This is a genomic window from Paenarthrobacter nitroguajacolicus, assembly GCF_031455195.1.
Taxonomy (GTDB): domain Bacteria; phylum Actinomycetota; class Actinomycetes; order Actinomycetales; family Micrococcaceae; genus Arthrobacter; species Arthrobacter nitroguajacolicus_D.
Genome location: NZ_JAVDSH010000001.1, coordinates 112055 through 227397 on the forward strand (window position 1 = coordinate 112055; position 115343 = coordinate 227397).

Sequence of the window (115343 nt, forward strand, 5' to 3'; positions counted from 1 at the left end):
TGGGAAGAGCCTGTGTTCGAACGGCGGCTGGCAGCGGTGGTCCTGCTCCAAACCAAGGTAGCTTTGCTGGTCAACACGGACCTGACCCGCATTGAAGGCTTCATCCGGCAGGCCGGAACCCGGGAACTGGTGGATCCCCTGGCCAAAGATGTGGTGCGGCCACTGCTGGCCAGGCTTGAGGGTCTGGCGAGGGAGAGGGCGGACCGGGTGTTGGAGCGGTGGGCAGGCGACCCGGACCCTGAGCTGCAATATGCAGCTGGCCTTGCCGCCGCGGAATAAGCCCTGAGCCGCACCATAGCCTCTTGATAAGCACAAGCGGGCCGCCTACCGTTTCCATCAACACATGCCACGTGCCAATTCCGTGAATTGAGAGGCAGGTTGTTCGATGAAATCACTGTGGTTGGACAGGGAATCCGTCTTTAAGTCCGACCCCGTTCCACAGGAGAAGCACTTTGACTCGATAGTGGTGGGAGCGGGCATCACGGGGATGGTGGCTGCACTGTTGTTGTCCCGGTCCCGCCAGCGGGTGGTGGTTTTCGAAGCCCGAACGCTGGGTGCGGTGACCACAGGCAACACCACCGGCAAGTTGAGCCTCTTGCAAGGCGGGGCGTTGTCAGCCCTGCGCAGCCAGTACCCGCTGAAGGTGGTGCAGGCGTATGTGGAGGCCAACAAGACGGGGCAGGCGTGGCTCACCCAGTACATGGAGCAGCAAGCTGTCCCGTTCCAGCGCCGTACAGCCATCACCTTCGCAACCACCGACGACGGCGGCCAGCGGCTCCGGAAGGAAGCTGCGGTCTCGCGGGACGCAGGCTTGGATGTCCATTTCAGTCGTGACGCGGGCCTGCCGTTCAAGGTAGTGGAGGCGCTGGAGCTGGAAGGCCAAGCGCAGATCCACCCGATGGAGCTTCTGGACGCCTTGGCCCGGGATGTCCGGGAACATGGCGGCCTGGTTGTGGAAGGGGTGCAGGTTCAAAACGTTGGTGGCGACCGTCCCCTGAGCGTCACCACCAGGAAAGGCAGTTTCACCGCCGACACCGTGGTCCTCGCGACAGGCACACCTATCCTGAACCGCGGCTTGTACTTCGCCAAGCTGGAGCCAAACCGATCCTACGCCGCCGCTTTGAGGGTGCCGGGCGCCATTCCCCAGAGTATGTACCTCTCCATTGATTCGCCTACGAGGTCCCAACGCACCTACCCGGCAGCCGACGCAGAACTGTTACTGGTGGGCGGATACGGGCACGCCGGTGGCCGGGCGACGTCGCCACGACAACATCTGGACGATCTCCTCGGATGGGCCAGCCAGCATTATCGGGGGGCCGAGGTCACCCATACGTGGTCCGCCCAGGACTACCAGGCGACCAACCTCATGCCTTTCTTTGGCAAACTTCCCCGCGGCAAGGGGCGGATCTTCTTCGGGACCGGATACAACAAATGGGGCATGAGCAACGGGGTCGCGGCGGCCCTGTCCATCACTTCGGACATTTTGGGCGGCCACTCTGACTGGGCCACCACCATCCACCACCGCGTCACCTCGCCCAAGGGGGCGGCCGAAGCCATCCGGCATAACGCGGACATCGCCCGCAGGATGGTTGAGGACAAATCCAAGGTCAAAGCCAACCCCGAGATCACGGACGAAACCCGCCCGCCTGAGGGGAGCGGCGTCGTCGGCCTCTATAAGGGCGAGCCAGCGGCTGTGTCTACCGTGGACGGGAAAGTCTGCATGGTGTCCGCCAGCTGCGCACACCTGGGCGGACTGCTGGGTTGGAACGATGCCGAGAAGTCATGGGACTGTCCGTTGCACGGTTCGCGGTTCACTCCGGAGGGCAAGTACCTTGAGGGGCCCGCAACCCACCACTTACAAAAGTCGCCGGTCAAAAAGAAGGACTAACTCAACCGCTCTACGCGTCGTTGGGCCTGGTCCGCGATGCGTCGTTGCTGCGTGGCGGCCCTGACCGCGAGCTTCTTGTTGGATTCGGCGGTGTCCGCGTCCCGGGTGACGCCGATCAGTTCGGCTTCCAGCTCCGCCAGGCGGCGTTTGGCTTCCTCGATGTCCGTCTTGAGATTCGCCCGCCGGTCCGTCAGGTCCTTCACGACGTCCCACGCCTCGGCCGCAGCCCCTTCGGCTTTCCGAGCCTCATGATCGGCTGCCTCGAAGTCGGCTCGGGCTTCTTCCAGCGCCGCCGTCCGCTTGGCTGCCCGCCGATCGGCCAGGGAGGTAGCTTCTTCCTGGGATGCCTTTTTGGGCGCCCGTGTCTCCTTGGCAGGTTCCGGCCTATCCCGCTTCTTTGGTGTGGCCGCGTCTTTCGGCACGGCTTCGGCTTCAGCAACAACTGTGTCGCCGGGCCCGGCCGCAGCCACCGCGTCTGTCAGGTCCACTGACTCGAAGCCGCTCCCGCTCAGCCCCCGCACCAGCCTGCCAGTCGCCACGGCCGCGGCGGCTCCGGCATCAGCCATCGCCGCCCTCAGGGTCTGTTCGACGTCGGCAGCTGCTGCCGCACTCAGCGGCGCTCCCAGCTCGGCCGCCAGGTCTTTGGCTGCGTGGACGGCCGACGACAGCTCACCTTGGCGTTGCTGTCCGAGTTCGCGAAAAGCCTCTGCGTCTGATGCTTCCTGCGCAGACCGGAGCGACACGCCAAAACGTACGACGCCGTCAACCACCTCGGGTTTGTGAACGGCCAGCATGTTGATGGCCCAGGCGCCCGCAGCCGGCTTGGGTAGGCTGCCGATCTGCTTGGCCAGGTCCTTTTCGCCGTCCTCTTTGGCTTTTCGGGCCAACGCCGTGCGCTGGGCTGTGAAGTCCCGAGGCAAAGCGGCGTACAGCTCCTGGGCGGCATCGCGGAGATCCATGGACCCATCCTAGGGTTCCATCAGGCCAACCCAATGGAGCAAATCCGCAGAGGGAGAGTGCTTAGGGTAGCCTAAGTCGAGTGGACCAGATCATGAGCTTGCCCTTCGGTGTCGCCCTCGCGGCGCTTTTCGCGATTGTCATGATCCGCGTCAATGTCACGTATTGGATCGGCCGGGGAGCGGTTGCCGGGTTCGCCCACACCCGCTTCGGCAATTCCTTGGAGCGACCCAAAGCAGCCCGCGCGCAGGCCCTCATCCAGAGGTGGGGGCCGTACGCCGTCGTGCTTTCCTTCCTGACGGTTGGCTTGCAGACGGCCATCAACCTGGCAGCCGGCGCGGCCCGTATGCCGCTGCGCCGCTACTTGCCGGCAGCCGTCATTGGATCGGTGGTCTGGGCCCTGCTGTACGCCACCATTGGCCTCGCCGCCTTGGAAGCCTGGTTGGCGGTCGCAGCGGCGTCACCTGTGGGTGCTGCGCTGGGCGCCGCCGCTTTGGCAGCGGTGGTGGTCTGGTTTGTTGTGTTCCGCCGGCGTCGGGCAGCGGCCAAATCAGCGGATACAGTGGTCTGAGTTCTACAGCTGGATCGGCGAAAGGCTTGGATTGAGTACTGCATTACCGGATTTGGCGGATGGCGATTTCTACTATGAATCGTTGGGAACGGGGCGCTACCGCTCGACGATCCACGCCCAGGGTGCCTGGAATCCGCACGAACAGCACATGGCTCCGGCCTCTGGCATCATCGCTGATGCTTTGGTCCGGCACGAGCCCAGGAATGATGTTCGCCTGGCACGGATAAGTTACGAAATTCTGGGATTGATTCCCGGCGGCGAGTTCCAGGTCACCACCTCAACGCTGAGGCCGGGCCGGACTATCGAACTCATCCAGGCCGAACTCTCCGCAGGAGGTCGCGTGGCCATCCGTGCCGCTGCGTGGCGGATGATTACCAGTGACACCAGCGCAGTGGCCGCAGTTGAAGATGAGCCGATGCCCGCTCCGGACGAATGCAAACCGTGGGACGGCGCCAGCGTATGGCCCGGGGGCTATATCCGTTCCCTGGAAATGCGCTTGGCGGAAGGGCACCGTCCGGGTTCCGGCCGGGTGTGGATCCGGACCTCGCACCCACTGACCGATCGTGATGACAGCACGGACTTGGCACGGCTAATGGGACTGGTGGATACGGCCAACGGCATCGCCGCCCGTGTTCCGCCCGGAGAAAACAGCTACATCTTCCCCAACGTTGACCTGCAGATCCACATGTACAGGGCACCCGCCGGGGAGTGGTTGGGGCTGGATAACAAGGTCTCCTTCGGCGCAGACGGTATTGGACTGACATCCACTGTGCTCCACGACGTCAGCGGGCCTTTCGGCCGGGCCGAGCAGATCCTGACCCTGAGGAAGAGTTGATGCACGCGGCCACGACGGAGCGCGGGCAGCTTACGGCTTATCGTCAGCCTGAATCCATGGGGGCTGCAGAGGACCTCGACTTCGCACTGGAGCTCCTGAAACGGGTCCGGAGCGGGCAGGTGGGGCCGTCCCTGCGGCTGTACCGCCCGAAGCCGACGGTGGCCTTTGGCCAGCGCGACGCGAACCTGCCGGGCTTCGCCGCAGCCGAAGAGGCCTGCCGCGAGCTGGGGTTCGAGCCCCTGGTCCGGAAGGCCGGTGGCCGGGCAGCCGCGTACCATGAAGGCTCGTTGGTGATCGATCATGTGGAGCCACACCCGGACGCCATCGTCCGGGCCAAGGCCCGGTTTTCAGAATTCGGCGAGTTGCTGGCCGGTGCGCTTCGAAGCGTAGGCATCCATGCCGCCGTCGGCGAGATCCCCGGAGAGTATTGCCCCGGAGAGTTCAGCGTCCACGGTGAGGACCCGGACTTCCCCGCGCACCGGATCAAGCTGATCGGCACGGCCCAGCGGGTGGTCTCCGGCGGTTGGCTCTTCAGTTCCGTGATTGTCGTGGAGAACTCGCAGCCCATCCGCGAGGTCCTGACGGCCAGTTACGCAGCCCTCGGACTGGACTGGGATCCGGCCACCGCTGGTGCTGCAAGCGACCTTCTGCCGCACGTGGATGTAAAGACTGTCGAAGACGCAGTGATTGAGGCCTACCGTGGCTACGCAGACGTGCTCGACGGCGACTTCCGGACTCTTGTGGGCTAGGCGCCGCAGCCCCCGTTGAGCCGCTTGAATGCCGGGTTTAGGCTGAGGGAATCAGCTACCTAATCACGGGAATCGTGGTGGAACGATGGGCCGCAAGAAGGAACCCCTGGAGGATTCGGACGTAGGACTCAGCGTAGGCCCGCCGAAAAGGTCCGCGGCCGGTCTGCCCAGCCTCAGCGAAACGCTTCCGCATGCCATGGCATACATGGGGCCTTCCCGGGCATGGAAGACGCTGAAAGCAGTCAACCAAAAGGACGGTTTCGACTGCATGAGCTGCGCATGGCCGGACCCGCCGGAACGCAAGGCGGCGGAATTTTGCGAGAACGGCGCCAAAGCCATCGGCTGGGAAGCCGAACCTCTAAGGATCCCTTCCCAGTTCTGGGCCGACAATACCGTCCAATCGCTGGGCCAACGCTCGGAATACTGGCTCGGCCAACAGGGCAGGCTGGTCGAACCGGTGTACAAGGCAGCGGGTTCGGACCATTACGTCCCCATCGGCTGGGACCAGGCGTTTGGAATCATCGCCCAGGAACTGCATGCCTTGGACACCCCGGACGAGGCCACGTTTTACACCAGCGGCCGGACAAGCAACGAAGCCGCCTTCCTCTACCAGCTTTTCGTTCGCGCTTTCGGGACCAACAACCTCCCGGATTGCTCCAACATGTGCCACGAGTCCACCGGCGTTGCGATGGGGGAGACCATTGGCGTGGGTAAGTCCGCCATCACCTATGCGGATTTTGCCAAGTCCGACCTGATCATCATCATGGGCCAGAACCCTGGTACCTGCCATCCGCGGATGCTCACAGCGTTGGAAGAGGCCAAACGGGCGGGAGCGGACATCGTTGCCATCAATCCGCTCCCGGAAGCCGGGCTGATCAATTTCCGGAACCCGCAGAGCCCCCGCGGCCTGCTCGGAAAAGGAACCGACCTCGCGGACCAGTTCCTGCAGATCAGGCTTGCCGGTGATATGGCGTTGCTGCAGGCCGTTTCCAAGCGTGTGTTGGATGCGGAGAGCGCGGCTCCCGGCACGGTGCTCGACCGTACTTTCATCGATGAACATTGCCAGGGATTTGTTGGCTTCGCAGCACACCTGGCCACGTTGGCTGAGCGGGACGTCCTGGCGGCCACGGGCCTGGCCAGCAGCGAGATCGATGAACTTGCACAAAGGTACTTCCGGGCTGACAGGGTCATCATTACGTGGGCCATGGGCATCACTCAGCACAAGAAGGCCGTGGCCACCATCAAGGAGATCATCAACCTCCTCCTGCTCCGCGGCAACATCGGCAAACCCGGTGCGGGGCCCTCCCCAATCCGGGGCCATAGCAACGTACAAGGTGACCGGACCATGGGGATCTGGGAGAAGATGCCGCCGCGGTTCCTGGACGCGCTCCAGGACGAGTTCGGTTTTGACCCGCCGCGGAAGCCCGGCTTGGATGCCGTGGACAGCATCCGCGGGATGCGGGACGGCCGGATCAAAGTCCTGGTGGCGCTCGGCGGGAACCTGGTCCACGCGATCTCTGATACCGGGGTGGCCGAGGACGCTGTGCGCCGGACCCGCCTGTCCGTCCAGATCTCCACCAAACTGAACCGATCACATGTGGTGGTGGGTGAGCAGGCGCTGATTTTGCCCACGCTTGGACGTACCGAAAAGGACCTGCAGCGTGGTGTGGAGCAGTTCGTGACAGTGGAGGATACTGTCTGCGCGGTGCACCGCTCGGCCGGTCCACTCGAACCTATTGCCAAGGATGTGCTGTCCGAGGTCGCCATTGTTACACGCATGGCCCAGGCGGTCCTTGGCCACAAGGTGCCGGTTGATTGGGCCGGGCTTCGGTTCGACTACGACGCCATCCGGGACCACATCTCGCGGGTGGTCCCAGGGTTTGAGGGTTTCAATACGCGCATTCGCGGGAAGGACGGCTTTGTGCTGCCCCACGGACCCAGGGACAGCAGGACTTTCCCGACAGCCACGGGGAAGGCCATGTTCACGGTGAACCAGTTGGAGACCATCGGAGTACCGGCTGGCCGCCTGCTCCTACAAACCATCCGTTCGCATGACCAGTTCAACACCACCACCTACTCCATGAATGACCGCTACCGTGGCATCAAGAAGGGCCGCATGGTGCTGTTGGTCAGTCCGGAAGATCTTGCGGGACTGGGATTCGAGGATGGCGGCTACGTTGACGTCCACAGCGAAGCCGAGGACGGTAAGGACCGCGTGCTGCGCCAGTTGCGCCTGGTCTCATACCCCACGGCCCGTGGCTGCGCAGCAGCCTACTATCCGGAGGCGAATGTTCTGGTGCCCTTGGATTCCACGGCTGAGGACAGCAACACGCCGGCATCCAAGTCTGTGGTTATCCGGCTTGAGCCAGCTGACGCCCCGGACTTTGGGACGCCAGCCGGCTCAGGCCGGTGAGTGCGGGACTAGTGTCCGCGGGCGATCCATTCGTCCAGGTGCGGGCTCTCAGAGCCGATGGTGGTTGCGTCCCCGTGTCCAGTGCGGACCACTGTATCCCCGGGCAGGGACAGCAGCCTGGTCCGGATGGATTCAATGATGGTGGGGAAGTCGCTGTAGGACCGTCCGGTGGCACCCGGGCCGCCCTGGAAGAGGGTATCGCCGCTGAAGAGCGTTCCCTCGCTGGGGAGGTGGAATGAGACAGAACCCGGCGAGTGGCCGGGTGTGTGGATGGCTTCCAGGGTTGCCCCGGCGACGGTGAAGGTATCTCCGTCAGCGATGGCATTGTCAGGATCGGTCCCGGGGAAGACATCGTGCCAGAGCATCCAGTCGTCCTTGTGCAGGGAGACCGGCGCTTTGGTGAGTTCCCGGAATTCGCCGGCATAGCGGATGTGGTCGTCGTGGCCGTGAGTGAGCAGGATGGCTTTCACTGTGCGGCCGTTGACGGCTTCGACAATCGCGGCGGGATCGTGGGCGGGATCGATGACGATGCACTCGTCGGCGTCGCCGATGATCCACACGTTGTTGTCCACATCCCACGTGCCTCCGTCGAGGGAGAAGGTGCCGGACGTAACGACGCGATCAATCGTGGGGTTGGTTTCGGCGTTCACAGTTCGACCACCGATCGGAGGACGGCGCCCTGGTGCATCTTGTCGAACGCCTCTTCCACCTGGTTGATGGTGATGCGCTCCGTGACGAAGGCATCCAGGTCCAGCTTGCCCTGCTTGTAGAGGTCAACCAGCATGGGGAAGTCCCTGGAGGGCAGGCAGTCACCGTACCAGGAGGACTTCAGCGACCCGCCACGGCCAAAGACATCCAGCAGCGGCAGTTCAAGCGTCATTTCGGGCGTGGGGACGCCCACCAGGACAACGGTTCCGGCGAGGTCGCGGGCGTAGAAAGCTTGCTTGTAGGTTTCAGGACGGCCGACGGCGTCAATCACCACGTCTGCTCCGAAACCGCCGGTGAGCGCACGGATTTCCTCAATGGGGTCCCCTGCGGAGGAATCGACGGTGTGGGTGGCGCCCAGTTCCTTGGCGCGTTCGAGCTTCTTGGCGTCAATGTCCACCGCAATGATGGTGGTGGCCCCTGCGAGTGCAGCGCCGGCGATGGCTGCGACGCCGACGCCGCCGCAGCCGATGACGGCTACGGAATCGCCGCGCTTGACGCCGCCGGTGTTGATCGCGGCACCCAAACCTGCCATGACGCCGCAGCCGAGCAGGCCGACTGCGGCGGGATCGGCGTCGGGGTCTACTTTGGTGCACTGGCCGGCAGCAACGAGTGTCTTTTCGATGAACGCTCCGATGCCCAGGGCCGGCGACAGCTCGGTGCCGTCTTCGAGGGTCATCTTTTGCGTGGCGTTGTGGGTGTTGAAGCAGTACTGGGCCTGGCCGCGCTTACAGGCACGGCAGTTTCCGCAGACTGCACGCCAGTTGAGGACTACGCGGTCGCCGGGGGCGACCTCGGTGACGTCGGGGCCCACAGCGCTGACGACGCCGGTGGCTTCGTGGCCCAGCAGGAACGGGAAGTCGTCGCTGATGCCGCCCAGTTTGTAGTGGAGGTCGGTGTGGCAGACGCCGCTGGTGAGGATGTCAACGAGTGCTTCGCCGGGCCCTGGTTCGGGAACCAGCACTGTTTCGAGGGTTGCGGGTGCGCCTTTGGAGCGGACGACTACGCCTTTGACTGCGTGGACCATGGAGAGGGTTCCCTTCGGGCTCGCGGAGAGCGGGCCCGGCTAACTGCAGAAGGGCCCGCTACGGATTCCCAATCTGTCTATCACAGGTGGCAGGCAGTTAGTGGATTGTTCCGTGCGGACCCTTCAGGGTGGGCGTGCGCCCTAGGCTGCGAGTCGGCTTTCAACCTCGGAGGCCGAGGGGTTGGTGGCAGCGGTTCCGTCGGGGAAGAGCACGGTGGGAACGGTGCGGTTGCCACCGTTGAGCTGTTCGACGAGTTCGGCGGTGCCATCGACTTCTTCGATGTTGATCTCGGTGTAGCCGATGCCCTTGGCGTCCAGCTGCTTCTTCAGGCGGTTGCAGTAACCGCACCAGGTGGTCGAGAACATGGTGATGGTGCCGGAGTCGGGAGTGAAATCCACAGAGCTCTCCTCAGTGATGGTCGTTTCGCGGGTTGGTTCGTTCGTATCAACGGTAACCCGGCGCCGAATAATTCCCGTCCGGCCGGGAAGCGCACGTTACATCACGTGTCCGCGCTGGTGCGTTCCTTCGGGAAAGGGCAGACTGTTCGCATGTGTGGACGCTATGTGATGGCCCGTGCGGTGGGGGACCTTCTCGCCGATTTTGACGCCGAACTTGAAAACGAGATCGCCCTTGAAAAGTCGTGGAATGTGGCCCCGACGGACGCGGTTCCCATTGTCCTGGAGCGCCTGGTGGAGGACAACCTGAAGCGGCAGCTGCACGTTGCCAAGTGGGGGCTGGTCCCCTCATGGGCCAAGGATCCCAAGGGTGGCGCCAGGCTGATCAACGCCCGCAGTGAGACCCTCCTGGAGAAGCCCTCCTTCAAGAAAGCTGCCGTGGCCCGCCGTTGTGCGGTCCCAGCCGATGGCTACTACGAGTGGAAGAAGGGGGAGGGCAAGAGCAAGCAGCCCTATTACGTGCACCCGGGGGACGGGCACGGACTGGTCTTTGCGGGATTGTATGAGTGGTGGAAGGACCAGTCGGCTTCACCTGACGACCCGGGACGCTGGCTGCTTTCCATGTCCATCCTTACTGCCGACACCCCGACTGCCGAATCAGCCCGGACCCGCCGCAGCGCCTCGGTGTTCGATGAACTCACTGCCCTTCACGATCGTGTTCCGTTGCCTATGGGAACCGAAACAATGGAAGCGTGGCTCGATCCGCGCGAGAAAGATGCGGCGGGATTGGTGGAGCTGGTCCGGTCCAGGGCACATGACGCGGCAGCCGATTGGACAATTGACCCGGTGGGCGCCGCCGTCGGTAATGTCCGCAACAACTCACCGGAACTCATTGAACCGGTGGAAGGGCTCTTCTAGGTCTTAGAGAGCTTCGGTCACGGGAACGCCGGACTGGAACTCGCGGCCGTCCGCTTCGCTGAACGCTGTCATGACATGGCCTTTGCTGAGCCCATGGATGGCGGAGAGGGGGAAACTGCCCGTGATGACGTTTCCGGAGTGCTCCACGCCCTTGATGTCGTAGTTTTCCTCTGCGCTGAGGGAGTGGTTGAACGAGTAGAACGAGATCGCTTCGCCGTTCATGAACTCGATGCCAAGCCTTCGCTGGGAGGAGTAGTCTTCGCTGGCAGCTACAAGGCCCACAACGTAGGCGCCGGAGCCCGGTATGTTGCCGTCAATTTCGAACCGTGCCACCAGGTTCTCGTCCGAGGCGGAGATGTTGACCTGCTTGAGGAGTGCGTCATTGGTACTCATGCCATAATCCTGCTCTGCGGACCCGCTGCCGTCCACCCCTTTGCCGGTCATCCCTCCAGAAGGCGTTGGACGTTGCTTGCTACAACCGAGGGCTCGAGGCTTCGTCCCCGGCGTGCGGTGAGGGTGTGCAGCGCCAACCCGTCGCTGTAATCGGCCACTGCTTCCGCCCGCGCCCTGGCATCGGCAATGCCCATGGTTTCGAGAACCTGCGCCAAGGCGGAAAGCATCCTTTCGTGGCCCGCTGCCACAACGTCCGGCTGATCGAGGGCGAGGACGAACCGGGCCCGGGTCAGTTCAGCGTTTTCGTGCGCGAGTGCCATGAGTGCGGTGGCGAGTTGTCCCGCCAAGGCGGGCACCGACGTCGGGACCTCAAAACGGCCCTGCTGCAGAAGCATGTTGTCCAGTTCTTCGACGCGGTCGACGGCGGCGGTGACGAGGGCGGCGCGGCTGCGGAAATAGTTCGAGGTAGTTCCGACGGCGACGCCGGCCTGGGCGTCGACGGCCCGGTGGGTGAGTCCCTTGAGTCCCTGGGCGGAAACAACGGCGAGCGCTGCGTCGGCTAACTGTGTACGTCGGTCAGGCATGGCGAAAGTCTAGCTTCAACCCCTGGTACCACTACAAATGTAGTAGTACAGTGACCGCATGGAAACCGTACACATTATTGGCGGCGGCATAGCCGGGCTCGCGCTCGCAGCGCGGCTGGACCCCGGAAGATTCAGCGTCACCCTGTACGAGCAGAGGCCCCACCTCCCCACGGTGGGAACAACCCTGGCGATGTGGCCCGAAGCCCAGCGGGCCCTTTCGGAACTGGGGATCCTCGGGGCCGTCAGGGACCGGGGCGCCATTATTACCGCGGGCGCCCTCCGGTATCCGGGTGGAGAGCCGGCGTTGTCCATGGAGGGCGAGGGGCTGTTGGGGGTCTCGCGGACCGAACTCCTCAGCCTGTTGGACTCCGCAGTGCCGAATGTTGTTCGGAGGGTCACGGAGAGGGTGCAAAGCGTTCCCACTCGTACAGGTTTGACGGTCGGCGCGGATGGCGTCCACAGCGTGGTTCGCCAGGGCGCATGGGGAAAGCGCAGCGCCGCCAGTGCCACGCCCTTCCTGGCAGTCCGCGGAGTGGTACCCACAGTCCCATCGCCGGAAGATGTTGGAGAGTACTGGGGCCGGGGAGAGATCTTCGGCTTGGCCCCCGCTAAGGGCGGAACCAACTGGTACGCCTCCTTCAGGTCGCCCCTGGGTCCCGGGCGGGTCGACGTCGAAGAAGCGCTGGAGGTAGCAAGGGTCCGCTATGACCAATACTCGCCAGCCGTGCAACACGTGCTTTCCCAGGCCTCGCCGGAAAATTCGCTGGCGCAACGCATCTGGACCACCCCCGCCCTGGGCCGCTATGCGAAGGGAAACGTCGTGTTGCTCGGAGATGCCGCCCACGCCATGACGCCCAACCTCGGAAGGGGCGCCTGCGAAGCACTGATAGATGCCGTGACCCTAGGTGGGCTGCTCAATGATCTGCCGCTGAAGGAGGCGCTCGCCGGCTACGAAAGGAAGCGCGTGTTCCGCACCCAGCAAATGCGGTTGGCATCGTCCCTGATGGGCAGGATTGCCCTCGCCCAGCGCATGCAACCCGTGCGGGATGCCCTGCTGAACCAGGCGGGAAGGCAGGTCTCCCGGGTCAAGGGAAAGGCAAAAACTTCGAAGTAGGTTTTGTCGGTGCAGCGTCGTAAACTGGACTTATTCGAACATACTTTCGAATAAGGATTAGGGCGCAAGGAGTGTGGATATGGGACTGTTCAGCGAATCAGTGGACGTCATCTGCACAGGCCAAGGCCAACCACTGGAAGTTACGTGGAAGGGGACCAGCTACAAAGTCGCGGGAGAACCGAACCGATGGTTTGAACGACGCAAGTGGTGGGCAGAGGAAACCCGTGCACCCATCGGCAGCGGAGCAGGGCTGGTCGACCACGAAATCTGGCGCGTCCAACTCGAAAACACGATCACCCTTGACATCGTCCGCCACCTTGGCAGCGGGCGGTGGCGGCTCCTCCGCATCCACGATGCAGCACCGGCAAGCGCCGTTGAGCCCGACGAAGCAGCGTGAACCTTGAGCTTCACCCACCTGCACGTCTCAACAGCCTTCAGCGCCCACTACGGGGTCTCCTGGCCCGATGAACTCGCCCAAGCCGCCGCAGCAGACTCAGCAACCGCGCTCGCCTGTACTGACAGGGACGGTCTGTACGGAACCGTTAAACACATCAAGGCCTGCATGGACGCGGGAATCGACCCCATCGTGGGGGTTGACCTTGCAGTCTTCGACGACGACGGCGACCACCGCACCCAAATCGCGGGCCGCGTCGTCGTCCTGGCCCACGGCAACAACAACGGCGCCGGATACAGGGCGCTCTGCCGCCTCATCTCCGACGCCCACGCACGGACCTCAGGAAAAGCCGGCGGAACAATCCCGGTGGCAGTCACCAGAAGCGAACTCGCCTCACGAACCCTGGATCCCCAAACACTCAAACCTGTACTCACCGTCCTGATAGGCCCCGACTCCGATGTTGGGCAATCAATGGGAGGACGCAAATACCTCAGGCCCCGGACCCTCTTCAAAGAGTGGATCAACGCCATGCCACCGGGCACCATCGTCGCCGAAACAGTGACCCACCTCAGCGCCCCCGGTGAACCCCTCAGCACCGCCCATGCAGTGCGGATGCTCAAACTGGCACTTGAATACAACGTCCCGGCAATCCTCACCAACGCCGTCCGCTACTGCGCACAGGACGGCGCCGCCACCGCCGACGTCCTCGACTCAGCACGCACCCTTAAATCCCTCCCCGAGCTCTCAACCGCCCCCATGCTCCAACCCACGGGCCAGGGATGGCTCAAGAACGCCCACCACATGCTCCAACTGGGCAAGGAAATCATGGGTGCCGCCGGTCAGGGCAAAGCCGACCTTCACAAACTCCTTGCCAACACTGAAGCCCTCGCCGACAAATGCCGGATCAACCCCGTCCTTGATATGGGATGGAAAACACCGGTTGTCCCTGAAGCCTCCATCATCGGCATCGAAAAAGATCCAATGGTCGAACTGGCCGAACGTTGCAACGCTGGAATCTCCCGACGATTCCCCGGCATCAGCGGACCGGCAGAAGAACAGCTGCGCTCGCGGTTGGACCACGAGCTTGGCATCATTGGCAACCTGGGGTTCGGGTCATACTTCCTCACCGTGGCCGAGGTTTCACGGATGATCCTGGACATGGGGGTCCGGGTCGCGGCCAGGGGATCCGGCGCCTCCAGCCTAGTCAACTATTTGATCGACATCAGCCAGGTGGACCCGATCCGCCACGACCTCATCTTCGAACGTTTCCTGTCCGGGCGCCGGTCAACCCTGCCGGATATCGACATCGATGTGGAAAGTGCGGAACGGCACAACGTCTATCGAAAGATTTTTGACCGGTTTGGAGCCGAGCGCGTCACCCTCATGAGCATGCAAAACGGGTACCGGGCAAGGGGGGCCGTCCGGGATGCGGGGATGGCGCTGGGCATGGACGAAGGCGAAATCGGCGAAATCGCCAAGCAATTGTGGAGGTTTTCTGCCCGCAAATTCCGTGAGGCGCTGGTGGAGAAGCCTGAGCTTCGCGATTTTGCCGGGCGGGTGGAACGGGGTGCTTTGGAAGAAAACCAGCAGCTCGATCTGCTGGTGGACCTGACCGAAAGACTGGACCGCTTGCCCCGCCACATCTCCATGCACCCCTGCGGAGTGATCCTGGGTGATGCCACCCTCCTGGACCGGACTCCTGTACAACCCAGCGGGTTGGGCCTGCCCATGAGCCAATTCGACAAGCACGACATGGATCCCATGGGCATGCTGAAACTGGATGTCCTTGGCGTGCGTATGCAAAGTGCCATGGCTTTTGCTGTCCGGGAAGTCATCCGTTTGCATCCAAGCAAGGACGAGGTAGTGAAAGCCGGCAGGCATCCCGTGGGGCCGGGTGGTTCGGGTCCTGACTATATTGCGCCGGATGGCAGGATCGACCTCAACGCCGTCCCCTTCGACGATCAGGCCACGTATGAGCTGATCAGAAGCACGCACACCCTGGGGTGCTTCCAAATCGAGTCCCCGGGCCAGCGCGAGCTCATTGGCAAGATGGCACCCCGGGAATTCAACGACCTCATCATAGATATTTCCCTCTTCAGGCCCGGGCCCATGAAATCTGACATGGTCCGGCCCTTCCTGGAGCACAGGCACGGTTTTGCCCCTGAGGTCTACCCTCATCCGGACCTCAAGCCGGTCCTGCAGGAAACGCATGGCGTGACGGTGTTCCACGAACAGATCCTCAAAACATTTGATGTCATGACCAACTGCGGACTGGACAGGGCTGACGAGTTCCGTCGTGCCCTGGGTGACGATGTCCACGAACCCGGCGTCGAGAAATTCTTTCGCAAGGAAGCGATCAGGAACTATCCGCCAGAAGTCGTGGACAAGGTCTGGGGGACTCTTAAGGCCTTTGGCAGTTTCGGTTTCTGCAAGGCCCATGGTGCGGCGTTTGCCGTGCCCACCTACCAATCTGCCTGGCTCAAGACCCATCATCCCGAAGCTTTCCTCGCAGGGCTGTGGGAACACGACCCCGGAATGTACCCCAAACGCCTCCTGGTGGCAGAAGCCCGCCGGCTTGGCATTCCCATCCTTCCGTTGGACATCAACCGAAGTCATGCTGAATACCGGGTCGAGAAAATCCAGGAGGGCCCTGACGCGGGCAAGCTCGGCATTCGCTTGAGCCTGACCGGCATCTATGGGCTGTCCGGTGCGGAGCTGAAGAGGATTGTTGCCGGCCAGCCATACGATTCCCTCGCGGACCTCCGGGCCCGGGCAAGGGTGAGCAAGCCAAACATCAAAAGGCTGGCCCAGTTAGGGGCCTTTGATGCCCTGCATAAGGATTCCGGCGGAAAAGCAAACCGCGCAGACCTCGTACAGCACCTGCAAGCCCTCCAAACAAGTCCAGCCAGGAAGGCTGCCGACGTCATTGAGGGGCAACTGTCTTTTGCGCTGGGGGATGTTGAACTGAGGAACCTGGCTCCGGAACTGCCAGCCCCCACCAGGGTGGAAAATGTCAGGGCCGAGCTTGACCTGATGGCAATGGATGTCAGTGAGCACCTGATGGACAGCCATAGGCCGTTGTTGGACAAGCTCGGAGTCACCACTGCTGACAAACTTCTGGGGCTGCGAAATGGCACTGAGGTCCTGGTGGCGGGAGTGCGGGTCGCCACCCAAACCCCACCCATGCGGGGAGGGCGGCGTGTGGTGTTCATCAGCATCGACGACGGCACCGGTTGCGTTGATTCAGTCTTCTTTCACGAAGCACAGGAAGATTCGGGTCCGCTGCTGTTCGGCACCCGGATGTTGCTGATCCGGGGGACTACCAGGAGGACCGGTCCCAGGGGAATCAGCCTGAGCGCCAGCAAAGCCTGGGACCTTGGCAAGCCCGAGACCTTGCCCTACGCGGAACTCCTTCCGTCCGGAGCTGGCCTGCCTGATGAATATACGCATCACGGACCACTTCACGGGATCTCCCGGAACCTTGCCATCACGGGCTTAGGCAGCTGAATCCGGCGACGGCGTGCTGCTTTGGCCGCCTTCACCGAAACGGATACGATTGACGGTGGCTGGCTGTGGTCCCCGTACGCCACAAGCTATGAAGCCTCAACTATGAATAGGAGACACCCGTGTCAGATGCCCAACAGATCACCCTCATCGTCGATGGCGAAGAGACCAAGGTGACGGAAGGGACTACCGGCGCGGAACTCTTCTTCGAGCGCCGCGACGTCGTTGTAGCCCGTGTCAACGGTGTGCTGAAAGACCTCGACCAGGTGCTTCCCGCTGACGCTGAGATCGAAGGCGTCACCATCGAATCACCCGATGGCCTCAACGTGCTGCGCCACTCCACCGCGCACGTCATGGCACAGGCTGTGCAGCAGTTGCGCCCCGACGCCAAGCTTGGCATTGGCCCGTACATCACGGATGGCTTCTACTTCGACTTTGACGTAGCCGAGCCATTCACGCCGGAAGACCTGCGCCAGCTGGAAAAGATGATGCAGAAGATCATCAACCAGAACCAGAAGTTCGTTCGCCGCGTGGTCACCGAAGAAGAAGCCCGCGAAGCCATGGCAAACGAGCCCTACAAGCTCGAACTGCTGGGGAAAAAGAACGATGCAACCGACGCCGCGGAGGGCGTCAACGTTGAGGTCGGCGCCGGCGACATCACCATCTACGACAATGTGGACAGGAAGAGCGGCGAGAGCGTCTGGTGCGATCTGTGCCGTGGACCGCACCTGCCCAACACCAAAATCATTTCCAACGCTTTCGCGTTGACCCGTTCCTCCGCTGCCTACTGGCTGGGTAACCAGAACAACCAGCAGCTGCAGCGCATCTACGGCACGGCCTGGCCCACCAAGGAGGCGCTCAAGGCCTACCAGGAACGAATTGCCGAGGCCGAGCGCCGCGACCACCGCAAGCTCGGTGTGGAACTGGACCTGTTCTCCTTCCCGGACGAGCTCGGATCCGGCCTCCCCGTTTTCCACCCCAAGGGCGGCATTATCCGCAAGGAGATGGAGGACTACTCACGCAAGCGCCACGTGGATGCCGGCTACGAGTTCGTTTACACCCCGCACATCACCAAGGGACACCTTTACGAGGTTTCCGGCCACCTTGACTGGTACAAGGACGGCATGTTCCCGGCGATGCAGGTGGACGCCGAATTCAACGAAGACGGCACGGTCCGCAAGCCGGCACAGGACTACTACCTGAAGCCGATGAACTGCCCCATGCACAACCTGATCTACCGCTCGCGTGGCCGTTCCTACCGTGAACTTCCGTTGCGCTTGTTCGAGTTCGGATCTGTGTACCGCTACGAGAAGTCCGGTGTCGTGCATGGCCTGACACGAGTTCGCGGCATGACACAGGACGACGCCCACATCTACTGCACGCGCGAGCAGATGAAGGACGAACTCACCACCACGCTGAACTTCGTCCTGGGACTCCTCAAGGACTATGGCCTGGACGACTTCTACCTGGAGCTCTCCACCAAGAACGAGGAAAAGTTCGTCGGTGACGACGCCGCTTGGGAAGAGGCCACACGCACCCTTTCCGAGGTCGCTGCGGCTTCCGGCCTGGAACTGGTTCCGGATCCGGGTGGAGCAGCTTTCTACGGTCCCAAGATCTCCGTGCAGGCCAAAGACGCACTGGGCCGGACCTGGCAGATGTCCACCATTCAGCTGGACTTCAACCTGCCCGAACGCTTCGAACTGGAGTACCAAGCCGCCGACGGCACGCGCCAGCGGCCGGTCATGATCCACCGGGCCCTCTTCGGTTCCGTGGAACGCTTCATGGGTGTCCTTACCGAGCACTACGCAGGTGCTTTCCCCGCATGGCTTGCCCCCGTCCAGGTAGTGGGCATTCCCGTAGCCGAGACTTTCAACGACTACGTGTTCGACGTCGTGGACCAGCTCAAGGCCGCCGGAATCCGGGCTGAGGTGGATATCTCCTCGGACCGCTTCCCGAAGAAGATCCGAACCGCCAGCAAGGACAAGATCCCGTTCGTCCTCATTGCCGGAGGCGAGGACGCCGAAGCAGGCGCCGTGTCATTCCGCTTCCGGGACGGCAGCCAGGATAACGGCGTGCCCGTGGCAGAGGCGGTCCGCCGGATCGTGGACGCCGTCAAGAACCGCGAGAGCTGACGGAACGGGACACAGAGACGGTGCAGGAGAACACAGGCGCGGCAGCCGGCATTCCAGGCGACGCCGAAGTAACCGATGACTTCGGACTCGCGGGCGTCCCGGACGCATTTCAGCGCCTGTGGACTCCGCACCGGATGGCCTACATCAAGGGCGGGCAGGATCAGTTCAAGAACAAGGACGATTGCCCGTTCTGTGTAGGGCCCACCCGTACTGATGAGGAGTCCCTCATCGTCTACCGGGGAAAGACCTGCTACGTGGTCCTGAACCTGTTCCCTTACAACCCGGGGCATTTGTTGATCTGCCCCTACCGCCATGTGCCCGATTACACGGACATCACCGCGGAGGAGACGGCCGAGTTCGCCGAGCTCACCCAGACCGCAATGCGCGTCCTGCGGAAAGTCTCCAACCCCAGTGGTTTCAACCTGGGCATGAACCAGGGAGTAACGGGTGGCGCCGGTATTGCTGCGCACCTTCATCAGCACGTCGTTCCACGCTGGGGCGGGGACGGAAATTTCTTCCCCATCATCGCCCAGACCAAGGCCATCACGCAGACACTCGATGAGGTCCGCAAGCTTGTGGCTGAAGCCTGGCCGGGGGAGTCGAATGCTGAATAGGCACGCACGCGGCTTTTTCACTTCCCTCTTTACCCCTCTGGCCCGCTGGCTCCTCAGGATCGGTGTGTCACCTGACGCCGTCACCATTGCGGGAACAGCGGGCGTCATCCTGGGTGGTCTGGTCCTTTACCCGCTTGGCCATTTGTGGTGGGGCTCGGTGGTGGTCGCTTTCTTCGCATTCTCGGACGTGGTGGATGGCATCATGGCGCGGATGCAAGGCCGGAGCGGTGGTTGGGGCAACTTCCTCGATTCCACCCTTGACCGGCTGGCTGACGGTGCCATTTTCGCGGGCCTCACCATCTGGTTTTTCACCAGGGGCGAAGACCCCGCCATCGGAACAGCCGCCGTCGTGTGCCTTGTCCTTGGAATGGTGGTCTCCTACGCCAGGGCCAAAGCCGAATCCCTGGGCTACCAGGCCAGCGTCGGAATTGCAGAGCGCGCTGAGCGTTTGGCGTCCGTCCTGCTGATTGCCGGGCTTACCGGCCTGGGGCTTCCGCCCGTCGTGTTGTTCGCAACGCTGGTCCTGCTTGCCATTGCCAGCGTGGTCACGATCATCCAACGAATGGCCACCGTCCACCGGCAAGCCATGGCCGAGGTCGAGGGAACTGGCATCTGACCAGAGTGTCCCTGCCGCAATTGTGCAGCCGTCCTACCACAGCACTGTTTGTTGCCCCCAAAGGCGGTAATGAATGTACTGCGGCCCGGCAACGTGCGACTACTATTACTAGTACTTGGTCACCTTGACCTGAAACCCGGTGTGCACTGATAGCGGTCGTGTGGCTGCGCGTGGCTCCGGCAAGAAGGTCGTTTATCTACCCATAGGGGTTTTTGTGTCTACACCAGATGTAAGCAACGAAGCCGGTTCGTCCGCGAACAGCGTCACGGGCAGCAGCCGCGTCAAGCGGGGCATGGCTGAGATGCTCAAGGGCGGCGTCATCATGGACGTCGTTAACGTCGAGCAGGCCCGCATCGCCGAGGACGCCGGCGCCGTTGCCGTCATGGCCCTCGAGCGTGTCCCGGCCGACATCCGCGCCCAGGGTGGCGTGTCCCGCATGTCCGATCCGGACATGATCGATCAGATCATCGCCGCCGTGTCCATCCCGGTGATGGCCAAAGCCCGCATCGGCCACTTCGTCGAAGCCCAGGTCCTGCAGTCCCTCGGTGTTGACTACATCGATGAGTCCGAGGTCCTGACCCCGGCGGACTACATCAACCACATCGACAAGTGGAACTTCACCGTCCCGTTCGTCTGTGGTGCCACCAACCTTGGTGAGGCGCTGCGCCGCATCAACGAAGGCGCGGCGATGATCCGGTCCAAGGGCGAAGCCGGCACCGGCGATGTTTCCAACGCCACCGGCCACATGCGCAAGATCCGTGCCGAGATCGCCAAGCTGGCCGCCCTCCCCGAGGACGAGCTGTACGTCGCGGCCAAGGAACTGCAGGCCCCGTACGAACTGGTCAAGGAAATTGCCGCGACCGGCAAGCTCCCCGTTGTCCTGTTCACCGCCGGTGGCATCGCGACCCCTGCCGATGCTGCGATGATGATGCAGCTCGGCGCTGACGGTGTGTTCGTTGGCTCCGGTATCTTCAAGTCCGGCAACCCCGCAGAGCGCGCCGCCGCCGTCGTCAAGGCCACCACGTTCTACGATGACCCCGATGTCATCGCCAAGGTCTCCCGTGGCCTGGGCGAAGCGATGGTCGGCATCAACGTCGACGAAATCCCGCAGCCCCACCGCCTCGCAGAGCGCGGCTGGTAAGAGCAAAAGCAGTACGACGCCGGGTGGTCGCCTCACAGAGGTGGCCACCCGGCGTCGTTGTCAGCTCAGTCCCCGTCGCTTGAGCAGCGGTTCCAGCTCTGCATCGCGGCCCCGGAACGACCTGAACGACTCCAGGGGGTCGCGGCTGTTTCCCCGGGACAGCAATTGTTCCCTGAAGTGGTCCCCGTTCGCGCGCTTCAGGCCCCCGTTTTCCTTGAACCATTCCACGGTGTCGGCATCCAGTACCTCGCTCCAAATGTAGGAGTAGTATCCGGCCGCGTATCCGGCGCCGGCAAAGATGTGCTGAAAATACCCGGTCCGGTAGCGTGGCGGAATCAGGGGGTGGGCAACGCCGGCGTCGGCCAGGGCCTTGGCCTCGAAAGCGAGCACGTCGTCGGGGACGTCCGCGGTGGACAGCACATGCCATGCGAGGTCCAGCAGCGCCGCCCCGAGGTATTCCGTGGTTGCAAATCCTTCGCCCCATAACAACGAGTCGTTGAGTTTATCCACGAGGTCCTGGGGGAGGGCTTCACCGGTGGCATGATGGCGGGCATAGTTCGCCAGGACCTCGGGCCACATGATCCACATTTCGTTGACCTGCGAGGGATATTCCACGAAGTCGCGTGGCACCGAGGTCCCGGAAAACCGTGGGTACGTGACATCCGAGAGCAGGCCGTGCAGGGCATGGCCAAATTCGTGGAAGACGGTGCGTACCTCGTCAAGGGTGAGCAGCGTCGGTTCGCCCGGAGCTGGCTTGGTGATGTTGAGGTTGTTGATCACCACGGATTGGCTGCCTAGCAGCCTGGACTGGTCCATGAGGGAGTTCATCCACGCCCCGCCGCGCTTGGACTCCCGGGTGTAGTAGTCGCCGAGGAACAGGCCAAGGCCGGTGCCGTCTTCGTTTCGCACCTCCCACACCCGGACGTCGGGATGGTAGCCCTGCAGATCGTCCCGCTCGTGGAAGCTCAAACCATACAGTCGCGTGGCCGCGTGGAACACGCCGTCCCGCAGTACAGCGTCCAAGGTGAAGTACGGCCGGAGCGCCTGTTCGTCCACCTGGAATTTTTCCTTGCGGACGCGCGAGGAGTAGAAAGCCCAGTCCCAGGCTTCCAAGGGGTGGCCGGCGGACTGAGCCAGGGCATCGGCTTCCGCCTGTGCATTCCTCACTGCCGCCGGCGCCAACCGGCCAAGCATGGCGTGGACTGCGGAAAAGTCGGGGGCGGTTTGTTGATCCACCACCAGTTCGGCGTAGTTGGCGAACCCCAGGAGGGATGCCTTTTCTGCGCGCAGTTGCACAGTAGCTGTCACGAGTTCGCGCACATCAAGCGGCCCGCCGTCGGTGTCGCGGGCGAGGGACGCTTCATACAGGCGACGGCGGATGCCCCGTTTTTCCAGTGAGGCGAGGGCCGGCTGGTTGCTGGGCTGAATGAGGGTGATGAGGTACTTGCCGTCGTGGCCGGCGGCTTTGGCAGCCTCAGCGGCTCCGGCGATGTCCTCGGACGAGAGCCCGGCCAGGTCCGCTTTGTCATCCAGGAGCAAGGCCGAGGCCTTCATGGCGTCCTTTACGCGCTGGCCGAACTCGGTCCCCAACCGGGAGAGCTCGGCGTTGACTTCGCGCAGCCTGCCTTGGCCGTCGTCATCGAGTTGGATTCCGGACTGCCGGAACTCCTTGAGGTATTCCTCCACGAGTCGCGACGATTCGGGATCGAGTCCGGCCATGTCGATGGCCGCGAACCGTTCGTAGAGTCCGCGGTCCATGTACACCGCATCCTGGTGGGCGGAGAACTTGGGAGACAACTCGATTTCCATCGATTTGATGTCATCCGTGGCGTCCGCCGAAACGAGTGTGTAGAACGCAGACGCTGCCCTGTGGAGGAGGCGTCCGGAGCGCTCCATGGCCACGGCAGTGTTGTCGAACGACGCGGATTCCGGGTTCTCCACGATGAGCCTGATCTCCCGCAGATGCTCCGCGAGCCCTGCCTCGACGGCTTCGGCGTAGTGGCTGGCTTTGACTCCGTCGAAAGGGGGCAGCCCGTAAGGCAGGGGACTTGGACTCAAGAGAGGATTGGTCATGAAGTGACTCTTTCACGTAAGAATCGTGTCCTCAATAGCGGCACGCCCTGAACTGCCCGACTTCACCCGTAGGATGAAAATTATGGGGAAGATCACAAAGGCGCCCGGATTCGCCACCTGCGCATGGGGGCTGAAAGTAGCCCTCGCGGCAACCCTCGCACTCTCATTGGGCGCCTGCGGGGTGATCGCCGAGAATAACCAGCAGAACCGCACCGATGCAGCCACGGCCCCAGCCACGGAGCCTCCATCACCCACTCCGACACCTGCGCCCAACCCAACTCCCGGAAAAGGGTCCACCTGTCCGGAACTGCGTTGTACCTCAATCACGGTGACGGGTGACATGCTGGTCCACACCCAGCTCTGGCAGCAGGCCAAGACGGACGCTGCGGCGGCGGGACTGCCCGGCTACACCTTCGTTCCCCTCCTGGAAGGACAGCGACGATACATCAGCAAAAGCGATCTCGCTATCTGCCACCAGGAGACTCCTGTCGGCACGCCCGAAGGTCCATTCTCCGCATACCCGTCCTTCAACGTTCCGCCACAGATCACCACCGCGTCCAAAGACATCGGTTACCAGGCATGCACGACGGCGAGCAACCACACCATCGACCGGGGGACCGAAGGGCTGCTCCGCACCTTGGACGCCCTTGATGCCGCCGGGCTGAAACACACCGGTTCCTACCGCACAGAAGCGGCATCCAAAGAAATTCTGATGCTTCAGACCGATGCTGCCAAGGTGGCCGTGATCGTCGGCACGTATGGCCACAATGGACAGATCCCCGAGTATCCGTGGCTGGTGGACGAGCTGGATCCGGCCGCCATGATCGCAAAAGCGACGCGCGCCAAAGCGCTCGGAGCCGATATCGTCCTGGGCGTCATGCATGCCGGCGACGAGTACGCCAGCGAGGCCAACGCCCAGCAACAGGAAGTGGCGCACGCCTTGGTGGACAGTGGCCAGTTCACCATGATCTACGGACACCACACGCACTCCGTGCTCCCCATCGAAAACTACAAGGGAACCTGGATTGTCTACGGACTGGGCAACGGCATTACCGAGTTGTCCCCTTGGTATGTCGTCAACAATGAAGGCCTCCTGGTGCGGGCCCAGTTCAGCCAGAACGCTGCCGGAGCCTGGACCGCGTCCGATCTCGCCTGGGCGCCATCGGTGATCGTCCGGGATCCGTACCGCTGGTGCTCAGTGGCAAGTGATGCACCCCAAGGTGTGTGCGCTTCACCTGCGGCGGACGCCGAAACCCACCAACGCACCAAGGCAGTCGTTGAGTCCATGGGCGCGGCTACCGCCGGTGCGCACGAACTGCTGATCACCAAGGAGAAATAAAAGACCTACCGCGGGCGCCGCGCGGCATGTTCGCGCGCGAGGCGGGCGTAATCGTCGTCGGGCGCTCCCGGTACGAAGGAACCGAACTTGCGTTCCGCGGCGGTTCGGATCAGGAAGTCGGCAATAGCCGGGTTCTTGGGCAGTAAGGAACCGTGCAAGTAGCTGGCCACCACATTGTTGTAGCGGGCACCTTCGTGGCCGTCCTTACTGTTGTTCCCGGCACCCTTGGTGACCGTCCCAAGAGGTTCAACGCCGGGACCCAACGTGGTCTGTCCGCTGTGGTTCTCGTACCCCAGGATGTCCCCGAACTCGGTGGACTTCATGATGACGTTGCCAATCAGCCGTTCGTCAGTGCCGTGGGTTTCAACATCCAGGATGCCGATCCCTGGGATCACCGGTCCGGTGCTGGTCTTGAAGAATTTGCCAAAAAGCTGGTAAAGCCCGCAAATTACCAGCATGGGGGCACCGTCGTCGGCCATCTGCCTGAGGTGTGCCGCCTGGGCCTGGAGATCGTCCTGGATGACCAGCTGCCCACTGTCCTGCCCGCCGCCGCCCACAACAATGTCGATATCTTCGGGGAATTCATCGCCGACGTTGTACTCCAGCAGTTCGGGCGTGTAGCCGTGCCACTTGATGCGCTGCTGCAGGACCAGGGCGTTGCCCCAGTCGCCGTAGATGTTCATCTCCCGGGGGTAGAGCTGGAGGACCCGGATGGTTCCCTTGCTGGGCTGCGTTTCGGGGAGGGTCTGTGCTTCCGAGGTCATGAGACCACCTCAACTATGGTGATTTTGGCGAGCTCGCGGCGAATGGCGAGCATGGAAGTGTAAGTGCAGAAGACCCGCTTGGGTTTGCCGCGCGAGCCGTCGATGAACGCCCGAAGTGCGGCGGTGATGTCCGGCTCCACAACTCCGAACCGGACGTCGTCGTATTGAAGCCGCAGGGCCATGTCATAGGCCCGGACGCCGGTGAGCACCTCCACTCCGTCCTCGCGGAGGGAATCGAACTCCACGTCCCACAGCCAAGACATGTCCCTGCCATCGGCGTAGTTGTCGTTGATGGCGATCATGGTGGCGTAGCCGCCGGCGGGGAACGACTTCAGGCCGAGGCGGAATCCGCTGGGGTTCTTCACCAGGACCAACTCAAGCGGCTGCCCGTCCACAGTCAGGCTTTCACCGCGGCCGAAGGCGGGAGCAACCTCACCCAGTGCTTTCACGAGTTTGGGCGTGTCAACCGGTCCAGTGCCAAGGATCGCCCGGGTAAGCGACAACGCAGCGGCGGCATTGAAGATGTTGTAGACACCGCGGAGTTTCATTGCCGTGGTGACCGTCCCGCCGTCGAACTCGAAATCGGCGTCCCGCGCACCGACCCTGCGGAGTACGACGTCGGCAGCCGGCAGATCTACGGCCTCGCCTGTCGCTGCGGCCACCGGCGTGCCGGAGGGCGACGGGCCGATGCCGGTGGTGCGCATCTCGTCGTCGTTGGGGAAAGTGCTGCGCAACGACTCGTCGAGGCCGAAGTACCGCACGCTGGGATGATTGACGGCATCCAGGCCGTTGAGGACCTTTGCAATGCGCGCCACGCGGGGATCTTCGCGGTTCAGGACCACGGTGTCCGTCGTCTTGGACGCAATGTGTTCCAGCAGGCGGGCCGTTTTGTCGATTTCGCCGAAGCGGTCCAACTGGTCCCGAAGGACGTTCAGCAGGAGGCTGTAGCGCGGCTGGACCTTGTTGACGAAGTGCACTGCATGGGCTTCGTCGAGCTCCAGCACGGCAATATCCGCGTCGAGGCGGCCTCGCCAGTCCACGTCACCGATCAGGGAAGCCGCGACACCGCGCGTGAAGTTGCTTCCGGACCGGTTGGTGAAGACCTTCAGGCCTTGGCTCTGGAGCAACTCCACCACCATTTTCGTGGTGGTGGTTTTGCCGTTCGTGCCACTCACCACTGCCACGCCGTGCGGCAGGGAAGCCAACGTTCGCTGCATGAAGCCCGGGTCGATTTTCTCGACCACCAAGCCGGGAAAAGCCGAGCCGCCGCCCCGAAGCCGGGAGAGCCTGCGGACCAGCTTGCCGAGGGGAACGCTGAAGGAAAGCATGCTCTGTAATATATCCCAGTCACGGCATGGAGCCTGGCCCTTCGGCGGTGCCGGACGGTTCGCAACGACCAAGGGCAAGGCCCGGAGCACTATGATGGTCCAATGACCAACCCCCTTTCCGACGCTTCATCACGCGTGGGTTCAGGACTCCGGATCGGCGTACTGGCTCTCCAGGGCGATTTCCGTGAGCACATCCGCGCCGTGGAGGCCGCTGGAGCTACCGGCGTGGGTATCCGCCGGCCGGCAGAGCTTGACGACATCGATGGCCTGATTATCCCAGGCGGCGAATCGACCACCATCGACAAACTGTCCCGCATCTTTGAACTCCGCGATCCGTTGCAGAAGCGAATTGCAGACGGACTGCCTGTCTACGGTTCCTGTGCCGGCATGATCCTCCTCGCCGATGAGATTGCAGACCCTGCCACCGACCTCGCGGGAGCGCCGCAGCAGACTTTTGGCGGACTCGATATCACGGTGCGCCGCAATGCCTTTGGACGCCAGCGCGAATCCTTCGAAACAGACCTTGATTTCAAGGGGCTGGAATTCAGTGCAGGGGAGTCCGGCGTGGAGCCCGTCCACGCCGTGTTCATCCGCGGCCCATGGGTGGAACGCGTCGGACCCGACGTCGAAGTGCTGGCGCAGGTCGATCCGGACCACGCCAGCCACACGGCGACTTTGCACGGAGTGGCTAGAATTGTTGCAGTGCGCTCCGGCCAACTGCTGGCCACCTCCTTCCACCCGGAAGTGACGGGGGAGAAGCGCGTGCATGAACTCTTTATTCGAATGATCAGAGGAGAAGCGTAAAGCATGTCAGGCCACTCCAAATGGGCGACCACCAAGCACAAGAAAGCCATCATTGACGGCAGGCGTGCAAAGTCGTTCGCGAAGCTGATCAAGAACATCGAAGTTGCTGCCCGCATGGGTGGACCGGACCTCGCCGGGAACCCGGGCCTGGAACTCGCCGTCACCAAGGCGAAGAAGACGTCTGTCCCCAACGACAACATCGACCGCGCCATCAAGCGTGGTGCCGGACTCACTGGCGAAGTAGTCGACTACACCGAAATCATGTACGAGGCCCGTGGCCCCCAGGGTTCGGCCTTGCTGATCGAGTGCTTGACCGACAACAAGAACCGCGCAGCATCCGAGGTCCGCCTCGCCATCTCGCGCAACGGCGGCACGATCGCCGATCCCGGCTCCGTGAGCTACCTCTTTACCCGCAAGGGCGTCGTTGTCCTGCCGAAGAACGGCCTCAGCGAGGACGACATCCTGATGGCAGTGCTCGAGGCCGGTGCCGAGGAAGTGAAAGACAGCGGCGAGAACTGGGAAATCCACTCCGAGCCCTCAGATCTCCAGGCCATCCGCGACGCACTGAAGGAAGCGGGCATCGACTACGAAACCGATGAGGCTGAATTCGTGCCCTCCATGCAGGTGGACCTCGACGTCGATGGTGCCCGGAAATTCATGAAGCTCGTTGATGCCCTGGAAGAGCTGGACGATGTCCAGAACGTCTACAGCAACGCGGACCTCAGCGAGGAAGTGCAGGCTGCCCTCGACGCCGACTAGGCGCGGCAGCACACGGTTTTGACATCTCTCAGGAAGGCCCGGAATTGACTCTTCGCGTATTGGGAGTCGATCCGGGCCTCACCCGTTGCGGCATCGGCGTTGTGGACATCGAGCAGAACCGGAGGGCCACCATGGTCGCCGTGGGGGTGGTGGGGACGTCCGCTGAGCTGACACTGGATAAGCGGCTGCTGGTCATCGCCCAGGCAATCGACGAGTGGCTCGACCTGCACGAGCCGGACGTCGTCGCCGTCGAGCGTGTTTTCTCGCAGATGAACGTGAGTACGGTGATGGGTGTTGCCCAGGCCTCCGGGGTGGTGATCGCAGCCGCGGCACGCCGGGGAATACCCGTAGCCCTCCACACACCGTCCGAAGTCAAAGCCGCCGTGACGGGCAGTGGTACCGCCAACAAGGACGCTGTTACCAAGCTCGTCACCAAGATCCTGCGACTCAGTGCACCGCCCAAACCGGCTGATGCCGCAGACGCGTTGGCCCTGGCCCTGACGCATGCCTGGCGTGCAGGCAGCGGCATGGGTTCGGCGGGTGGTTCCAGCAAAGGAACGCTGACTCCCGCGCAGAAGGCATGGGCCGACGCCGAAGCGAAAGCGCGCCGCGCACGTTGAATGTCGCCTGCCCTTGCTAGGGTATTCGTAGATATGTTCGGATAGTCCGCTAATTCAGGAGCCGGGTCTTGATCAGTTTTCTCCGTGGAACCGTAGCCCACGTTGGTTTGTCCACCGCCGTCATTGACCTCAACGGCGCAGGCATGAGTGTCTTTGCCACCCCGCAGACCCTGAGCCACCTCAAGGTAGGAACCGAAGCCAAGCTCTTCACCTCCATGATTGTCCGGGAGGATTCGCTGACCCTGTTCGGCTTTGCGGACGACGACGAACGGGAAGTCTTCGACGTCCTGCTGAGCGTGAGCGGCGTGGGACCGAGGTTGGCGCTGGCCGTGCTTGCGGTGCACGAACCCGAAGCCATCCGAGTGGCCGCACACACCGGTGACGGCAAGACCTTCACCAAGGTGCCGGGCATTGGCCCGAAGGTCGCCGGACGCATCGTTTTGGAGCTCGCTGGGAAGTTGGTCCCGCACGGCACAGGCCCATCTGCTCAGCCCCAGGCCTCGATCAAGGCTGAATGGAAGCCTCAGGTAGTTGCGGCGATGACCAGCCTCGGCTGGTCCGAAAAGGACGCAACCGGAAGCATCGATAAAGCCATGGCCGATTCGCCGGAACTGGTGGAGGCGGGAAATGTCGCCCAAATCCTGCGAGCCACGCTCCGTTGGCTCGGGCAGGACGGCGCGCGCGCCGGCAACCGCGTAGGCAGCCGTGGCTGAGCAATCCCTCGTCAACGGGGGAGAGGAGCCGGAAGAGCGGGTCATCGAAGCCGCACTCCGTCCCAAGAACCTGCACGACTTCGTAGGCCAGCATCGCGTCCGGAAACAGCTGGCACTGGTCCTCGAGGCCTCGAAGATGCGTGGCCGCAGCGCCGACCATGTCCTGATGTCCGGCCCTCCCGGACTGGGTAAAACTACGCTGGCCATGATCATTGCTGCGGAAATGAACGCACCACTGCGCATCAGCAGTGGTCCCGCCATCCAGCATGCGGGGGACCTCGCAGCGATCCTTTCGTCGTTGTCGGAAGGGGAGGTGCTCTTCCTCGATGAAATCCACCGCATGTCCCGGCCCGCAGAAGAGATGCTGTACATGGCCATGGAGGACTTCCGCGTAGACATCGTGGTGGGCAAGGGCGCCGGTGCCACTGCCATTCCCCTCGAACTGCCGCCCTTCACCCTGGTGGGCGCCACCACGCGTGCGGGACTCTTGCCGGGTCCTTTGCGTGACCGGTTCGGGTTCACCGGGCACCTTGAGTTCTACTCAGTAGCTGAACTGGAGTTGGTGCTTCGCCGCTCTGCCGGTCTGTTGGACCTCAAAGTGAATTCGGCCGGGTTCACGGAGATTGCCGGCCGGTCCCGTGGAACGCCCCGTATCGCCAACCGCCTGCTTCGCCGTGTCCGGGACTGGGCCCTGGTGCATGGCATCGATCAGATTGACTCCCGCTCGGCATCTGCTGCCCTGGATATGTATGAAGTGGACGAGCGTGGCTTGGACCGCCTGGACCGATCCGTCCTGGAGGCCCTCATCACCAAGTTCAATGGTGGCCCGGTGGGCTTGTCCACGCTGGCCATCGCAGTGGGTGAGGAACCCGAAACCGTCGAGACTGTGGCGGAGCCGTTCCTGGTGCGGGAAGGGTTGCTCGGGAGGACGCCGCGCGGACGCATCGCCATGGCTCCGGCCTGGACGCACTTGGGCTTCGCGGTCCCGGCCGGGGTATTCGGCCAAGAAGCCTTGGACCTGTTTGGGGAAGATGAAAACCACGCCGAAAGCGTAGATACGGCTGGTTAACACGCTCTCTTCAGCTTTTCCCTTTAGACTGGTATGACGCTCGGCACGTTCGAGTCCTTGATCCATGCGCCCGCTATGCGGATCTGCCAGGGACGTTGCCGTGAACCAAAACGTAAGTACAGAACGGAACTTCCCTGTGGATCCAATGACCATATTGCTGTTCGTCATGCTTGGACTCTTTGTCTTCATGATGTTCCGCCGCAACAAGAAGACCCAGCAGCAGCAGGCTGAGATGCAGTCCAAGTTCGCTCCGGGCGTGGACGTCATGACCAGCTTCGGTCTCTTCGGCCGCATCGTCTCCATCGACGAGGCCGAGAACAAGGTCGTTATCGAACTGTCCCCGGGTAACCTGGCCACGGTTCACCGCCAGGCTGTCACCAAGGTAGTTGAAACTGCCGCTGAGGAAACCCCGGTTGTTCCGGACGACGCATCTTCCCTGACCGTTGCCGGGACTGAAGCTCCTGCCGCAGTTGAAACCCCGGAAGAGACCATTGCGCGCCTCAACAAAGAGGACAAGAAGGACAACTAGCACCGTCAGTCGCGGCAACACCGCGCTGGACAACTTCTACGGCAGCGGAGAGCCGCCGGCAGACGCTCACCAGCGTCCGCCGGCGGCTGTCCGGCGATAAGAGGAAGATCGATAATGGCAAGGACCGGCCCCAAAAACTCAGCCCGCAGGGTGCTGACATGGCTAGGCGCAATATTTGTTGTACTGACCGCTGTCCTGGGTGGCGGAGTGCTGACTGGCCACGCCAGCTGGGCTCCAAAGCTTGCTTTGGACCTCGAAGGCGGAACCCAGATGATCCTGGCCCCCAGGGTGGAGGGTTCCGGCGAAATCAACGAGGAACAGCTGAATCAGGCAGTTGCCATCATCCGGCAGCGCGTTGACGGCTCAGGTGTAGCCGAAGCGGAAATCAGCACCCAGTCCGGGCGCAACGTGGTAGTGAGCCTTCCTGGAACACCCTCCAAGGAAACCCGCGACCTCATCCAGGCATCTGCCGACATGAACTTCCGCCCGGTCATTGCCGCGGGAGACCCGGCAGCTGTTCCGGTCGAATCCCGCACTCCTGATGCCCAGTTGCCCAAGCCCACTGCCGCGCCGGCCAACGCGAGCGACATTAACTGGGTTACCGCGGACGTAGTCAAGGAATTCGAAGCGCTGGACTGCGTGAATCCTTCCACGGAGAAGCGGGAGCGTTCAGACCCCGCCAAGCCGCTGGTGACCTGCGAGGCCGCCACGGATAAGACGCCCGCGGTCAAGTACATCCTTGGTCCTGTAGAGGTCAAGGGGCAGGACATCAGCGATTCCACTTTCTCCCAGGTCCAGGGTGCGCAGGGTTCCGTCACCAACTCCTGGGGTGTGAACATCGTCTTCAACGCCGATGCCACCGCGAAGTTCAAGGCAGTCACCGAACGCCTCAACCAGTTCTACGTCGCCGCCCAGGCACAGGGTACGGATGATCCGAAGTCGCAGTTCGCGATTGTCCTTGACGACAAGGTCATCTCCGCACCGCGGTCCCTTGCCGTGATCACAGACGGCAAGCCGCAGATCACCGGCAACTTCACCCAGGCATCAGCCAAGGCGTTGTCGGACCAGCTCCGGTATGGTGCATTGCCGATCAGCTTCGAGATCCAGTCACAGGAGCAAATCTCCGCGACGCTCGGTGGCGACCAGCTTCGCCTCGGCCTCTTGGCCGGCGTGATCGGCCTGTTGCTCGTTGTGGTCTACTCGCTCTTCCAGTACCGGGCTCTCGGGTTCGTGACCATTGCGTCCCTCGTGGTGGCCGGTGCATTGACGTACCTGGCCATTGCCATCCTCGGCTGGACCGAAAACTACCGGCTGTCCCTGGCAGGCGTTGCAGGTTTGATCGTTGCCATCGGCCAGACCGCGGACTCCTTCATCGTCTACTTCGAACGTATCCGCGATGAACTGCGCGACGGCCGCGGACTGGTGTCCGCCGTCGAAAATGGTTGGAAGCGCGCCAAGCGCACCGTGCTGGCCTCAAAGGCGGTCAACCTCCTTGCTGCCCTGGTGCTCTACTTCGTAGCTGTGGGCAACGTCCGGGGCTTCGCCTTCACCCTTGGCCTCACAGCCCTGGCCGACCTCCTTGTGGTCTTCATGTTCACGCACCCCATGCTTCAGGTCCTGGCACGCACCCGGTTCTTTGGCGAGGGACACCGTTTCTCCGGACTGTCTCCTGACCGCCTGGGCGCCGTCCCGCTTTACCGCGGCGCAGGCAGGCTCCGCACTCCGGACCAAAAGCCGACGCCGGTACGTGCACGCAATACCGGTGCAGCTGCCGAAGCCGAACGACGCATGACCATCGCCGAACGGCGCCTCGCCGAGAAGGGCCAGTTCGCCGGCTCCTCCAAGGCGACCAAGGAGGAGAAGTAAATGACAACGAGCTTCGCAACCTTCGGCCATGAGCTCTACACGGGCAAGCGTTCGTACAACTTCGTCAATTCCAAGAAGATCTGGTTCACCATTGCTGCAGTAGCAGTGGCGCTGTCCATCCTGATCCCGGTGGTCAAGGGCGGATTCAACCTCGGCATCGAATTCCGGGGCGGGTCCGAGTTCACCGTATCCAACGTTGCCAACACTGATGCGGGACTGGGTGAGAAAGCAGTCCACGAAGTGGTGCCCGAGGCCATCCCGCGCGTTGCTAACGTGGCCGGAAACACCATGCGGATCCAGACGGATCAACTCAGTGACGACGAAACCAACCGCATCAAGGACGCACTGACCAGTGCTTACGGCGTCACGGAAAACGAGGTGACGTCCAACTTCGTGGGGCCCACCTGGGGCCAGGACGTCACGCGTCAGGCGCTCATCGGCCTGGTGGTCTTCGTTGGGCTTGCCGCGATCCTCATGGCGCTGTACTTCCGCACCTGGAAAATGTCGCTGTCGGCACTGGTGGGCATGCTCGTCACCATGTTCACCACAGCCGGTGTTTACGCTTTGAGCGATTTCGAAGTGACGCCGTCGGCCATCATCGGGTTCCTCACAGTCCTCAGCTACTCGCTGTACGACACCGTGGTGGTCTTCGACAAGATCCGCGAAAACACGTCCGATATTTCGACTTCGACGCGTCGTACTTTCGCTGAAGAGGTCAACCTCGCAGTTAACCAAACCCTGGTACGTTCCATCAACACCATGATGGTGGCGGTCCTGCCCGTAGCAGCTATCCTCTTCATCGGGGCCGGGTTGTTGGGTGCCGGTACCTTGCGTGACCTGTCGTTGGCACTGTTTGTGGGCATCCTCATTGGCACAGCCGCAACGATCTTCATCGCCGCGCCCCTCTACGCCTGGCTCCGCCAGGGCGAGCCGGAGCTCGTCAAGCAGGCCAAGAAGGTATTGCACCGCAGGGCCGAGGCAACCGTCTAGGTCCGGTCCAAAGCACAGTTCCACCGAAGAGCCGGCCTCCGCAGCATTGCGGAGGCCGGCTCTTTGACTTGTCCGCGTCCCCGTCATGTGCTGTCCGGTTGCAGAAGCATTCGCCTGCGGGAATAGACTGGGAGAATTAAATAGGTTGTGAGGGGTGCTTCTGTGGAAGAACGTGCGACGTCGGCACCACCGGCGGGCGGGGAAGATGGCCGTAATGCTGTGGCCGTCCCGACAACAAGCGTGGCCGGACGGACCGCTGGTGCGGTACCGATCGATAGCGGCGTGCGGCCCACCTTCCCCGGCAGGAGGGAACGTACGCGTTCCCGGCTTGCCCGCCTCACCGGCCGGGGTGTCGCTCCTTACTCGCCGATCCTTGAACCGCTGCTGCGTACCGTTCGGGCCAATAACCCCAAAGAGGACTTCGACCTGATCCAACGGGCGTTCGCCGTCGCGGAGCGCAGCCATCAGGGCCAGAAGCGCAAAAGCGGTGACCCCTACATCACCCACCCCGTCGCGGTGGCCACCATCCTGGCTGAGCTCGGCATGACGGGGACCACCCTCGCGGCGGCATTGCTCCACGACACCGTGGAAGATACTCCCTACACCCTCAACGACCTCACGCGCGACTTCGGTCCCGAGGTCGCCATGCTGGTGGACGGTGTGACCAAGCTGGACAAGGTCAGCTTTGGTGAGGCGGCCCAGTCGGAGACAGTCCGTAAGATGGTCGTGGCCATGGCCAAGGACATTCGGGTCCTCATGATCAAGTTGGCGGACCGCCTGCACAATGCTCGCACCTGGCGCTTCGTTTCCGCCGAGTCGTCCTCGCGCAAGGCCCGCGAAACCCTGGAGATTTTCGCTCCACTTGCCCATCGCCTGGGCATGAACACCATCAAGTGGGAACTGGAGGACCTTTCCTTCGCAGCGCTCTACCCCAAGGTGTACGAGGAAATCGTCCGCATGGTGGGAGATCGCACGCCGGAGCGGGAGAAGAGCCTCAGCGTCATCCGCAACCAGATCGCCGATGATCTGCGAACCGCACGCATCAAGGCCACCATCACCGGCAGGCCGAAGCACTACTACTCGATTTACCAGAAAATGATCGTCAGGGATAAGGATTTCGACGACATCAACGACCTCATGGGCGTGCGCGTCCTGGTCGATTCCGTGCGGGACTGTTACGCCGCACTGGGCACGCTCCACTCCCGGTGGAACCCCCTGCCAGGGCGGTTCAAGGATTACATCGCGATGCCCAAGTTCAACATGTACCAGTCGCTGCACACCACGGTGATCGGCCCGGGCGGCAAACCGGTCGAGATCCAGATCCGCACCCACGAAATGCACCGCCGGGCCGAATACGGCGTAGCCGCCCACTGGAAGTACAAAGACCAGCCCAACCGCACGGCCCAGGGTCCCGGCAGCCCGCGGGACGGCGACATGGGATGGCTTCGGTCCCTGGTGGACTGGCAGCAGGAAACCTCCGATCCCGGCGAGTTCCTGGATTCACTGAGATATGAAATCAACGCCAGGGAAGTCTTCGTCTTCACCCCCAAGGGCGAGGTCATGGCCTTGCCTGCGGGGTCCACACCCGTGGACTTCGCCTATGCCGTCCACACCGAGGTGGGCCACCGCACTATCGGTGCACGCGTCAACGGCAAGCTCGTTCCACTGAACAGCGAACTCAACCACGGCGACTGGGTGGAGATTTTCACCTCGAAGGCCGAAGGTGCCGGGCCCAGCCAGGATTGGCAGCACTTCGTCAAGTCCGCACGTGCCCGGAACAAGATCCGTCAGTGGTTCACCAAGGAACGCCGCGAAGAAGCGATCGACCGCGGCAAGGACATGCTGACCAGGGCCATGCGGAAGCAGAACCTTCCCTTGCAGCGGCTCATGACCCACGATGCGTTGTCAGCTGTAGCGGAGGCTTTCCACTACGTCGACATCTCGGGGCTCTATGCGGGCGTAGGCGATGGGCACACTTCGGCGCAGTCCGTGATGGAAAAGCTGGTGGAGCACCTCGGCGGCCAGGAGACCCCCGACGAAGACCTCGACGAAGTCAGCATTCCCACCCAGGTTGCAAAGTCCAAGTTCTCCGATTCCGGCGTCATCGTCCGTGGTGTCGGAGACGTATGGGTCAAACTGGCCCGCTGCTGCACACCAGTGCCTCCGGATCCGATTCTCGGCTTCGTTACTCGGGGCTCCGGGGTCTCCGTGCACCGCACAGACTGCACCAACGTTTCCGGGCTCCGCGACCAGCCGGACAGGATTGTGGAAGTCGAGTGGGCCCCCACCCAGTCCAGCGTCTTCCTGGTGGAGATCCAGGTGGAAGCGCTGGACCGCAAATCGCTGCTCTCGGATGTGACGCGAATCCTGTCTGAGAACCACGTCAATATCCTGGCTGCATCTGTGCACACCTCCAGTGACCGGGTGGCCATCTCGAAGTTCGCTTTCGAGATGGGCGACCCCAAGTACCTGCACCACGTGTTGAATGCCGTGCGCCGCATCGACGGCGTCTTCGACGTTTACCGCACAACAGGGAACCGGCGCCGCAGCTAGTCCGGTGCCTGCTGTCCCGGACTTTGCTGTCCGGGATCTTCGGAACCAAGCAATGACAGGGTGGCCAGCGCCCGCTTCTTGTGGGGCACCCTTGGTGCGGCTTCCACAGCCAGGATGAGCAGGCGCAGCCTGATCCCCAGCTCCTCCCGGTTCAGGAGGCGCTCCAGCGCGGGCAGCGCACGTTCTGGTTCGACGTGCAGGGCGATGTCGGCTGCGGTGCGCAGTGGGCTGCTGACCAGCATTCCACCCATGCTCACCACGTCCATCTGACCCAGCCTGACTTCGTGGAAACTGCACGAAGCAGCTCCCCGCAGGCTGGATATCCGGTGCTTCGCATCGACCAGGAGGGACAAGCGTTCAGGCGGTTTCGCGCAGCCGTAGATCCAAGCAGCGGTGAGCCTGCCGGCTACAACCTTGGTCCGGATACGCTCCGGGACCGCCATGGCCGCTGCCCGGGCCCGCAGGCGATACGTGACAGCTACGCCCGGGGAGGCATAACTCTTCCCGTAGAGCGGTAAGAGGATGCCGTCGATGGCCATGCCTTGCAATTCGTTCCAGGTGAAGATGCGGCTGGGGGAGTAGAGCTCGGACAGTACCGGCTCCATTAAGTGCGGGGCAGTTGCAACGGGGACCATTCACCGATCATTCCGTGCGGCCGCCCAACGAGTACAGGCTCCGTCCCGGCTATGTGGATAACCGGGGCGGAGCCTGCAGGGCTGGAACGTCAGGTAGTGCTAAGCGAGGTCGCTGGCCGAACGCTGGATCTGGTCGAGCCAGGCCTGGCGCGCTTCGAGGGCTTCGCGGGCCGTCTTGATGCGTCGCTGGTCGCCTGCCTTTTCCGCCTTCTCCAGGTCTTCCTTGAGGCCCGCGATGGCGGTTTCGAGCTGGGACAAGGCGCTATTGGTGCGTGCCTTGGTTTCCGGGTTGCTCCGACGCCACTTCTCCTCTTCAGCCTCACGGACGGCGTCTTCGACTTTGCGGAGACCTGCCTCGATACGACCCATGTCGGCGCGCGGAACCTTGCCCGCGTCTTCCCAACGGTCCCGGATGGACTGGAGGGCCTTCTTGGCGGAGTTGAGGTCGTTGATCGGCAGGAGAGCCTGTGCCTCGGTGACCAGCTGCTCCTTCACGGCCAGGTTCGCGGTGTATTCCTGGTCGATCTGGTCGTTGGCTGCCTGCCTGTTGCTGAAGAAAACGTCCTGCGCTGCACGGAAACGGGCCCATAGGGCGTCGTCATCCTTGCGGCTCGCGCGCGGCGTGGCCTTCCACTGGTCCATGAGCCTGCGGTATTCGCCGGCTGCGTAGCCCCAGTCAGTGGATGAGGAAAGTGCCTCAGCCTCGGCGATTAGGGCTTCCTTGGCTGACTTGGCAGCCGAGTTGTTGCTGTCCAGCTGGGAGAAGTAGGCCCGGCGGTGGCGATCGAAGACGGTGCGTGCGGAACGGAACCGCTTCCACAAGGCATCCTCATTGCTGCGGCCCAGGCGGACGCCGCTCTTCTGCGCTGTTTTCCAGGTTTCGAACAGCTCGTTCATGCGGGCGCTGGAGGTCTTCCACTGGATGTGGGAAGGATCCTGGCCGGCAATGGACTCAGCCTCGGCAACGATGGCCTCGCGTGCAGCGAGCTCATTGGCGCGTACGGCTTCGTGTGCGGCCTTCTCCGTCTTTTCCAACTCGACAATCTGTGCGGACAAGGTATCAAGGCGGGTTTCTGCCGAACGGATGTCGCCTACCATGTTGCGCTCAGCGAGTTGCTCGCGAAGGTGCGTCACAGTCTTCTGCATATCCGTGGCTGGCGCCTTGGACTCCACCCGGTGCTCAAGCAGGACAACCTGGGCGATGATGTCGTCGAATTTCCGGGCAAAGTAGCCCAGGGCTTCGTCGGGACTGACGCCCGGGTACTGGCCGACGGCGATTTCCTCGCCATCCAAGGTCAGGAACACATGGCCGTCCCCTTCTGCGCGACCCCACTTGGCTGCCTCGGCAAGCGATGCCGAAGAGACTGCCGGAGCAGCGGGTACGACGGCGGCCGGTGCCTTGGGCCTGGCCGCGAAAGCCGCGGGGGACGGGGCTGCGGAGGGCGTAGGCCGGGGTGCGGCTGGAGCTTCTTCAGCAGCAGGCGTTTCTGCGGACGGAGCTGCCTGGGGCTCCGGAGCAGCCTCCACAGGGGCAGTCTCTACTGGAGCAGCGTCCACCGGAGCGTCTGTCTCCGGGCCGGATACTTCCGGAGCCGCTGCCTCGGCCTCGCCGGTTTGTCCGGCAGCTTCTTCATTGGCCACTACTGCTGTTTCGTCGGATTTCTGACTGTCTGTCACCGCTAAAAGTCTTTCGCTTGGAGGGACTGCTAAGGTAATGCACCCCGGGCCGGGGCCTGGAGCTGGTTACTTCAGAGAAAACGAGTCTATCGTGACAGGTGCCACAGGGGCGCCGTCAGTATTGTTTGCACCGGCTTTGAGGCCTGCTGCAGCGATCTTCGTAACAACGTCCAGTCCGCTGGTTACCTTGCCCACTACCGTGTAGCCTCCGGCCGTATCAGCCGGAATGGTGGTGTCCTTGTAGACAATGAAGAACTGGTGGCCATTGCCGTAGGCGTTGTTGCCGGTGCGGGCCACGGCGATGGTTCCCGCGGGGTACTTGTTGTCCGTCGGCGTGTTTTCCAGTGGTCCCCAGCGGTAGTTGGCGTCGTCCGAGCCGTCAGCGGTCTTCGCCCCGCACTGCAGGAGCCCAAAGGTATCCGCCGTCGTGAGCCGGTGGCAGGTTGCCCCGTTGTAGTAGCCTGCATCCGCCAGAGACTTGAGAACCGCTGCTGCCTGCGGTGCGGCGGTTCCGTTCAGTTCGATGCCGAGCGCCCCACCATTCAACGCCAAGTCGCCTGTGAAGGTCTTTCCGGCGGCCGTGTCCGGGCTGGGTATGTCTGCGCTGTTGGAAGCCGACGGCGAAGCGGACGGGGAGCTCAGGCCGGCTTCGGCAGCAGCGAACTCAGCCTCGGTGGGATTCGAGCTGAAGACAGTCATCTGCAGCACGACGGCAAGAACCACGGCTGCCGCGCCGGCGCTGATGGCGATGGTGTTGTCGCGTTTGCGTCGCTTGCCCTGTTCCTGGCGCAGGGCACGCTTGGCTTCCATCTGCCTGATGCGGCGTTTCGCTTCGCGGTCATCCCGCGACCTTGTTGCCAAGAGTCCTCCTGATTGTGTCCACTTCCGATGGCTGCCGAGCAGGATCCGGGCACGCTGCATTAGATGTGCACGCGCCGAAAGCATAAACTGGCTGCCGCACATAGTTTATGCATGACCGGCTGGACGCCCGCCTTGTAAACGCCGAACGGATGTTTAAAGCTGCGGTGCCGATACCAGCGTCAGCTTTCTGAGGAGACACATTCCATGGCACGTACCGCCTCCCTGTCCGGATTCCCCGAGTGGCTTCCCCAGGAGCGGTTGGTGGAGCTCCACGTGCTCGATACGCTGCGGAAGACGTTCGAACTGCATGGTTTCTCATCGATTGAAACCCGGGCCGTTGAAACGGTTGGCCAGTTGCTCCGCAAGGGTGAGATCGACAAAGAGGTCTACGGCTTGAGCCGGCTTCAGGACGACGACGGTGACGCCGCGAAAACGGATCCCAACGCCCTTGCCCTGCACTTCGACCTCACTGTTCCGTTCGCCCGCTACGTCGTGGAAAACGCCGGCTACCTGGCGTTTCCGTTCCGGCGCTACCAAATCCAGAAAGTCTGGCGTGGCGAGCGTCCGCAGGAAGGCCGTGCCCGTGAGTTCACCCAGGCTGATATCGACGTCGTGGGCGACGGCGAGCTGCCGTTCCGTTACGACGTCGAAATTGCGCTGGTGATTGCGGAGGCGCTGAGTGCCCTGCCGATTCCGGATTTCCGGCTCCGGATCAACAACAGGAAACTTGCCGAAGGCTTCTATCGCGGCATTGGCCTGACGGACACCGCCGGGGTTCTGCGCAGCATCGACAAACTGGAAAAGATCGGGGCCGCCAAGGTCGCCGAGCTTTTGAAGACTGAGCTGGGGGCCACCGACGAGCAGGCCGGCCTCGCCCTTCAGTTGGCCGGCATTCGCACGGAAGACACCTCGTTCGTGGATAAGGTGCGCGCGCTGGGGGTCAAGGACGACCTTCTTGAAGAGGGTCTTGGCGAGCTTCAGCAGGTTATTGAGGCCGCGGTCCAGCGTGCCCCCGGCAAGGTCGTGGCGGACCTCAGCATCGCCCGCGGCCTGGACTATTACACCGGAACTGTCGTCGAAACGGTGCTGGTGGGCCATGAGCAACTCGGTTCCATTTGTTCGGGCGGCCGGTACGACGCACTGGCGAGCAAGGGCAACCGCAAGTTCCCCGGCGTCGGGCTTTCCATCGGCGTGACGCGGTTGGTTTCCCGCATCCTCAGCCAGGAACTGGCGACTGCTTCGCGTTCAGTGCCCACCGCAGTCCTTGTCGCGCTGAACACAGACGATAGCTGGTCTGCCGCCCAGGACATCGCAGCGCAACTGCGGGGGCGGGGGATCGCCACCGAAGTCGCCGCCAAAGCCGAGAAGTTCGGCAAGCAGATCAAGTTCGCCGACCGCCGTGGCATTCCTTTCGTGTGGTTCACCGACGACGACGGTAAGCACCAGGTCAAGGACATCCGTTCCGGCGAGCAGGTGGATGCCGACCCGTCCAGCTGGACGCCATCGGACGAGGACCTGCACGTACGGGTCACCACCACCGACTGATACACGCACGGCTTGTTCCGCCTGTGGCGGGAGGCGCGGCCGGGGCGGGTAAACTCGGACGGGACCGCTTCGCAGCGGTCCCGTTAAATTTCATGCTGAAAGGAATGCTGTGCTGCGCACACATGACCTCGGATCCCTTCGCTCCGAGCACATTGGACAAACCGTTACCCTGGCCGGCTGGGTGGGACGGCGCCGTGATCACGGTGGCGTTGCATTCGTTGACCTGCGTGATGCGTCCGGTGTCGCCCAGGTGGTTGTCCGTGAGGAAGAGGTCTTCCATGGCCTGCGGAACGAGTACGTGCTGCAGGTGACGGGTACCGTCAACAAGCGTCCTGAAGGCAACGAAAACCCGGCCCTGGCGACCGGTGAAATCGAGGTCATCGCCGACAAGGTTGTTATCCTCAACACCTCCGAAGCTCTGCCGTTCCAGATTGACGAGCACGTTGAGGTTGGCGAGGAAGCCCGGCTTAAGCACCGTTACCTGGACCTTCGCCGCCCCGGCCCCGCACGCAACCTCCGCCTCCGCTCCGAGGCAAACCGGGTGGCCCGCGAACTGTTGCACCAGCGTGGCTACGTGGAGATCGAAACCCCCACGCTGACGCGTTCGACGCCGGAAGGTGCCCGCGACTTCGTCGTGCCGGCGCGTCTGGCCCCGGGTTCCTGGTACGCGCTGCCGCAGTCCCCGCAGCTTTTCAAGCAGCTGCTCCAGGTGGGCGGTTTTGAGAAGTACTACCAGATCGCCCGTTGCTACCGTGACGAGGACTTCCGTGCCGACCGCCAGCCGGAGTTCACCCAGTTGGACATCGAAGCCAGCTTCGTTGACCAGGACGACATCATTGAGCTGGGCGAGGCGATCGTCAAGGCACTGTGGCAGCTGATCGACGTCGAGATCCCCACCCCCATCCGCCGCATGACGTACTTGGATGCCATGGCCAGGTACGGCTCCGATAAGCCGGACCTGCGTTTCGGCGTGGAACTGACGGAGCTCACCGAGTTCTTCAAGGACACCAACTTCGGCGTCTTCAAGGCGCCGTACGTCGGCGCAGTAGTCATGCCCGGCGGTGCCTCCCAGCCGCGCCGCACCCTGGACGGGTGGCAGGAATTCGCCAAGCAGCGTGGGCACAAGGGCCTGGCGTACGTCCTCTTCAAGGAAGACGGCGAACTCGCCGGCCCGGTTGCCAAGAATCTCACGGAGGAGGAGCGGGCAGGCCTGGCCGATGCTGTTGGCGCCAAGCCCGGCGACTGCATCTTCTTCGCTGCCGGTGAGAAGTCCGCAGCGCGGGCGCTCCTCGGCGCTGCCCGCGTCGAGATCGGGCACCGCACCGGCCTGATTGATCCCAACGACTGGGCGTTTGTCTGGATCGTGGACGCTCCCATGTTCGAGCCTGCCGCAGCAGCCGTGGCTTCCGGTGACGTCGCTGTGGGTGGTGGACAGTGGACAGCCGTGCACCACGCTTTCACCTCGCCGCGGCCCGAATACCTTGACAGCTTCGACAAGGATCCCGGGTCCGCACTGTCCTACGCCTATGACATCGTCTGCAACGGCAACGAGATCGGTGGCGGCTCCATCCGTATCCACGACCGTGAAGTGCAGGAGCGCGTGTTCCAGCTCATGGGCCTGGACAAAGAGGAAGCACAAACGAAGTTCGGCTTCCTGCTCGAGGGCTTCAAGTACGGCGCACCTCCGCACGGCGGAATGGCCATGGGCTGGGACCGTGTTGTGGCCCTGCTCGCCGGCGTGGAGTCCATCCGCGACGTCATTGCATTCCCCAAGACCGGAAACGGGTACGACCCCCTGACGGCGGCACCGGCACCCATCACGGCACAGCAGCGCAAGGAAGCGGGAGTCGATTTCCGGCCCGAGGCCAAGCCTGCCGCCAAGGCGGAAAATAAGTCGGAATAGCACCATAGCCAAGGGCTCTCCACTGCGGTGGGGGGCCTTTGGTGTTCCTGTGAACGAAAGGCCCGCGGCATGCTGGAGCAAGCATTTCTGGAAACGCTCATGGATAAGGCCTGGCCTGCGGTTGAGCGCGAAGACACAGGGGAGTGGGTGCTGCGCGCTTCGGAAGGGGTCACGCAGAGGGCCAATTCGGTCTGGCCCCGCAACCTGTCCGACGCCGCGGACGGCATACCGGAACTTGCTGGATCCCTCCGGTCCGCGTCTGACTGGTACCGTCGGCGGCGTCTCCCGCTCATTTTCCAGGTCTTTGACGACCCCCGCAGCGCCGCCCTCAATGCCGTGCTGGACGGACAACGCTTCACGAAACAGTCCGAAACCCGGATCATGGTGCGCGGCCTTGAAGGACTGCCTGTCCCTGCTGGAGGGCGGAACGTCGAGCTCAGCGAAGATCCTTCCGCGGAATGGCTCGACGTGGGGTGGTCGGTGGATGGCCGCGGCGGTGCAGCCGAGCTCGCCGTCGCCCGCCGGATCCTGCTCGGTTGCCCGGCGTTGTACGCCTTGGTGAGGGACCACGACGGCGTACCGGCCGCCGTCGGACGCCTCGCCCTGGTGGACGGCTGGGGCGGCATCTACGGCATGGCGACGTCGGCAACGCACCGAAGGCGCGGTTATGGCAGCCAGGTGCTGGCGGCGCTGTTGGAGTCCGGCGCCCGGCGCGGACTTGAGGGCTTTTGGCTGTTGGTCACGTCAGCCAATCACGGCGCACAGTCCCTGTACGCACAGGCAGGGTTCACCCATTACGGCAGCTACCTCTACCGGCAGGCTCCCATCAGGCGTGCCCTCAGCGGCTGCTGGGGGACGGGTCGGTGACGGTGATCCTGATGGCGCATGCGTCGGCCGCGGCTTTCGCCAGGACCGCCGGTTTGGTGTCCTGGATGTCCAGGAAAGCCAGCCGCGTCCGCCCTGCCAAGGCACCGAGTGGTGGTTGGGCGAGGACCTGGTCCACCAGCGTCCTGTCACCGCCCGGAACGATGTACTCGATCCGGTGATCGGCAAAGACCTGGGCGGCGTATACGGCGGTGGACCGGGCATCGGCGTAGCGCTTGGCGCCCTTCGAAGCGAGGACGCGCTGGCCGCTGGCTGCCGCCACGGCGAAACCTCCCCGACGGACCAGGAGGATGCCCAAGCCCCGCTCCTGGGCAGCAAGGGAAGCGAGTCTCTCAATGCTGCCTGCGCCACGCCCGGGCCTTCCGTCCACGGGCCAGGGAGCGCGCAGGAGGGCCAGTGCGCCGTCGGACGCCTTCAGCTGCAGGCCGTCGTCGACCATCTCTTCCTGCACCGGTCCATGACCGGCAGCGAACCGGTCAACCCAGCCGCTGAGCCGTTGGGCCGGAACCAGGGCCATGCGAGTGGTGGGTCCTTGCTGCTTCGGCAGCGGGGTGGAATCGGGGCGGCCCACGTCAATGTCTCCTTTGCTGGAACTATGAGTAGCCTATCCATGTGGAAGATCTCTTTGGTGCGGGTGCTGACAACGACGACGAGTCGGAGGATCTGCCTGCCATGCCGCATTCCTTGCGGGCGCCTTCCGACGCTCACTGGATGGCTTCCCAGCGCAGCCCCCTGGCCGTGCGGATGCGGCCGCGCACCCTTGACGACGTCGTAGGGCAGCAGCATCTGTTGGGGCAGGGTTCACCGCTTCGCCAGCTGGCGGCCGGTGCCGAAGCGGCCGGCCCGGCCGGACCCAGCTCGGTGATCCTCTGGGGACCCCCGGGAACGGGCAAGACCACCTTGGCCCATGTCATCGCCCGCGGACCGGGACGGAAGTTCGTGGAGTTGTCGGCGATCACCGCCGGGGTCAAGGACGTCCGGCGCGTGATGGACGAGGCCTTGACCGCCCGGGACCTTTACAAGAAGACCACCGTTCTCTTCCTTGACGAGATCCATCGCTTCAACAAGGCGCAACAGGACGCGCTGCTGCCCGGCGTCGAGAACCGCTGGGTGGTGCTGGTGGCGGCCACCACCGAAAACCCCTCGTTCTCAGTGGTGTCGCCCCTGTTGTCCCGATCGCTCCTGCTGACTCTGAAGCCACTGACCGACGACGACATTTCAGGGCTGCTGCAAAGGGCGGTGGTTGATCCCAGGGGTTTGGCTGAACGGGTGTCACTCAGCGATGAGGCCTTGGACCACCTGGTGCGCCTGTCCGGTGGTGACGCAAGGAGGGCCCTGACTGCCTTGGAAGCTGCCGCCGGCGTGGCGTTCGGCGACACCGCCGTCGAGGACGAAGGCGAGCCTACGGATCCCGTGTTGGTGGAACTGCGCCACACCGAGCGGGCCCTCGACGCTGCCGCGGTCCGTTACGACAGGGCCGGAGACCAGCACTACGACGTAGCGAGTGCCTTCATCAAATCCATCCGCGGTTCCGACGTGGACGCTGCCCTGCATTATCTGGCGCGCATGCTTGAGGCCGGTGAAGACCCGAGGTTCGTGGCACGACGCATCGTCATTTCAGCAGCCGAGGACATTGGCATGGCAGACCCGACTGCGCTGCAGACTGCCGTGGCCGCCGCGCAGGCCGTGCAGTTGATTGGCATGCCGGAGGGCCGGATCGTCCTCGCGGAAGCCGTAGTCCACCTGGCCACCGCGCCCAAGTCCAATGCCGCGTACATGGGATTGAACAAGGCAGTTGCCGATGTCCGGGCCGGCTTCGGCGGCGGGATCCCCATGCACTTACGGGACGCGCACTATCCCGGCGCCAAACAATTGGGCCATGGCAAAAGCTACAAGTACGCGCACGACGAACCCCATGGTGTGGCACAGCAGCAATACCCGCCGGACGACCTGGTGGGCAAGGACTATTACGAGCCCACCAACAACGGCGCCGAACGGGACATCGCCGCCAGGCTGGAGCGACTCCGCAAGATCGTGCGTGGCGAGTAGCGGCCGGACCATGCCAGCGGCCGGCGCTGCCACTGTGCGTGGTAGGATTGATCCTTGTCTGGCATGGCCTGACGCACAATCCCTTTGAAGATTCCTTCGATAGTGCTGTGCGCCCGGGCTAGTAGCAAGAGGCAGCGGTTGGCCGATGCTCTCCCTGATGGAGGCCAGTAACACTGACACGCCGCAGTAATTGGAAGGACACAAGTGGCTAACAACACTCGTGCTCGCCGTACCGCACGCCTTTCGCGTGCACTCGGCATCGCTCTGACCCCCAAGGCCGCCAAGTACATGGAGCGCCGCCCGTACGGCCCCGGTGAGCATGGCCGTGCCCGCAAGAAGCAGGACTCCGACTACGCCGTACGTCTGCGCGAAAAGCAGCGTCTGCGCGCCCAGTACGGCATCCGCGAAGCACAGATGACCCGTGCCTTCGAAGAAGCACGCCGCACCAAGGGCCTGACCGGTGAAAACCTGGTTGAGCTGCTCGAAATGCGTCTGGACGCCCTTGTGCTCCGTGCAGGCTTCGCCCGCACCATCGCACAGGCCCGCCAGCTGGTTGTGCACCGCCACATCATGGTTGACGGCATCCGCGTGGACCGCCCGTCCTTCCGCGTTGGCGAAGGCCAGCTCATCCACGTTCACAGCCGCTCCGAGGTTATGCCCCCGTTCCAGGTGGCAGCTGCAGGCGCACACGTCCTGAACAACGTTCCGGCATACCTGGACGTCAAGATCGACGCCCTGCAGGCACGCCTGGTTCGCCGTCCCAAGCGCTCCGAGGTCCCCGTGATCTGCGAAGAGCAGCTCGTCGTCGAATTCTACGCACGCTAAATCCAAGCAGCGCATACAAAGAAGCCCGTGGCACCCGCCGCGGGCTTCTTTGTATGTCAGGTGCCCATCCTTTGTAGGTAAGGTACTGGGGGAGGCCTTGGCCCCGCCGGGAACCGGTGGGTGCAGGGCAGCGCAACGATCCTAGGAGAAGAGTTCTATGTCTGGTGGCGACATCGCCGGCCTCATCGCAGCGGGAGTGTTCGCGCTCCTCGTCCTGCTGTTGGCCGTGCCCATTTTGAAGCTGGGCGGCGTTTTTGACGAAGTCCGCACCTCCATCCGCCTCATCAGCGACGGCGCTACGCCCTTGATGGACGAAGTGACCGCCACGGTCACCACCACCAACCAGCAGCTCAAGAAGGTCGACGGCATCGCTTCGAACGTCTCGGATGCCTCGGCCAACATTTCCGCGCTTTCGTCGCTGGTTGCTGCCACAGTGGGTTCACCGCTGATCAAGGTGGCAGCGTTCAGTTACGGCGTACGTTCAGCCTTCGCTGGCCGCCGCGCACCGTCCTCCGGCCGCCGTAGCCGCTGAACCAACGGGAGAAACCGATGAAGAGAATTGTCTGGATGGGTATCGGCGTCGCCATTGGCGTCATAGCGTTCCGAAAGGTGACGCAGGCGCAGGCCAATCTCGGCCCGGAAGGGCTGAACCGCGCCGTTGGCCGCATGGCCGATGGCCTCTTCGATTTTGCTGATGCGGTCCGTACCGGCATGCACCAGCGCGAAGACGATTTGCGGGCGGCACTGGGAATCCAGGACGACGGGGCAGGCCGCCGCTAGCGGGAGCGGTTCGCTCCGGCGCCCGCAACAGGGCAGAATGGAAAGCTGCGGAACGGCACCAGCCGGTCCGCGCACATCGTGTGCAGTGAATTGAGAAGGGTAAGTAATCAGCTAATGAAGTCGCAGGAGATCACCAAGCGCTGGGTGGACTTTTTTGTCAGTAAGGGCCACACCGCCGTTCCCTCCGCGTCGCTCGTTTCCAGCGACCCGTCGCTTCTCTTCACTGTGGCCGGGATGGTTCCCTTCATTCCGTACCTGACCGCGCGGGAGGAGCCTCCCTACAGCCGCGCCACGAGTGTCCAGAAGTGCATCCGCACCGGTGACATCGAAGAAGTGGGAAAGACCGCACGCCACGGCACGTTCTTCCAGATGTGCGGCAACTTCTCCTTTGGCGACTACTTCAAGGAAGACGCCATCAAGTTCGCCTTCGAGCTGCTCACCACCAGCGTGGACGACGGCGGTTACGGACTTCCGGCCGAACGCCTCTGGGTAACGGTCTACGAAGAGGACGACGAAGCCAAGGAACTCTGGCTCAAGAACACCGGGATCCCGGCGGAGCGCATCCAGCGCATGGGCAAGGCCGACAACTACTGGTCCACGGGCCAGCCCGGTCCCGCTGGTCCCTGCTCGGAGATCTACTACGACCGCGGTCCCGCCTACGGCATCGAAGGTGGCCCGCTGGCCGACGAGACCAGGTACATCGAAATCTGGAACCTCGTGTTCATGCAGTACCAGATCGAGAATGTCCGCTCCAAGGTGGACTTCGACATCGTCGGCGAATTGCCGCAGAAGAACATCGACACCGGCCTCGGCATGGAGCGCCTCGCGATGATCCTGCAGGGTGTCGAGAACATGTACGAGACCGACCAGGTCCGTCCGGTCATCGATAAGGCCGCTGAATTGTCCGGCCGCGAGTACACGTCCGCTGAGACTCCCGACGACCCGCACCACACGGACGACGTCCGCATGCGCGTGGTCGGGGACCACATTCGTTCGGCCCTGATGCTGATCGCCGATGGCGTGGCACCGTCCAACGAAGGCCGCGGCTATGTGCTGCGCCGGTTGATCCGCCGCGCCGTCCGCGCGATGCGCCTGCTGGGCGTTGAGAAGGCCTGCCTGCCGGACCTCTTGCCTGCCTCCCGTGACGCCATGAAGGGCGTCTACCCGATTGTCGAGACGGACTTTGCGCGTATCAGCCGCATTGCGTACGCCGAAGAGAAGGCGTTCCTGCGCACTATCGCCTCCGGAACCGCACGCCTGGAAGACGCAGTCGCCGAGTCCAAGGCTGCCGGCGTTCCGCTGTCCGGGGCCGACGCTTTCGCCCTCCACGACACCTACGGTTTCCCCATCGACCTGACGTTGGAAATGGCTGAAGAAGCCGGCCTCAAGGTGGACGAGGCAGGTTTTCGGGCGCTCATGCTGGAGCAGCGCCAGCGTGCCCAGGCAGATGCCAAAGGAAAGAAGGGCGGCCATGCCGACCTCAGCGCTTACCAGGATCTCCTTGGCAAGGGCGAAACTGTGTTTACCGGCTACGACGAACTTGAAGGCGAAGCGAAGGTCCGCGGGATTGTCAGCGCCGGACGGCCAGTAGCGCATGCGTCCACCGGCGACGAAATTGAGTTGGTGCTCAATGAGACCCCGTTCTACGCGGAAGCAGGCGGGCAGTCCGCTGACACCGGCCTTATTACCGGTGACGGCTTCGTGGTGGAGGTCCTGGACGTGCAGCGTCCCATCAAGGGCCTGAGCGTGCACAAGGCGATTGTTCGTGAAGGTGAGATCGCAACCGACGCGTTGGTTCGCGCCGCCGTCGACCGTGAACGCCGCCACGCTGCCGAGCAGGCGCACACCGGTACCCACATCGTCCACGCCGCCCTGCACCAGATCCTCGGCCCGGAAGCCACCCAACGTGGTTCCTACAACAAAGCCGGCTACCTGCGCTTCGACTTCGCCTGGGGTGAAGGCCTGAGCACGGCTACGCGGTCCGAAATCGAAGAAGTCTCCAACATCGCCATCCGCAACAACTTCCGCGTGGACACCAAGGTGATGGGGCTTGCTGAGGCCAAGGCACTGGGCGCCATGGCACTCTTCGGCGAGAACTACGGCAGCGAAGTTCGCGTCGTGGAGATCGACGGCGCGTGGTCCCGTGAGCTGTGTGGTGGCACGCACGTGTCCAACACCTCCCTCATTGGTAGCCTTTCGTTGCTGGGCGAGCAATCCGTTGGTTCGGGAAACCGCCGTGTTGAGGCTTTCGTGGGCTTGGACGCGTTCCGCCACTTGGCAGCAGAGCGCGCGCTGGTCAACGAGCTCACCGAACTCCTCAAGGTGCCCTCCGGCCAGCTTGCGGATCGCATCTCCAGCACCCTGAGCAAGCTCAAGGCCACGGAGAAGGAACTTGACCGCCTCCGCAAGGAGCAGCTCACCGCCGCAGCAGCCAACCTGGTGGGTACGGCAAAAGACGCCGCGGGTGTGCGTGTTATTGCCCACGATGCCGGCCAGGTGGGTGGGGCGGATGATCTCCGCAACCTCGCCCTTGACCTGCGTAACCGTTTGGGCTCCGACGCCGCCACCGTGGCTGTTGCCGGTGTAAGCAACGACCGCCCTGTCGTCCTGATCGCCACGAACGAGGCCGCCCGCGAAGCGGGCGTAAAAGCGGGAGCTTTGGTCCGTTTGGCTGCCGGCATCCTCGGCGGTGGCGGCGGCGGCAAGGACGACGTCGCCCAAGGCGGCGGCACCGACGCTGGGAAGGTCCCTGAGGCCCTCACAGCGGTGGTGGACGCGATAGCCAAGCGCTGACGGTGGCTGCGAGTACGAACAGTGGCGTCTACCCCCGGGGCATCAAGCTGGGGGTAGACGTTGGTACCGTCAGGGTGGGCCTGGCAATCTGCGATCCTGACGGAATCCTGGCCACGCCGTTCAAAACGGTGAGCCGGAACGCCAAGAAGAACACCGATGTCCGGGTCATCGTCAAACATGCCTTGGAACTGTCTGCCGTGCAGATATTTGTTGGCCTTCCCCGCACCATGAAAGGGGAGGAGCGCGCGTCCGCGCAGATGGCCACCGACTACGCCGAACTCCTGGCGAGTGAGCTTCTTCTCGCTGGTTTGGACATCCCTGTGGCCCTCATTGACGAGCGGCTCAGCACCGTTACGGCTCACCGCAACCTGCACGAAGCTGGCATGAGCAGCAAGAACCACCGTAAAGTGGTTGATCAGGTTGCTGCTGCTGGAATCCTCCAGCAAGCAATCGACATGCAAAAAGCCAGAGGAACGGACGTTGGCCGCCGAGTGCAGGCACCGGCGCAGTCCGCAAAGCCCGGCAGTGCCCCAACGCTGCAGGCTGCCTCCGGCAGTGAACCCGATTCTTCTACGAGGGGACTGCAACTGTGAGCCCGGTCAACAACGACCCCTCCACCGGTGCTGCGGGCGGCGGCATGCCGCTGACCCGCAAAGAGCTGCGCGCGCGGGAACGATTCCTCGCCACCCAGAACCACAACGTGGTACCCGTTCCTGAAGCCACGCCGGGAGAAGCTGAGGCGCCGGCCGACGTCGAACTGCCTCGACCAGTACCGGCTGTGCCTCCGGCCCCCGCGGCTCCTCCTGTGCCGGTTGCGGAGCCGGAACCCGCCGTGCCCCCCGTTCCTGTGGCGCAGCCCACGTCTGCAGCGCCGCCCGCATCCGAGGCGAAGCCCGCACCCGAGGAGCAGGCTCCAGATGCTGAGACCCCTGTCCACCCGCAGGAACCCGAGGTCCACCCGCAGGAAGCTGTAATCCACGTGCCGGAAGCTGAAGACGGGACCCACGTTGACGCAGGTCACGTGGATCAGGATCACGCGGACCTGGGACACGCCGATCACGCAGCCCAGCACCATGAACCACTGCACAACGAATCACTGCACCATGAACCACTGCATCCCGAACACGGTGCCGATGTGGAGCACGCCGAGCATGCTGAGCACGCAGCGGTCCTCGTCGACCACCACGAGTACGACGAGCATGGCGACCACGCCCTTGATATCCACGATGATCTCCATGAGGACCACCTCCACGAGGACCATCACGACCTCATTGCCCCCGTGGAAGCCCCGGCTTCGAAGGCTGCGGCGAAGAAGGCGCGTCGCCGCCGTCGTGTTCTTGCCCTCTTGATCACGCTCGGCGTGTTCGTAGCTGCGATTGCCATCGGAGCCCAGTTCCTGAAGCCTTTGCTGGGCATGGACAAGCTCACCGACTATCCAGGTCCCGGTACTGGATCGGTGACGATCACGGTGGCCGAAGGCTCCGGCCCGAAAATCGTTGCCAGCACCCTGGTTCAGAACAAGGTCGTCGCTGATGCCGACTCCTTCGTCAAGGAGTTCATGAGCGAAGGAGCCGAGCTGTCACCCGGCGAATTTACGTTCCGCACCGAAATGAAGAACTCTGATGCTGTGGCCATCCTTGCCAACAAGGACGCTTCGAAGGTCATGTACTTCGCCCTGAGTGCGGGCCTGCGGATCACCGAATCCCTGGAAGCCATTTCCAAGGGCTCGGGCATTCCGCTGCAGCAGCTCAACGCCTTGAACCAGTCGCCGGCGCAGTTCGGTGTGCCTGCCAAAGCCAAGAACCTTGAGGGCTTCCTGGCCCCCGGTGAGTATCGTTTCGACCTCGGGACCTCCGGTAAGGACATCCTCCAGAAACTGGTCACCACCACCTTGGACGAACTGAAGTCCCAGGGCATCACCGATCCCGCCAAACAGTACGACACCGTGACCATCGCGAGTATCGTGCAGGCCGAGGGCGGCCAGGCGGACTACGGAAACGTGGCTGGTGCGATTTACAACAGGCTCAAGCCCAACAACGTCGAAACCAGTGGGCTCATCCAGTCCGACGCCACGGTGACGTATGGGTTGGGCAGGAAGTCCTTCCACGTCACGGAAGAAGAAAAGGCCGACAAGTCCAACCCGTACAACACTTACGCGAACGTCGGGCTGCCCGTGGGTCCCATTGGTTCACCGGGGAAAACTGCGATCGACGCCGCGGCCAAGCCGACCCCGAACGACTACATGTACTGGGTGACGATCAACCTGGACACCAAGGAGACCAAGTTCTCCAAGACGCTGGCTGAGCACTTGACCTATGTGGAGCAATACAACGCGTGGTGCCAGGCCAATGCGGGACGGTGTGTGTGAGTCGTCGTGCCGCAGTCCTGGGGCATCCGATTTCACATTCGAAGTCCCCAGCGCTGCACAGGGCCGCCTACGCCAAGCTTGGCGTGGACATTGACTACTCGGCCATCGATGTCACCGTTCCCGGTCTTCCGGCGTTCATGGCATCGCTGCGCGGTGACGAATCGTGGTGTGGTTTGTCGGTGACCATGCCGCTGAAGTCGGCCATGGTCCAGGAAGTCGACGAAGTCCGCGGGGCGGGCGCCCAGTTGGGCGTCATCAACACCGTGGTTTTCGAGCACGACGGCGGAACAGTTCGTCGGGTGGGATACAACACTGACGTCGCGGGGATCGTTGATTCGGTCCGGTACGCGGGCGTTGCATCCACTCCGCACGCAGCCATCCTCGGCGGTGGCGGCACCTCTGCTGCGGCGGTCGCCGCCGCGCGCGAACTTGGTGCCAGCCACGTGGACGTCTTTGTCCGCGACGCGGGACGTGCCGGTGAAGCGGAAGCAGCTGCGGCCGCCGTCGGAATTTCCCTTGCTGTCCGGCCGTTGACGCAAGCAGCCACCGCCATTGCCGGAACGGATCTGGTGATCTCCACCTTCCCGCCGCGTGCGGCCGACGCGTTGGCTGAAGAGCTTGCGGCGTTGCCCGGAACAGGGGCGGGCGTGCTTCTGGACGTCGCCTACGATCCCTGGCCGAGCCGCCTCGCCGAAGTGTGGCGCGGCCATGGGGGAGCGGTTGTCCCGGGGCTGGAGATGCTGATGTACCAGGCGGCGGAACAGATCAGGCGCTTCAGCGGCTGTGACGTGGATGCCGCCGTCATAGATGTGATGTGCGACTCAGTCGGGCTTCCCCGACGGGTGTTCTAGAAGCCTTACATGGCAGGATTGGTTATATGTTGCGTTGGTTGACTGCCGGTGAATCCCATGGTCCGGCTCTGATCGGAATTGTTGAAGGCGTGCCCGCCGGTGTTGAACTCACCAGTGGGCAGATTCGCGACGCGCTGGCGCGTCGCCGCCTGGGCTACGGCCGTGGTGCCCGGATGAAGTTCGAGCAGGACGAGGTCACCATCATGGGTGGCGTCCGGCACGGCCTGACCCAAGGCGGCCCGGTCGCTATCCAGGTGGGCAACACTGAGTGGCCCAAGTGGGAGCAGATCATGGCTGCCGATCCCGTTGACCCCGAAGTTCTCGCCGACCAGGCCCGCAACGCCCCCTTGACCCGTCCCCGTCCGGGCCACGCCGATTTCACGGGCATGCAGAAGTACGGCTTCGACGAGGCCCGGCCGGTCCTTGAGCGCGCCAGTGCGCGGGAAACCGCCACGCGCGTTGCCCTTGGCACCGTCGCGGCCCAGTTCCTCAAGCAGCTGGGCGTGGAGTTGGTCAGCCACACTGTGTCCATTGCCAGCGTGACAGTTCCGGAAGGCCGGCGGCTGCCGCTGCCGAAGGATGTCCTGGCGCTTGACGCGGACCCCCTGCGCTGCTTCGATCGCGAAACCTCCGACGCGATGGTTGCGGAGGTGGATGCTGCCCACAAGGAAGGCGAAACCCTGGGCGGCGTTGTCGAGGTACTGGCCTACGGGCTTCCGCCGGGACTGGGGAGCTACGTGCACTGGGACCGCCGGCTCGACTCGCGGTTGGCCGCAGCACTGATGGGTATCCAGGCCATCAAGGGCGTGGAAGTTGGCGATGGCTTCCTTACCGCCGCCCGCCGCGGTTCCGCCGCCCATGATGAGATCCTCAAGGACGAAAACGGCAGGATTGTCCGCCAGACCAACCGGGCCGGTGGCATTGAGGGCGGCATGAGCATTGGCGAGGTCCTGCGGGTCCGCGCTGCCATGAAGCCGATCGCCACCGTTCCCCGTGCGCTTCGCACCATCGATGTCAGCACCGGGGAACCCGCCAAGGCCCACCACCAACGTTCAGACGTTTGTGCGGTGCCCGCGGCCGGCGTCGTTGCCGAAGCCATGGTTGCCTTGGTTCTCGCCGAAGCCATTGCCGAGAAGTTCGGTGGTGACTCCGTTGCCGAAACGCAGCGCAACCTGCAAAGCTACCTCGACAGCATCCCGGCCACCCTGGACTCGGTCGGCCGGTAGTGGTCCCCGCTATCCTGGATGGCCGTCCAGTTGTCCTGGTGGGCCCCATGGCCGTCGGCAAGTCTGCCATCGGCCAGCAACTCGCGCAGCAGTTGGGGCTGCCCTTCGTGGACACCGACGCAGTGGTTGTTGCCGCGCATGGCAGCATCGCAGATATTTTCGCTGGCCGTGGGGAACATGCGTTCCGTGAAATCGAAGCACGTGCCGTAGCGAAGTCCATCGAGTCCGCCAAGGCGCAGCCGGCCATCATCTCCCTTGGCGGCGGAGCCGTCCTGGACACCGGCACCCAGCAAGTGCTGGGGGAGTGCACTGTGGTTTACCTGGAGTGTGACGCGGAAACGGTCGCGGACCGGATTGCGCGCAACACGGGAAGGCCCTTGCTGCAGGGCGATGCCATGGAACGCTGGGAATTGCTCTTTGCAACCCGGCGTCCCGTCTACGAACGTCTCGCGGACCTGGTCATTGATGTGCGTTCAGGCTCCGTGGCGGAAATCGGCCTCCAGTTGGAGGCGCGGCTGCGCGAGCATGCAGCCTTGAAACAGGAAGTTGAAAAGTGAGCAACGAAGCAACGGTCATCAAGGTGACTGGCCAGGCCGCCAGCGAAAACTACGACGTCGTGGTGGGCCGTGGCCTTCTGGATTCCCTGCCTGCCAAACTTGGTGAGCGCGTTCGACGGGTGTTGGTCATTCACCCCCGTGCCCTGCGCCTAACGGGGGACACCGTTCGTGACGAGCTGGAGGCTGCCGGGTTCACTGCGCTGACGGCGGAGATCCCGGACGCCGAGGAAGGCAAGCACATCCAGGTTGCCGCGTTCTGCTGGCAGGTGCTGGGCCAAAACGATTTCACCCGTTCGGACGCAATCGTTGCCGTGGGCGGCGGAGCTGTTACCGACCTCGCGGGCTTTGTCGCAGCCACGTGGCTTCGCGGCGTCAAGGTCATCCACATGCCCACCAGCCTCCTGGGCATGGTGGATGCTTCGGTGGGTGGCAAAACCGGAATCAACACCGCCGAGGGCAAGAACCTCGTGGGCTCCTTCCACCCCCCGGCCGCCGTGCTTGTAGATCTCGACACGCTCCAGACGCTGCCAAAGAATGAGCTCATTTCCGGCATGGCCGAAGTTATTAAATGCGGTTTCATCGCCGACCCCGTCATCTTGGATTTGCTGGAGAACAAGACTGACGCGGCCATGGATGCGGGCTCGGACGTTGTCCGTGAACTCATCGAGCGGGCCATCTCCGTCAAGGCCAACGTAGTGTCCGAGGACCTCAAGGAATCGGGCCTTCGCGAGATCCTCAATTACGGCCACACACTGGGCCACGCCATCGAACTCGTTGAACGCTACTCATGGCGCCACGGTGCCGCTGTGTCGGTGGGCATGATGTTCGCGGCCGAGCTGTCACGCAGCGTGGGCCGCTTGTCCGATGCTGACGCCGACCGGCACCGCACCATCCTGGAGAGCCTGGGTCTGCCGATCACCTACCGCAGGGACCGCTGGCAGGGGTTGCTGGATGGCATGCGCCGGGACAAGAAGTCACGTGGGGACCTTCTGCGCTTCGTTGTTCTTGACGGCATAGCCAAGCCGGGCATCCTGGAAGTTCCCGACACCTCCCTCTTGTTTGCCGCCTACCAGGAAATCGCGTCATGACCATCGCTTTGCAGGACGGCGTGAGCGATTGGCCGACAGCCGGATTCCCGGGGGTCCGCATGAACCCGGATACGCTGCTTCCCGTTGTCGTCAATGAAGAAGCAATGGAGTCCGCCCTGGCGGCCTCCGAGGATCCGGCGGACCGGATCATGGCCCTGCTGCTCGACAACCAGCCAAAGGAAGCCGCTGAGCTCCTGGCCGAGGCGCGGTATAAGGATCCCGAATCATTCCGACTCCGGATCTTCGAAGCCGAAGTGCACCGGGCCACCCACCGCCTGGACCGCGCAGTGCAGTTGTTCAAGCACTTGCTGCACGACGTCCAGGGCAGCTCAAAGGAAGCGATCGTTCACCAGTACCTCGGCCGTGCGTACTTCGTCAGCGGGAACGCCCTGGCGGCCTCGGAAGAGTTCGCCAAGGCCTTGGACCTGCGGGTGGCGATGGCTGCTGATGCCGCGCTGATCTACTCGTCCGCGGTGGCTCTGCAGCGGGCCAGGAACGTGCTGGAACTGGCCTCTTAAAGACCTCCGATCACGCCGCCCGCAAGCCGCGACCGGATTTGCCGGTAGAATGGTTTTTGGATTTTTGATAAATACGCGCTGGCGCGCCGATTGGCACGCCTGCTTGGCATAGACAGCTGGCAGCTAGAACCAGTGCGATTAACCAGAGGATACGAGTGGCAACCACAAACGACATCAAGAACGGGACCGTACTGAAGCTCGAGGGCCAGCTCTGGAACATCATTGAGTTCCAGCACGTCAAGCCGGGCAAGGGCGGCGCCTTCGTCCGCACCAAAATGCGCAACGTCATGTCCGGCAAGGTGGTCGACAAGACATTCAACGCCGGCCTGAAGATTGAAACCGCCACGGTTGACCGCCGCGACTACCAGTACCTGTACCAGGACGGCGAAGACTTCGTTTTCATGGACACGCAGGACTACGACCAGATCACCGTTTCCGGTGCAACGGTTGGCGATGCCACCAACTTCATGCTTGAGAACCAGATGGTCAATATCGCCATCCACGAGGGCACGCCGCTCTACATCGAACTGCCCCCGAGCGTTGTCCTCGAAATCACCTACACGGAGCCCGGCCTCCAGGGTGACCGCTCCTCCGCAGGCACCAAGCCTGCCACTGTTGAAACCGGCTACGAGATCCAGGTACCGCTGTTCGTTGAGCAGGGCACCAAGGTCAAGGTCGACACCCGCGACGGCAGCTACCTGGGCCGGGTCAACGACTAGTGAGCGCACGCGGTAAAGCCCGTAGCAGGGCACTGGAAGTACTTTTCGAAGCGGAGCAGCGTTCCGTCTCGGCTTTTGACGCGCTCAAGGCGCGTCGGGAGAAGACAGACCTCGTGATCAACCCCTACACGGTGGAAATCATCGAAGGCGTGGTCTCCATGCAGGAAACCATTGATGAGTTCCTTGAGACGTACGCGCAGGGCTGGACCTTGGAGCGGATGCCGTCCGTGGACCGGATTATCCTTCGTATCGGTTCGTGGGAACTGCTGTACAACGACGAAGTCCCTGACGGTGTAGCCGTCAGCGAGGCCGTCGCCTTGGCCAAGACGATGTCCACAGACGAGTCGCCGGCCTTCATTAATGGCCTTCTCGGACGCTTGCAGAAGCTCAAGCCTTCACTGCTGGCCTAGCCGGCAGGCAATGTTCAAAAGGACCCGCTTCCCGGGAAACCGGGAAGCGGGTCCTTTTTGTTGGCGTTGCCGGACAAGAATTACTGCAGGACCGCCGCCCTGAGAGCGGGGATCTCGCGGAGGTGCTCAAGTTCGTCGTGTTGGTGGACCGGCACGTCGCGTCCGCTGAGGATGCGCTGGCGCGTGAAGGCCAAAGCAGTGGCCCCCTTGATGAAGGCCCGCATCTGTGCCGCCCTTCCTCGCGTCGACGCCCAGCGCAGTGCTTGGCGCCGCCCCCTGGACGTGCCCAGCATCTCTACTTCTGCGGGCGTGAACCAACCGGCGCGAGCATACTCGAGGAGCCGTTGGCGCGTGAGCTTTCCTTCAGCGACGCGCAGCAGGATGATTCCCACTGCCGCTATCAGGAAAATGGGAACCTGCACCACGAAGTACTCCACCAGGAAGTCCTGGCCCATACTGTTCCATCGGCTGTGCAGGAACATGGCCGGCAACAAGCCTATGAAGAACGCCAGGACCGCATAACCGGGGTGCCATCTGCGGGCTGCGAAGCCCATGATCAGTCCGGTTGTCCCGGTGAAGACGGCGTGGGCAAACGGAGACATGACGCCGCGCAGGATGAAGATCCGTACAAAGTCAGTGCCGGGATCGGTGGACGAAGCGATTTCCCGACCGAAGTAGAGAATGTTCTCGGTGAAAGCGAATCCCGCGGCAATGGTGAAGGCGAACACGACGCCGTCCACCGGTCCGTCGAAGTACTTCCGGGCGGCAAGGATCAGTACCAGGAGTCCCAGCGACTTGGTGAACTCCTCGACGATCGGAGCCTGGACGGTAGCCATGAAGTAGGTGAAGGCTTCTTCGCTGGTGGTGGGTGCGGCCAGGGCGAACACGGGCTGGATGAGCAGCGTCCCGGCGATGGATACGGCCGCGCCCCATGTGAAGGCGAACCACAGGAGCCTCTTTGGTTCCGGCTCCCAGCGATCGATAAGGCGGACGGTGAGCAGCACCACGGACAACGGAATGAGGGAGGCGATGAAGCCGATCACGAAGCCGGTGATTCCCGTGTTGCCCAAAAGGAAGGGAAGGACCAGCAGGAGGCTGGCAAGTGCCAGGATCGCTCCACCGATGACCAACGGAAGCGTGCCCATGGAACGTCTCGGCGCCGGGGGTATGGCCCAGGTCTGATGGGGGAGCGATGCCGGGTTGCCCGGAGCTTGCTGGTAGTTCGCGGGCTGCACGCGACCCATCCAGGTGGGGTTGGCGCCTGGTTCCAGATACGGTCGCGGATTGGGTTGTCCGCCAGGTTGGCCGTGATGGTTCATGGTCATGGGAATGAGCCTATTCCACGGCGGAGAATGTGAGCTTAAACTCATGCCGGCGAGCGGCCCCGGGTGAAGCCTGAAAGTGCCGTTGTGGTAGCTTGGAAAAGCAAATATTCCTTTTTTAATTCCGTCCCGTGAGGCGGGGAAAGGGGAGACGAGCGATGACTGAAGTCACTTCAGCGCACGTGCCGTCGCGGGTTGTCCTCAACCAGGCGGACATTGATCGTGCGCTCACTCGTATCGCCCACGAGATCCTTGAAGCCAACAAGGGCTCCCAGGACCTGGTTCTTCTGGGCATTCCCAGCCGTGGCTATCCTTTGGCCGTGCGGCTCGCCAACAAAATCGCAGCTGCCGACCCCACGGTCAACGCCGAAACGATTGTCGGCCAACTGGATGTCACCATGTTCCGTGACGATCTCTCACACCAGCCCACGCGGCCCCCGCGCCACACCCGGCTTCCTTTGTCCGGGATCGACAACAAGGTTGTCGTCCTGATCGACGACGTCCTCTACTCGGGACGGACCATCCGCGCGGCGTTGGACGCCTTGGTTGACCTTGGCCGCCCCAGGATTGTCCGGCTGGCTGTCCTGGTGGACCGGGGGCACCGGGAACTTCCGATCCGGGCCGACCACGTAGGCAAGAACCTGCCGACATCTTCGTCCGAGAAAGTCCGCGTCCACCTGGAGGAAATCGACTCCGTTGACGGCGTGCCCGTCAACGAAGTAGTTATCGAGGCCGGCAAGTGAAGCACCTCCTTTCCACCGAGAACCTCAGCGTTTTCGATGCCATCCGGGTCCTGGATACAGCCGAGGAAATGTCCGCAGTGGGCGAGCGTGAAGTGAAGAAACTTCCTGCCCTGCGCGGCAGGACAGTGGTGAACCTTTTCTTCGAGGACTCCACCCGCACGCGCATCTCCTTCGAAGCCGCAGCCAAACGCCTGTCCGCCGACGTCATCAACTTCGCGGCCAAGGGTTCTTCGGTGTCCAAGGGCGAATCGCTCAAGGACACCGCGCAGACCTTGGCTGCCATGGGCGCTGACGCCGTGGTCATCCGACACTGGGCCTCAGGCGCACCCCATCGCCTCGCTGCGACGGACTGGATCGACGCTGCCGTGATCAACGCCGGCGACGGCACCCATGAGCACCCCACGCAGGCCCTCCTGGACGCGTTCACCATGCGCCGGCACTGGGCTCAGCTCAGGGGTACGGCCTCAACCGGCGCCGACCTGAAGGGCATGAGGGTGGCAATCGCCGGCGACGTCCTGCATTCCCGCGTCGCCCGCTCCAACGTTTGGTTGCTGAAAACCCTGGGCGCAGAGGTCACGTTGGTGGCGCCACCCACCTTGCTGCCCATCGGCGTCGAGCACTGGCCCTGCAAGGTCAGCTACAACCTGGACGAGACCTTGGAAGCCGGCATTGACGCCATGATGATGTTGCGTGTCCAGGGTGAGCGGATGAACGCGTCGTTCTTCCCGTCCACCCGCGAGTATTCGCGCCGCTGGGGTTTCGACGACGCACGGCTCCGTGCCTTGGATGACCTTGGCATGAAGGACACCATCATCATGCACCCCGGCCCCATGAACCGGGGCCTGGAAATATCGTCCGCCGCCGCGGATTCGCCGCGTTCCACTGTGCTTGCGCAGGTACGCAACGGCGTTTCGGTCCGCATGGCCGCCCTTTACCTGCTGCTCTCCGGGGATTCCCGCGAAGCCGCCCCGAACGCAATCCAGTCCAGCAAGGAGACCAACTGATGGCAGAGAACACCTACCTGATTCGTGGGGCAGCCATCCTCGGCGGTGAAGCTGAAGACCTCTTGATCCGCGACGGCATCATCGAAGCACGCGGGAAGGACCTCGCGGACGATGACGCCACAGTCATCGACGGCAACGGCCTCGTTGCCCTGCCGGGCATGGTCGATGTCCACACGCACCTCCGCGAACCGGGCCGGGAGGACGCTGAAACGGTGGAAACCGGAACCCGTGCCGCTGCGTTGGGAGGCTTCACCGCCGTGCACGCCATGGCCAACAGCAACCCCGTAGCGGATACTGCCGGCGTCGTTGAGCAGGTCCACAGCCTGGGCCGGGCGTCCGGTTGGGTTGACGTACGCCCGGTCGGCGCGGTCACCGTGGGATTGGCCGGTGAGCAGCTCGCCGAGCTCGGCGCCATGGCGGACTCACGCGCACAGGTCCGGATGTTCTCCGATGACGGCATCTGCGTCCACGATCCCGTCATCATGCGCCGTGCGCTGGAGTACGTCAAAGCGTTCGACGGCGTGGTGGCCCAGCACGCGCAGGAACCGCGCCTTACCGCCGGGGCACAGATGAACGAAGGTGCTGTCTCGGCGGTGCTTGGGCTGACCGGTTGGCCGGCCGTGGCCGAAGAGAGCATAATTGCCCGCGACGTCCTGCTCGCCCAGCACGTGGGTTCGCGCCTTCACGTCTGCCATGTCTCCACCGCCGGTTCCGTGGAGATCGTGCGCTGGGCGAAGGCCCGCGGCATCAACGTCACTGCCGAAGTCACCCCGCACCACCTGCTCCTGACCGACGAACTGGTCCGCAGCTACGACCCCGTGTACAAGGTCAACCCGCCGCTCCGTACGGACGCCGACGTGCAGGCGCTGCGCGAGGGCCTGGCCGACGGCACTATCGACGTCGTCGGCACCGACCACGCTCCGCACCCCAGCGAGCACAAAGAATGTGAGTGGGCCCAGGCCGCCATGGGCATGACGGGCCTGGAGACAGCGCTCTCCGTGGTGCAGGAAACCATGATCGAAACCGGATTGATGACCTGGGCCGACTTCGCCAGGGTTACTTCGTTCACTCCGGCGGTGATCGGACGTGTTGCCGACCAAGGCCGTCCCTTGGAGGTTGGCGAGCCCGCCAACGTCATCTTGGTGGACCCGGCTGCGCGTTGGACCGTCGACCCCCATAAAATGGCAACCATGGGCCGCAATTCACCGTTCAAGGGCAAAGAGCTGCCCGGTTCAGTGGTGGCGACCTTCTTCAAGGGCCACCCCACTGTCCTCGACGGCAAACTGAACACCCCGTACCGCTACCCTGCAGTCAGCGGTAACTGATGGACAACCAAACACTGACCGTGCTCATCACGGTTCCGTTGATCGCCGTGGTGCTGGCGATGCTCTGGCTGGGTTGGCGGAACCGCCTGAGGCGACAAACCGACGTCGAACGCCTTCCCGCGGTGCCGGAGCAGCTGACCCCTGCCACCGTCGTCGCGGAGGGCCAGTACGTGGCAACCACCACGGCGGGCGACTGGCTGGACCGAATCGCCGTCCAGGGCCTGGGAATCCGGACCAACGCGGAACTGAGCATCCACGCCGAAGGCGTGCTGTTCGACCGGTCGGGTGCCGCCCCGGTGTTCATCCCGCGCTCCGCGGTGCAGGACAGCCGCCCAGCGGACGGCATGACAGGGAAGTTCGTCGAAAAGGACGGACTCCTGGTCATCAGCTGGAAACTGGGCAGCCGTGAGCTGGACACCGGTTTCCGGTCCAGGCACGCAGCCGACAAGCAGCTCCTCCTCGAAGCCCTCCAGGAATTGATCTCCGCAGCCCCTCAGGCAGATGCCGATAGTGGAAAGTAATAAAGTGACGGATAGTAAAGCAGCCACCACCCCCACCTCCTCAGCAGCAGTGCTGGTGCTCGAAGACGGCCGCGTGTTCCGCGGCCGCAGCTATGGCGCCCAGGGAACCGCGCTCGGTGAGGCCGTCTTCGCCACCGGCATGACCGGCTACCAGGAGACCATCACCGATCCCTCCTACGCACGCCAACTGGTTGTCCAGACGGCGCCGCACATCGGCAACACCGGCGTCAACAGCGACGACGCTGAGTCCCGCCGCATCTGGGTAGCCGGGTACATTGTGCGCGACGCCGCACGCCGACCCTCCAACTGGCGCTCCGAGCGTTCGCTGGATGACGAACTCACCGAGCAGGGAATCGTCGGTATCCAGGGAGTGGACACCAGGGCCATCACCCGCCACCTCCGCGAGCACAAGACCATGCGCGCAGGCATCTTCTCCGGCGAGGCCGCCCAGGCAACCGACAAGGAGCTGCTGGACACCGTCCTGGCAAGTGCTCCGATGGAAGGCGCAGCCCTGGCCGAGGAAGTCTCCATTGACGAGGCCTATGTTGTTGAGCCCAAGGACCACGGCTGGGAAGGCGAACCGCGCTTCTCCATCGCAGCTGTGGACCTGGGCATCAAAGCCATGACCCCGGTACGTTTCGCCGAGCGTGGCGTGCGTGTCCATGTCCTGCCGGCTACCTCCACGGTTGAGGACGTCAACGCCGTGAACCCGGATGGTTTCTTCATGTCCAACGGTCCGGGCGACCCCGCGACGGCCGATCACCAGGTGAAGCTCCTGCGTTCGGTGCTGGATGAGAAGCTGCCGTACTTCGGCATTTGCTTCGGCAACCAGATCCTCGGCCGCGCCCTTGGTTTCGGTACCTACAAGCTCCGCTACGGCCACCGCGGCATCAACCAGCCGGTCATGGACCGCCGCACGGGCAAAGTGGAAATCACTTCGCAGAACCACGGCTTCGCCGTCGACGCGCCGCTGAACGGCGCCACGGTGGCCCCGGAAGAGCGTTATGGTCGCGTTGAAGTCAGCCACGTTTCCCTGAACGACGACGTCGTTGAAGGGCTCGCCTGCCTCGACATCCCCGCATTCTCGGTCCAGTACCACCCCGAAGCCGCGGCTGGCCCGCACGATGCCGCCTACCTCTTTGACCGCTTCATCGACCTCATGGCCGACACCAAGTCCAAGGCCACAGGCGATAACACCAACGACTCCAAGACTGAGGACAAGAAGTAATGCCCAAGCGTACAGATCTCAAGAGCGTCCTCGTCATTGGCTCGGGCCCGATCGTCATCGGCCAGGCCGCCGAGTTCGACTACTCCGGCACCCAGGCCCTTCGCGTCCTCAAGGAGGAAGGCCTTCGCGTCATCCTCGTGAACTCCAACCCGGCCACCATCATGACGGACCCCGAGTTCGCGGATGCCACCTACGTTGAGCCCATCACCCCGGAGGTGGTGGAGAAGATCATCGCCAAGGAGCGCCCGGACGCCATTCTGCCCACCCTGGGTGGCCAGACGGCACTGAACACCGCCATCGCGCTGGACAAGAACGGCGTGCTGGAGAAGTACAACGTAGAACTCATTGGTGCGAACATTGCCGCCATTGAACTCGGCGAAGACCGCGAGAAATTCAAGGGCGTAGTGGAGCGTTGTGGCGCGGAGTCCGCACGCAGCCACATCATCCACACCATGGAGGAGGCATTCACGGCAGCGGAAGACCTCGGCTACCCGATGGTGGTCCGTCCTTCCTTCACCATGGGTGGCCTGGGCTCCGGCCTGGCGTACAACGAGGACGACCTTCGCCGCATCGTCGGCCAGGGCCTCCAGTACAGCCCCACCACCGAGGTCCTGCTCGAAGAGAGCATCCTCGGCTGGAAGGAATATGAGCTGGAGATGATGCGCGACAAGAACGACAACGTCGTTGTTGTCTGTTCCATCGAGAACTTCGATCCCGTAGGTGTCCACACCGGTGACTCCATCACGGTTGCCCCGGCCCTGACGCTCACGGACCGCGAGTACCAGAAGCTGCGCGACGTCTCCATCGCCGTCATTCGCGAAGTCGGCGTGGACACCGGTGGCTGCAACATCCAGTTCGCCATCGACCCCGCCACGGGCCGCGTGGTGGTTATCGAGATGAACCCCCGCGTTTCCCGCTCTTCGGCCCTGGCATCGAAGGCAACAGGTTTCGCCATCGCCAAGATCGCCACCAAGCTGTCGCTCGGGTACACACTGGACGAGATCCCCAACGACATCACGCAGAAGACGCCGGCGTCGTTCGAGCCGACCCTGGACTACGTCGTGGTCAAGGTTCCCCGTTTCGCGTTCGAGAAGTTCCCGGCAGCGGACAACACCCTCACCACCACCATGAAGTCCGTCGGCGAAGCGATGGCCATGGGACGCAACTTCACAGAGGCGCTGCAGAAGGCCTTGCGCTCCCTGGAGCAGAAGGGCTCGCAGCTGGACTTCAGCTCCGTACCCGAATATGAAGTTGCCGAGCTCATTGAGAAGGCCAAGCGTCCCACCACTGACCGCCTGCACCAGGTGCAGCGGGCAATGCTGGGCGGCGCCAGCGTGGAAGACCTCTTCGAAGCCACCAAGATCGACCCCTGGTTCCTGGACCAGCTGCAGTTGCTCAACGAGACCGCGCAGGAGATCCGCAAGGCCGGCGTGCTGACCGAGGAAATGCTGCGCAACGCCAAGCGCCACGGTTTCTCCGATGAGCAGATCGGTGCGTTGACGCACAACAATGAGGCAGTGGTCCGGGGCGTCCGGCAGGCCCTGGGCATCCGTCCGGTGTACAAAACAGTGGACACCTGCGCTGCGGAGTTCGCCGCTTACACCCCGTACCACTACTCGTCCTATGACGAAGAGGATGAAGTGGGCCTGCACGCCAAGCCCTCGGTCATCATCCTCGGCTCCGGTCCCAACCGCATCGGCCAGGGCATCGAGTTTGACTACTCCTGCGTGCACGCCTCCATGGCACTGCGCAAGGCCGGGTACGAGACCGTCATGGTCAACTGCAACCCGGAGACAGTCTCCACCGACTATGACGTCTCCACCCGCCTGTACTTCGAACCGCTGACCCTTGAGGACGTCCTTGAGGTCATCGCGGCAGAAGAACGCACCGGCGGCGTCATGGGTGTCTTCGTTCAGCTCGGCGGCCAAACCCCGCTCAAGCTGGCACAGCAGCTCGCCGATGCGGGCGTGCCGATCCTGGGTACTTCGCCCGAGGCCATCGACCTCGCCGAGCACCGTGGCGCCTTCGCACGTGTCCTGGACGAGGCTGGCTTGACCTCCCCGAAGAACGGCACCGCCGTTTCCTTCGAGGACGCCAAGAAGATCGCCGACGAGATCGGCTACCCGGTCCTGGTGCGCCCGTCCTACGTCCTGGGTGGCCGTGGCATGGAGATCGTCTACGACGAAGCCAACCTCTCCCGCTACATCGCCAACGCCACCGAGATCACCACGGACCACCCGGTGCTGATCGACCGCTTCCTTGAGGACGCCGTCGAAATCGACGTTGACGCCCTCTTCGATGGCACCGACATGTACCTCGGCGGCATCATGGAACACATCGAAGAGGCCGGTATCCACTCCGGCGACTCCGCGTGCGTCCTGCCTCCCATCACCTTGGGCAACAACGTGATCGAACGCGTGCGCACTGCCACGCGTGCCATCGCCGAGGGTGTAGGTGTCCGCGGCCTGATCAACATCCAGTTCGCCCTTGCCTCCGATGTCCTGTACGTCCTGGAAGCCAACCCGCGTGCCTCCCGCACGGTTCCGTTCGTCTCCAAGGCCACGGGTGTCCAGATGGCCAAGGCCGCCGCGCTCATCGGCACGGGTGTCACCATCAATCAGCTCCGTACTGCCTACAAGATGCTGCCGGAGACCGGGGACGGCTCCACGCTGCCCTTGGACGCCCCGGTTGCCGTCAAGGAAGCCGTCCTGCCGTTCAGCCGCTTCCGCACCCCGGAGGGCAAGGTTGTGGACTCACTGCTTGGCCCGGAAATGCGCTCCACCGGTGAAGTCATGGGTATCGATAAGCACTTCGATACGGCATTCGCCAAGAGCCAGGCCGCAGCCAACAACGCGCTCCCCACGGAAGGCAAGATCTTCGTCTCCGTGGCAAACCGCGACAAGCGCTCGGTGATCATGGGCGTCAAGCGGCTCTCCGACCTCGGTTTCGAGATCGTGTCCACCGGCGGCACGGCAGATGTCCTGCGCCGCAACGGCATCCAAGCCACTCCGGTGCGCAAGGTAGCCGAGGGCAGCAGCGCCGAAGGCGAAGGAACCATCGCCGACCTCGTCGTTGCCGGCGAGATCGACATGGTCTTCAACACCCCTTCCGGCGGTGAAGCCCGCAGCGACGGATACGAACTCCGTGCCGCAGCAACCTCCATCGGCATCCCTTGCATCACCACCGTTGCCGAGTTCAACGCAGCTGTACAGGCCATTGAGGCGCTGCGCACTTACGAATGGTCGGTGACCAGCCTGCAGGAGCACGCAGCGAATCTGGCAGCCGCAGTGGAAGCAGCCAATGCCTGAGTCTGCTTCGCCACAGCAGGAGCAGCAGCCGGCCCGGGAGTCCTTTGGCTCCCGGCTGGCTGCCGCCATGACTGCCCGCGGACCGCTGTGCGTCGGGATCGACCCGCACCCGCAGCTCTTGGCTGAGTGGGGACTGAACGACGACGCCGCCGGGCTGGAGCGCTTTTCGCTGACGGTGGTGGAGGCAGTGGCTTCCCTCGCTGCCGCGGTGAAGCCGCAGGTGGCCCTCTACGAGCGGCATGGGTCTGCGGGAATGGCTGTGCTGGAGCGCACTCTGGCTGCGTCCTCGGAGGCGGGGGTCCTCAGTATCGCTGACGCCAAGCGTGGTGACATTGGTTCCACGATGGCTGCCTACGCCGACGCCTGGCTGCGTGACGGGTCATCCTTGGCCGCGGATTCTGTGACCTTGAGCCCATACCTCGGCTTTGAGTCGCTTCGTCCGGCGTTGGATCTCGCCGCCCAGTACGGCAGGGGAGTGTTTGTGCTCGCGTTGACGTCCAACCCGGAGGGCAAGTCCGTCCAGCATGTTGGCGGCGCTGATTCCGTTGCCCGGCGCATTGTGGCCGAGGCTGCCGCGGAGAACCGGCGCTATGACGGGGCCCTGGGGTCGGTTGGCTTAGTGGTGGGTGCCACCATTGGTTCGGCGTTGGAGGACCTCGACATTGACCTTGGTCCGGTCCGTGGTGCCATCCTGGCCCCGGGACTCGGTGCCCAGGGAGCTACCCCCGCCGATCTCCGTGCCACTTTTGGGGCCGCGTATCCGAGTGTCCTTGCGACATCGAGCCGGGGAATCCTGGCCGCGGGTCCGTCGGTTGCGGCCCTGCGCGCGGCAACCGGTGAGACGTTGGACGGGCTCCGCTCCGAGTAAGTTGCCAACCGTCATTGCGCAACCGGGCCCCTGCCGGTAGGTTCAGGATCAGTCCGCGTGATCTGGATCACAATCTCGATCTGACAGGGGTTTGGCAGTGGGCCTTAAAGAGCTGACACCGCAGGAACGTTCCGATGCCCTTGAAAAGGCTGCGAAGGCACGTGCCGTGCGTGCAGCAGCCAAGGAAAGGCTCAAGCGCGGTGAGCTGAGCATTGCCGAGCTGATCTCCTCGGGCACAACGGACGAGGCGATAGCCCGCATGCGGGTGGTGGAATTGCTGGAGGCCCTGCCGGGCATTGGACCCGTCAGGGCTGCTGGGATCATGGCCGAGATTGGAATTGCCGGATCCCGGCGGATCAGGGGGCTGGGAATTCACCAGGCCCGGGCGCTGGTAGATTTTATGGATACCCAGCAAAGCGTTTGACGCATCTCCCCGAAGGAATCCGTGAGCAAGAATCCTGGACTGACTGTCCTTGCAGGCCCCACTGCCGTTGGCAAGGGAACCGTTTCAACCTATATCAGGGACAACTATCCGGAGGTCTGGCTCTCAGTCTCGGCAACCACCCGGGCCGCCCGGCCGGGAGAGAAAGACGGAGTCCACTACTTCTTCAAGTCCGCCGAGGAGTTCGACTCGCTGGTCGACCAGGGCGAACTCCTGGAGTGGGCCGTTGTCCACGGCCACAACCGCTACGGCACGCTCCGCAGCACGGTGAACGCGGCCATCGCCGAAGGCAAATCAGTCCTCCTCGAGATCGACCTCCAGGGCGCGCGGCAGGTCAAGGCCGCGGTGCCGGACGCTAATTTCGTGTTCCTGGCCCCGCCCAGCTGGGATGAAATGGTGCGGCGCCTGGTGGGCCGCGGCACCGAAACACCCGAGGAACAGCAGCGCAGGCTGGAAACAGCTAAACTGGAACTTGCTGCTGAGCCGGAGTTTGACCACACCGTCATCAATGACGACGTTCGCCGGGCAGCGGACGAGCTTGTTTCACTCATGGGGCTTACCCCGCACGGGCGCTAAAGCGCCTGCATTTGTTGGCCCGCTAGAATTTGGAGAATTCGTGTCCACGAACCTTGAAGGCATCATCAACCCGCCGATCGATTCGCTGCTTGAGGCTGCCGATTCCAAGTACGGCCTGGTAATCTTCGGCGCCAAGCGTGCCCGCCAGATCAATGCGTACTACGCCCAGCTTCACGAGGGCCTCTTCGAGTACGTTGGCCCGCTGGTCGACACCAAGCTGAACGAAAAGTCACTTTCGATCGCCCTGCGCGAGATCAACGAAGGCCTCCTGGTCTCCACGCCGATCGAGCCCACAGAATAAAACAGACTGCCTGTTGACGGAGGTCACGTGCGCATAGTCCTCGGAGTCGGGGGAGGGATCGCAGCCTACAAGGTTGCATCGCTCCTCCGGCTTTTTACTGAAGCCGGTCACAAGGTGACGGTCATTCCCACGGAAGCGGCCACCCGCTTTGTTGGTGTGGCTACATGGGAGGCCCTCTCGGGTAATCCTGTGAGCAACAGCGTCTTTGACGACGTCGAGAAGGTCAACCATGTCCGATTGGGACATGAGGCGGACCTGATCGTCGTGGCTCCGGCCACGGCCGACCTCCTGGCCAAGGCAGCCACCGGACAGGCGGGCGACCTCCTTACCAACACGCTCCTCATGGCCCACGGGCCTGTCCTCTTTGCTCCGGCCATGCACACGGAAATGTGGCAACACGCCGCAACCCAGGCCAATGTGGAGACATTGCGCAGCCGCGGCGTCACAGTCCTTGAGCCTGCCTCCGGGCGCCTTACCGGCGCGGACTCGGGCCCGGGCCGCCTGCCGGAACCTGAAGCGATCTTCGCTGCTGCCATGGCCCTTGCCGGCACGGAATCCTCGCCGGTACAGGGCAGCCAGTCCGGTGTCCTTGCCGGACGCGTCGTTACCATCTCCGCCGGCGGAACCAGGGAAGCCTTGGATCCGGTGCGCTTCCTGGGCAACCGCTCATCGGGAAAGCAAGGCGCGGCCCTGGCCGCTGCCGCGCTGTCCGCCGGAGCCACTGTCCGTTTCCTTGCGGCCCATATGGACGTCGAGCCGCCGACCGGCGTCGAGCTTGTCCGCGTTGAGTCGGCCTTGGAGTTGCGGGAAGCGGCGCTGAAAGCGGCGGCCGATTCCGACGTCGTTATTATGGCTGCCGCTGTGGCGGACTTCCGTCCGGCAGAAGTTTCAGACACCAAGATCAAGAAGGTCGACGGCGAGGACGCACCGTTGGTGCACCTGGTTCGGAATCCGGATATCCTGCACGAGCTCGTTGAGCGGCGGAACGCCGAAGGCGGCAAGCAACTGATCGTGGGTTTCGCGGCAGAAACGGGCGATGCCCAGGGGGACGTCCTGGAACACGCCACGGCCAAGCTCAAGCGCAAGGGCTGCGACCTCCTGGTGGTCAACCATGTTGGCATCGGCCGAGTCTTCGGCCAGGACGACAACTCCGTCGTCATTCTTTCCGGACACGGGGCAGAGCCGGAATCCGCGGCCGGTTCCAAGGCCGACGTTGCTGCTGCCGTGATCGACCGGGTGGGCGCCGAGCTCGCACGGGTTTTTCCCGCTGTGTAACCGAACCCACACCGGAATTCTTAGCAAAGGGACACACGGAAGATGCCGCCGTCCCGCAACCCAGTAAGGTGGTCGAGTGACTTTACCGCTGCACCATGAACACCATGGCACCCCGTCCAAGCTCCGGCTCTTCACCTCAGAGTCGGTCACCGAAGGGCACCCGGATAAGATTTGCGACCAGATCAGCGACTCCATTCTTGATGCGTTGCTGGCCGCGGATCCTGAATCCCGCGTAGCCGTAGAGACCATGGCCACTACCGGCCTGGTGCACGTGGCCGGTGAGGTCACCACTGACGCTTACGTCGAGATCCCGCAGATCGTCCGCGAAACCATCCTTGGTATCGGGTACGACTCCTCGGCCAACGGCTTCGACGGTGCCCGCTGTGGTGTCTCCGTCTCCATCGGCCAGCAGTCCAACGACATTGCGGGAGGTGTCTTCAACTCGCTTGAAGCCCGCGAGGGCCGCCAGGAGGACGACTACGACCTCCAGGGCGCAGGCGACCAAGGCATCATGTTCGGCTACGCCAGCGACGAGACTGCCTCCTACATGCCTACTCCCATCTGGCTGGCGCACCGCCTCTCGGAACGCCTCACTGAGGTCCGCAAGAACGGCGAGCTCGCGTACCTCCGCCCGGACGGCAAGACGCAGGTCACGGTAGGTTACGACGGTGACCGGCCCGTTTCCGTGGAAACAGTGGTCATCTCCAGCCAGCACGCCGAAGAAGCGAGCCTGGAGCAGCTTCGTGCGGACCTCGCCAGCTACGTGATAGACCCCGTGCTGTCCGCGGCCAACCTGGATATCGCACGGACGGCGAACATCCTGAACCCTGCCGGTGCCTTCGTCATCGGTGGGCCGGTGGGCGACGCCGGCCTCACGGGACGCAAAATCATTGTTGACACCTACGGCGGATTCTCCCGTCACGGCGGTGGAGCGTTCTCCGGCAAGGATCCGTCCAAGGTGGACCGTTCGGCCGCCTATGCCATGCGATGGGTCGCCAAGAACGTAGTGGCCGCCGGACTGGCAAAGCGCGCCGAGATCCAGATCGCCTACGCCATTGGCCAGGCCCGCCCCGTTGGAACGTACGTTGAGACGTTCGGTACGGAGACTGTTGATCCGGCCCGCATCAGCGAGGCCATCACGGAACTCTTCGACCTGCGTCCCCGGGCCATTATTGACGCCCTTGACCTGAAGCGGCCCATCTACGCCAAGACGGCCGCGCATGGCCACTTCGGCCGCGATGATCCCGACTTCACGTGGGAGCGACTGGACCGGGTTGATGACCTGAAGGAATACTTCAACGCCTGATCTATCGCGTTTGGCCCGGCTTAGGCCGTGGGTTACTACTTTGTCGGTGCCCCATGGTTTGCTGAAGCCAGAGAGATGCCCGCAGCGGGTCAATCCCGCTGCGGGCATTCTGCGTTGATGATGTTCAAGGGTGCCCGGAAGTGAATTGGAGGTGAAGTGCGTGGCAGGATTCGAGGCCCAGCCTTCGTTGCTCCAGCCCTCACTCCTGCAGGGTTTTCCGGAGCGTGCACCGGTCAACGGACCGCCCCTCGCCGCGGAGAACCCCGTCGCACGGGTGGTGCTGGAATCCTCCTTGCCCCATTTGGACAGGCCTTTCGACTACAGCGTTCCCGCGGAGCTTTCTGACACAGCTGTGCCCGGTGTGCGCGTCAAGGTCAAATTCAACGGCCAGGAGCTGAACGGGTACGTCGTGGAGCGCCGCGCCAATTCGGAGGGTTCCCACTCCCTGGCGGCCCTGCACAAAGTCGTTTCCCCGGTGGCCGTCCTGACTCCGGCCATCGCAGAGCTGGCCGGCAGTGTCGCCGCCCGGTACGCCGGAACCCTCAGCGACGTCCTCCGGACTGCGATCCCGCCCAGGGTCGCCAAGGTGGAGAAGGAACTGCTCGCCGGAGAGCTGGATGCAGCCGGAACGCCTGAGCTGGGTTCCAGTCCGGCCGATGGCTGGAGGGCTTACTCCAACGGAGCACCCTACGTGCAGCACTTGGCCGGTGGTGGTACGCCCAAGGCCGTCCTGACCGCTTTGCAGGGGTTCGGTCCCCATGGGTGGCCGGCGCTTGTTGCTTCCGCCGTTGCGGCAGTCCGCTCGTCGGGCCGGGGCGCCGTGGTGGTCGTACCCGACTACCGTGACCTGGAGCAGCTGGAAGCCGCCCTTGAGAGTGTCCTGCCGAAGTCCGACGTCGCCCGACTCACTGCAGACGACGGCCAGACCCCCCGATACCGGAACTTCCTTCGGCTGCTGAGTGGTTCCGCCGGAGTGGCGATTGGTACACGTTCGGCCGCCTATGCCCCGGTGCGGGACCTGGGCCTGGTGGTGTGCTGGGACGACGGCGATGACCTGCACATCGAGCAGCGGGCCCCTTATGCGCATACCCGGGAGGTCCTGTTGCTGCGTGCCGAGCAGGAAGGTGCGGCCTGCCTCATGGCTGCCCACAGCCGCAGCACGGAGCTTCAACGCCTTGTCGAAATGCAGTGGGCGGTTCCTATCGAGGCACCACGATCCGCTGTCCGTTCGACGGTTCCCCGGGTCCTGAACACGGCTGACAGTTTTGAGCAGGAACGTGATCCCTTGGCACGCATTGCCCGCCTGCCCGGGGCGGCCTGGCGGGCGGCAAAGGAGGGCCTGGATCGGGGTCCGGTCCTGGTACAGGTTGCCCGGGCCGGCTATGCACCGTCGTTGGTGTGCGAGACGTGCCGGGAACTTGCCCGCTGCAACGCCTGCCAGGGGCCGTTGGCCGTATCCAGCGGCGCAGCCATACCTGCGTGTCGCTGGTGCTCAACACCAGCACCCCAGTGGCGCTGCACCCATTGCAGCGGAACAAGGCTCCGCCGGGGTGCGGCGGGTGTGATGCGGACGGCGGAGGAACTGGGGCGTGCCTTCCCGGGCAAGGCCGTCGTGACTTCATCAGGTGAGCACATCAAAGCGGCCGTGCCGGACGTTCCGGCCTTGGTGGTGGCGACTGTCGGCGCTGAGCCGGTGGCTGCCCACGGCTACGCTGCGGCCCTGCTGCTCGATGGAAATTCGCTGCTCCGGCGCGAGAACCTCAGGGCAGGCGAGGACACCGTCAGGCGCTGGTTCAACGCAGCTGCCCTCGTCAAACCCGCAAGCCAAGGCGGCCTCGTGGTGATCACCGCGGACGATACCGCTGCGACCGGTGCGCTGCTGCGGTGGGACGCTTCGGGATACGCATCGCGCGAGCTGGCACTGCGGAAGGAACTGCAGTTGCCCCCAGCGGTACGGGTTGCCTCTGTTACCGGCGGGAGGGCCGACGTCGGACACTTTTCGCAGGCCTTCGAGGCCAGTGCAGCGCTGCCCTCGGGCACCAAACTCCGCAGCGCCGGGCCGGCTCCCCTTCAGCCGCTTACAGGCGCCGCCCAACTGCCGGCCGCTGATGCGGATGTGAGGATGCTCTACTTCATCCCCTACAGCGACGCGGCTGCGGCTACCCGCGCCATGCGCGCCGTGAAGGCTGCGAGTGCCGCCAAGCGCACGTCTGGCCCTGTACAGCTCCGCTTGGACGGCGTGGACGTCCTCTAGCCCGGTGCGTCAGCCCCTGCGTTTACGCTGGGCCACGACTTCCTCGGCTGCGGCAAGGAGTTGCTGTGCTGACTCGTCCCAGTTGAACCCTGCTGCACGCTCCACCGAACGCACGGAGCGCTCCTGCCAGAGGGAGTCCTTCGCCAAAGCCGTGACGGCTGCTGAGAAGTCAGCGGGTGAATCCGGGTCCACGTAGCTGATGGCATCGCCGCCTACTTCCCGGAAAATGGGGATGTCGCTGGCGATCACGGGTGTCCCCAGCGCCATCGCCTCAACCAGCGGCAAACCGTACCCCTCGGCGCGGGAAAGGCTGATCAGGGCGGTTGCTCGAACAAGGAGTTCGTCGTATTGGGCGTCCGTAACCCCGTTGTGGAACTGGACCTTGGCTCCTTCTGGAACCATCGCCTCGAGTTCCGCCTTGCGGTCGGAGGTGATCCGGCTGAGCAGGTGCAGGGTGAAGTCCGGCAAGCCGGCCATGCCCCGGATCATCGTTTCCACATTCTTGTACGGCATGAACGAACCCATGTACAGGAGTGTCTTGTCGGCGCCCGCGGCAGGATTACGGGGCGCCTGGCCGGGTTGCGGGGCGTTGCCCACAATGCGCACCGGCCGTTTGGTCAGTTGGTACTTGGCCATGAGGGCACGGGTTGTCTGGCTGATGGTTGCCACGATGTCGGCACGGTTCAGCAGGAGGCGCTGCGGCCAAAAGGCCTTGTGGTAGAGCCGCCACAGCAGCCGTACGGGAGCCGGCAGGAAGCCTGGGGGAGTGGGGTGCTCGTAGTAGATGAGGTCATGCAAGGTGAGGATCAGGCCGTAGCGCCGTCCCAGGGTGCCCATGGTCTGCATGGGACACACGACGACGTCCGCGCCCAGCGGGTTGACCTTTCGTGCGACAAACAGCTCCATCGGAGACAAGGGGCTGTTGATCATCACATAGGGAACGTCCGGCAGCAGCGCGAGTTGGCGCTTGTCGCTGATCAGCATGGTCACGTCCGCGATTTTGGATGTTGCTGCTATGAGGCTGGAACCGTAGCGGCTGATGCCATCGTGGTGGTCCGTTCGGGTAAAGCGGGCGTCGATGACGATTTTCACGCGGGATGTTCCTCCAGGAAGGTGCGGATGGCTGTTGCGGCCGGGACCGGCGTCTCGTAGTGGATGAGGTGCCCGACGCCGGGAATCACTTCCAGCGTTCCGTCGGGTAGGCGCTCCATGAGTTTGTGCTGGTTGGGAAGGGTGGCGATCTCGTCTTTTTCGCCGGCGACCAGGAGCACCGGGAGGGTCAGTTGTTCGGCGACCTCCGCCACGTTCCCTGAGACCGAGGCTTTGAAGGATTCGAGCAGGCTGTTCCGGTCCGCGAAGGCGCTGAAGTAGGCATTATGCTGTGCGTGGATGAACCGGCGCAGGTGCTTGTCCTTGGTTTTGGCCATCGTGATGCTCATGACACGCACGATTGCCCGGTTGCGGAGCACCGCCAGCCCCAGCGGGCGCGGGAGCCTCGCTGAAGCCTGGTAGTACAGCACGGCAAGTTTGGTCATGATGCCCTTGGGGCCTTCCAGCGCCGGGGCGGCAATGGGGTTGACCAGGATCAAGGGGTAGACGGATCCCGGATGCGCTGCGGCAAAATGGCTGGCCACGATGGATCCGAAGGAGTGGCCCAGCAGGACCGTCTTGGGGCCAAGTCCGGTTGCTGCCATGAAGCTGGAGATAAACCGCCCGTACCGTTCCACGGTGTGCTTGTCGCCCACGAATGGTTCGGAGCTGCCGAAGGCCGGCAGGTCAGGCATGATGATGCGCATCTCTGGGAGCTGGTCAGCGACCCGCAGCAGGCCGTGGTGATCGCCCCGGAAGCCATGGATGACCAGGATAGTTCGGGTGGCAGCTGTAACGGACACAGGTTCGTAGGTCCAGTAGGCGATGTTGCTGCCGTCTACGTCGACGTCTGAGGCGTGGGTCCGCCCGGGCAGAAACGCGCTGAAGAATTCCCCAGGGGCCTGCGCACCGTCAGGCGAATGCGCGGTGTCCACTTTTTCCATACGGTTTGTCCTAGTTCACGTTGTCCGGGTGCGAACCCGTTCGGTGGTGGCGCTCGAGTCCCGCCATGCGTTCGATGTCGGCGGTGTCCAGTTCAAAGTCGAAGACTGCAATGTTCTCCTTGATCCGACCGGGGGAGCTGGCCTTCGGGATGACCAGGTTTCCCAACTGGAGGTGCCAGCGGAGAATGATCTGCGCCGGGGTCCGGTTGTACTTCTCCGCCAGCGACAAAATGGCTGGGTCTGCCAGGACCTGGCCGCGCCCGAGTGGGCTCCAGGCCTCCGTTGCGATCCCCAGCTGTTCATGCAGCGTCCTTAGCCGGGTTTGTTGCAGCCAAGGGTGCAGCTCAATCTGGTTGACGGCTGGAACAACCTCGGCCTTGTCCATGAGTTCTTCAAGATGTCCGGGTTGGAAATTGGACACGCCAATGGCCCGGACTTTGCCTTCGCGGTACAGGGTTTCCATCGCCTTGTATGTTTCGGTGAACAGCCCGCGGCCGGCGCAGGGCCAGTGGATCAGATAGAGGTCCACATAGTCGAGGCCAAGGTTGGAGATGGAGGTGTCGAAGGCCCGGAGCGTCGAATCGTAGCCTTGGTCGTCGTTCCAGACCTTGGTGGTCACGAACAGGTCCTCGCGTGAAAGGCCATGTACCGCTTCGCCGGAACCACCTGTGGCACTGCGGGCGGCAGCGGCATCGCCTATGGCCGCCCCAATTCCCCTGCCCACGCCTACCTCATTGCCGTACATCGCCGCAGTGTCGAAGCGCCTGTACCCTTCCCCGAGGGCCGTGGCCACCAGGGTGTCAGCGTCATGGGGCGGAACCTTATAGAGTCCGAATCCCAGTCGTTCCATCTGTACGCCGTTGTTAAGTGCCAGACGGCTCGATGTCAGCTTGGATGAGGATCTCATAGCAACGACTCTACCCAGTCCGGACGCGATTTCTTCAGGCATGGCCGTTGAAACTCACCAGGCGTCGGGCGGACGCCTCGTCCAGAATAAGGTCCGTGGCCAGTCCTGCCGCCAGGGCCCCCTGTAGTCCGTTGATCTTGGAAGCGCCGGACACGACGCATATCCGGCGCCTGACCTGACGGAGCTGCTCGTGGCTCGGCCCCGTGGATCTTTCGTTCAAGGTGATGCCGTCGGAGGAACCGTCGCTCCGGAAGAACACCGTCGCGACATCACCTACAACGTCGTCGGCAGCCAGCATGCTGAGGTCGTGTTCGTCGAGGTATCCGCCGGCGTAGACGTGGCTGGGGTAATCGGAATCGACTGAGCCTACGCCGAATATCGCAATGCTCATTCGCGCCTGCAAGTCGAGGATGCGTTGAACGCTGCGTTCATTCCACATCGCCGTCTTGGTGGACGCGTGATCAAAGAACGCCGGCACCGGGAACTGTTCCACCCTTGCCCCGTAGGCGCTGCCGAAGCGTCTCATGATGTCGCTGGCGTACGTAATGCCTGTGGTTTGCATGTTGCCCGCCCCGTTGAGTTGGACCACGATGCTGTCGTGCGTCACCTTGCGGGTGAGGTGGCGGCTGACGGCACTGAGGGTTGCACCCCAGGCCACGCCGATGATGGCGTTGGAGTCCACCAGGGGGCCGATGGTTCGTGCTGCCTGCATGGCAACACGGTCCAAAGTCTCGGCCTCATTGAGGGTGTCCAGCACCGGGACGACGTGGACGTCCACTCCGTATTGGTTCCGGATCTGGCTTTCCAGCTCGGGTCCGGTGTCGAAGGGGCTTCGGATCTGGACCTGGACCAAGCCCGTTTCCCGTGCCGAGGACAGCAGCCGGGACACCGTGGAACGGGAGGTCCGCAGCTCGCGGGCAATTGCATCCATGGTCAGGTCCTGCAGGTAATACATTTGTGCAGCCCGGAGCGCATCCGAGTGACGTGATCGTGCCATCTCATTTCCTTACTGCACGTTTGTGCAAATAGCTTGACTCCATTTTCCACCTTCGCAAGATTAGTGGTGAACGGTGCAGCAGCGAGTGGCGCGGCGCACGAACCAAGCCCAAGGGAGCAGTTTTGGGACACAACAGGATTTCCGGTACCTCACAGCACGCACAGCAGCGCGACTCCGTCGTCGCATTGCAGGAGCGGCCCTCGGCGAAGGTACTCATCATCGGCGGTGGCATCAATGGTGTCGGAACGTTCCGCGACCTCGCCCTGCAAGGCGTCGATGTGGCACTTGTTGAGCGCGGTGACTACTGCCAGGGTGCCAGCGGTGCCTCGTCCCACATGATCCACGGCGGCATCCGCTACCTCGAAAACGGCGAGTTCCGCCTCGTCCAGGAATCCGTAGTGGAGCGAAACCGGCTCCTGCGGATCGCGCCGCACTACGTCAAGCCGCTGCAGACAACCATCCCGATCTTCAGCACCTTCTCCGGAATCCTCTCCGCCCCCACGCGCTTCCTGACGCACAAGCAGGGCAAGCCCAAGGAGCGCGGTGCGTTCCTCATCAAGGTGGGCCTGAGCATGTACGACTTCTTCTCCCGCGACGGCGGAAGTGTTCCGCGGCACCAGTTCCGTGGCCGCACCAAGGCCCTCGCCGAGCTTCCCAAGCTGCACTCCGGCATCAAGTACGCCGCAACGTATTTCGACGCATCCGTGCACAACCCCGAACGCCTGACCCTTGACGTCCTCCAGGATGGCGAAAAGGCCGGCCGTGGGGGCGGGCTCCCCGGCGGAAGCGCCCGCGCCAGCAACTACGTCTCGCTCGTTTCCATGGGCGAGGACGGAGTGCGGCTCCGCGACGAACTGACGGGCAAGGAGTTCGACTTCCAGGCCGACGTCATCGTCAACACCACGGGCGCTTGGGTGGACCTCACCAACCAGGCCATGGGAGCCGTCAGCAAATTCATGGGCGGCACCAAGGGATCCCACATCGTCCTGGACCACCCGGAACTGCTTGCAGCCTGCAACGGCCGCGAGATCTTCTTCGAGCACACCGATGGCCGCATTGTCCTGATCTACCCCATGGGAGACCGTGTGCTGGTTGGCACCACGGATGTGGACGCCGATATGTCCGAGGACGCGGTGTGCACCGAAGAAGAGATTGACTACTTCTTCGACCTCGTCGGACACGTGTTCCCCACCATCAAGGTGGAACGCGAACAGATCGTGTACAGCTTCGCCGGTGTCCGTCCGCTGCCCCGACACGACGAAACCCAGCCCGGATTCGTCTCACGCGACTACCGGATCGAACGCAGCGTCCGCACCGGCAGCGACGCCGTGACAACTCCAGGCGGTAAGGCCGCCGTCGTACTCAGCCTGGTAGGCGGAAAGTGGACCACGTTCCGCGCCCTTGCAGAGCACATGACCAACGACGTCCTCCGCGAACTCGGCATGGAACGCAAGGTCTCGACGGCGAAACTCGCCATCGGTGGCGGTGCCGGATTCCCCGCCACCGAGCAGGGCGAACAGGAATGGATCAAGAAGCACATGGGGCCGGGGCTGGACGCTGACCGCGTAGCTGTCCTGTTGACCCGGTATGGAACACGGGCGGACGCGGTGATTGATTACCTGAAAGCCGGACACGACTCGCCGCTGCGTTCCACCCGCGAACTGAGTGTCCGCGAGCTGGCGTTCATGGCCGAGCACGAGCAGATCGGGCACTTGGTGGATGTCCTGATCCGCCGGACATCCCTCGCGTTCCGGGGCCTGGTAACTGGGGAGTTGCTCAACGAGATCGCTGCTGCACTGGCAGAGCCCCTTGGTTGGGACGCTGCTGCCCGTGAAGCGGAAATCCGCCACGCCCAGGAAGTGCTGCAGCGGTTCCACAAGGTTGACGTGCACAGTCTCGTAGCCTGAGCGCAAGCAGCGGAAACAGCTTGACCGTCCCAGCGTGCGGCAGGGACGGAATGGGGTAGGTGGTCCCGCCAGGGGACCACCACACCGGGACGGTTCCGTGGACCGGAACCGTCCCAACGGCCTCTTCACCCGCGAGGGGGCTGACAACAGAAAAATGAGGAGTCAAAGATGTCTCTTGGAATTGTTTTCCTTTCCGAAGTATTCGGAACCATGATGCTGACCCTGCTGGGTTGCGGCGTCGTGGCAAACGTTGCGCTCAAAGGCACCAAGGGCAACAACGGTGGATTCTTGATGGTGACGTGGGGCTGGGGTATTGCGGTCTTCGCGGGCGTGTTCGTGGCCGCTAAGTCCGGCGCGCACCTTAACCCGGCCGTCACCCTGGGCCTGTTGGTCAAGGGCAGCAAAGAATACGCCCCCGACGTTGCAGTCACTTTCGGGTCCACGCTGACGTACTTCGGCGGTGAACTGCTGGGCGCGTTCCTGGGCGCAGTAGTCTGCTGGCTCGCCTACAAGCAGCATTTCGACGATGAGCCCCTGGCAGCGAACAAGCTGGGAACCTTCTCCACCGGCCCGGCAATCCGCTCCACCCCTTGGAACCTCATCACCGAAATCATCGGCACGTTCGTCCTGGTCTTCGTCATCCTGACCTTCGGCGGCACTCCTTCCGGCCTCGGCCCGCTGGCCGTAGCACTGCTGGTTGTGGGTATCGGTGTATCCCTCGGTGGTCCCACCGGTTACGCCATCAACCCTGCACGTGACCTTGGCCCCCGCATCGCACACGCCGTCCTGCCCATCAAGGGCAAGGGTTCAAGCGACTGGGCGTACTCCTGGATTCCCGTTGTTGGACCACTGGTCGGCGGCACGCTTGCCGGCCTCGTGGCCCTCTGGGTCCCGGACATCATGCCCGCCATCGCCGGCTAAGCGTTTTCCATCCACGTACACTCCGCACACCTCACAACGCCACTGAGTAACGAACAACAGACAAGGACGTCACCATGAACCAATACGTCATCGCCATTGACCAGGGCACCACGAGCTCCCGAGCCATCGTCTTTGACCACTCGGGCAACATCGTCTCCACCGGCCAGATGGAACACGAGCAGATCTTCCCGCAGGCCGGCTGGGTGGAGCACAACGCCGCCGAGATCTGGAACAACACCCGCGAGGTCATCGGCTCCGCCTTGTCAAAGGCGAACCTGACACGGCACGACATCGCCGCCGTCGGCATCACCAACCAGCGCGAAACCGCGGTGGTCTGGGACAAGAACACCGGCGAACCGGTCTACAACGCCATCGTGTGGCAAGACACGCGCACCCAGTCCATCGTCGACGAACTCGGCAAGGACGGGGGACCGGAGCGCTTCAAACAGAAGGTCGGCCTGCCGTTGGCCACCTACTTCTCCGGGACCAAGATCAAATGGATCCTGGACAACGTCGAAGGTGCCCGCGAACGCGCCGAAGCGGGCGACCTCCTCTTCGGCAACACTGACGCATGGGTCCTGTGGAACCTCACCGGCGGCGTAGACGGTGGCGTCCACGTCACCGATGTCACCAACGCTTCGCGCACCATGTTCATGGACCTCGAGACACTGCAGTGGGACCAGGAGATCCTGGACATCTTCGGTGTCCCGGCCTCCATGATGCCTACCATCAAGTCCTCCTCCGAGGTCTATGGGCACGTCCACACCTCTCAGTTGCTGCGCGAAACCCCGGTTGCGGGCATCCTCGGCGACCAGCAGGCAGCAACCTTCGGCCAGGCGGCCTTCCAGGCCGGCGAAGCTAAGAACACCTACGGCACCGGTTGCTTCCTGATCTTCAACACCGGCGAGGAAATCGTCCACTCCAAGAACGGCCTGCTCACCACCCTCGGCTACAAGCTGGGCGACAACAAGCCGCACTACGCCCTGGAAGGCTCCATCGCCGTCACAGGTTCCTTGATCCAATGGCTCCGCGACAACCTCGGCATGATCAGTTCAGCCCCGGAGGTCGAGGAACTTGCCGCAGCCGTGGAAGACAACGGTGGCGTGTACATCGTCCCCGCCTTCTCCGGCCTGTTCGCACCCTACTGGCGGGCAGACGCACGCGGCGCGATCGTGGGACTCACACGATTCGCCAACAAGGGCCACATTGCCCGCGCGGCACTGGAAGCCACAGCGTTCCAGACCCGCGAGGTGCTCGACGCCGTCAACGCGGACTCGGGCGTTCCGCTTACCGAGTTGAAGGTCGACGGCGGCATGGTCGCCAACGATGCCCTCATGCAGTTCCAGGCAGACATCCTCGGCGTGCCCGTGGTCCGTCCGAAGGTCGTAGAAACAACGGCCCTCGGTGCTGCCTACGCGGCCGGCCTGGCAGTCGGTTTCTGGAACGACCTCGGCGAGCTCAGCGCAAACTGGGGCGAGGACAAGCGTTGGGAGCCGCAGATGCCCGCCGAAGAGCAGGAGCGCCAGCTGAGGCTCTGGAAGAAGGCGGTCACCAAGTCCATGGACTGGGTCGACGAGGACGTTAAGTAGCCTGACCTGACGTTGACGGCAGCCGCGCCTGCCCCGCCCGCTTCGCGGTGCCCACCACACCCGGGCGAGGCGCGGCTGCCGTCAACTCAATCATCAGTCCTGTAAGCCGCTCGATGCGACTTGGGAGTTTGATCGTGCGCTATTGTAGATCTATGCGTGCGATCCTTCTGCTTAGCTAGCCGCCCGGCTTTCAACAGCCGTGCGGCCGCCCCTCCATTGTTGAGGGGCTTTTGTGTGTCCGGGGCTATCCGGGACCGCAGCAGGAGGCAAAACCGCCATCGAAGAACAGAAGAGGGCAGCAGTGAGCGTTCAGCCGGAGACAGAGACCGGAACAGCACAGACAGCCGCAGCCGAAGCGCCTGAAGAAGGCGTCTACAGCTTCGCTGCGATGGAAGCCAAGTGGCCGCAGGTTTGGGAAGACCTCAAAGTCTTCACCCCGGCCGACGACGGCTCGCGGGAACGCCGCTACGTGCTGGACATGTTCCCCTACCCTTCCGGCGACCTTCACATGGGCCATGCCGAGGCATTCGCCATGGGCGACGTCGTGGCACGCTACCTGCGCCAAAAGGGCTTCGACGTCCTGCACCCCATCGGTTGGGACTCGTTCGGACTGCCCGCCGAGAACGCTGCCATCAAGCGCAACGCGCACCCCAGCGAGTGGACCTACGCAAACATCGACACCCAGGCTGCGTCGTTCAAGCGTTACGCCATCTCTGCTGACTGGTCGCGCCGCCTCCACACCTCCGACCCCGAGTACTACCGCTGGACGCAGTGGCTGTTCAAGCGGTTCTACGAGCGTGGCCTGGCATACCGCAAGGACTCGCCCGTCAACTGGTGCCCGAAGGACCTCACCGTGCTCGCAAACGAGCAGGTTGTCAACGGCGCCTGCGAACGCTGCGGCACGCCCGTGACCAAGAAGTCCCTGAACCAGTGGTACTTCAAGATCACCGATTACGCAGACCGCCTGCTCCAGGACATGGACCAACTGCAGGGTCACTGGCCCGAACGTGTCCTTGCCATGCAGCGCAACTGGATCGGCCGGTCAGAAGGCGCGCATGTCCGGTTCGTCATCGAAGCCACTGAAGACCGTGCCGAGCGGGAAGTCACTGTATTCACCACTCGTCCGGACACCCTCTATGGTGCAACGTTCTTCGTCGTAGCTGCTGACGCACATCTGGCATTGGACCTGGTGACGCCGGAACAGCATGACGAACTCATGGCCTACCGCGAGAAGGTCAAGGCGCTTTCCGAAATTGAGCGGCAGTCCACCGAACGCGAGAAGACCGGTGTTTTCACGGGCCGCTATGCCATCAACCCGCTCAACGGTGAGAAGCTGCCGGTATGGGCTGCCGACTACGTCCTGGCGGACTACGGCACCGGCGCCATCATGGCCGTTCCCGCGCACGACCAGCGCGACCTCGACTTCGCGAAGGCCTTCAACCTGCCTGTCCGGGCCGTACTGGACACCGGTGACGAGGACCCCTCGGAAACCGGCGTAGCGACCACGGGCGAAGGAACCCTCAAGAACTCCGGCGAACTTGATGGCCTGTCCAAGTCAGAAGGCATTCCGGCCGCGATCGAGATTCTGGAGAAGCTGGGAACCGGCGAGAAGTTCGTGAACTTCCGCCTGCGTGACTGGCTGCTGAGCCGTCAGCGGTTCTGGGGCACGCCCATCCCCATCATCCACTGCGGTGAATGCGGCGAAGTTCCCGTTCCCGATGACCAGCTGCCGGTCAGGCTGCCCGACAACCTGCGCGGCGAAGCACTGTCGCCCAAGGGCACCTCACCGTTGGCCGCCGCCGTCGAGTGGGTCAACGTGGACTGCCCCAACTGTGGCCGTGCCGCGCAGCGTGACACCGACACCATGGATACCTTTGTCGACTCGTCATGGTACTTCCTGCGATTCGTGTCGCCTGACTACACCGAGGGCCCGTTTGATCCCGAAAAGATCAACAACTGGATGCCGGTGGGCCAGTACGTCGGCGGTGTGGAGCACGCCATCCTCCACCTGCTCTATGCACGCTTCTTCACCAAGGTCATCAAGGACATCGGACTGATCGAAGCCAACGAGCCGTTCTCCGCTCTGCTCAACCAGGGCCAGGTGCTCAACGGCGGCAAAGCAATGAGCAAGTCGCTCGGCAACGGCGTGGACCTGGGCGAGCAGTTGGACAAGTTCGGCGTCGACGCCGTCCGCCTCACCATGGTCTTCGCTTCCCCTCCGGAAGACGACGTCGACTGGGCGGACGTTTCGCCGTCGGGTTCTGCCAAGTTCCTGGCCCGCGCATGGCGCCTCGGCCAGGATGTCAGCAGCGAGCCTGGTGTTGACCCGGCCAGCGGTGACCGCGCCCTGCGTACGATAACCCACAAAACCATCGCCGACGCCGCAGAGCTGTTGGACAACAACAAGTTCAATGTGGTGGTGGCCCGCCTCATGGAGCTGGTCAACGCTACCCGCAAGACCATCGATTCGGGTGCCGGCGCTGCGGATCCTGCCGTCCGTGAGGCGGTGGAGGCAGTTGCAGTCATCCTGAGCCTGTTCGCTCCGTACACCGCTGAAGACCTCTGGAACACCCTTGGCCACCCGGCCTCCGTAGCGAACGCCGGCTGGCCGAAGCACGACGAGGCACTGCTGGTTCAAGACACGGTCACCGCCGTGGTCCAGGTCCAGGGCAAGGTCCGCGACCGCTTGGACGTCTCTCCGGACATCACCGAGGACGCCCTTCGGGCGCTCGCGCTGGCTTCCGAAAACGTCCAGCGCGCCCTGGACGGCCGCGGCATCCGCACTGTGATCGTGCGGGCCCCTAAACTGGTGAACATCGTTCCTGCCTAGCAGGAATTGTGCGGCCGCCGGCATCGTGCCGGCGGCCAGCCATCATCTTTGGAGGTTGCGTGCCTGAGCGAGAACCACCCGCATGGATGTGGCTCAAGGAAAGAGTGGCACGCCTTCGGCAACCCACAGCTCCGGTTCCTGCCCCCGGCGAGCCGCTCGCCGCCGTCGTTAAGACCGCCGTTGTCACGGATTCTGCGGCGGCACTTCCAACGGACTGGGTGTCGGCTTTCACTGCCGATGGGCGCCTGGCCGTAGTACCCATGCCAGTGATGGTGGGGAACGAGATCTACGGTGAGGGCGAAGACGACATCACGCAAACCTTATCGCTTGCTTTGGCGTCAGGGGCCTCTGTCAAGACCTCCAGGCCATCTCCCGGACAATTTGAACAGGCCTACCTTCTTGCCCAGCGCCGGGGTTTCCAGGCCGTGGTGTCCATCCATATCTCCTCAGAACTGTCCGGAACCGCCGATGCCGCTCGGCTGGCTGCAGCCCGGGTCAGTATTCCCGTGGAAGTGGTGGACTCGCGCACGGTCGGCATGGCACAGGGCATGGGCGTCCAAAGCGCGGTCGTGGCAGCAGCTGACGGGCGCGAAGCAGCAGAAGTGCGCGGTTTCGCGGAGCGGCGCATGGAGCGGACCAAGGTTTACTTCTATGTCCCCAGCCTGGAGCAGCTGCGGCGTGGTGGACGTATTGGGGCCGCGGCGTCGCTGCTTGGAACCGTCCTTGCCATCAAGCCGATATTGGCCGTCGACGGCGGCAAAATTGTCCCGCTCGAAAAGGTGCGTTCCGCTGTGCGCGCCATAGCCCGTCTCGAGGAAATCGTTGCTGCCGATGTCGCGTCCAGGCCGGCGGGCCAGCAGCGCCTGGCAGTTCACCACTTCGGCAATCAAATTGAGGCCGAGGCCCTGGCCGCCCGGTTGAACGAAAAATGCCCGGACTGCCCCGCGCCGCAAATCAGTGCGCTGCCTGCGGTCCTGGCTGCACACGCGGGCTTGGGCGTCCTCGCCGTCATCGTGGGGGAGAGCAGCACGCCGACGGACTGACCCGTACCACTTGCGTTTTCCACATAGGACATTTCGCTGGGTTCTGTTCCTCAAGGCCCGCCATAGGCTCGATTCATGCCACGCTGGAGCCACGACGCGCCACCGGATGCCGCAGCGCAGGCAGTCCGGCAGCGTTTCGCGGACCGGTTGTCTACCGGCTCCACGGCGCCACCGTTGCTGGAGCTTCTGGACAGCGGGCACCAGGACGCGGCAGGCGCTGAGCCGGCTGGTGCTGCCCGCCTCCGTTGGCGGACACCTTGGCGGGTTGCGGCCCTTCTGGCTTTAGTGGTTGTTGTGTTCATTGCCATTCAATGGTGGATCTCCCTGGCGGCGGCCCCAACAGCAGTTCCCCTCGGGCCTTCCAGTTCACTCGACAGCCGTGCGGACTCCGGTTCCGATGAGGACGGAGCGGAACCATCGCAGCCCACTGATACGCCTGGTCCTGAGGGTCCTGGCGGGGCCGGGACCGTACTTGTCCACGTAGCCGGTGCCGTGAAGGCCCCTGGCGTAGTGACGTTGCCGGCAGGCAGCCGGGTCTTCCAAGCCATCGACGCTGCCGGCGGCGCCGCGCCAAACGCCGACCTCGGCGGCCTGAACCTGGCGGAAGTCCTCACGGACGGCATCAAGGTTCGTGTACCGGCTGTCGGGGAGCCATCGCAACCTCCGCCAGCCGAAGGTACTGGCGGGTCCGGTTCCGGCTCCGCAAGCACTCCAGCGGGGACAACCGGGGGAGCGGCTGCCAAGGTCAACATCAATACGGCGTCAGTCGAAGAACTCGGAACGCTGCCACGGGTTGGGCCGGTGATGGCACAGCGCATCGTCGATTGGCGGAAGGAACACGGTCCGTTCGCCTCGGTGGATGAACTCGACGCCATTGATGGGATTGGCCCCAAGCTGATGGAGGCGTTGAAGGACCTCGTGGCGGTGGGCAGTGGTTGATGCGGGAGCTGCGCCGCGCCGCCTGGACCTGAGGCTCGTACCCACGGTCCTGGTTTCATGGGCTGCTGCGCTGGCCGGGGGGATATTGGGCGGGGCAGGCTGCTCAGTCCTGGCATTCGGGCTGATCCTGGCTGGAGGAGGGTTACTGGTGGGGGGACGTTACCAGTCGCGAAGGTCCCAACGAACCATGGCTGCCACCCTTGCCCTGGCCTGTGTGGTGGGGGCAGCTGTTGCGGTCCACTGCGCCGTGACCGCCGCCAAGCAGGAACACGGCCCGCTCGCACCGGCCATTGGGTCAGGGAACGGGGTCGTCGCCCATTTGCTCATTACTGGCATCCCCGCCAAAGCTCCTTCCCCGGGAAAGTCCACGGAGGATCGGTGGACCGTCAATGCGCGGCTGATCGACGCCACGTACTCTGGCGCCAGGGTGCGGGGGGAGGCTGATGTGGTGGTTGTGGGTGATCATCGCTGGCAAAACGTGCGGGCGGGCGACCGGGTCAGGACAACCGGCTCGCTCAAGGATGTGCGGACAGGCCAACCGGAAGCGGGTTTGCTCTCTGCGGCATCTCCTCCCGTCTTCATGGGGGCTGATTTCGACGTGCGGGGTGTAGCGGGGGACTTGCGGAAGCAATTCGTCAAAGCGTCCGGCTGGCTACCCCCGGACGCCGCCGGATTGTTGCCCGGCATGGTCACTGGAGACACGAGCGCCCTGCCGGAAAGCCTCGGCCTCGACATGAAAACGACGGGCATGACCCACCTGACGGCCGTGTCCGGCGCGAACTGCAGCCTGGTGCTGGGCGGATTCGTTCTGTTGGCAAGGCGCTTCCGGTTGTCCCGTCCCCTTGCTGCCGCATGTGGTTCCGGCGGGCTCCTGGCGTTCGTGGTGTTGGTGGGCCCGGACCCAAGCGTGCTGCGCGCGGCGGTGATGGGCTGTGTGGGGGTGACAGCCCTGGTTGTTGGGTTAAGGGGGCGGGCTTTGACATTTCTCTGCCTTGCCAGTTCCGCCCTTCTGATAGTGGACCCCTCGCTGGCAAGCGATGTGGGGTTTCTCTTGTCTGTGCTTGCCACCTTGGGGATTGTTCTATTGGCCAGCCGCATCGGTTCCTGGATACCAACCCCGGTGCCCCGGTGGCTGGCAGCTGGCGTTGCGGTGCCGTTATCGGCGCAGTTGCTGTGTGGCCCCGTCATTGCTGCGCTGCAGCCCCAGTTCACCCTGTACTCGCTGGTCGCGAACGTGGTGGCAGGCCCGCTGGTGGCTCCTGTGACGATTCTGGGGACCATTGCGGTGCCGTTGTCGGCTGTCGCCCCATGGTTGGCGGTGCTGCCGCTGGCAATCGCGGGTCATTGCGCCGGGGCGGTAGCGGCTGTGGCCAGGTTTTTTGCCGGGCTGCCGGGCGCGGCGCTGCCTTGGGCTGAAGGCCCGGCAGGTGTAATTGCCATGGTGACTTTCTCAGCGGTCACCGTCACGGTGGCGTGGATGATGCTGCACCCGACGGGTCTGCTGCGGCTCGTCATGGCCCTCCACAGTGAAGTGGTGATGCGCCTGGAACGAAGGGCATCACGCAGGGGAAGATAAGCGCGCCCTCCCATGGGTCGCCGTGCATCGGGTCGCGGTGTATTAATTCGCTTTCTGGTCGTAGGCTGGCCGTGTGGAGCGCAGGGCTTGGATGCGGCGACTGCGAAGGGGCTGCAGCAGCGCGGCCTCATAGGCCTGGGCCAGCGATGATCAGGTTTATCCGCTGGGTGATCCGCGTCCGAACCGGGGGCCGGTGTGGACGGGACAGTTCCAGCTGACAGTGAGGGCGGCGGTGGAGTCGGCCTGGCTGACAGCGACGCTGACCTGGTGGCCCGGGTGCGCTCCGGTGATACTGCTGCTTTTGATGCCCTGTTCGAGCGGCACCGCGGCATCGCCCGCCACGTCGCAGCGAATCAGACCGATAACCGGGCGGATGTCGACGATGTTGTCTCTGACGCCTTCGCCTCCGTATTTCAGTCCCTGACCTCAGGGAAGGGACCGGATACGTTCTTCCGGGCCTACCTGCTAACCACCGTGAAGCGTATCTCGTTCAAGGCCAACCAGGCTGCGTCCCGCATCCGGCCCACGGACGAGCCCTACGTGCTCGATACCGTAGAGGTCCATCAGGACCCGGCCATGGCTGAGTTCGAGTCCGCAGCCGTCGCCCGGGCCTTCAAGGCCCTTCCGGAACGCTGGCAGGCGGTCCTTTGGTATGTGGATATAGAAGGGATGAAGCCGGCAGCGGCTTCGGTGATGCTTGGACTGAGCCCAAACGGGGTATCCTCCCTGGCGTTGCGGGCCAGGGAACGCCTACGGCAGGTCTACCTGCAGCAGCATGTCAGTTCTTCCGCGGGACAGGACTGCGAAGAGTATTCATCGCAGCTCGGTGTGTATGCCCGCAATGGGCTGCGCCGACGATCCCATGACAGGGTCCAGGCGCATTTGGACGAGTGCGCCCGATGCGCAGCTTTGTTGCTGGACCTCAACGATGTCCAATCAGCAATGCGCGCAGTCATCTTCCCCCTGGTCACCGGTGTCACATTCACTGCGGCGGTTCCGGCTCTTTCAGGTTCCGGGACAACGGCTGTGGGACGGAGTTCCCACGCCGCGTCCAAGCAATTGTCATTGACGTGGAAAATTGGCGTCGGTGTGCTGACGGGCGTAGCGGTGGTGGTGGGCGCGGCAGTGGCGATGGGAGTGACGGGATCGCCACAGGTGGAAGGACCAGCTGGAGCGTTGAGCCCCATGCCCGTTGTTAATGCTCCCTCAGCCAGGCCCGCAGCGAGTCCGGAATCAGTTCCCGCCGTCGTCGGGGACGGCTCCGATCCTGGGAAAGAGGACCAGGAAGTGGTTCCGGCAGTCCCCGGTAAGCCCTCTTCTGGCAGTACAAAGGTCGGGAGCCCCAAGGTCCTCCCGTTGCTTCCGGATGTGGAGCGGCCGCCGGCCGCCTTGCCCGTCCCGTCGGCCTCGCCAGGAGTTCCCGTGCTTCCGCTGCCACCCAGCGTTCCGGGAGAACCTGGTTCCTTGCCACCCTTGCTTCCAACCCAAGCACCAACGCCGGGCCCGTCCGCCACGCCCCTTCCGTCAGTTACGGCCACCCCGCAGCCGGAACCGGAGGTGAATGCCACCTTCAGGACAGAAGCGGGCACAACAGCCTCCGATGTCAACGTGTTCATTACCTTCGATCTTGGAGGGGCTACTCCCAGCGAAGCGGAAGCGGTCTTCACTGTGTCCGAAGGCTCCGACATGATTCCAGGAAAGCTCGTTGTTCCCGACGGTTGGAGTTGCACCAAGGACCCTGCCGCCACCAGGCAGTTCCATTGCGTCAGTACAACGGTGGACCCTGAAGCACTCGAGTTCGCCCTCGGGGTCACCCGGAAAGGTCCGTCTGAAACCACAACCCTCGAATATCAGATCAGCGGTACGGATATCGGCACCACAGCGTTTTCGAACACCTTCTGAACAATGCCCTGGTGAGATCCTGACCCAAGCCTCCCTTTGGGCATGGCAGACTTGAACCTTGCAAGGAAACGTCCGGAAGGAACCACCAGTGGCTGCTGCCCAAAACAACCGGGCCAAAACCGCCGCGGCCAACAACGTCAGCTGGCGTGAGGTAACTCCGGCGTCCGTGGTGTTGGTCACGGGCCCCGAGGAGTATCTGGGCATTCGTGCCATGGACCGCATCCGGTCCCATGTGCGGACGGCTACGCCGGAGGTGGAGTTGAGCCGGCTCAACGCTGGCTCCTATGAGGCTGGTTCGTTGGCAATGACCGTTACCCCGTCACTGTTCGGTGAGGGAAAGCTCATTGAAATTGAGGGCCTGGAAGCGATGAACGACGCCTTCCTCGCCGATGGCCTGGCATACCTGCGCAACCCGGACCAGGATGTCGTGCTGGTCCTCAGGCATGGGGGTGGCGTTCGCGGCAAGAAACTGCTCGACGCCGTCAAGTCGGCTGGGTGGCCGGTGGTGGACTGCCAGCCACTCAAGAAGGATGCTGACAAGACCGCCTTTGTGGTCTCCGAGTTCAAGGCCGGGGGCCGGCGCATTGAGGGCGAAGCTGTCCAGGCCCTGGTCAACGCGGTGGGCGCCAACCTTTCCGAACTCGCCGCAGCCTGCAGCCAATTGATTGCCGATGCCACCACAGCCGTGGATGCAGCAACTGTTGAGCGATACTACGGCGGAAGGGTGGAAGCCACTGCCTTCAAGGTTGCCGACGCGGCCATGGCCGGAAATGGTCCGGTGGCATTGTCAACGCTTCGGCATGCCCTGGCAACAGGAGTGGATCCTGTGCCCTTGGTGGCAGCCCTCGCGGCCAAGTTGCGTACCCTGGCCAAGGTGGCCGGGGCCAATGGCTCTCCGGCCACCATCGCCAGGAATTTGGGGATGCAGCCCTGGCTCGTGGAGCAGGCTCAACGGGATGTCCGACGATGGACCCCCGAGGGTCTCATCAGGTCTATTCAGGTCATCGCGGAAGCGGACGCACAGGTTAAAGGGCTGTCCCGTGATCCCGTATATGCCGTGGAACACGCAGTGACGGTGATCGCCACGTCGGCCAGTCGACGCTGACCAGGCCGCACGGCTCGCGGCACGGCACCACCCCAGCCGCTGTGCCGCTGGCGATGCCGCTTAAACCCAAAGGCCGGCACCCTATGGGCGCCGGCCTTTTGATCAGCTCAGTCGAACTGGAAAAACCTTAGAGTGCGTTGACCTTCTTGGAGATCGCCGACTTGCGGTTTGCAGCGTTGTTCTTGTGAATAACGCCCTTGCTGACAGCCTTGTCCAGCTTGCGGCTGGCAGCAACAAGTGCAGTTCCAGCAGCATCCTTGTCAGCAGACTCAACGGCGGTGTTGACGGCGCGGATGGCAGTCTTCAGCTCGGACTTGACTGCGTTGTTGCGCAGGCGAGCCTTCTCGTTGGTGAGGATGCGCTTCTTCTGGGACTTGATATTAGCCACGTATGAACTCTCTTTTTAATGCGGAAATGGTCTAGAGGGTTTTCAGGTTGGCCATCGACTGAGCGGCGTGGGGATGCCTATGGCAGCCAACCATGTGTGGCCGTCGACCTGCACGAACACACAGCTATAAAGAATAGCAGAAGGCTGGCCCCGGCGGCGACTTTGAACTCAACGCGTGCCGTGCTGCGCGCGGAGCGCCCGGGACACCTCGTTGAACCGGGCCTTTTCCAGCACGGCGCCCTCCCGGCGGATGGACCCCGGGTCAAGCCGGATCACGCGGTCCACTTTGACTTCGCTCGGTCGCCCCTGCCGGTCCCAAGCCCCGGCGCCGATGTCGACGTAGTCGTCGGCCTGGGCACCGTGGTCGTGGTCCTTTGACGTCAGCATGAGGCCCAGGAGCCACCGGCCGTCATCGCCCACAAGCAGCACGGGGCGGTCCTTGCCCCGGCTGTAGTCCTCTTCGTAGGGCACCCACCCCCACACGATCTCGCCAGGGTCCGGCTGCCCATTCGGCTTGGGGGAGTACTTGGGCCGGAGCGGCCCGCGAAAGTCGCCGGGGTAGGAGCCGCCGACGCCGCCAGTATGGGTTTGCGCCTTTACGGCGCCCGGGCGGGTGGCTGGTTTGGTGTTGCTGCCTCCCAATGACCTGAGCGATCGCAGGATGAGTTTGCCCAGGGGGCGCAAGTCGATAGCCATGTGACAACGCTACAACTGCCGGTACTCATCAGTGCGGTCAATGTACGGTGAACCGCTGGTTCGTGGGAGACTGGAGGATCAGATGCGCGGCGCGTTCCGGCTGGCCTATGCCCAGTTCGTGGAATTGCCGTGTGAGTATCGACAGTAAGGATCCTGCGTGTCTCCCATGGCCCGCACCGCACCGGTGCCCGCCGCAACAGATCCGGCCATCATCCGGAACTTCTGCATCATTGCCCATATCGACCACGGTAAGTCCACCCTGGCCGACCGCATGCTGCAGTACACCGGCGTCGTTCAACAACGCGACATGAAGGCCCAGTATCTGGACCGTATGGACATCGAACGTGAGCGTGGCATCACCATCAAGTCCCAGGCTGTACGCATGCCTTGGGAGCTCGATGGCACCAGCTACGCCCTGAACATGATCGATACCCCCGGCCACGTGGATTTCACCTACGAGGTTTCGCGTTCCCTGGCCGCATGCGAAGGCGCGGTGCTCCTGGTCGACGCGGCGCAGGGCATTGAGGCGCAGACCTTGGCCAACCTGTACTTGGCCATGGAAAACAACCTCACCATCATCCCCGTGCTGAACAAGATCGACCTCCCGGCGGCGCAGCCGGAGAAGTACGCTGCTGAGCTGGCAAACCTGATTGGCGGCGACCCGGAGGATGTCCTCAAGGTTTCCGGCAAGACGGGCGTGGGCGTAGAGGCACTGCTGGACAAAATTGTCCGGGACCTTCCGGCACCCGTGGGTGACCCGGACGCACCGGCCCGTGCCATGATTTTCGACTCCGTGTATGACACCTACCGGGGCGTAGTGACCTACGTCCGGGTGGTTGATGGCATGTTGCATCCCCGTGAGCGTATCCAGATGATGTCCACCCGGGCCACGCACGAGCTCCTGGAGATCGGTGTGAGTTCCCCGGAACCAACCCCGTCCAAGGGTCTCGGCGTGGGTGAAGTGGGCTACCTGATCACTGGTGTGAAGGACGTCCGCCAGTCCAAGGTTGGCGATACTGTCACCAATTTGGCGAAACCTGCTTCGGAGTCCCTAAGCGGTTACGCCGACGCGAAACCCATGGTGTTCTCCGGGCTCTACCCGCTGGACGGCACCGATTATCCGGTGCTTCGTGATGCCCTCGAAAAGCTGATGCTCAACGACGCCGCCCTCGTTTACGAGCCCGAGACGTCGGCTGCGCTGGGCTTCGGGTTCCGTGTTGGCTTCCTCGGACTGCTCCACCTGGAAATCACCAGGGAGCGCCTTGAGCGCGAGTACAACCTGGACCTCATTTCCACCGCTCCAAACGTGGAATATGAGGTAACGCTCGAGGACAAGAAGGTTGTCCACGTGACGAACCCCAGTGAGTACCCCACCGGAAAGATTTCCGAGGTCCGCGAACCAATGGTTTCGGCCACCATCCTTGCGCCGAACGAGTTTGTTGGCTCCATCATGGAACTGTGCCAGAGCCGTCGTGGGCAGATGAAGGGCATGGACTACCTGTCCGAGGACCGTGTGGAGCTCCGTTACTGGATTCCGCTGGCTGAAATCGTTTTCGACTTCTTCGACCTCCTGAAGTCCAAGACCCGGGGCTACGCTTCGCTGGACTGGAAGGCCGATGGCGAGCAAGTCGCCGATCTCGTGAAGGTCGACATCCTGCTCCAGGGCGAGCAAGTGGATGCGTTCAGCGCCATCACGCACCGCGACAAGGCGTACGCCTATGGCGTGATGATGACGGGCAAGCTCCGCGAACTCATCCCGCGCCAGCAGTTTGAAGTGCCCATCCAGGCAGCCATCGGATCGCGCATCATTGCCCGTGAGAGCATCAGGGCCATCCGCAAGGACGTCCTTGCCAAGTGCTACGGCGGTGACATCACCCGTAAGCGCAAACTGCTGGAGAAGCAGAAGGAAGGCAAGAAGCGCATGAAGATGGTGGGCCGCGTGGAGGTGCCACAGGAGGCGTTCATCGCCGCCCTGACCACCGACGAGTCCAAGGACAAGGCCAAGAAGTAAATGCCCAGCGTCCTTCCTTTGGGCGATCCAGCACCTGTGGATGGCATTCTGCCTCCGCAGGTGCTGGCGGGCGTCGAGCACCGTAAGTTCGGGCTGTACGTCCATATCCCTTTTTGTGCCGTGCGTTGCGGCTATTGCGATTTCAATACCTACACCGCGACGGAACTGGGCGGTGGCGCCTCACAGGACGCTTATGCCAGCACCGCCATTTCGGAGCTCGACTTCGCCGCTTCGGCACTCGAGTCCTCGTTGCTTCCTGCGCGTCCCCTGAGCACCGTCTTCTTCGGCGGCGGAACTCCCACCTTGCTTCCGGCCGAAGACCTGGCAAGGATCCTGCGCGCCGCCGTGGGGATGTGGGGGCTGGAGCCCGGCGCGGAAGTGACCACCGAAGCCAATCCTGATTCCGTCACGCCCGAATCGTTGAAGCTGCTGGCGGACGCCGGATTCACCCGGGTATCTTTTGGGATGCAGTCCGCGGTTCCGCATGTCCTGAAAGTGCTGGACCGTACACACACCCCCAGCCGCGTTCCCTTGGTGGTGCAGTGGGCCCGCGACGCCGGACTCGCCGTCAGCCTGGACCTCATCTATGGGACCCCGGGGGAGTCCATGGAGGACTGGAGGCTTTCCCTCGAAACGGCCTTGTCGTACGTCCCGGACCATATCAGCGCCTACGCCTTGATCGTTGAGGACGGCACCAAGCTTGCTGCCCAGATCCGGCGCGGCGAGGTGCCTGGCATCGACGACGACGATCATGCCGCCAAGTATGAACTCGCTGACGAACTGATCTCGGCGGCGGGAATGGGCTGGTACGAGGTCAGCAACTGGGCCCGTTCCCCGGAGCAGGCATGCCGACACAACCTCGCGTACTGGCGTGGAGATGACTGGTGGGGTGTTGGTCCCGGAGCGCACTCCCATGTAGGTGGTGTGCGCTGGTGGAACGTCAAGCACCCAACTGCTTACGCATCACGGCTGGGAGCGGGAAGCTCGCCTGCGGCAGGCCGGGAAACGTTGGATACTGAGACGCGCGAGGTCGAACGCATCATGCTCGAGGCCCGCCTGGGCACAGGCCTGGCGGTGGATGCCATGGACGCCGTGGGCCGGCACGCCATGGCAGGTTTGATCGCAGACGGATTGGTGGACCCGATTCAAGCCTTCAAGGGCCGTTTGGTCCTGACCCTGAAGGGTCGCCTGCTGGCAGACGCAGTGGTCCGCAGGATCCTCCCGGACTGAGCATCACGGCCGTTTGGCAGCACTGCCCGGACCCTCCTGCTGGTCAGGCTGCTACTTGATCCAGCGCAAGTTGAGTTTGTAGCGGTGCGGCTGGCCGTGGTTCACGCGGATTCCCGCGGAGACGGAGAAGCATGTCAGCGCTACCCAGATGCCGGTCGCGATGACGGCGAAGACGTTGCCCACGACCGGAAGCAGGACGAGGATGTTGGCCAGCACCGCTGCGATGGTCGGGGGAAGGGTGAAGTTCAGCGCTTCCTTGGACTCCTGTGCAGTGAAGGGTCCCCGGTCCCGGAAGATCAGGTAGATCAGCAGGGAAGGCAGGCAGCCAAGGATGCCGCCAAAGTGCGCCAGCGTGGCCCATTGCCGGTCTTCGCCGGCCGTCAGGGGTAGTGCATTGGCTGGCGCGCCATGGTACTGGGGCCGCCCTGCGGCGCTGCCCGGTTCTTCAGGAGCGTTCTCTGCCACGGTGTCTTCCCTTTGCTGTAAAGATGCTGCGGTGTTGCTGTCCCAGAATACCGGCACCAGCCCGCTTCTCCGGACCAACTCCCCGGTGGCACTCCGGTTGCACTGATTCAGGGACGGTGCTTCACGGGACCGTCAGGAAGTCGATGACTTCCTCAACGCGGCCCAGCAGGGATGCTTCAAGGTCCGCGTAACTCCGTACGGCCCCGAGTAGCCTTTGCCAGCCCAATCCGACGTCCTCGGCGGTCTCATGGGGCCAGCCGAAGGCACGGAGGATGCCCGTCTTCCAATCCATGCCGCGCGGAACCGTAGGCCACTTCTCGATGCCCAGGACCTTGGGCCTGATGGCTTGCCACACATCCACGTAAGGATGTCCCACAATGAGGACGTTTCCCGCGGCCCCGGGACATGCCATGGCCTCGGCGGCGATGCGGGATTCTTTCGACCCCTCGACGAGGTGGTCTACCAGGATCCCGAGCCGGCGGTCCGGTCCAGGGTTGAAATCCGCAATGGCTGAAGCGAGGTCGTCCACGCCATGCAACGGTTCAACGACGATGCCCTCCACCCGAAGATCGTCACCCCAGACCTTCTCGACGAGTTCGGCGTCGTGCTTTCCTTCCACCCAGATGCGGCTGGCTTTGGCCACCTGTGCGCGCTGGCCTTGCACCCTCACGGAACCGGAGGCCGTTCGGCCCGGTTGGACGGCCGACGCCGGCTGCCGGGCTGCTGGAGGCATCAGTCGGATGGGCTGGCCTTCAAGCAGGAAGCCGTATCCCAACTGGAACGATTTGGACTTTCCACGCCTGTCCTCAAGGGACACGATGTGCATGCCGCCGGTTTTCTCGACCCGGGTCACTTCGCCCACCCAGCCGGACTGGACGTCTTCGAGGACCATTCCCCGCTGCACCGCTACCTCGGGGAGTTGGCGTTTGGCGGGAGCGGACAGATCCTGTGGACCCCAGTTGTCGAAAGCCAAGGGATATTTCCTACCTTTGAGTACTTGGATGGGTGGGGAGCCGTTTGGCTGCGAAGCTGCCGAGCCTGCACGCTGGAAGCTGAATGCGGGCGTTTTCAATGCTAGCAACGGGGTGGCCCATAATAGACTTGTTAGCACTTGGGCATGTTGAGTGCTAAGTGCGGAGGCCTGTTGGGCGGGCCGCAGTGACCGGTCGCCATGACCACGGAAGTCGTCAGGAGGTGGAGCAATGAGTGAGCCACGCAAGTTGGAAGTGCTGCGTGCCATCGTTGAAGACTACGTGCATTCCCGGGAACCTGTTGGATCCAAGGCCCTTGTTGAGCGCCACCACCTGGGTGTGTCGAGTGCCACCATCCGGAATGACATGGCTGTCCTGGAAGAGGAGGGCCTCATCGCTGCGCCCCACACCAGCGCAGGTCGCATTCCCACGGACAAGGGCTACCGCCTGTTCGTGGACCGCATTTCCCAGGTCAAGCCACTCTCCGCGGCGGAACGCCGTGCCATCCATTCCCTCCTGGAGGGTCCGGATGATGTGGATGACATCCTGGAGCGGACCGTAAGGCTCCTTTCCCAGCTGACCAACCAGGTCGCCGTCGTGCAGTACCCGCACTCCAGCCGGGCGGTCGTCCGCCACGTCGAGTTCGTGTTACTGGCACCCAAACAGGTCCTCGTCGTCCTCATCGCGGACACTGGCAGCGTGGGCCAGAAGGTCATTGATGCCGGATCCGATGTTGCCAACGAGGCATTGATGCTGCTGAGGTCGCGTTTCCTCGGCAGTATCGCCGGAACGCAACTGGACCTCCTTCCACAGGTGCTGCCATCGGTTGTAGCTCTCTGCCCGCCCGAGCTTCGCGGCCTGGCCCAGACCCTCGCCCACGGCCTGCAGTCACTGAGCGACAATAGCCGCGAAGAGCGCATTTTGATGGCGGGCACCGCCAACCTGGCCCGCTCCAACGTTGATTTTCCCTTGAGCATCGGCCCGGTGCTGGAAGCCCTTGAGGAACAAGTCGTCATGCTTCGGTTGTTGTCCGATATGGGCGATGATCCGCGCGGCGTGACAGTGAGCATTGGCCGGGAGAACCCATACGACGGTTTGGCTGAAGCCTCCGTCGTAGCCACAGGCTACGGGTCTGGAGCCAAGGTAGGGATCCTTGGCCCCACCCGCATGGACTATCCCACCACCATGGCCGCAGTCCGGGCCGTGGCCAGATACCTTTCCCGCATTCTCGGCGGCTGAACGCCGGCCCGAGGAAACATCCGCAGTACAACAAGGAAGAGATACCGACTTTGAGCAGCCACTATGACGTTTTGGGAGTCTCGCCGGAAGCCACCGGGGAAGAGATCAAAAAGGCGTACCGCAAGTTGGCGCGGAAACTTCACCCGGACGTCAACCCCGGAGAAGATGTCGCGGAGCAGTTCAAGGCAGTGACCCACGCCTACGAGGTGTTGTCGGACCCGCAGAAGCGCCGTGTCTACGACGCCACCGGCAATGAAAACGGAACAGAAAACGGCTTCGGCGGCGGCTATTCCGGCCAGGGCTTCGCCTTCCAGGACATTTTCGACACCTTCTTTGGCGGCGGTGGCGGCCACGGCGGGCCGGCCTCCCGGGTCCGTCGAGGCCAGGACGCACTGATCAGCGTCCGGATCGACCTCAAGGACGCAGTATTCGGCGTCAACAAGAAGCTCGAAGTCGACACGGCGGTGGTTTGCCCCACCTGTGATGGCAGTTGCTGCCGCCCCGGTACCCATCCTGAACGCTGTGACATCTGCGGTGGCAGCGGCCAGGTCCAGCGGGCTGTCCGGTCCATCCTCGGCCAGGTCATGACCACGGCACCGTGTGGCTCCTGCGAGGGCTTCGGCACGGTCATCAAGGATCCCTGCAACGAATGCAGCGGACAGGGCCGCATCCGCAGCCGTCGTTCCCTCACCATCAAGGTTCCTGCCGGTGTGGCCACCGGCACCAGGATCCAGTTGTCCGGCCAAGGCGAAGCCGGCCCCGCGGGCGGTCCTGCCGGCGACCTTTACGTCGAAATCCGTGTCAACAACGATTCCATGTTCATGCGTGAAGGCGACGACCTGCACGCCACTCTGAGCGTGCCGATGACAGCCGCTGCCTTGGGTACCGAACTCCAGCTGGACACCTTCGACGGCGCGCAGGACATCGACGTCAAGGCGGGAACCCAGTCGGGCGAGATCATCACTCTTCGCGGCCTGGGTGTGACCCACCTTCGCGGCTACGGCCGAGGCGACCTCAAGGTGCACCTGCACGTGGAGACGCCGACAAAGCTAGATGCCGCCCAGGAGGAGCTGCTCCAGCAGCTCGCCAAACTGCGTGGAGAACAGTTCACCGAGGGAAAGCTGGTTGCCAGCGGTGGCATGTTCGCCAAACTGCGGGACAAGCTCGGTAACCTGTAGCGGTGAGCAACCCCGTTTTCTTCACCCAGGCCGGCAACCTCAGCCACCTGGGGCCCGGTTCTGTCTTCGTCCTGGAGGGTCCGGAGGCACGCCACGCGGTCACCGTCAAACGGCTGGCCGTTGGCGAACAGGTGGACATCGCCGATGGTGCCGGCGCCCGGTTGACGGGCACGGTCTCCGAGGTTGGTTCGGGCACCTTGGCCGTGACGGCCTCAGACGTGGTGTTCGAGGAGCAACCAGCCATTCGCCTGGTCCTCGTCCAGGCGCTGGCCAAAGGGGACCGTGACGAACTTGCCGCCGAAACGGCCACTGAACTCGGCATCGACGCAGTGGTCCCGTGGCAGTCCGAACGCTCCATTGTCCGTTGGAAGGGTGATCGCGCGGCCAAGGCCCACGCCAAATGGCAGTCGGTGGTTGCCGCCGCCGCGAAGCAGGCCCGGAGGTCGCACATCCCCGAGGTCCGCCCGGTCGTGGATACTGCGGCATTGGCGAAATCCGTCGCTGCCGCGGACCTGGCCATCATCCTTCACGAGGACGCCAAGAACCCCCTGCGGACCGTCCTGGAGGAATCGGGCATGCCGCAAGGTCCAGATCAAGGCCCACCCCGTGAGGTCCTCCTGATCGTTGGGCCTGAGGGCGGAATCTCACCGCGAGAAGTCACCCGGCTCAGTGACGCCGGGGCTGTTACGGCACTGCTGGGGCACCATGTCCTGCGGTCGTCGACGGCGGGACCCGCCGCCGTCGTTCTCGCCAGTGATGTCCTGGGTCGCTGGTAGGACGCTGTCGAGTCTTAGCCGACGCTGAACAGCCGCGTGTCGGTACTGGAGTCGATGACGTTGCCGGTGGCATCCACCTGAGACACCCTCAGCTCGTACTTGCCGGCCTTCAACGTTGCGCCGAAAGTGAAGACGCCGTACTGGCCTGGCTCGCCCGTTGGCTTGGCTTGGCCGTTGAGCAAGCCCGTTTTCTCGCCCTTGCCGTTGTCACTCAGGATCTGCCAGGCGATGGGTTTGGAGCTGTCGGTGCTGCGGCCATTGAACTTCACCGCGCCCGGCGGCAGGGTGACATCCTCCTGCGGATCGATGATCCACAGCGGTGCCACCAGTGAGGCGTCGCGCGCCATCGGTTGTCCCAGCTTCACTTGCCCGAATGCCATGTAGTCGGGGTGGCCGTCCACCAGGATGACCACCTGGATCTGTTGGCCGGAATTGATCAGGCCCGACGAAGAAGCGGCGGCAGTGGCCGTGTAGACCAGCTGCTGAACTGCCCGTTGCGCCATGACAGCATCGAGGTTCGAATTAAAGGCGTCTCGGGAGATGTCGACCGTGATGACGTTCTTGCCGGAAATGGAGGTAGCGAGGTTGCTTGGTTGCTGCCACGGCGTGAAGAAATCATGGTCCAGTGGCTTTTCCGCCATCATGATCCGCAGGGCGGTGGTCACGGGGTTGTCGTCACCGTCGATGTCCCTGAACTCGCGATACAGGTAGACCTCGTCCTTGCTGCGGCCGATCCAGTACACCGGAATTTTCGTGGAAGCCTGCGTGGTTTCCAAGGGAGCGTTGCTTGCAGGGGCCTCCTGCACGGACAGTGAAGGGGAACTGGACGAAACCTGGCTTCCCGCCCCGTCTGCGATGCAGCCTGTCAGCAGCAGGACAGTCACCATTGCGGGCACGGCAAGAGCGGATCTCTTCCGCTTGCGTGCGCTGTGCTCGGTGTTTCCTTGCTTACTGATGGGGGTTCCTGTCCTGCCGTGCGTCGTTGGCAACCCTCTGCCGGGTCGGCTGGGCTGCGGGGGTCGTGTCCACCCGCTATGCCAGCTTGGCACATTGCCGACGGCGGTCGGCCGGGAATGAGGGGACCCGGGGCAACTGAAACATGATTGATACCGGCTTGATGCCGAGTTGAGACAAAATGTCGGCGATCCCTTTGCGGGCTTGTCAGGGAGGCACTCGATGAGGTCCATCCGGGACGGGCTGGCGTAGGATTATTGCCAGGACACCATCCAAACGGAGGAGAACAGGCCCCACGGCCAACACTATGAGTGAATCTTTGAACGGGCGGCTCAGGACCGGAAACGGCAACCTGCCGCCCACTGAGTTCCCGCACACCTTACCGGGCACGCGCACGGAAATTGTCACGTTCGACAACTCCGACCAGATGGTTCACTCGTTGGGCAGCCACGATGAAGCCCTGCGCTACATCGAGGAACAGTTCGAGGGCGTCAATTTCCACGTCCGCGGCAACGAACTCTCCATGACAGGTCCGTCCACCGATATCTCCCGCGTGCTGCGCCTCCTTGAGGAGGTCCGCGGGCTGGTGTCCAAGGGGACCCTGGTGACTCCTGACGTTCTTCAGCAGCTTGTCTCGCTGCTTCGTACGCAATCCGTGCAAAATCCGGCCGACGTCCTGACGCACAACATTCTTTCCAGCAGGGGCAAGACCATCCGCCCCAAGACGCTGAACCAGAAGAACTATGTGGATGCCATCGACGACAACACGGTCATCTTCGGAATCGGTCCCGCCGGTACGGGCAAGACCTACCTCGCCATGGCAAAAGCTGTCCAGGCCCTGCAAACGAAGGAAGTCAGCAGGATCATCCTGACGCGACCGGCCGTCGAAGCGGGGGAGCGCCTCGGATTCCTTCCCGGGACGCTGAGTGACAAGATCGATCCCTACCTACGTCCGCTCTACGACGCCCTGCACGACATGATGGATCCAGAATCCATACCGCGGTTGATGGCTGCCGGGACCATTGAGGTGGCCCCCTTGGCTTACATGCGTGGCCGCACGTTGAACGACGCTTTCATCATTCTTGACGAAGCACAGAACACCACGCCGGAACAGATGAAGATGTTCCTTACCCGGCTTGGTTTCGGCTCCAAGATGGTGGTCACCGGAGACGTCACGCAGATCGACCTTCCGTTCGGAGCCACCTCCGGCCTGCGGATTGTCCGGGAAATCCTTAAGGGCATCGACGACGTCAACTTCTCGATCCTCGAAGCCGCCGACGTCGTCAGGCACCGTTTGGTGGCCGACATCGTCTCGGCGTACAGCAACTGGGACGACGCGCACCGCGCCGACGCCAACACCCATCACAAGCGTGGAGAACGTAAATGAGCATCGAAGTAAACAACGAGTCCGGCGTCGCGGTGGACGAGGCCCAGCTGGTGACGTTGTCCCGCTTCATCTTTGAGCGTCTCTACATCCACCCCCAAGCCGAGCTGTCCATCCTGCTGGTGGACGAGCCTGCCATGGAGAAGCTGCACATCGAGCTGATGGACGAACCCGGGGCCACGGACGTTCTCTCTGTGCCGATGGACGAGTTGACTCCGGGCACGCCGGACAAGCCGACGCCCCAGGGCATGCTGGGCGACATCGCCATCTGCCCGCAAGTGGCCGAGGTCCAGGCGCGCAACGCGGGGCACCCCACGCAGGACGAGATGCTGTTGCTCACCACCCACGGCATTCTCCATTTGCTTGGCTTCGACCATGCAGAGCCTGACGAGAAAGCAGAAATGTTCGGTTTGCAGCGTGAGTTGCTGTCTGAATTCCTGGGCAAGGATGCCCCCATGGAGACCATGCAGTGACCTCGATCATCCTGGTCGGCATGGCGCTGGTTTTCCTGAGTTTCGTTGCCTTGCTGACGGCAGCGGAGGCTGCCTTCAACTTCCTGCCCCGGCACGAAGCCGAACAATCCATTGGCCGAAGCAAGGGCAAGGCCCTGGGCGGCATCCTGAGGAACCCCATCGCACACATGCGCGCACTGCGGTTTTGGCGGGTGTGGTTCGAGATGGCGGCCGCGGTTGCGGTCGCCGTCGTCCTTCACAGCCTGTTGGACAACGTGTGGCTTGCGGGCCTTGCGGCCACGGGCATCATGGCCGTCATCGGTTTTGTACTGGTAGGAGTTTCGCCGCGGCAGTTGGGCCGGGCCCACTCGGGGCCGGTAGTACGGTTCACCGCGCCCCTGATCAGGTTCCTCTGCTGGATCCTTGGGCCCATTCCCGGGTGGCTTGTGGCCCTTGGCCAGGCAGTGGCGCCGGGTGCTCCGGCGGGGGATGACGCATTCGTCAGCGAAGAAGAGTTCCGAGAATTCGTGGACCGGGCAGCCGAGTCGGACATGATCGAGGACAACGAGGCTGAACTCATCCATTCCGTATTCGATTTCGGCGACACCCTGGTGCGCTCAGTAATGGTGCCCCGGACTGACATTGTCAGCATCGGAACCGGCTCGGACCTGGAAACGGCAATGGGCCTGTTCCTGCGTTCGGGCTACTCAAGAATCCCCGTGATCGGCGAAAACACGGACCAGATCCGCGGAATCCTCTACCTGAAGGACGTAGCGGCGGCGCTGCATCGCACGGAACCTGGACTCCAGGCCCACGACGTCGACTCGCTCGCCCGGGATGTCCGTTACGTTCCCGAATCCAAGCCGGTGAGCGACCTCCTGCGGGAACTCCAGCAGGAATCCACCCACGTAGCCATCGTTATCGATGAGTACGGTGGCACCGCGGGCCTGGTCACCCTTGAGGACCTCATCGAGGAAATCGTTGGTGAGATCGTGGACGAATACGACGCTGCCGCCGAAGAAGCCGTCGACCTTGGGGACGGCACGTACCGGGTCAGCGCACGGATGAGCATCGATGACTTGGGCGAATTGTTCGACATGGACCTCGACGACGACGAGGTAGACACTGTGGGTGGCCTCCTCGCCAAGGCACTCGGGCAGGTACCGATTGTGGGAAGTTCTGTTGAAGTGAACGGAGTGTCGCTAAGGGCCGATAGGCTTGAGGGTCGCCGAAACAGGGTCAGCCACATCATTGCGGCAGCCATTCCAAAGGAAGACACTGACTTTGAGGACCTCCTCGAAGACGCCGACTCAACGCAACAGGGAGTTCCACGTGAGCAAGCAAAATAAGAAATTCGACGCCGATCAGGACTTCGGTGGCTTCCACGCAGGTTTCTCCGTGCTGGTTGGCCGGCCCAATGCCGGCAAATCAACCCTGACGAACGCCTTGGTGGGCCAGAAAGTGGCCATTACCTCGGCAAAGCCGCAAACCACGCGCCACACCATCCGTGGAATAGTGCACCGCGACGACGCGCAGCTGATCCTCGTGGACACCCCGGGCCTGCACAGGCCCCGCACCTTGCTCGGCAAGCGCCTCAACGATCTTGTGGCCGACACCCTCTCGGAAGTTGACGCCATTGGTTTCTGCCTTCCGGCCAACGAGAAAATCGGCCCGGGCGATAAGTACATTGCAGCGCAGCTGGCCGCAGTGGGTCGCAAACCGATCGTTGCCCTCGTGACCAAGACCGACCTGGTGGATCGGCAGGCATTGACGGAGCAGTTGCTCGCCGTCGCCGAACTGGGGCGGGACGTCCTGGGTGAACAGGGCTGGGCAGACATTGTCCCGGTTTCTGCAGCGGACGGCTTCCAAGTCTCCACGGTTGCCGATGTCCTGATCAGCCACATGCCGCCGTCGCCCCCGCTGTACCCTGACGGCGAACTCACTGATGAGCCAGAGGCAGTGATGATCGCCGAATTGATTCGGGAGGCTGCCCTGGAGGGCGTTCGGGACGAGCTTCCGCACTCCCTGGCGGTAGTGGTTGAAGAGATCGTTCCCCGCGAAGGCCGAACGGAGGACAACCCGCTCCTGGATGTCCGGGTCAACCTTTACGTTGAGCGGCCGTCCCAAAAAGCCATCATCATCGGTAAGGGTGGGAGTCGCCTGCGGGAAGTGGGAACCAACGCCCGCAAGGGCATCGAAACCCTCCTCGGCACCCGGATTTACCTGGATCTCCACGTCAAGGTGGCCAAGGACTGGCAGCGCGATCCCAAGCAGCTGGTGAAACTCGGGTTCTAGGTTTGCCGGGACACGATCCTGCGCAGTGTTGGTCCGATAAGGAACTTCCCAGAATCGGCAACTATGATTGCGGAGATTCAGGTGTTTGAGGAAAGGTAAACCGAATAGTGCGACGTCGTGACGCCCGCCCGCAGGGCACCGGCACCGCCGGCCCCGTTGCGGGACGCCATGGGGAGGATGCTGATGGCACCCCCCGGCATATGAAGGAACGCAAGGGACTGCCGCTCTGGTTGAAAATTACGACCGGTGTGGTTTCCCTGGCGCTGGTCGCCGGCGTCGCCTTTGCCGCTTTCTGGTTTATCCGCCTTCAGTCGAACATCACCAAAGCCCCTCTCAGCGCCGGCGAAAACCGGGATTCGGGGGTAGCGGCAGCAAATGACAAGACCGACCGGCTGCAGATCCTCATTCTTGGCTCGGACACCCGTGATGGAAAAAACTCCGACTACGGCAGCTCCGAGGACTCCACCGGCTATGGGCATTCCGACGTCATGATGCTGCTGGACATTTCCGCGGACAACAAGCGCGTCAATGTCATGAGCTTCCCCCGGGACCTGCTGGTTGATGTGCCGCAGTGTACCGACCACACCAACAACCAGACCTTCCCTGCCAGAAGTGGCGTGATGATCAACGAAGCCATGGCCGAGGCCGGCATTGGCTGTGCTGTGGACACTGTCAACAAGTTGACGGGCCTGGAGATCGATCACTTCATGATGGCGGACTTCAACGCCGTCAAGGAACTCTCCAAAGCTGTTGGTGGCGTTAATGTCTGCGTCAGCGATCCCGTTTTCGATCCGGACTCCCGCCTTCGCCTGCCCAAGGGCACTTCCCAGGTTGAGGGCGAACAGGCGTTGGCGTTCCTGCGAACCAGGCATGCGTTCGGCGACGGTGGCGACCTCGGACGGATCAAGGGCCAGCAGGCGTTCCTTTCGTCCCTGACCAGGAAACTCAAGGACGAAGGTACTTTGGGCAACCCACAGCGCCTGCTGCAAATTGCCGACGTTGTTACCCAGAACCTTACGGTGGACGACGGACTGGCTTCCGTGCCGTCCCTGCTGACGATCGGTGGGCGCCTGAAGGACATTGATGTTTCCAAGGTGGCCTTCGTCGCTGTTCCCACCCAGCCCGCTGCCATCGATCCGAACCGGCTGGAGCTGGCGGAACCACAGGCATCGCAGCTTTTCTCGGCGCTGCGGGCCGACCTTGACCTGACCTCACCGGGCGCTACCTCAAGCCCGGCTGCTTCCGGAAGCCCGACAGCGCAGCCCACGGCTACGGCGCCGGCCGTGCCCGCATACGACAAGGCCATCCAGCCGGTCGCGGTCGCCAACGGCAGCGGAATTGCTGCCAGGACCCAGGAAGTAATGGCTGTGCTCACGGGCAACGGCTTCGCCCAGGCGGTGTCCTACCTGGCGAACCCGGTGGACCAGACCGTGGTCTATTACGGAGCCGGTTTTGCGGATGTGGCCGCTGACGTGGCAACCCTCTACGGCATTCCGGCCACGCAGGTCCAGCAGGCAGCAGGAGTTGCCGGGGTTCAGCTCTATGTAGGCACCGACTTCGGTACGGGCTCTGTCTACGGTGCTGCTTCGGTGCCGCCGGACGTCGTCAACCAGACAGCCAGCGACGCCGTCTGCCAGCAGGTCAATCCGCTGTATATCGACCAATAGTTTATGAAGCCAAAAGAGGCCGGGCCATGTGGCCCGGCCTCTTTCTTGTGCTGTTGCCAGCCAATTACCAGATGCTGACCCGTTCTCCGGGTTCCATCCACATACCGTCGCCCTCGGCCACGGAGAACGCCTGGTGGAAAGCGTCGAGGTTGCGGGCAATGGCGTTGGTGCGGAACTCGTTGGGGGAGTGCGGGTCAGTAGCCAGCCTCCGGATCGCTTCTTCGGTGCGGATCACTTGGCGCCAGCCGGCTGCCCAGGACATGAAGAACCGCTGCTGTCCGGTGAAACCGTCGATGACTTCCGGCTCGGCACCGTCCAGGCTGAGCAGGTAGGCCTTGTAGGCGATGGCGAGGCCACCCAGGTCGCCGATGTTCTCGCCCAGTGTCAGCTTGCCGTTCACCTTGTGGTCCGGGGCTGCGTAGGGGGAGAGGGCGTCGTACTGTGCCACCAGTTTGGTAGTGAGAGCTTCAAAGGCAGTGCGGTCTTCTTCGGTCCACCAGTTCCGAAGGGCGCCCGTGCCGTCGAACTGTGATCCCTGATCGTCGAATCCGTGGCCGATTTCGTGTCCGATGACCGCTCCGATGCCACCGTAGTTCACGGCGTCGTCTGCGTCGGCGTTGAAGAATGGCGGCTGGAGGATAGCGGCGGGGAAGACGATTTCGTTCAGCATCGGGTGATAGTAGGCATTGACGGTCTGTGGCGTCATAAGCCACTTGGTGAGATCGACGGGCTTGCCGATCTCGTCAAGGTGCCTGTCGACGTCGGCATTGTGAGCACGCTCAACGTTGCCCAGGAGGTCAGCGGGGTCGATCTCGACGGCAGAGTAATCGATCCATTTTTCCGGGAAACCGATCTTGGGCCGGAACGCCTGGAGTTTCTTGAGGGCTTCAACCTTGGTTTCTTCGCTCATCCATGTCAAGGCGGAGATGCTGTCCCGGTAGGCCTCGATGAGGTTTCCCACCAGTGTCTCCATCCGGGCCTTGTGACCGGGAGGGAAGTGCCGTTCAACGTAGATTTGGCCTACGGCTTCGCCAAGCGCCGCTTCCACCACGGCAACGCCGCGCTTCCACCTCTCCTTGTTGCGGGGCGTTCCGCTGAGCGTGGTCCCGTAGAAGTCGAAGTTGGTATCGACGAAACCGGACGACAAATACGGGGCGGCCGAGCTCAGTATGCGCAGGGTCAGCCATTCCTTCCACGTTTGAAGCGGTTCGGATTCCAGTAGGGCAGCGGCACCGGCAAAGAAGTCCGGCGTGCTGACCACCAGCTCGGTCCGCTTGGCCGGGTCCACGCGTGCAGTTTCGAACCACGTGTCCAGCAAGGGAAACAGTGCCCGGGCCTCGTCTGCGGTCTTGAGGTTGTAGGTCTTTTGCGGATCCCGCAGCGTGACGTTGTCCCAGTGATGTGAGGCAAGGGCCCTTTCGAGGGCGACCACGCGTTCAGAGGCGGCCTGTGCATCAGGTATGGAAGCGAGGTTGAACATGGCGGCAATGTACTTACCGTAAGCCGCCACGATCGCTTCGAATTTTTCGTCACGGTAGTACGACTCGTCCGGCAACCCCAAGCCGCCCTGACCGATATAGAGAAGGATGCGCTCGGGATTTCCAGCATCAGGCGCCGGGTAGATGGAGAACAGGCCCGAGACATCGGCCCGGAACAATCGCCCGATCAGCGCCGCCAATTCCTGCGGGGAGTCAACGGATTCAACCTCCTGGAGCCTGCCGCGGACCGGGTCGAATCCTTTTTCCTCCGCCGCGGCCTCATCCATGAAGCTGGCGTACAGGCCACCGACCTTCTGTTCGACGCCGGTAGCTGAGTCCGCCTTCGCGGCAGCTTCCTCAATGATCGCCTTGACAGCCAGCTCGGCACCGTCACGCAGCGCGGTGAAGGTTCCTTCCAGCGGCCGGTCGTCAGGGATGGTCGTGCTGTTGAGCCACGCGCCATTGACGTGTTGGTAAAGGTCGTCCTGGGGCCGGACGTTGTGGTCGATGTTGGAAAGAGTGATCCCCGACTGTGGCACTGTGGCTCCTTGTGTGGACGCTGCAGCCGGCGTTTCCACCGTCGTGGCGTCTGCATAGTGGACGTTGCATGAGGTGTTGCACTGTCATCATACGCATCGTGTTACTGTGAATTTGTGCGTGCGGAAATGCTTCTTCTTAGCTGCCGCGGCGAGGCCTGAAAGCTATCTGACGCTGGGCCATCCTCGCCGCGGAGTTCCGTTGTGTCCGGCTAAGCTTTCACTTAGTTCTTTACAGAAAAGGCCACATCATGCGTAATGCACAAAAGCCCTCCGGTATGCCGATTCACCGCTACCTGCCATTCCAGGACCAGATCACTGTAGAGGTTCCGGACCGCACCTGGCCGGACGAGGTCATCACCAAAGCCCCTCGCTGGTGCGCCGTTGACCTGCGGGACGGAAACCAGGCCCTGATCGATCCCATGAGTCCGGCACGCAAGCTGAAGATGTTCCAGCTGCTCGTCAAGATGGGCTACAAGGAGATCGAGGTTGGATTCCCCTCGGCGTCCCAAACAGATTTCGACTTCGTTCGGCAGCTCATTGAAGGCGGCCACATTCCCGACGACGTTAGCATCCAGGTCCTGACCCAAGCACGCGAGCACCTGATCGAACGGACCTATGAGTCCTTGGTGGGGGCCAAGCAGGCCATTGTCCACTTGTACAACTCCACCTCGGTGCTGCAGCGGCGGGTTGTCTTCAACCAGGACGAAGACGGCATCATGGATATCGCCTTGCAGGGTGCCCGTCTCTGCAAGAAGTACGAAGAGACGCTGACGGACACGCACATTACGTACGAATATTCGCCCGAGTCCTTCACGGGAACCGAGCTGGAATATGCAGCCCGCGTTTGCAACGCCATTGCTGATGTCTTTGAGGCCTCCGCCGACAAGCAGGTCATCATCAACCTGCCCGCCACGGTGGAAATGGCAACGCCAAACGTCTACGCAGACTCCATAGAGTGGATGCACCGGAACCTGCACCCCCGCGAGGGAATTATCATCTCCCTGCACCCGCACAACGACCGCGGCACGGGAGTAGCAGCTGCTGAGCTCGGATACCTGGCGGGTGCGGATCGGATTGAAGGCTGCCTGTTCGGCAACGGAGAGCGCACCGGCAACGTGGACCTGGTGACCTTGGGCCTGAACATGTTCGTGCAGGGCGTTGATCCCATGATCGACTTCTCCGACATCGATGAAGTCCGCCGCACGGTGGAGTACTGCAACCAACTGCCTGTTCCGGAGCGTTCCCCGTACGGTGGCGACCTCGTATTTACCGCGTTTTCCGGCTCGCACCAGGACGCCATCAAGAAGGGCTTTGAGGCTCTCGAGAAGGACGCGGCAGCTGCCGGCAAGTCCGTGGACGACTTCACCTGGCAGGTCCCGTACTTGCCTATCGACCCCAAGGACCTCGGCCGAAGCTACGAAGCCGTGATCCGGGTAAACTCGCAGTCCGGTAAGGGTGGCGTTGCCTACCTGTTGAAGAACGAGCACAACCTCGACCTGCCGCGCAGGGCACAGATTGAGTTCTCCGGAGTCATCCAGCGACGCACCGACGCTGTGGGTGGCGAGGTCAGTGGTGCCCAGCTGTGGCAGATATTCCAGGACGAATACCTCCCCTCGGAGGAAGAGCAGGCCCAGTGGGGCCGTTATACCCTGGGCAGCGTGAGCACCGAGACCGACGAATCCGGTGCCATGACCATGAACGCAAACCTCAGGATCGACGGCGCCGAAGTGCGACGCACAGGCCACGGCAACGGTCCCATCGCGGCACTGCTGGACATCCTGCACCATGACGGCGTAGACGTCCGGGTGCTCGACTACAGCGAGCATGCGCTCTCTGAAGGCGGCAGCGCCAGTGCAGCAGCGTACGTCGAATGCGCTGTAGGTGAACGCGTCCTGTGGGGAGTCGGGATCGACCCCAGCACCACGACGTCATCGCTGAAGGCCTTGATTTCGGCAGTAAACCGGGCAGTCCGCGACGCCCAAGCATAGGTTCCTGCGGTGTGGTGACTGGATTTTCAGTCACCACACCGTCTGGCGGTCACGCCGGACCCGGGCGAAGTGCAAAGATTAGTTGTGGCCAATCCGTCGTTTGCAGCACGGTCCTATCGGGACGATGCCGTGGTGCTCCGCACCCATAAGCTGGGCGAGGCGGATAGGATCATCACCCTTTTGACCAAGCACCACGGGCAGGTCCGGGCCGTCGCCAAGGGAGTCCGGAGAACCAGCAGCCGATTCGGCGCGCGCCTCGAGCCGTTTATGGTCGCAGACCTGCAACTGGTCGCTGGCCGGACACTTGACATCGTGACGCAAGCCGTCGCCAAGGGTGCCTACGGAAGCGATATCGCCGCCGATTACGGTCGCTTTACTGTGGCGGCCGCAATGACCGAGACAGCCGAGAAATTGACGGATGCCGACACTGAGTCGGGGACCGCCCAATACAACCTGCTGGTAGGGGCTTTGGCCGCATTGAGCCGCTCCGACCATCCTCCCGAGCTCATTCTGGATTCGTATCTGCTTCGGGCCCTGGCCACCGGGGGGTGGGCGCCGAGTTTTACGGATTGTGCCCGTTGCGGCCGTCCCGGCCCGCACACTGCCTTCGCGGCACCGGTGGGCGGAATGGTGTGCAGCGATTGCCGACCGCCGGGGTCCCCGGCCCCCGCGCCGGAGACCGTGGAACTCCTCGGAGCATTGCTGACAGGCAATTGGAGCGTCGCCGATGTTTCGGATCCCCGGCATCGCAGGGAAAGTGCGGGGCTGGTGGCCAGTTACCTGCAATGGCATTTGGAACGCGCCGTGAAATCACTCAAACATGTGGAGCGAAGCTGACAGTGGCACTTGGCAAGAAGAACAAGTCAACAGTTGCGAGGACGGCACCGGTGGTGGCGCCTTATGGTCACCCTTCAGGGGCAGTGCCACCAAAAATTCCGAGTGAGCTCATACCCCAGCACGTGGCCATCGTCATGGATGGCAACGGGCGCTGGGCCAACCAGCGGGGGCTGCCCCGGGTTGAGGGCCACAAGGCAGGCGAGCCGGCACTGTTGGACGTCATGGCGGGTGCGATCGAACTCGGCATCAAGTACGTCAGCGTCTATGCCTTCTCCACCGAGAACTGGCGGCGGTCGCCTGAAGAAGTCCGGTTCCTCATGGGATTTAACAAGGACGTACTACGACGCCAACGCAATCAACTTGATGAGTGGGGAGTCCGGATCCGTTGGGCGGGTCGTCGGCCGCGGTTGTGGGGTTCGGTGATCAAGGAGTTGGAAGAGGCCGAGGACTACACGCGCGCCAACGACACGTGTACGTTGACCATGTGTGTTAACTACGGCGGACGGGCGGAAATCGCAGATGCCGTCTCGGCCATTGCCCACGATGTTGCGGCGGGGCGTTTGAAGCCCGGCTCCGTCTCGGAGAAGACCATCCAGAAGTACCTGGACGAACCCGACCTTCCGGACGTGGATCTGTTCCTTCGCAGCTCGGGCGAGCAGCGGCTCTCCAACTTCCTTCTCTGGCAGTCAGCCTACGCGGAGTTCGTTTTCATGGACACGCTGTGGCCGGACGTCGACAGGCGGACGCTCTGGGAGGCTGTGGAGATCTACGCCAAGCGGGATCGCCGCTATGGCGGGGCAGTAGATGCCGCACCCGTCGCCAAATAGCATGGCCGTGTTAACTGGGGTTGCGCAAACTCAGTAGGGGTAGGCCGCAAGCCAGACCGCGACGTCGCGGTAGGCCTGCTGGCGGACCGTCCGCCGGGACAGGAAGACGTCATGGAGGGCTCCGGGATAGCGGAAAACGGCCGTGCGCCGTGCCAGGCCCAACGCGCGCCGGGAGGTTTGCTCGACGTCGATGACAGCGTCGGCCCGCATGAGGTCCGCCGTCCATTCGGCCTGGATTCGTGTCCTCCCGGACAAGAGGACCAGGACTGGTGCGTCAATGTTGAGCTTGCGTTCCACGGCGGCGTGCCCGGCGAGCACGGCCTTGGTCCAGCCCGCCCGGATCGGAAAGGAAGCCCGGGGCCGCCACACCGGATCCAGGATCCACTCACCATGGGCTTCGTTGCTGACGCTTTCCCAGTACGCCGGCAGCTCGGGGAGCCTGAACGGTCGTTTTGGGTCGGTGCGGGCGAAAGGTTCCACCAAATGCATGGCGATACTTCGGACCAAGCTGCTGCCCTGCAGTTCCAGCCACGGCGAATTCAACACCAACGTTCCCACTCTGCCCGGATTGCGGTCAGCCCACAGGGCGGCGATGAGACCACCCAATGAGTGTGCAACCATGTGGATTGTTGGTGCCGTGCCGTTGCCGGTCCGGGCCATGACATCCCGTTCGATCTCCGCCAAGGCCACTGCCAGGTCCTCGTCGTAAACGCCAAGGTCCACTGTGTACCCCGGGGTCTGTCCCGGTAGGAGGCTGCGCCCGAATTTCCGCAGGTCCAACGCATAGAAGTGAAAGCCCGAGGCTGTGAGGTACTCGGCGAGTTCGGTTTGAAGGAAGTAGTCCGCCCATCCGTGCAGGTAGAGGACCGCCCTTGGGGCGCCTCCGGGATCTGCCGGTGCGGCGCGGCGCTTGCGCTTGGTGAAAGACACCAGGAAATCCAGGACACCCTGCGGGGCGGGCTGGCTGACCGGAGGTGCATGCCTGACCAGCGTCGCCTTGACCTGCCCCTCTTCATCCGGCTTCAGTGGCAGGTCCATGCATTCAAAGCCGTGGCCCAGGATGTCACGTCTCCATCTGGTCCCGGTTTCCTCTGGAACGGTCATCTGTCCCCCTTGTGTTGTTCATCCGGTGCTTCGTCCTGCATGAAGCCCTTGATCCATCGGGCCAGGCGGCCGTAGGCGTCCTTCCGTACGGCCGGTGCAGACAGGAAAACGTCATGGAGGCCGCCATCGATTCGCTCCAAAGTGACGGTCCGGCCCAGTGCCATGGCCCGCAATGCCATGACGCCGACATCGAGCACGGCGTCTGAACGGCGCATGGATTCGTGCCACACCATGCCGTTGGCGCTGGCTGAGGAGATCAGGACCAGGACGGGCATTTCCAGATGCAACCCGCGAGCCACCTGGGATTGGCCGGCAAAGACGGCGCTGAGCCATCCAGCCCGAACGGGAAAGGCCATGGGAGGCCGGTACTTCTCGTCCAGGTGCCATTCGCCCTCTGCGGAACTGCTGATGCTGCGGAAGTAGAATCCGCGTTCCGGCAATCTCAGGACGGTTTCGGGGCGAAACCTCGCCAAAGGCGCCACCATGGCGTGCGCTGCCCGGCGAACCATTGAACTGCCATGCATCTCCAACCAGGGACTGTCGAGAATGAGGTACTGGACCATTCCAGGGTGTCGGCTCGCCCAGAGGGCGGCT

The 115343-nt window shown here is 63.1% G+C and carries 102 protein-coding genes (2 of these 102 running past the window's edge); 76 read left to right on the forward strand and 26 right to left on the reverse strand.

The genetic code is table 11. The features are described from left to right. Positions 1 to 279, forward strand: partial view of a DNA alkylation repair protein gene (locus tag J2Y68_RS00590; protein ID WP_309988439.1) — the 3' portion only. It extends 204 nt beyond the left edge of the window; the window shows 279 of its 483 coding nt (coding positions 205–483); its start codon lies off the left edge, out of view; it ends in the stop codon at positions 277 to 279. Between the two features lie 106 nt (positions 280 to 385). Then, entirely contained in the window at positions 386 to 1888 is a 1503-nt protein-coding gene (locus tag J2Y68_RS00595) for an FAD-dependent oxidoreductase (protein ID WP_309988440.1), read from the forward strand. Here J2Y68_RS00595 and J2Y68_RS00600 read toward each other — a convergent pair. Continuing rightward, on the reverse strand, positions 1885 to 2847 hold the full coding sequence (locus J2Y68_RS00600; protein WP_309988443.1) for a hypothetical protein: 963 nt from the start codon (positions 2845 to 2847) through the stop codon (positions 1885 to 1887). The two genes, J2Y68_RS00595 and J2Y68_RS00600, sit on opposite strands and share 4 nt — an antisense overlap. 80 nt (positions 2848 to 2927) lie before the next feature. Between J2Y68_RS00600 and J2Y68_RS00605 the strand changes: the two genes are divergently transcribed. The 4 genes from J2Y68_RS00605 to J2Y68_RS00620 all read left to right on the forward strand — a co-directional run bounded on the left by J2Y68_RS00605 (position 2928) and on the right by J2Y68_RS00620 (position 7413). Then, positions 2928 to 3416: a DedA family protein gene (locus J2Y68_RS00605; RefSeq protein WP_309988445.1), complete on the forward strand. Its 489-nt coding sequence runs from the start codon at positions 2928 to 2930 to the stop codon at positions 3414 to 3416. Between the two features lie 31 nt (positions 3417 to 3447). After that, positions 3448 to 4251, forward strand: a complete 804-nt coding sequence (locus J2Y68_RS00610) for a thioesterase family protein (RefSeq protein ID WP_309988448.1) — start codon at positions 3448 to 3450, stop codon at positions 4249 to 4251. After that, the gene (locus J2Y68_RS00615; RefSeq protein ID WP_397334631.1) at positions 4251 to 5000 is read left to right on the forward strand and encodes a biotin/lipoate A/B protein ligase family protein; all 750 of its coding nucleotides are present in this window, start codon (positions 4251 to 4253) and stop codon (positions 4998 to 5000) included. Before J2Y68_RS00610 ends, J2Y68_RS00615 begins: the two co-directional genes overlap by 1 nt. 85 nt (positions 5001 to 5085) lie before the next feature. After that, positions 5086 to 7413 (forward strand): FdhF/YdeP family oxidoreductase, encoded by a 2328-nt coding sequence (locus J2Y68_RS00620; RefSeq protein ID WP_309988452.1) that lies wholly within the window; start codon positions 5086 to 5088, stop codon positions 7411 to 7413. A gap of 8 nt (positions 7414 to 7421) precedes the next feature. Here J2Y68_RS00620 and J2Y68_RS00625 read toward each other — a convergent pair whose 3' ends face one another. The 3 genes from J2Y68_RS00625 to J2Y68_RS00635 all read right to left on the reverse strand — a co-directional run bounded on the left by J2Y68_RS00625 (position 7422) and on the right by J2Y68_RS00635 (position 9544). Beyond that, positions 7422 to 8063 carry an MBL fold metallo-hydrolase gene (locus J2Y68_RS00625; RefSeq protein ID WP_309988455.1) on the reverse strand — a complete coding sequence of 214 codons (642 nt, stop codon included), beginning with the start codon at positions 8061 to 8063 and terminating at the stop codon, positions 7422 to 7424. Further along, complete coding sequence (locus J2Y68_RS00630; RefSeq protein ID WP_309988457.1) at positions 8060 to 9145, reverse strand: S-(hydroxymethyl)mycothiol dehydrogenase; 1086 nt, start codon at positions 9143 to 9145, stop codon at positions 8060 to 8062. Before J2Y68_RS00630 ends, J2Y68_RS00625 begins: the two co-directional genes overlap by 4 nt. Positions 9146 to 9286: 141 nt before the next feature. Next, positions 9287 to 9544, reverse strand: a complete 258-nt coding sequence (locus tag J2Y68_RS00635; RefSeq protein WP_018777778.1) for a mycoredoxin — start codon at positions 9542 to 9544, stop codon at positions 9287 to 9289. A gap of 168 nt (positions 9545 to 9712) precedes the next feature. Between J2Y68_RS00635 and J2Y68_RS00640 the strand changes: the two genes are divergently transcribed. Continuing rightward, a complete protein-coding gene (locus J2Y68_RS00640) occupies positions 9713 to 10459 on the forward strand; it encodes an SOS response-associated peptidase (RefSeq protein WP_309989874.1) in 747 nt (248 codons plus the stop codon). Positions 10460 to 10462: 3 nt separating this feature from the next. On the opposite strand, the gene J2Y68_RS00645 is transcribed toward J2Y68_RS00640, so the two are convergent. Continuing rightward, on the reverse strand, positions 10463 to 10852 hold the full coding sequence (locus tag J2Y68_RS00645; RefSeq protein ID WP_309988461.1) for a hypothetical protein: 390 nt from the start codon (positions 10850 to 10852) through the stop codon (positions 10463 to 10465). A gap of 47 nt (positions 10853 to 10899) precedes the next feature. After that, a complete protein-coding gene (locus J2Y68_RS00650) occupies positions 10900 to 11436 on the reverse strand; it encodes a TetR/AcrR family transcriptional regulator (RefSeq protein WP_309988462.1) in 537 nt (178 codons plus the stop codon). Between the two features lie 58 nt (positions 11437 to 11494). Between J2Y68_RS00650 and J2Y68_RS00655 the strand changes: the two genes are divergently transcribed. From J2Y68_RS00655 to pdxS, 7 genes are all read left to right on the forward strand, one after another. Next, positions 11495 to 12550, forward strand: a complete 1056-nt coding sequence (locus tag J2Y68_RS00655) for an FAD-dependent monooxygenase (protein WP_309988463.1) — start codon at positions 11495 to 11497, stop codon at positions 12548 to 12550. A gap of 79 nt (positions 12551 to 12629) precedes the next feature. Beyond that, positions 12630 to 12947, forward strand: coding sequence for a DUF6504 family protein (locus J2Y68_RS00660; RefSeq protein WP_309988465.1), 318 nt, complete (start codon positions 12630 to 12632; stop codon positions 12945 to 12947). A gap of 3 nt (positions 12948 to 12950) precedes the next feature. Continuing rightward, positions 12951 to 16451: a DNA polymerase III subunit alpha gene (locus J2Y68_RS00665; protein ID WP_309988467.1), complete on the forward strand. Its 3501-nt coding sequence runs from the start codon at positions 12951 to 12953 to the stop codon at positions 16449 to 16451. A gap of 119 nt (positions 16452 to 16570) precedes the next feature. Further along, positions 16571 to 18580, forward strand: coding sequence for a threonine--tRNA ligase (gene thrS, locus J2Y68_RS00670; RefSeq protein ID WP_309988468.1), 2010 nt, complete (start codon positions 16571 to 16573; stop codon positions 18578 to 18580). Between the two features lie 20 nt (positions 18581 to 18600). Continuing rightward, positions 18601 to 19194 carry an HIT family protein gene (locus J2Y68_RS00675; RefSeq protein WP_211712264.1) on the forward strand — a complete coding sequence of 198 codons (594 nt, stop codon included), beginning with the start codon at positions 18601 to 18603 and terminating at the stop codon, positions 19192 to 19194. Then, a complete protein-coding gene (gene pgsA, locus J2Y68_RS00680) occupies positions 19184 to 19810 on the forward strand; it encodes a phosphatidylinositol phosphate synthase (RefSeq protein WP_309988471.1) in 627 nt (208 codons plus the stop codon). Before J2Y68_RS00675 ends, pgsA begins: the two co-directional genes overlap by 11 nt. Before the next feature lie 214 nt (positions 19811 to 20024). After that, a complete protein-coding gene (pdxS, locus tag J2Y68_RS00685) occupies positions 20025 to 20951 on the forward strand; it encodes a pyridoxal 5'-phosphate synthase lyase subunit PdxS (protein ID WP_257367976.1) in 927 nt (308 codons plus the stop codon). A 60-nt stretch (positions 20952 to 21011) separates the two neighbouring features. Here the strand turns inward: pdxS and J2Y68_RS00690 are convergent, their stop codons facing one another. Further along, positions 21012 to 23024: a M3 family metallopeptidase gene (locus tag J2Y68_RS00690; protein WP_309988473.1), complete on the reverse strand. Its 2013-nt coding sequence runs from the start codon at positions 23022 to 23024 to the stop codon at positions 21012 to 21014. Positions 23025 to 23097: 73 nt separating this feature from the next. Between J2Y68_RS00690 and J2Y68_RS00695 the strand changes: the two genes are divergently transcribed. After that, positions 23098 to 24363: a CapA family protein gene (locus J2Y68_RS00695; protein WP_397334632.1), complete on the forward strand. Its 1266-nt coding sequence runs from the start codon at positions 23098 to 23100 to the stop codon at positions 24361 to 24363. A 5-nt stretch (positions 24364 to 24368) separates the two neighbouring features. On the opposite strand, the gene J2Y68_RS00700 is transcribed toward J2Y68_RS00695, so the two are convergent. Both J2Y68_RS00700 and J2Y68_RS00705 read right to left on the reverse strand, forming a co-directional pair. Further along, positions 24369 to 25127, reverse strand: a complete 759-nt coding sequence (locus J2Y68_RS00700; RefSeq protein WP_309988477.1) for a type 1 glutamine amidotransferase — start codon at positions 25125 to 25127, stop codon at positions 24369 to 24371. Next, positions 25124 to 26455, reverse strand: coding sequence for a MurT ligase domain-containing protein (locus tag J2Y68_RS00705; protein WP_309988480.1), 1332 nt, complete (start codon positions 26453 to 26455; stop codon positions 25124 to 25126). The genes J2Y68_RS00700 and J2Y68_RS00705 overlap by 4 nt, the downstream gene beginning before the upstream one ends. Before the next feature lie 102 nt (positions 26456 to 26557). Between J2Y68_RS00705 and pdxT the strand changes: the two genes are divergently transcribed. The 9 genes from pdxT to J2Y68_RS00750 all read left to right on the forward strand — a co-directional run bounded on the left by pdxT (position 26558) and on the right by J2Y68_RS00750 (position 36358). Beyond that, complete coding sequence (pdxT, locus tag J2Y68_RS00710; protein WP_309988483.1) at positions 26558 to 27259, forward strand: pyridoxal 5'-phosphate synthase glutaminase subunit PdxT; 702 nt, start codon at positions 26558 to 26560, stop codon at positions 27257 to 27259. Between the two features lie 3 nt (positions 27260 to 27262). Then, positions 27263 to 28018, forward strand: a complete 756-nt coding sequence (locus J2Y68_RS00715) for a YebC/PmpR family DNA-binding transcriptional regulator (RefSeq protein WP_309988486.1) — start codon at positions 27263 to 27265, stop codon at positions 28016 to 28018. Between the two features lie 44 nt (positions 28019 to 28062). Then, entirely contained in the window at positions 28063 to 28638 is a 576-nt protein-coding gene (gene ruvC, locus J2Y68_RS00720; RefSeq protein WP_309988488.1) for a crossover junction endodeoxyribonuclease RuvC, read from the forward strand. A gap of 68 nt (positions 28639 to 28706) precedes the next feature. Beyond that, the gene (gene ruvA, locus J2Y68_RS00725; RefSeq protein WP_309988490.1) at positions 28707 to 29351 is read left to right on the forward strand and encodes a Holliday junction branch migration protein RuvA; all 645 of its coding nucleotides are present in this window, start codon (positions 28707 to 28709) and stop codon (positions 29349 to 29351) included. Then, positions 29344 to 30420, forward strand: a complete 1077-nt coding sequence (ruvB, locus tag J2Y68_RS00730; protein WP_309988492.1) for a Holliday junction branch migration DNA helicase RuvB — start codon at positions 29344 to 29346, stop codon at positions 30418 to 30420. Before ruvA ends, ruvB begins: the two co-directional genes overlap by 8 nt. A 145-nt stretch (positions 30421 to 30565) precedes the next feature. Next, positions 30566 to 30949, forward strand: coding sequence for a preprotein translocase subunit YajC (gene yajC, locus J2Y68_RS00735; RefSeq protein WP_309989878.1), 384 nt, complete (start codon positions 30566 to 30568; stop codon positions 30947 to 30949). Positions 30950 to 31063: 114 nt separating this feature from the next. Then, the gene (gene secD, locus J2Y68_RS00740; protein ID WP_309988495.1) at positions 31064 to 32815 is read left to right on the forward strand and encodes a protein translocase subunit SecD; all 1752 of its coding nucleotides are present in this window, start codon (positions 31064 to 31066) and stop codon (positions 32813 to 32815) included. Then, entirely contained in the window at positions 32816 to 33805 is a 990-nt protein-coding gene (gene secF / locus J2Y68_RS00745) for a protein translocase subunit SecF (protein WP_309988498.1), read from the forward strand. It abuts the gene before it with no gap. Between the two features lie 162 nt (positions 33806 to 33967). After that, positions 33968 to 36358: a RelA/SpoT family protein gene (locus J2Y68_RS00750; protein WP_309988500.1), complete on the forward strand. Its 2391-nt coding sequence runs from the start codon at positions 33968 to 33970 to the stop codon at positions 36356 to 36358. Here the strand turns inward: J2Y68_RS00750 and J2Y68_RS00755 are convergent. From J2Y68_RS00755 to J2Y68_RS00765, 3 genes are all read right to left on the reverse strand, one after another. After that, positions 36355 to 36993, reverse strand: coding sequence for a type IV toxin-antitoxin system AbiEi family antitoxin (locus tag J2Y68_RS00755; protein ID WP_309988502.1), 639 nt, complete (start codon positions 36991 to 36993; stop codon positions 36355 to 36357). The two genes, J2Y68_RS00750 and J2Y68_RS00755, sit on opposite strands and share 4 nt — an antisense overlap. A gap of 99 nt (positions 36994 to 37092) precedes the next feature. Then, positions 37093 to 38670, reverse strand: coding sequence for a DUF349 domain-containing protein (locus J2Y68_RS00760; protein ID WP_309988504.1), 1578 nt, complete (start codon positions 38668 to 38670; stop codon positions 37093 to 37095). A gap of 66 nt (positions 38671 to 38736) precedes the next feature. After that, positions 38737 to 39531 (reverse strand): peptidylprolyl isomerase, encoded by a 795-nt coding sequence (locus J2Y68_RS00765; RefSeq protein WP_309988507.1) that lies wholly within the window; start codon positions 39529 to 39531, stop codon positions 38737 to 38739. A gap of 204 nt (positions 39532 to 39735) precedes the next feature. Between J2Y68_RS00765 and hisS the strand changes: the two genes are divergently transcribed. The 3 genes from hisS (at position 39736) to J2Y68_RS00780 (ending at position 43846) form a co-directional block, all read left to right on the forward strand. Further along, the gene (gene hisS, locus J2Y68_RS00770) at positions 39736 to 41076 is read left to right on the forward strand and encodes a histidine--tRNA ligase (protein WP_309988509.1); all 1341 of its coding nucleotides are present in this window, start codon (positions 39736 to 39738) and stop codon (positions 41074 to 41076) included. A 109-nt stretch (positions 41077 to 41185) separates the two neighbouring features. Beyond that, positions 41186 to 42979, forward strand: coding sequence for an aspartate--tRNA ligase (gene aspS, locus J2Y68_RS00775; protein WP_211712283.1), 1794 nt, complete (start codon positions 41186 to 41188; stop codon positions 42977 to 42979). Positions 42980 to 43048: 69 nt separating this feature from the next. Next, positions 43049 to 43846 carry a GNAT family N-acetyltransferase gene (locus J2Y68_RS00780; protein WP_309988512.1) on the forward strand — a complete coding sequence of 266 codons (798 nt, stop codon included), beginning with the start codon at positions 43049 to 43051 and terminating at the stop codon, positions 43844 to 43846. Here the strand turns inward: J2Y68_RS00780 and J2Y68_RS00785 are convergent. Further along, the gene (locus tag J2Y68_RS00785) at positions 43818 to 44381 is read right to left on the reverse strand and encodes a Vms1/Ankzf1 family peptidyl-tRNA hydrolase (protein ID WP_309989881.1); all 564 of its coding nucleotides are present in this window, start codon (positions 44379 to 44381) and stop codon (positions 43818 to 43820) included. The two genes, J2Y68_RS00780 and J2Y68_RS00785, sit on opposite strands and share 29 nt — an antisense overlap. A gap of 95 nt (positions 44382 to 44476) precedes the next feature. On the opposite strand from J2Y68_RS00785, the gene J2Y68_RS00790 reads away from it, so the two are divergent. The 14 genes from J2Y68_RS00790 to nusB all read left to right on the forward strand — a co-directional run bounded on the left by J2Y68_RS00790 (position 44477) and on the right by nusB (position 58048). Next, positions 44477 to 45913 (forward strand): replication-associated recombination protein A, encoded by a 1437-nt coding sequence (locus J2Y68_RS00790; RefSeq protein ID WP_309988515.1) that lies wholly within the window; start codon positions 44477 to 44479, stop codon positions 45911 to 45913. Between the two features lie 204 nt (positions 45914 to 46117). After that, positions 46118 to 46738, forward strand: coding sequence for a 30S ribosomal protein S4 (gene rpsD, locus J2Y68_RS00795; protein ID WP_011774968.1), 621 nt, complete (start codon positions 46118 to 46120; stop codon positions 46736 to 46738). A 157-nt stretch (positions 46739 to 46895) separates the two neighbouring features. Beyond that, positions 46896 to 47270 carry a DUF948 domain-containing protein gene (locus J2Y68_RS00800; RefSeq protein WP_211712286.1) on the forward strand — a complete coding sequence of 125 codons (375 nt, stop codon included), beginning with the start codon at positions 46896 to 46898 and terminating at the stop codon, positions 47268 to 47270. A 17-nt stretch (positions 47271 to 47287) separates the two neighbouring features. Continuing rightward, entirely contained in the window at positions 47288 to 47518 is a 231-nt protein-coding gene (locus J2Y68_RS00805) for a hypothetical protein (protein WP_211712287.1), read from the forward strand. Positions 47519 to 47632: 114 nt separating this feature from the next. Further along, on the forward strand, positions 47633 to 50311 hold the full coding sequence (gene alaS / locus J2Y68_RS00810; protein WP_309988518.1) for an alanine--tRNA ligase: 2679 nt from the start codon (positions 47633 to 47635) through the stop codon (positions 50309 to 50311). A 2-nt stretch (positions 50312 to 50313) separates the two neighbouring features. Further along, positions 50314 to 50904, forward strand: coding sequence for a Holliday junction resolvase RuvX (gene ruvX, locus J2Y68_RS00815; RefSeq protein ID WP_309988521.1), 591 nt, complete (start codon positions 50314 to 50316; stop codon positions 50902 to 50904). Then, on the forward strand, positions 50901 to 52679 hold the full coding sequence (mltG, locus tag J2Y68_RS00820) for an endolytic transglycosylase MltG (protein WP_309988523.1): 1779 nt from the start codon (positions 50901 to 50903) through the stop codon (positions 52677 to 52679). Before ruvX ends, mltG begins: the two co-directional genes overlap by 4 nt. Continuing rightward, positions 52676 to 53530 (forward strand): shikimate dehydrogenase family protein, encoded by an 855-nt coding sequence (locus J2Y68_RS00825; protein ID WP_309988527.1) that lies wholly within the window; start codon positions 52676 to 52678, stop codon positions 53528 to 53530. The genes mltG and J2Y68_RS00825 overlap by 4 nt, the downstream gene beginning before the upstream one ends. Positions 53531 to 53556: 26 nt before the next feature. Continuing rightward, positions 53557 to 54756, forward strand: coding sequence for a chorismate synthase (gene aroC / locus J2Y68_RS00830; protein WP_309988529.1), 1200 nt, complete (start codon positions 53557 to 53559; stop codon positions 54754 to 54756). Further along, on the forward strand, positions 54756 to 55313 hold the full coding sequence (locus J2Y68_RS00835) for a shikimate kinase (protein WP_397334633.1): 558 nt from the start codon (positions 54756 to 54758) through the stop codon (positions 55311 to 55313). Before aroC ends, J2Y68_RS00835 begins: the two co-directional genes overlap by 1 nt. Further along, a complete protein-coding gene (gene aroB / locus J2Y68_RS00840) occupies positions 55310 to 56401 on the forward strand; it encodes a 3-dehydroquinate synthase (protein ID WP_309988532.1) in 1092 nt (363 codons plus the stop codon). The genes J2Y68_RS00835 and aroB overlap by 4 nt, the downstream gene beginning before the upstream one ends. Continuing rightward, positions 56398 to 56919, forward strand: coding sequence for a tetratricopeptide repeat protein (locus tag J2Y68_RS00845; RefSeq protein ID WP_309988534.1), 522 nt, complete (start codon positions 56398 to 56400; stop codon positions 56917 to 56919). The genes aroB and J2Y68_RS00845 overlap by 4 nt, the downstream gene beginning before the upstream one ends. Before the next feature lie 155 nt (positions 56920 to 57074). Continuing rightward, positions 57075 to 57638, forward strand: coding sequence for an elongation factor P (gene efp / locus J2Y68_RS00850; RefSeq protein WP_011774957.1), 564 nt, complete (start codon positions 57075 to 57077; stop codon positions 57636 to 57638). Then, a complete protein-coding gene (gene nusB / locus J2Y68_RS00855) occupies positions 57638 to 58048 on the forward strand; it encodes a transcription antitermination factor NusB (RefSeq protein WP_211712295.1) in 411 nt (136 codons plus the stop codon). Before efp ends, nusB begins: the two co-directional genes overlap by 1 nt. Before the next feature lie 80 nt (positions 58049 to 58128). On the opposite strand, the gene J2Y68_RS00860 is transcribed toward nusB, so the two are convergent. Then, positions 58129 to 59418, reverse strand: coding sequence for a PrsW family intramembrane metalloprotease (locus J2Y68_RS00860; RefSeq protein ID WP_309988538.1), 1290 nt, complete (start codon positions 59416 to 59418; stop codon positions 58129 to 58131). A 110-nt stretch (positions 59419 to 59528) separates the two neighbouring features. On the opposite strand from J2Y68_RS00860, the gene pyrR reads away from it, so the two are divergent. The 13 genes from pyrR to J2Y68_RS00925 all read left to right on the forward strand — a co-directional run bounded on the left by pyrR (position 59529) and on the right by J2Y68_RS00925 (position 74521). Continuing rightward, on the forward strand, positions 59529 to 60113 hold the full coding sequence (gene pyrR / locus J2Y68_RS00865) for a bifunctional pyr operon transcriptional regulator/uracil phosphoribosyltransferase PyrR (protein WP_309988541.1): 585 nt from the start codon (positions 59529 to 59531) through the stop codon (positions 60111 to 60113). Next, on the forward strand, positions 60110 to 61117 hold the full coding sequence (locus J2Y68_RS00870) for an aspartate carbamoyltransferase catalytic subunit (RefSeq protein WP_309988544.1): 1008 nt from the start codon (positions 60110 to 60112) through the stop codon (positions 61115 to 61117). The genes pyrR and J2Y68_RS00870 overlap by 4 nt, the downstream gene beginning before the upstream one ends. Then, a complete protein-coding gene (locus J2Y68_RS00875) occupies positions 61117 to 62442 on the forward strand; it encodes a dihydroorotase (RefSeq protein WP_309988546.1) in 1326 nt (441 codons plus the stop codon). Before J2Y68_RS00870 ends, J2Y68_RS00875 begins: the two co-directional genes overlap by 1 nt. Next, positions 62442 to 62963 (forward strand): PH-like domain-containing protein, encoded by a 522-nt coding sequence (locus J2Y68_RS00880; protein ID WP_309988549.1) that lies wholly within the window; start codon positions 62442 to 62444, stop codon positions 62961 to 62963. Before J2Y68_RS00875 ends, J2Y68_RS00880 begins: the two co-directional genes overlap by 1 nt. Beyond that, positions 62944 to 64191: a glutamine-hydrolyzing carbamoyl-phosphate synthase small subunit gene (gene carA, locus J2Y68_RS00885; RefSeq protein WP_309988552.1), complete on the forward strand. Its 1248-nt coding sequence runs from the start codon at positions 62944 to 62946 to the stop codon at positions 64189 to 64191. The genes J2Y68_RS00880 and carA overlap by 20 nt, the downstream gene beginning before the upstream one ends. Then, entirely contained in the window at positions 64191 to 67499 is a 3309-nt protein-coding gene (carB, locus tag J2Y68_RS00890; RefSeq protein ID WP_309988554.1) for a carbamoyl-phosphate synthase large subunit, read from the forward strand. The genes carA and carB overlap by 1 nt, the downstream gene beginning before the upstream one ends. Then, positions 67492 to 68367, forward strand: coding sequence for an orotidine-5'-phosphate decarboxylase (pyrF, locus tag J2Y68_RS00895; protein ID WP_309988556.1), 876 nt, complete (start codon positions 67492 to 67494; stop codon positions 68365 to 68367). The genes carB and pyrF overlap by 8 nt, the downstream gene beginning before the upstream one ends. 97 nt (positions 68368 to 68464) lie before the next feature. Continuing rightward, entirely contained in the window at positions 68465 to 68791 is a 327-nt protein-coding gene (mihF, locus tag J2Y68_RS00900; protein ID WP_211712304.1) for an integration host factor, actinobacterial type, read from the forward strand. Positions 68792 to 68812: 21 nt separating this feature from the next. Next, complete coding sequence (gene gmk / locus J2Y68_RS00905; protein WP_211712305.1) at positions 68813 to 69385, forward strand: guanylate kinase; 573 nt, start codon at positions 68813 to 68815, stop codon at positions 69383 to 69385. A 40-nt stretch (positions 69386 to 69425) separates the two neighbouring features. Further along, positions 69426 to 69686, forward strand: a complete 261-nt coding sequence (gene rpoZ, locus J2Y68_RS00910; RefSeq protein ID WP_011774945.1) for a DNA-directed RNA polymerase subunit omega — start codon at positions 69426 to 69428, stop codon at positions 69684 to 69686. Between the two features lie 27 nt (positions 69687 to 69713). Beyond that, positions 69714 to 70961: a bifunctional phosphopantothenoylcysteine decarboxylase/phosphopantothenate--cysteine ligase CoaBC gene (coaBC, locus tag J2Y68_RS00915; protein ID WP_309988564.1), complete on the forward strand. Its 1248-nt coding sequence runs from the start codon at positions 69714 to 69716 to the stop codon at positions 70959 to 70961. A gap of 76 nt (positions 70962 to 71037) precedes the next feature. Beyond that, positions 71038 to 72267, forward strand: coding sequence for a methionine adenosyltransferase (metK, locus tag J2Y68_RS00920; RefSeq protein ID WP_309988565.1), 1230 nt, complete (start codon positions 71038 to 71040; stop codon positions 72265 to 72267). Positions 72268 to 72427: 160 nt separating this feature from the next. Next, positions 72428 to 74521 carry a primosomal protein N' gene (locus tag J2Y68_RS00925; RefSeq protein WP_309988567.1) on the forward strand — a complete coding sequence of 698 codons (2094 nt, stop codon included), beginning with the start codon at positions 72428 to 72430 and terminating at the stop codon, positions 74519 to 74521. 9 nt (positions 74522 to 74530) lie between these two features. On the opposite strand, the gene J2Y68_RS00930 is transcribed toward J2Y68_RS00925, so the two are convergent. From J2Y68_RS00930 to J2Y68_RS00945, 4 genes are read right to left on the reverse strand one after another with little or no spacing between them, the layout of a single operon-like run. After that, positions 74531 to 75613 carry a glycosyltransferase family 4 protein gene (locus J2Y68_RS00930; protein WP_309988570.1) on the reverse strand — a complete coding sequence of 361 codons (1083 nt, stop codon included), beginning with the start codon at positions 75611 to 75613 and terminating at the stop codon, positions 74531 to 74533. Beyond that, complete coding sequence (locus J2Y68_RS00935; RefSeq protein WP_309988571.1) at positions 75610 to 76554, reverse strand: alpha/beta fold hydrolase; 945 nt, start codon at positions 76552 to 76554, stop codon at positions 75610 to 75612. The genes J2Y68_RS00930 and J2Y68_RS00935 overlap by 4 nt, the downstream gene beginning before the upstream one ends. A 10-nt stretch (positions 76555 to 76564) precedes the next feature. Then, complete coding sequence (locus tag J2Y68_RS00940) at positions 76565 to 77461, reverse strand: aldo/keto reductase (protein WP_309988574.1); 897 nt, start codon at positions 77459 to 77461, stop codon at positions 76565 to 76567. Positions 77462 to 77495: 34 nt separating this feature from the next. Next, positions 77496 to 78458 (reverse strand): sugar-binding transcriptional regulator, encoded by a 963-nt coding sequence (locus J2Y68_RS00945; RefSeq protein WP_284985749.1) that lies wholly within the window; start codon positions 78456 to 78458, stop codon positions 77496 to 77498. Between the two features lie 122 nt (positions 78459 to 78580). On the opposite strand from J2Y68_RS00945, the gene J2Y68_RS00950 reads away from it, so the two are divergent. From J2Y68_RS00950 to holA, 9 genes are all read left to right on the forward strand, one after another. Then, the gene (locus J2Y68_RS00950) at positions 78581 to 80365 is read left to right on the forward strand and encodes a glycerol-3-phosphate dehydrogenase/oxidase (protein ID WP_309988578.1); all 1785 of its coding nucleotides are present in this window, start codon (positions 78581 to 78583) and stop codon (positions 80363 to 80365) included. Between the two features lie 168 nt (positions 80366 to 80533). Beyond that, entirely contained in the window at positions 80534 to 81286 is a 753-nt protein-coding gene (locus J2Y68_RS00955) for an MIP/aquaporin family protein (protein WP_309988581.1), read from the forward strand. A gap of 74 nt (positions 81287 to 81360) precedes the next feature. After that, the gene (gene glpK, locus J2Y68_RS00960) at positions 81361 to 82875 is read left to right on the forward strand and encodes a glycerol kinase GlpK (protein ID WP_309988585.1); all 1515 of its coding nucleotides are present in this window, start codon (positions 81361 to 81363) and stop codon (positions 82873 to 82875) included. 301 nt (positions 82876 to 83176) lie between these two features. Next, positions 83177 to 85705 carry a leucine--tRNA ligase gene (leuS, locus tag J2Y68_RS00965; protein WP_309988586.1) on the forward strand — a complete coding sequence of 843 codons (2529 nt, stop codon included), beginning with the start codon at positions 83177 to 83179 and terminating at the stop codon, positions 85703 to 85705. Positions 85706 to 85713: 8 nt separating this feature from the next. After that, entirely contained in the window at positions 85714 to 86748 is a 1035-nt protein-coding gene (locus tag J2Y68_RS00970; protein ID WP_309988589.1) for a DegV family protein, read from the forward strand. 75 nt (positions 86749 to 86823) lie between these two features. After that, the gene (locus tag J2Y68_RS00975) at positions 86824 to 87687 is read left to right on the forward strand and encodes a ComEA family DNA-binding protein (protein WP_309988592.1); all 864 of its coding nucleotides are present in this window, start codon (positions 86824 to 86826) and stop codon (positions 87685 to 87687) included. Next, positions 87680 to 89263, forward strand: coding sequence for a ComEC/Rec2 family competence protein (locus tag J2Y68_RS00980; RefSeq protein ID WP_309988595.1), 1584 nt, complete (start codon positions 87680 to 87682; stop codon positions 89261 to 89263). The genes J2Y68_RS00975 and J2Y68_RS00980 overlap by 8 nt, the downstream gene beginning before the upstream one ends. Positions 89264 to 89458: 195 nt before the next feature. Beyond that, entirely contained in the window at positions 89459 to 91165 is a 1707-nt protein-coding gene (locus J2Y68_RS00985; RefSeq protein ID WP_309988597.1) for a sigma-70 family RNA polymerase sigma factor, read from the forward strand. Between the two features lie 88 nt (positions 91166 to 91253). Continuing rightward, positions 91254 to 92270: a DNA polymerase III subunit delta gene (holA, locus tag J2Y68_RS00990; RefSeq protein WP_309988600.1), complete on the forward strand. Its 1017-nt coding sequence runs from the start codon at positions 91254 to 91256 to the stop codon at positions 92268 to 92270. 127 nt (positions 92271 to 92397) lie between these two features. Here the strand turns inward: holA and rpsT are convergent, their stop codons facing one another. Beyond that, the gene (rpsT, locus tag J2Y68_RS00995) at positions 92398 to 92658 is read right to left on the reverse strand and encodes a 30S ribosomal protein S20 (protein ID WP_011774926.1); all 261 of its coding nucleotides are present in this window, start codon (positions 92656 to 92658) and stop codon (positions 92398 to 92400) included. A gap of 168 nt (positions 92659 to 92826) precedes the next feature. Next, a complete protein-coding gene (locus tag J2Y68_RS01000) occupies positions 92827 to 93354 on the reverse strand; it encodes a type II toxin-antitoxin system PemK/MazF family toxin (protein WP_309988603.1) in 528 nt (175 codons plus the stop codon). A 157-nt stretch (positions 93355 to 93511) separates the two neighbouring features. Here J2Y68_RS01000 and lepA point away from each other — a divergent pair, with 157 nt between their 5' ends. After that, positions 93512 to 95365 (forward strand): translation elongation factor 4, encoded by a 1854-nt coding sequence (gene lepA, locus J2Y68_RS01005; RefSeq protein WP_309988606.1) that lies wholly within the window; start codon positions 93512 to 93514, stop codon positions 95363 to 95365. Beyond that, the gene (gene hemW / locus J2Y68_RS01010; RefSeq protein WP_309988609.1) at positions 95366 to 96595 is read left to right on the forward strand and encodes a radical SAM family heme chaperone HemW; all 1230 of its coding nucleotides are present in this window, start codon (positions 95366 to 95368) and stop codon (positions 96593 to 96595) included. Positions 96596 to 96646: 51 nt separating this feature from the next. Here hemW and J2Y68_RS01015 read toward each other — a convergent pair whose 3' ends face one another. Together J2Y68_RS01015 and J2Y68_RS01020 are read right to left on the reverse strand one after the other, a co-directional pair. Beyond that, positions 96647 to 97060, reverse strand: a complete 414-nt coding sequence (locus J2Y68_RS01015) for a DUF4870 domain-containing protein (protein ID WP_211712325.1) — start codon at positions 97058 to 97060, stop codon at positions 96647 to 96649. Between the two features lie 121 nt (positions 97061 to 97181). Then, entirely contained in the window at positions 97182 to 98033 is an 852-nt protein-coding gene (locus J2Y68_RS01020) for a DUF3097 domain-containing protein (protein WP_309988612.1), read from the reverse strand. Positions 98034 to 98262: 229 nt separating this feature from the next. Here J2Y68_RS01020 and hrcA point away from each other — a divergent pair, with 229 nt between their 5' ends. From hrcA to J2Y68_RS01035, 3 genes are read left to right on the forward strand one after another with little or no spacing between them, the layout of a single operon-like run. Next, positions 98263 to 99270, forward strand: a complete 1008-nt coding sequence (hrcA, locus tag J2Y68_RS01025; RefSeq protein ID WP_211712327.1) for a heat-inducible transcriptional repressor HrcA — start codon at positions 98263 to 98265, stop codon at positions 99268 to 99270. A gap of 50 nt (positions 99271 to 99320) precedes the next feature. Further along, complete coding sequence (gene dnaJ, locus J2Y68_RS01030; protein ID WP_211712328.1) at positions 99321 to 100448, forward strand: molecular chaperone DnaJ; 1128 nt, start codon at positions 99321 to 99323, stop codon at positions 100446 to 100448. Positions 100449 to 100450: 2 nt separating this feature from the next. Further along, positions 100451 to 101224 carry a 16S rRNA (uracil(1498)-N(3))-methyltransferase gene (locus tag J2Y68_RS01035; protein WP_309988616.1) on the forward strand — a complete coding sequence of 258 codons (774 nt, stop codon included), beginning with the start codon at positions 100451 to 100453 and terminating at the stop codon, positions 101222 to 101224. A 14-nt stretch (positions 101225 to 101238) separates the two neighbouring features. On the opposite strand, the gene J2Y68_RS01040 is transcribed toward J2Y68_RS01035, so the two are convergent. After that, positions 101239 to 102111 (reverse strand): GerMN domain-containing protein, encoded by an 873-nt coding sequence (locus tag J2Y68_RS01040; protein ID WP_309989886.1) that lies wholly within the window; start codon positions 102109 to 102111, stop codon positions 101239 to 101241. A 374-nt stretch (positions 102112 to 102485) separates the two neighbouring features. Here J2Y68_RS01040 and J2Y68_RS01045 point away from each other — a divergent pair, with 374 nt between their 5' ends. From J2Y68_RS01045 to J2Y68_RS01065, 5 genes are all read left to right on the forward strand, one after another. Beyond that, on the forward strand, positions 102486 to 103565 hold the full coding sequence (locus tag J2Y68_RS01045; protein WP_309988618.1) for a PhoH family protein: 1080 nt from the start codon (positions 102486 to 102488) through the stop codon (positions 103563 to 103565). Beyond that, positions 103562 to 104035 carry an rRNA maturation RNase YbeY gene (ybeY, locus tag J2Y68_RS01050; RefSeq protein ID WP_211712331.1) on the forward strand — a complete coding sequence of 158 codons (474 nt, stop codon included), beginning with the start codon at positions 103562 to 103564 and terminating at the stop codon, positions 104033 to 104035. The genes J2Y68_RS01045 and ybeY overlap by 4 nt, the downstream gene beginning before the upstream one ends. Then, entirely contained in the window at positions 104032 to 105363 is a 1332-nt protein-coding gene (locus tag J2Y68_RS01055; RefSeq protein ID WP_309988620.1) for a hemolysin family protein, read from the forward strand. The genes ybeY and J2Y68_RS01055 overlap by 4 nt, the downstream gene beginning before the upstream one ends. Further along, on the forward strand, positions 105347 to 106309 hold the full coding sequence (era, locus tag J2Y68_RS01060; protein ID WP_211712333.1) for a GTPase Era: 963 nt from the start codon (positions 105347 to 105349) through the stop codon (positions 106307 to 106309). The genes J2Y68_RS01055 and era overlap by 17 nt, the downstream gene beginning before the upstream one ends. Positions 106310 to 106416: 107 nt before the next feature. Beyond that, positions 106417 to 107976: an LCP family protein gene (locus J2Y68_RS01065; RefSeq protein ID WP_309988623.1), complete on the forward strand. Its 1560-nt coding sequence runs from the start codon at positions 106417 to 106419 to the stop codon at positions 107974 to 107976. Positions 107977 to 108040: 64 nt separating this feature from the next. Here the strand turns inward: J2Y68_RS01065 and J2Y68_RS01070 are convergent, their stop codons facing one another. Further along, positions 108041 to 109993 carry a M13 family metallopeptidase gene (locus J2Y68_RS01070; RefSeq protein WP_309988624.1) on the reverse strand — a complete coding sequence of 651 codons (1953 nt, stop codon included), beginning with the start codon at positions 109991 to 109993 and terminating at the stop codon, positions 108041 to 108043. A gap of 248 nt (positions 109994 to 110241) precedes the next feature. Here J2Y68_RS01070 and leuA point away from each other — a divergent pair, with 248 nt between their 5' ends. The 3 genes from leuA to J2Y68_RS01085 all read left to right on the forward strand — a co-directional run bounded on the left by leuA (position 110242) and on the right by J2Y68_RS01085 (position 113645). Beyond that, positions 110242 to 111981: a 2-isopropylmalate synthase gene (leuA, locus tag J2Y68_RS01075; RefSeq protein WP_309988626.1), complete on the forward strand. Its 1740-nt coding sequence runs from the start codon at positions 110242 to 110244 to the stop codon at positions 111979 to 111981. An 84-nt stretch (positions 111982 to 112065) separates the two neighbouring features. Next, positions 112066 to 112818 carry a DNA repair protein RecO gene (gene recO / locus J2Y68_RS01080; RefSeq protein WP_309988629.1) on the forward strand — a complete coding sequence of 251 codons (753 nt, stop codon included), beginning with the start codon at positions 112066 to 112068 and terminating at the stop codon, positions 112816 to 112818. A gap of 2 nt (positions 112819 to 112820) precedes the next feature. Next, positions 112821 to 113645 (forward strand): isoprenyl transferase, encoded by an 825-nt coding sequence (locus J2Y68_RS01085; RefSeq protein WP_309988632.1) that lies wholly within the window; start codon positions 112821 to 112823, stop codon positions 113643 to 113645. A gap of 30 nt (positions 113646 to 113675) precedes the next feature. On the opposite strand, the gene J2Y68_RS01090 is transcribed toward J2Y68_RS01085, so the two are convergent. Both J2Y68_RS01090 and J2Y68_RS01095 read right to left on the reverse strand, forming a co-directional pair. Beyond that, positions 113676 to 114749 (reverse strand): alpha/beta hydrolase, encoded by a 1074-nt coding sequence (locus J2Y68_RS01090; protein ID WP_309988634.1) that lies wholly within the window; start codon positions 114747 to 114749, stop codon positions 113676 to 113678. Further along, positions 114746 to 115343: the 3' portion of an alpha/beta hydrolase gene (locus J2Y68_RS01095; protein ID WP_309988635.1), read on the reverse strand. It continues 428 nt past the right edge of the window; the window shows 598 of its 1026 coding nt (coding positions 429–1026); its start codon lies off the right edge, out of view; it ends in the stop codon at positions 114746 to 114748. The genes J2Y68_RS01090 and J2Y68_RS01095 overlap by 4 nt, the downstream gene beginning before the upstream one ends.

Coding starts and splice junctions, on each gene's coding strand:
- J2Y68_RS00845 (WP_309988534.1), top strand. CDS start 56,398: ATGACCATCGCTTTGCAGGACGGCGTGAGCGATTGGCCGACAGCCGGA.
- hrcA (WP_211712327.1), top strand. CDS start 98,263: ATGAGTGAGCCACGCAAGTTGGAAGTGCTGCGTGCCATCGTTGAAGAC.
- secF (WP_309988498.1), top strand. CDS start 32,816: ATGACAACGAGCTTCGCAACCTTCGGCCATGAGCTCTACACGGGCAAG.
- J2Y68_RS00800 (WP_211712286.1), top strand. CDS start 46,896: ATGTCTGGTGGCGACATCGCCGGCCTCATCGCAGCGGGAGTGTTCGCG.
- J2Y68_RS01045 (WP_309988618.1), top strand. CDS start 102,486: ATGAGTGAATCTTTGAACGGGCGGCTCAGGACCGGAAACGGCAACCTG.
- J2Y68_RS00615 (WP_397334631.1), top strand. CDS start 4,251: ATGCACGCGGCCACGACGGAGCGCGGGCAGCTTACGGCTTATCGTCAG.
- J2Y68_RS00755 (WP_309988502.1), bottom strand. CDS start 36,993: ATGGTCCCCGTTGCAACTGCCCCGCACTTAATGGAGCCGGTACTGTCC.
- pyrR (WP_309988541.1), top strand. CDS start 59,529: ATGACTGAAGTCACTTCAGCGCACGTGCCGTCGCGGGTTGTCCTCAAC.
- J2Y68_RS00935 (WP_309988571.1), bottom strand. CDS start 76,554: ATGGAAAAAGTGGACACCGCGCATTCGCCTGACGGTGCGCAGGCCCCT.
- carB (WP_309988554.1), top strand. CDS start 64,191: ATGCCCAAGCGTACAGATCTCAAGAGCGTCCTCGTCATTGGCTCGGGC.
- J2Y68_RS00940 (WP_309988574.1), bottom strand. CDS start 77,461: ATGAGATCCTCATCCAAGCTGACATCGAGCCGTCTGGCACTTAACAAC.
- pyrF (WP_309988556.1), top strand. CDS start 67,492: ATGCCTGAGTCTGCTTCGCCACAGCAGGAGCAGCAGCCGGCCCGGGAG.
- glpK (WP_309988585.1), top strand. CDS start 81,361: ATGAACCAATACGTCATCGCCATTGACCAGGGCACCACGAGCTCCCGA.
- J2Y68_RS00780 (WP_309988512.1), top strand. CDS start 43,049: ATGCTGGAGCAAGCATTTCTGGAAACGCTCATGGATAAGGCCTGGCCT.
- J2Y68_RS00620 (WP_309988452.1), top strand. CDS start 5,086: ATGGGCCGCAAGAAGGAACCCCTGGAGGATTCGGACGTAGGACTCAGC.
- J2Y68_RS00595 (WP_309988440.1), top strand. CDS start 386: ATGAAATCACTGTGGTTGGACAGGGAATCCGTCTTTAAGTCCGACCCC.
- carA (WP_309988552.1), top strand. CDS start 62,944: ATGCCGATAGTGGAAAGTAATAAAGTGACGGATAGTAAAGCAGCCACC.
- J2Y68_RS00785 (WP_309989881.1), bottom strand. CDS start 44,381: ATGGCCCTGGTTCCGGCCCAACGGCTCAGCGGCTGGGTTGACCGGTTC.
- alaS (WP_309988518.1), top strand. CDS start 47,633: ATGAAGTCGCAGGAGATCACCAAGCGCTGGGTGGACTTTTTTGTCAGT.
- pgsA (WP_309988471.1), top strand. CDS start 19,184: ATGCTGAATAGGCACGCACGCGGCTTTTTCACTTCCCTCTTTACCCCT.
- J2Y68_RS00705 (WP_309988480.1), bottom strand. CDS start 26,455: ATGCTTTCCTTCAGCGTTCCCCTCGGCAAGCTGGTCCGCAGGCTCTCC.
- ybeY (WP_211712331.1), top strand. CDS start 103,562: ATGAGCATCGAAGTAAACAACGAGTCCGGCGTCGCGGTGGACGAGGCC.
- J2Y68_RS00630 (WP_309988457.1), bottom strand. CDS start 9,145: ATGGTCCACGCAGTCAAAGGCGTAGTCGTCCGCTCCAAAGGCGCACCC.
- J2Y68_RS00690 (WP_309988473.1), bottom strand. CDS start 23,024: ATGACCAATCCTCTCTTGAGTCCAAGTCCCCTGCCTTACGGGCTGCCC.
- J2Y68_RS00880 (WP_309988549.1), top strand. CDS start 62,442: ATGGACAACCAAACACTGACCGTGCTCATCACGGTTCCGTTGATCGCC.
- J2Y68_RS01040 (WP_309989886.1), bottom strand. CDS start 102,111: ATGGTGACTGTCCTGCTGCTGACAGGCTGCATCGCAGACGGGGCGGGA.
- J2Y68_RS00700 (WP_309988477.1), bottom strand. CDS start 25,127: ATGACCTCGGAAGCACAGACCCTCCCCGAAACGCAGCCCAGCAAGGGA.
- J2Y68_RS00975 (WP_309988592.1), top strand. CDS start 86,824: ATGCCACGCTGGAGCCACGACGCGCCACCGGATGCCGCAGCGCAGGCA.
- J2Y68_RS00875 (WP_309988546.1), top strand. CDS start 61,117: ATGGCAGAGAACACCTACCTGATTCGTGGGGCAGCCATCCTCGGCGGT.
- J2Y68_RS00955 (WP_309988581.1), top strand. CDS start 80,534: ATGTCTCTTGGAATTGTTTTCCTTTCCGAAGTATTCGGAACCATGATG.
- J2Y68_RS00645 (WP_309988461.1), bottom strand. CDS start 10,852: ATGAGTACCAATGACGCACTCCTCAAGCAGGTCAACATCTCCGCCTCG.
- J2Y68_RS01000 (WP_309988603.1), bottom strand. CDS start 93,354: ATGGCTATCGACTTGCGCCCCCTGGGCAAACTCATCCTGCGATCGCTC.
- J2Y68_RS00660 (WP_309988465.1), top strand. CDS start 12,630: ATGGGACTGTTCAGCGAATCAGTGGACGTCATCTGCACAGGCCAAGGC.
- aroC (WP_309988529.1), top strand. CDS start 53,557: ATGTTGCGTTGGTTGACTGCCGGTGAATCCCATGGTCCGGCTCTGATC.
- J2Y68_RS00695 (WP_397334632.1), top strand. CDS start 23,098: ATGAAAATTATGGGGAAGATCACAAAGGCGCCCGGATTCGCCACCTGC.
- J2Y68_RS00600 (WP_309988443.1), bottom strand. CDS start 2,847: ATGGATCTCCGCGATGCCGCCCAGGAGCTGTACGCCGCTTTGCCTCGG.
- J2Y68_RS00650 (WP_309988462.1), bottom strand. CDS start 11,436: ATGCCTGACCGACGTACACAGTTAGCCGACGCAGCGCTCGCCGTTGTT.
- leuA (WP_309988626.1), top strand. CDS start 110,242: ATGCGTAATGCACAAAAGCCCTCCGGTATGCCGATTCACCGCTACCTG.
- secD (WP_309988495.1), top strand. CDS start 31,064: ATGGCAAGGACCGGCCCCAAAAACTCAGCCCGCAGGGTGCTGACATGG.
- J2Y68_RS00640 (WP_309989874.1), top strand. CDS start 9,713: ATGGCCCGTGCGGTGGGGGACCTTCTCGCCGATTTTGACGCCGAACTT.
- J2Y68_RS00945 (WP_284985749.1), bottom strand. CDS start 78,458: ATGGCACGATCACGTCACTCGGATGCGCTCCGGGCTGCACAAATGTAT.
- hisS (WP_309988509.1), top strand. CDS start 39,736: ATGGCACGTACCGCCTCCCTGTCCGGATTCCCCGAGTGGCTTCCCCAG.
- J2Y68_RS00715 (WP_309988486.1), top strand. CDS start 27,263: ATGTCAGGCCACTCCAAATGGGCGACCACCAAGCACAAGAAAGCCATC.
- J2Y68_RS00655 (WP_309988463.1), top strand. CDS start 11,495: ATGGAAACCGTACACATTATTGGCGGCGGCATAGCCGGGCTCGCGCTC.
- yajC (WP_309989878.1), top strand. CDS start 30,566: ATGACCATATTGCTGTTCGTCATGCTTGGACTCTTTGTCTTCATGATG.
- J2Y68_RS00805 (WP_211712287.1), top strand. CDS start 47,288: ATGAAGAGAATTGTCTGGATGGGTATCGGCGTCGCCATTGGCGTCATA.
- pdxT (WP_309988483.1), top strand. CDS start 26,558: ATGACCAACCCCCTTTCCGACGCTTCATCACGCGTGGGTTCAGGACTC.
- J2Y68_RS01090 (WP_309988634.1), bottom strand. CDS start 114,749: ATGACCGTTCCAGAGGAAACCGGGACCAGATGGAGACGTGACATCCTG.
- J2Y68_RS00860 (WP_309988538.1), bottom strand. CDS start 59,418: ATGAGTTTAAGCTCACATTCTCCGCCGTGGAATAGGCTCATTCCCATG.
- hemW (WP_309988609.1), top strand. CDS start 95,366: ATGCCCAGCGTCCTTCCTTTGGGCGATCCAGCACCTGTGGATGGCATT.